The sequence below is a fragment of the Acinetobacter sp. R933-2 genome (assembly GCF_030325485.1).
GTDB classification, from domain to species: Bacteria; Pseudomonadota; Gammaproteobacteria; order Pseudomonadales; family Moraxellaceae; genus Acinetobacter; species Acinetobacter sichuanensis.
In genome coordinates this window covers 1-115343 of the sequence record NZ_JACAIJ010000001.1, presented here as the reverse complement: position 1 = coordinate 115343, position 115343 = coordinate 1, and the positions used below count along the sequence as shown (strand labels likewise).

102 protein-coding genes and 3 pseudogenes (1 of these 105 running past the window's edge) are annotated in these 115343 nt (G+C 37.2%); 65 read left to right on the top strand and 40 right to left on the bottom strand.

Annotated elements, in window-relative coordinates; all coding sequences use genetic code 11:
- The 3 genes from HX005_RS00520 to HX005_RS00510 form a co-directional block, all read right to left on the bottom strand.
- On the bottom strand, nucleotides 1-755 hold the 5' portion of the coding sequence (locus HX005_RS00520; protein ID WP_286375919.1) for a catecholate siderophore receptor Fiu. The gene continues 1561 nt to the left of window position 1, outside the view; 755 of the gene's 2316 nt are visible here — the first part of the coding sequence; it begins with the start codon at nucleotides 753-755; its stop codon lies off the left edge, out of view.
- Between the two features lie 368 nt (nucleotides 756-1123).
- The gene (locus HX005_RS00515; protein ID WP_286375918.1) at nucleotides 1124-3355 is read right to left on the bottom strand and encodes a TonB-dependent receptor; all 2232 of its coding nucleotides are present in this window, start codon (nucleotides 3353-3355) and stop codon (nucleotides 1124-1126) included.
- Between the two features lie 211 nt (nucleotides 3356-3566).
- Nucleotides 3567-5762: a TonB-dependent receptor domain-containing protein gene (locus tag HX005_RS00510; RefSeq protein ID WP_286375917.1), complete on the bottom strand. Its 2196-nt coding sequence runs from the start codon at nucleotides 5760-5762 to the stop codon at nucleotides 3567-3569.
- 264 nt (nucleotides 5763-6026) lie between these two features.
- Between HX005_RS00510 and tig the strand changes: the two genes are divergently transcribed.
- The 4 genes from tig to HX005_RS00490 all read left to right on the top strand — a co-directional run bounded on the left by tig (nucleotide 6027) and on the right by HX005_RS00490 (nucleotide 10421).
- Nucleotides 6027-7361, top strand: a complete 1335-nt coding sequence (gene tig, locus HX005_RS00505) for a trigger factor (protein WP_107006753.1) — start codon at nucleotides 6027-6029, stop codon at nucleotides 7359-7361.
- Between the two features lie 191 nt (nucleotides 7362-7552).
- Complete coding sequence (gene clpP, locus HX005_RS00500; protein WP_107006752.1) at nucleotides 7553-8164, top strand: ATP-dependent Clp endopeptidase proteolytic subunit ClpP; 612 nt, start codon at nucleotides 7553-7555, stop codon at nucleotides 8162-8164.
- Between the two features lie 34 nt (nucleotides 8165-8198).
- The gene (gene clpX / locus HX005_RS00495; RefSeq protein WP_286375916.1) at nucleotides 8199-9509 is read left to right on the top strand and encodes an ATP-dependent protease ATP-binding subunit ClpX; all 1311 of its coding nucleotides are present in this window, start codon (nucleotides 8199-8201) and stop codon (nucleotides 9507-9509) included.
- Between the two features lie 159 nt (nucleotides 9510-9668).
- Nucleotides 9669-10421 (top strand): DUF2846 domain-containing protein, encoded by a 753-nt coding sequence (locus HX005_RS00490; protein ID WP_107006750.1) that lies wholly within the window; start codon nucleotides 9669-9671, stop codon nucleotides 10419-10421.
- 67 nt (nucleotides 10422-10488) lie between these two features.
- On the opposite strand, the gene HX005_RS00485 is transcribed toward HX005_RS00490, so the two are convergent.
- The 8 genes from HX005_RS00485 to HX005_RS00450 form a co-directional block, all read right to left on the bottom strand.
- Complete coding sequence (locus HX005_RS00485) at nucleotides 10489-11022, bottom strand: DUF2059 domain-containing protein (RefSeq protein WP_286375915.1); 534 nt, start codon at nucleotides 11020-11022, stop codon at nucleotides 10489-10491.
- A gap of 33 nt (nucleotides 11023-11055) precedes the next feature.
- The gene (locus tag HX005_RS00480) at nucleotides 11056-11550 is read right to left on the bottom strand and encodes a DUF2059 domain-containing protein (RefSeq protein ID WP_286375914.1); all 495 of its coding nucleotides are present in this window, start codon (nucleotides 11548-11550) and stop codon (nucleotides 11056-11058) included.
- On the bottom strand, nucleotides 11547-12050 hold the full coding sequence (locus HX005_RS00475) for a hypothetical protein (RefSeq protein ID WP_286375913.1): 504 nt from the start codon (nucleotides 12048-12050) through the stop codon (nucleotides 11547-11549). Before HX005_RS00475 ends, HX005_RS00480 begins: the two co-directional genes overlap by 4 nt.
- 90 nt (nucleotides 12051-12140) lie before the next feature.
- A complete protein-coding gene (locus HX005_RS00470; RefSeq protein ID WP_107006746.1) occupies nucleotides 12141-13667 on the bottom strand; it encodes a fumarate hydratase in 1527 nt (508 codons plus the stop codon).
- A 738-nt stretch (nucleotides 13668-14405) separates the two neighbouring features.
- Nucleotides 14406-16547 carry a phosphate acetyltransferase gene (gene pta / locus HX005_RS00465; RefSeq protein WP_286375912.1) on the bottom strand — a complete coding sequence of 714 codons (2142 nt, stop codon included), beginning with the start codon at nucleotides 16545-16547 and terminating at the stop codon, nucleotides 14406-14408.
- A 60-nt stretch (nucleotides 16548-16607) separates the two neighbouring features.
- The gene (locus HX005_RS00460) at nucleotides 16608-17825 is read right to left on the bottom strand and encodes an acetate/propionate family kinase (RefSeq protein WP_286375911.1); all 1218 of its coding nucleotides are present in this window, start codon (nucleotides 17823-17825) and stop codon (nucleotides 16608-16610) included.
- Nucleotides 17826-18136: 311 nt separating this feature from the next.
- Nucleotides 18137-18541 (bottom strand): hypothetical protein, encoded by a 405-nt coding sequence (locus HX005_RS00455; RefSeq protein WP_286375910.1) that lies wholly within the window; start codon nucleotides 18539-18541, stop codon nucleotides 18137-18139.
- 132 nt (nucleotides 18542-18673) lie between these two features.
- Nucleotides 18674-19939 (bottom strand): glutamate-5-semialdehyde dehydrogenase, encoded by a 1266-nt coding sequence (locus HX005_RS00450; RefSeq protein ID WP_286375909.1) that lies wholly within the window; start codon nucleotides 19937-19939, stop codon nucleotides 18674-18676.
- A gap of 314 nt (nucleotides 19940-20253) precedes the next feature.
- Between HX005_RS00450 and HX005_RS00445 the strand changes: the two are divergent.
- Nucleotides 20254-21298, top strand: a pseudogene (locus HX005_RS00445) (alpha/beta fold hydrolase); the annotation flags it as partial.
- Between the two features lie 98 nt (nucleotides 21299-21396).
- Nucleotides 21397-21588 (top strand): annotated as a pseudogene (locus tag HX005_RS19660) (alpha/beta fold hydrolase); the annotation flags it as partial.
- 47 nt (nucleotides 21589-21635) lie between these two features.
- On the opposite strand, the gene HX005_RS00440 reads toward HX005_RS19660, so the two are convergent.
- Both HX005_RS00440 and nagZ read right to left on the bottom strand, forming a co-directional pair.
- Nucleotides 21636-22481: a class I SAM-dependent methyltransferase gene (locus HX005_RS00440; RefSeq protein ID WP_286375907.1), complete on the bottom strand. Its 846-nt coding sequence runs from the start codon at nucleotides 22479-22481 to the stop codon at nucleotides 21636-21638.
- 76 nt (nucleotides 22482-22557) lie between these two features.
- Nucleotides 22558-23577: a beta-N-acetylhexosaminidase gene (gene nagZ / locus HX005_RS00435; protein ID WP_286375906.1), complete on the bottom strand. Its 1020-nt coding sequence runs from the start codon at nucleotides 23575-23577 to the stop codon at nucleotides 22558-22560.
- 198 nt (nucleotides 23578-23775) lie between these two features.
- Here nagZ and HX005_RS00430 point away from each other — a divergent pair, with 198 nt between their 5' ends.
- The 12 genes from HX005_RS00430 to HX005_RS00375 all read left to right on the top strand — a co-directional run bounded on the left by HX005_RS00430 (nucleotide 23776) and on the right by HX005_RS00375 (nucleotide 39374).
- The gene (locus HX005_RS00430; protein WP_107006738.1) at nucleotides 23776-25956 is read left to right on the top strand and encodes a carboxy terminal-processing peptidase; all 2181 of its coding nucleotides are present in this window, start codon (nucleotides 23776-23778) and stop codon (nucleotides 25954-25956) included.
- Nucleotides 25957-26175: 219 nt separating this feature from the next.
- Nucleotides 26176-28245 (top strand): bifunctional diguanylate cyclase/phosphodiesterase, encoded by a 2070-nt coding sequence (locus tag HX005_RS00425; protein ID WP_286375905.1) that lies wholly within the window; start codon nucleotides 26176-26178, stop codon nucleotides 28243-28245.
- 237 nt (nucleotides 28246-28482) lie between these two features.
- The gene (locus HX005_RS00420) at nucleotides 28483-30072 is read left to right on the top strand and encodes a peptide chain release factor 3 (RefSeq protein WP_286375904.1); all 1590 of its coding nucleotides are present in this window, start codon (nucleotides 28483-28485) and stop codon (nucleotides 30070-30072) included.
- Nucleotides 30073-30179: 107 nt separating this feature from the next.
- On the top strand, nucleotides 30180-31007 hold the full coding sequence (locus HX005_RS00415) for a hypothetical protein (RefSeq protein ID WP_286375903.1): 828 nt from the start codon (nucleotides 30180-30182) through the stop codon (nucleotides 31005-31007).
- Nucleotides 31008-31098: 91 nt separating this feature from the next.
- Nucleotides 31099-32091: an RsiV family protein gene (locus HX005_RS00410; RefSeq protein WP_286375902.1), complete on the top strand. Its 993-nt coding sequence runs from the start codon at nucleotides 31099-31101 to the stop codon at nucleotides 32089-32091.
- Nucleotides 32091-32915 carry a TatD family hydrolase gene (locus HX005_RS00405; RefSeq protein WP_286375901.1) on the top strand — a complete coding sequence of 275 codons (825 nt, stop codon included), beginning with the start codon at nucleotides 32091-32093 and terminating at the stop codon, nucleotides 32913-32915. The genes HX005_RS00410 and HX005_RS00405 overlap by 1 nt, the downstream gene beginning before the upstream one ends.
- 119 nt (nucleotides 32916-33034) lie before the next feature.
- Nucleotides 33035-35791 carry an aconitate hydratase AcnA gene (gene acnA, locus HX005_RS00400; RefSeq protein WP_286375900.1) on the top strand — a complete coding sequence of 919 codons (2757 nt, stop codon included), beginning with the start codon at nucleotides 33035-33037 and terminating at the stop codon, nucleotides 35789-35791.
- Between the two features lie 79 nt (nucleotides 35792-35870).
- The gene (locus HX005_RS00395) at nucleotides 35871-36641 is read left to right on the top strand and encodes a hypothetical protein (RefSeq protein WP_286375899.1); all 771 of its coding nucleotides are present in this window, start codon (nucleotides 35871-35873) and stop codon (nucleotides 36639-36641) included.
- 59 nt (nucleotides 36642-36700) lie between these two features.
- Nucleotides 36701-37474, top strand: coding sequence for a tRNA threonylcarbamoyladenosine dehydratase (locus HX005_RS00390; protein ID WP_107006730.1), 774 nt, complete (start codon nucleotides 36701-36703; stop codon nucleotides 37472-37474).
- A 122-nt stretch (nucleotides 37475-37596) separates the two neighbouring features.
- Nucleotides 37597-38100 (top strand): hypothetical protein, encoded by a 504-nt coding sequence (locus HX005_RS00385; RefSeq protein ID WP_107006729.1) that lies wholly within the window; start codon nucleotides 37597-37599, stop codon nucleotides 38098-38100.
- Between the two features lie 187 nt (nucleotides 38101-38287).
- Nucleotides 38288-38677, top strand: coding sequence for a hypothetical protein (locus HX005_RS00380; protein ID WP_286375898.1), 390 nt, complete (start codon nucleotides 38288-38290; stop codon nucleotides 38675-38677).
- Between the two features lie 31 nt (nucleotides 38678-38708).
- On the top strand, nucleotides 38709-39374 hold the full coding sequence (locus tag HX005_RS00375) for a CDP-alcohol phosphatidyltransferase family protein (protein ID WP_286375897.1): 666 nt from the start codon (nucleotides 38709-38711) through the stop codon (nucleotides 39372-39374).
- Between the two features lie 38 nt (nucleotides 39375-39412).
- Here the strand turns inward: HX005_RS00375 and dusA are convergent, their stop codons facing one another.
- Complete coding sequence (gene dusA, locus HX005_RS00370; RefSeq protein WP_502872705.1) at nucleotides 39413-40429, bottom strand: tRNA dihydrouridine(20/20a) synthase DusA; 1017 nt, start codon at nucleotides 40427-40429, stop codon at nucleotides 39413-39415.
- Between the two features lie 367 nt (nucleotides 40430-40796).
- On the opposite strand from dusA, the gene HX005_RS00365 reads away from it, so the two are divergent.
- A complete protein-coding gene (locus HX005_RS00365; protein WP_286375896.1) occupies nucleotides 40797-41441 on the top strand; it encodes a HEPN domain-containing protein in 645 nt (214 codons plus the stop codon).
- A 320-nt stretch (nucleotides 41442-41761) separates the two neighbouring features.
- Here the strand turns inward: HX005_RS00365 and HX005_RS00360 are convergent, their stop codons facing one another.
- Together HX005_RS00360 and HX005_RS00355 are read right to left on the bottom strand one after the other, a co-directional pair.
- Nucleotides 41762-42955 (bottom strand): MFS transporter, encoded by a 1194-nt coding sequence (locus HX005_RS00360; RefSeq protein ID WP_286375895.1) that lies wholly within the window; start codon nucleotides 42953-42955, stop codon nucleotides 41762-41764.
- Nucleotides 42956-42976: 21 nt separating this feature from the next.
- The gene (locus tag HX005_RS00355; protein WP_107006724.1) at nucleotides 42977-43408 is read right to left on the bottom strand and encodes a RidA family protein; all 432 of its coding nucleotides are present in this window, start codon (nucleotides 43406-43408) and stop codon (nucleotides 42977-42979) included.
- A 73-nt stretch (nucleotides 43409-43481) separates the two neighbouring features.
- On the opposite strand from HX005_RS00355, the gene soxR reads away from it, so the two are divergent.
- Nucleotides 43482-43988 carry a redox-sensitive transcriptional activator SoxR gene (gene soxR, locus HX005_RS00350; protein ID WP_286375894.1) on the top strand — a complete coding sequence of 169 codons (507 nt, stop codon included), beginning with the start codon at nucleotides 43482-43484 and terminating at the stop codon, nucleotides 43986-43988.
- On the opposite strand, the gene HX005_RS00345 is transcribed toward soxR, so the two are convergent.
- Nucleotides 43971-44837 carry an LD-carboxypeptidase gene (locus tag HX005_RS00345; RefSeq protein WP_286375893.1) on the bottom strand — a complete coding sequence of 289 codons (867 nt, stop codon included), beginning with the start codon at nucleotides 44835-44837 and terminating at the stop codon, nucleotides 43971-43973. The two genes, soxR and HX005_RS00345, sit on opposite strands and share 18 nt — an antisense overlap.
- Before the next feature lie 12 nt (nucleotides 44838-44849).
- On the bottom strand, nucleotides 44850-45776 hold the full coding sequence (locus HX005_RS00340) for a DMT family transporter (protein WP_286375892.1): 927 nt from the start codon (nucleotides 45774-45776) through the stop codon (nucleotides 44850-44852).
- Between the two features lie 882 nt (nucleotides 45777-46658).
- Between HX005_RS00340 and HX005_RS00335 the strand changes: the two genes are divergently transcribed.
- From HX005_RS00335 to HX005_RS00320, 4 genes are all read left to right on the top strand, one after another.
- Complete coding sequence (locus HX005_RS00335; protein ID WP_286375891.1) at nucleotides 46659-47786, top strand: Re/Si-specific NAD(P)(+) transhydrogenase subunit alpha; 1128 nt, start codon at nucleotides 46659-46661, stop codon at nucleotides 47784-47786.
- Between the two features lie 11 nt (nucleotides 47787-47797).
- Nucleotides 47798-48118, top strand: a complete 321-nt coding sequence (locus tag HX005_RS00330) for a proton-translocating transhydrogenase family protein (RefSeq protein ID WP_068973100.1) — start codon at nucleotides 47798-47800, stop codon at nucleotides 48116-48118.
- Nucleotides 48119-48121: 3 nt separating this feature from the next.
- Nucleotides 48122-49576 carry an NAD(P)(+) transhydrogenase (Re/Si-specific) subunit beta gene (locus HX005_RS00325; RefSeq protein WP_107006719.1) on the top strand — a complete coding sequence of 485 codons (1455 nt, stop codon included), beginning with the start codon at nucleotides 48122-48124 and terminating at the stop codon, nucleotides 49574-49576.
- Nucleotides 49577-49941: 365 nt separating this feature from the next.
- Nucleotides 49942-51153 carry an ammonium transporter gene (locus HX005_RS00320; RefSeq protein WP_286375890.1) on the top strand — a complete coding sequence of 404 codons (1212 nt, stop codon included), beginning with the start codon at nucleotides 49942-49944 and terminating at the stop codon, nucleotides 51151-51153.
- A 52-nt stretch (nucleotides 51154-51205) separates the two neighbouring features.
- On the opposite strand, the gene rsfS is transcribed toward HX005_RS00320, so the two are convergent.
- The 5 genes from rsfS to HX005_RS00295 form a co-directional block, all read right to left on the bottom strand.
- Entirely contained in the window at nucleotides 51206-51607 is a 402-nt protein-coding gene (gene rsfS / locus HX005_RS00315) for a ribosome silencing factor (protein ID WP_107006717.1), read from the bottom strand.
- A gap of 102 nt (nucleotides 51608-51709) precedes the next feature.
- The gene (locus tag HX005_RS00310) at nucleotides 51710-52504 is read right to left on the bottom strand and encodes a hydroxypyruvate isomerase family protein (RefSeq protein WP_286375889.1); all 795 of its coding nucleotides are present in this window, start codon (nucleotides 52502-52504) and stop codon (nucleotides 51710-51712) included.
- Between the two features lie 48 nt (nucleotides 52505-52552).
- Nucleotides 52553-53425 carry an NAD(P)-dependent oxidoreductase gene (locus HX005_RS00305; protein ID WP_286375888.1) on the bottom strand — a complete coding sequence of 291 codons (873 nt, stop codon included), beginning with the start codon at nucleotides 53423-53425 and terminating at the stop codon, nucleotides 52553-52555.
- Nucleotides 53426-53455: 30 nt separating this feature from the next.
- On the bottom strand, nucleotides 53456-54244 hold the full coding sequence (locus tag HX005_RS00300; protein WP_286375887.1) for a crotonase/enoyl-CoA hydratase family protein: 789 nt from the start codon (nucleotides 54242-54244) through the stop codon (nucleotides 53456-53458).
- A gap of 80 nt (nucleotides 54245-54324) precedes the next feature.
- Nucleotides 54325-57135, bottom strand: coding sequence for a GacS-like sensor histidine kinase (locus tag HX005_RS00295; protein WP_286375886.1), 2811 nt, complete (start codon nucleotides 57133-57135; stop codon nucleotides 54325-54327).
- Between the two features lie 323 nt (nucleotides 57136-57458).
- Here HX005_RS00295 and cysM point away from each other — a divergent pair, with 323 nt between their 5' ends.
- The 4 genes from cysM to HX005_RS00275 all read left to right on the top strand — a co-directional run bounded on the left by cysM (nucleotide 57459) and on the right by HX005_RS00275 (nucleotide 63045).
- Nucleotides 57459-58373 (top strand): cysteine synthase CysM, encoded by a 915-nt coding sequence (cysM, locus tag HX005_RS00290; protein ID WP_286375885.1) that lies wholly within the window; start codon nucleotides 57459-57461, stop codon nucleotides 58371-58373.
- A gap of 112 nt (nucleotides 58374-58485) precedes the next feature.
- Nucleotides 58486-59307 carry a 3'-5' exonuclease gene (locus tag HX005_RS00285; RefSeq protein WP_286375884.1) on the top strand — a complete coding sequence of 274 codons (822 nt, stop codon included), beginning with the start codon at nucleotides 58486-58488 and terminating at the stop codon, nucleotides 59305-59307.
- Nucleotides 59308-59316: 9 nt separating this feature from the next.
- Nucleotides 59317-60711 carry a 23S rRNA (uracil(1939)-C(5))-methyltransferase RlmD gene (gene rlmD, locus HX005_RS00280; protein WP_286375883.1) on the top strand — a complete coding sequence of 465 codons (1395 nt, stop codon included), beginning with the start codon at nucleotides 59317-59319 and terminating at the stop codon, nucleotides 60709-60711.
- Nucleotides 60712-60738: 27 nt separating this feature from the next.
- Nucleotides 60739-63045, top strand: coding sequence for a RelA/SpoT family protein (locus tag HX005_RS00275; RefSeq protein ID WP_286375882.1), 2307 nt, complete (start codon nucleotides 60739-60741; stop codon nucleotides 63043-63045).
- A 63-nt stretch (nucleotides 63046-63108) separates the two neighbouring features.
- Here HX005_RS00275 and HX005_RS00270 read toward each other — a convergent pair whose 3' ends face one another.
- Complete coding sequence (locus tag HX005_RS00270) at nucleotides 63109-63882, bottom strand: SDR family oxidoreductase (RefSeq protein WP_107006708.1); 774 nt, start codon at nucleotides 63880-63882, stop codon at nucleotides 63109-63111.
- A 116-nt stretch (nucleotides 63883-63998) separates the two neighbouring features.
- Between HX005_RS00270 and mazG the strand changes: the two genes are divergently transcribed.
- The 9 genes from mazG (at nucleotide 63999) to yjgA (ending at nucleotide 70695) form a co-directional block, all read left to right on the top strand.
- Nucleotides 63999-64799: a nucleoside triphosphate pyrophosphohydrolase gene (gene mazG / locus HX005_RS00265; RefSeq protein ID WP_286375881.1), complete on the top strand. Its 801-nt coding sequence runs from the start codon at nucleotides 63999-64001 to the stop codon at nucleotides 64797-64799.
- 28 nt (nucleotides 64800-64827) lie between these two features.
- Nucleotides 64828-65211: a ComEA family DNA-binding protein gene (locus HX005_RS00260; RefSeq protein WP_502872703.1), complete on the top strand. Its 384-nt coding sequence runs from the start codon at nucleotides 64828-64830 to the stop codon at nucleotides 65209-65211.
- Nucleotides 65212-65362: 151 nt separating this feature from the next.
- Entirely contained in the window at nucleotides 65363-66817 is a 1455-nt protein-coding gene (pcnB, locus tag HX005_RS00255) for a polynucleotide adenylyltransferase PcnB (RefSeq protein WP_107006705.1), read from the top strand.
- Nucleotides 66814-67317, top strand: coding sequence for a 2-amino-4-hydroxy-6-hydroxymethyldihydropteridine diphosphokinase (gene folK / locus HX005_RS00250; RefSeq protein ID WP_107006704.1), 504 nt, complete (start codon nucleotides 66814-66816; stop codon nucleotides 67315-67317). Before pcnB ends, folK begins: the two co-directional genes overlap by 4 nt.
- Before the next feature lie 29 nt (nucleotides 67318-67346).
- Nucleotides 67347-68156, top strand: a complete 810-nt coding sequence (panB, locus tag HX005_RS00245) for a 3-methyl-2-oxobutanoate hydroxymethyltransferase (RefSeq protein ID WP_286375879.1) — start codon at nucleotides 67347-67349, stop codon at nucleotides 68154-68156.
- A gap of 2 nt (nucleotides 68157-68158) precedes the next feature.
- Complete coding sequence (gene panC / locus HX005_RS00240) at nucleotides 68159-69004, top strand: pantoate--beta-alanine ligase (protein ID WP_286375878.1); 846 nt, start codon at nucleotides 68159-68161, stop codon at nucleotides 69002-69004.
- A 25-nt stretch (nucleotides 69005-69029) separates the two neighbouring features.
- Complete coding sequence (gene rapZ / locus HX005_RS00235) at nucleotides 69030-69881, top strand: RNase adapter RapZ (RefSeq protein WP_107006701.1); 852 nt, start codon at nucleotides 69030-69032, stop codon at nucleotides 69879-69881.
- Complete coding sequence (locus HX005_RS00230; protein ID WP_065994388.1) at nucleotides 69878-70147, top strand: HPr family phosphocarrier protein; 270 nt, start codon at nucleotides 69878-69880, stop codon at nucleotides 70145-70147. Before rapZ ends, HX005_RS00230 begins: the two co-directional genes overlap by 4 nt.
- A 2-nt stretch (nucleotides 70148-70149) precedes the next feature.
- Nucleotides 70150-70695, top strand: a complete 546-nt coding sequence (yjgA, locus tag HX005_RS00225) for a ribosome biogenesis factor YjgA (RefSeq protein WP_286375877.1) — start codon at nucleotides 70150-70152, stop codon at nucleotides 70693-70695.
- A 255-nt stretch (nucleotides 70696-70950) separates the two neighbouring features.
- Here the strand turns inward: yjgA and HX005_RS00220 are convergent, their stop codons facing one another.
- Nucleotides 70951-72597 carry an acyl-CoA synthetase gene (locus HX005_RS00220; protein ID WP_286375876.1) on the bottom strand — a complete coding sequence of 549 codons (1647 nt, stop codon included), beginning with the start codon at nucleotides 72595-72597 and terminating at the stop codon, nucleotides 70951-70953.
- A gap of 549 nt (nucleotides 72598-73146) precedes the next feature.
- Between HX005_RS00220 and thrS the strand changes: the two genes are divergently transcribed.
- The 8 genes and pseudogenes from thrS (at nucleotide 73147) to rplT (ending at nucleotide 78402) form a co-directional block, all read left to right on the top strand.
- The gene (gene thrS / locus HX005_RS00215; RefSeq protein WP_107006698.1) at nucleotides 73147-75069 is read left to right on the top strand and encodes a threonine--tRNA ligase; all 1923 of its coding nucleotides are present in this window, start codon (nucleotides 73147-73149) and stop codon (nucleotides 75067-75069) included.
- A gap of 5 nt (nucleotides 75070-75074) precedes the next feature.
- Nucleotides 75075-75626, top strand: a complete 552-nt coding sequence (infC, locus tag HX005_RS00210; RefSeq protein ID WP_107006697.1) for a translation initiation factor IF-3 — start codon at nucleotides 75075-75077, stop codon at nucleotides 75624-75626.
- A gap of 203 nt (nucleotides 75627-75829) precedes the next feature.
- Nucleotides 75830-76447, top strand: coding sequence for a glutathione S-transferase N-terminal domain-containing protein (locus HX005_RS00205; protein WP_286375875.1), 618 nt, complete (start codon nucleotides 75830-75832; stop codon nucleotides 76445-76447).
- A 61-nt stretch (nucleotides 76448-76508) separates the two neighbouring features.
- On the top strand, nucleotides 76509-76793 hold the full coding sequence (locus HX005_RS00200; protein ID WP_286375874.1) for a hypothetical protein: 285 nt from the start codon (nucleotides 76509-76511) through the stop codon (nucleotides 76791-76793).
- 16 nt (nucleotides 76794-76809) lie between these two features.
- Nucleotides 76810-77247: a hypothetical protein gene (locus HX005_RS00195; RefSeq protein ID WP_286375873.1), complete on the top strand. Its 438-nt coding sequence runs from the start codon at nucleotides 76810-76812 to the stop codon at nucleotides 77245-77247.
- Between the two features lie 4 nt (nucleotides 77248-77251).
- Nucleotides 77252-77666 (top strand): annotated as a pseudogene (locus HX005_RS00190) (YqaA family protein).
- Between the two features lie 170 nt (nucleotides 77667-77836).
- Nucleotides 77837-78031, top strand: coding sequence for a 50S ribosomal protein L35 (rpmI, locus tag HX005_RS00185; protein ID WP_002054552.1), 195 nt, complete (start codon nucleotides 77837-77839; stop codon nucleotides 78029-78031).
- Between the two features lie 11 nt (nucleotides 78032-78042).
- Nucleotides 78043-78402 (top strand): 50S ribosomal protein L20, encoded by a 360-nt coding sequence (rplT, locus tag HX005_RS00180; protein WP_004723060.1) that lies wholly within the window; start codon nucleotides 78043-78045, stop codon nucleotides 78400-78402.
- 27 nt (nucleotides 78403-78429) lie between these two features.
- On the opposite strand, the gene HX005_RS00175 is transcribed toward rplT, so the two are convergent.
- Complete coding sequence (locus HX005_RS00175) at nucleotides 78430-79317, bottom strand: hypothetical protein (protein ID WP_286375872.1); 888 nt, start codon at nucleotides 79315-79317, stop codon at nucleotides 78430-78432.
- A 505-nt stretch (nucleotides 79318-79822) separates the two neighbouring features.
- On the opposite strand from HX005_RS00175, the gene HX005_RS00170 reads away from it, so the two are divergent.
- Nucleotides 79823-80035 (top strand): hypothetical protein, encoded by a 213-nt coding sequence (locus HX005_RS00170; protein WP_286375871.1) that lies wholly within the window; start codon nucleotides 79823-79825, stop codon nucleotides 80033-80035.
- Nucleotides 80036-80101: 66 nt separating this feature from the next.
- On the opposite strand, the gene HX005_RS00165 is transcribed toward HX005_RS00170, so the two are convergent.
- Nucleotides 80102-81274, bottom strand: a complete 1173-nt coding sequence (locus HX005_RS00165; RefSeq protein ID WP_286375870.1) for a hypothetical protein — start codon at nucleotides 81272-81274, stop codon at nucleotides 80102-80104.
- A 59-nt stretch (nucleotides 81275-81333) separates the two neighbouring features.
- On the opposite strand from HX005_RS00165, the gene HX005_RS00160 reads away from it, so the two are divergent.
- From HX005_RS00160 to ybiA, 4 genes are all read left to right on the top strand, one after another.
- A complete protein-coding gene (locus HX005_RS00160; protein ID WP_286375869.1) occupies nucleotides 81334-81729 on the top strand; it encodes a hypothetical protein in 396 nt (131 codons plus the stop codon).
- Between the two features lie 86 nt (nucleotides 81730-81815).
- On the top strand, nucleotides 81816-82013 hold the full coding sequence (locus HX005_RS00155) for a hypothetical protein (protein WP_107006687.1): 198 nt from the start codon (nucleotides 81816-81818) through the stop codon (nucleotides 82011-82013).
- Between the two features lie 71 nt (nucleotides 82014-82084).
- Nucleotides 82085-82630, top strand: a complete 546-nt coding sequence (locus HX005_RS00150) for an AAA family ATPase (RefSeq protein WP_286375868.1) — start codon at nucleotides 82085-82087, stop codon at nucleotides 82628-82630.
- Between the two features lie 35 nt (nucleotides 82631-82665).
- The gene (gene ybiA, locus HX005_RS00145; RefSeq protein WP_286375867.1) at nucleotides 82666-83214 is read left to right on the top strand and encodes a riboflavin biosynthesis intermediates N-glycosidase; all 549 of its coding nucleotides are present in this window, start codon (nucleotides 82666-82668) and stop codon (nucleotides 83212-83214) included.
- A 28-nt stretch (nucleotides 83215-83242) separates the two neighbouring features.
- Here the strand turns inward: ybiA and HX005_RS00140 are convergent, their stop codons facing one another.
- A complete protein-coding gene (locus HX005_RS00140; RefSeq protein WP_286375866.1) occupies nucleotides 83243-84259 on the bottom strand; it encodes a hypothetical protein in 1017 nt (338 codons plus the stop codon).
- Between the two features lie 216 nt (nucleotides 84260-84475).
- Here HX005_RS00140 and pheS point away from each other — a divergent pair, with 216 nt between their 5' ends.
- The 3 genes from pheS (at nucleotide 84476) to HX005_RS00125 (ending at nucleotide 88268) form a co-directional block, all read left to right on the top strand.
- On the top strand, nucleotides 84476-85456 hold the full coding sequence (gene pheS, locus HX005_RS00135) for a phenylalanine--tRNA ligase subunit alpha (protein ID WP_286375865.1): 981 nt from the start codon (nucleotides 84476-84478) through the stop codon (nucleotides 85454-85456).
- Nucleotides 85457-85593: 137 nt separating this feature from the next.
- Nucleotides 85594-87975 carry a phenylalanine--tRNA ligase subunit beta gene (gene pheT, locus HX005_RS00130; RefSeq protein WP_286375864.1) on the top strand — a complete coding sequence of 794 codons (2382 nt, stop codon included), beginning with the start codon at nucleotides 85594-85596 and terminating at the stop codon, nucleotides 87973-87975.
- Nucleotides 87972-88268 carry an integration host factor subunit alpha gene (locus HX005_RS00125; protein WP_004723042.1) on the top strand — a complete coding sequence of 99 codons (297 nt, stop codon included), beginning with the start codon at nucleotides 87972-87974 and terminating at the stop codon, nucleotides 88266-88268. The genes pheT and HX005_RS00125 overlap by 4 nt, the downstream gene beginning before the upstream one ends.
- A gap of 459 nt (nucleotides 88269-88727) precedes the next feature.
- On the opposite strand, the gene HX005_RS00120 is transcribed toward HX005_RS00125, so the two are convergent.
- The 3 genes from HX005_RS00120 to trxA form a co-directional block, all read right to left on the bottom strand.
- The gene (locus tag HX005_RS00120) at nucleotides 88728-89003 is read right to left on the bottom strand and encodes a hypothetical protein (protein WP_286375863.1); all 276 of its coding nucleotides are present in this window, start codon (nucleotides 89001-89003) and stop codon (nucleotides 88728-88730) included.
- A 413-nt stretch (nucleotides 89004-89416) separates the two neighbouring features.
- Entirely contained in the window at nucleotides 89417-90685 is a 1269-nt protein-coding gene (gene rho, locus HX005_RS00115) for a transcription termination factor Rho (RefSeq protein WP_286375862.1), read from the bottom strand.
- Nucleotides 90686-91004: 319 nt separating this feature from the next.
- Nucleotides 91005-91331, bottom strand: a complete 327-nt coding sequence (gene trxA, locus HX005_RS00110) for a thioredoxin (RefSeq protein WP_107006680.1) — start codon at nucleotides 91329-91331, stop codon at nucleotides 91005-91007.
- A gap of 276 nt (nucleotides 91332-91607) precedes the next feature.
- On the opposite strand from trxA, the gene ppx reads away from it, so the two are divergent.
- The 5 genes from ppx to HX005_RS00085 are packed head-to-tail and all read left to right on the top strand — an operon-like array spanning nucleotide 91608 to nucleotide 96759.
- Entirely contained in the window at nucleotides 91608-93128 is a 1521-nt protein-coding gene (gene ppx / locus HX005_RS00105) for an exopolyphosphatase (RefSeq protein WP_286375861.1), read from the top strand.
- Nucleotides 93129-93179: 51 nt separating this feature from the next.
- Nucleotides 93180-94004: an acetyl-CoA carboxylase carboxyltransferase subunit alpha gene (locus HX005_RS00100; RefSeq protein WP_107006678.1), complete on the top strand. Its 825-nt coding sequence runs from the start codon at nucleotides 93180-93182 to the stop codon at nucleotides 94002-94004.
- The gene (tilS, locus tag HX005_RS00095; protein ID WP_286375860.1) at nucleotides 93941-95290 is read left to right on the top strand and encodes a tRNA lysidine(34) synthetase TilS; all 1350 of its coding nucleotides are present in this window, start codon (nucleotides 93941-93943) and stop codon (nucleotides 95288-95290) included. Before HX005_RS00100 ends, tilS begins: the two co-directional genes overlap by 64 nt.
- Before the next feature lie 30 nt (nucleotides 95291-95320).
- Nucleotides 95321-96151, top strand: a complete 831-nt coding sequence (proC, locus tag HX005_RS00090) for a pyrroline-5-carboxylate reductase (RefSeq protein WP_286375859.1) — start codon at nucleotides 95321-95323, stop codon at nucleotides 96149-96151.
- A gap of 38 nt (nucleotides 96152-96189) precedes the next feature.
- Complete coding sequence (locus HX005_RS00085; protein ID WP_107006675.1) at nucleotides 96190-96759, top strand: YggT family protein; 570 nt, start codon at nucleotides 96190-96192, stop codon at nucleotides 96757-96759.
- Nucleotides 96760-96982: 223 nt separating this feature from the next.
- Here HX005_RS00085 and polA read toward each other — a convergent pair whose 3' ends face one another.
- Nucleotides 96983-99742, bottom strand: coding sequence for a DNA polymerase I (gene polA / locus HX005_RS00080; RefSeq protein ID WP_286375858.1), 2760 nt, complete (start codon nucleotides 99740-99742; stop codon nucleotides 96983-96985).
- A gap of 162 nt (nucleotides 99743-99904) precedes the next feature.
- On the opposite strand from polA, the gene HX005_RS00075 reads away from it, so the two are divergent.
- A complete protein-coding gene (locus HX005_RS00075) occupies nucleotides 99905-102613 on the top strand; it encodes a DUF2339 domain-containing protein (RefSeq protein ID WP_286375857.1) in 2709 nt (902 codons plus the stop codon).
- A gap of 66 nt (nucleotides 102614-102679) precedes the next feature.
- Here the strand turns inward: HX005_RS00075 and HX005_RS00070 are convergent, their stop codons facing one another.
- A complete protein-coding gene (locus HX005_RS00070; protein ID WP_286375856.1) occupies nucleotides 102680-103618 on the bottom strand; it encodes a mechanosensitive ion channel family protein in 939 nt (312 codons plus the stop codon).
- Between the two features lie 9 nt (nucleotides 103619-103627).
- Entirely contained in the window at nucleotides 103628-104449 is an 822-nt protein-coding gene (locus HX005_RS00065) for a DUF432 domain-containing protein (protein WP_107006671.1), read from the bottom strand.
- 100 nt (nucleotides 104450-104549) lie between these two features.
- On the opposite strand from HX005_RS00065, the gene gspE reads away from it, so the two are divergent.
- Genes gspE through HX005_RS00050 form a run of 3 tightly spaced genes read left to right on the top strand, consistent with a single transcriptional unit; the run spans nucleotide 104550 to nucleotide 106854 of the window.
- The gene (gspE, locus tag HX005_RS00060; protein ID WP_286375855.1) at nucleotides 104550-106037 is read left to right on the top strand and encodes a type II secretion system ATPase GspE; all 1488 of its coding nucleotides are present in this window, start codon (nucleotides 104550-104552) and stop codon (nucleotides 106035-106037) included.
- Complete coding sequence (locus tag HX005_RS00055; RefSeq protein ID WP_286375854.1) at nucleotides 106037-106261, top strand: hypothetical protein; 225 nt, start codon at nucleotides 106037-106039, stop codon at nucleotides 106259-106261. Before gspE ends, HX005_RS00055 begins: the two co-directional genes overlap by 1 nt.
- A gap of 20 nt (nucleotides 106262-106281) precedes the next feature.
- Entirely contained in the window at nucleotides 106282-106854 is a 573-nt protein-coding gene (locus HX005_RS00050) for a hypothetical protein (protein WP_286375853.1), read from the top strand.
- 210 nt (nucleotides 106855-107064) lie between these two features.
- Here the strand turns inward: HX005_RS00050 and HX005_RS00045 are convergent, their stop codons facing one another.
- A complete protein-coding gene (locus tag HX005_RS00045; RefSeq protein WP_286375852.1) occupies nucleotides 107065-107949 on the bottom strand; it encodes a LysR family transcriptional regulator in 885 nt (294 codons plus the stop codon).
- Nucleotides 107950-108054: 105 nt separating this feature from the next.
- On the opposite strand from HX005_RS00045, the gene HX005_RS00040 reads away from it, so the two are divergent.
- The 3 genes from HX005_RS00040 to HX005_RS00030 are packed head-to-tail and all read left to right on the top strand — an operon-like array spanning nucleotide 108055 to nucleotide 110576.
- Nucleotides 108055-108690 (top strand): SDR family oxidoreductase, encoded by a 636-nt coding sequence (locus tag HX005_RS00040; RefSeq protein WP_286375851.1) that lies wholly within the window; start codon nucleotides 108055-108057, stop codon nucleotides 108688-108690.
- 28 nt (nucleotides 108691-108718) lie between these two features.
- A complete protein-coding gene (locus HX005_RS00035; protein ID WP_286375850.1) occupies nucleotides 108719-109639 on the top strand; it encodes an alpha/beta hydrolase in 921 nt (306 codons plus the stop codon).
- Between the two features lie 22 nt (nucleotides 109640-109661).
- Nucleotides 109662-110576: an alpha/beta hydrolase gene (locus HX005_RS00030; protein WP_286375849.1), complete on the top strand. Its 915-nt coding sequence runs from the start codon at nucleotides 109662-109664 to the stop codon at nucleotides 110574-110576.
- Between the two features lie 204 nt (nucleotides 110577-110780).
- Here HX005_RS00030 and HX005_RS00025 read toward each other — a convergent pair whose 3' ends face one another.
- From HX005_RS00025 to HX005_RS00005, 5 genes are all read right to left on the bottom strand, one after another.
- A complete protein-coding gene (locus HX005_RS00025; RefSeq protein WP_286375848.1) occupies nucleotides 110781-111206 on the bottom strand; it encodes an organic hydroperoxide resistance protein in 426 nt (141 codons plus the stop codon).
- Nucleotides 111207-111324: 118 nt separating this feature from the next.
- Nucleotides 111325-112149, bottom strand: coding sequence for a carbon-nitrogen hydrolase family protein (locus HX005_RS00020; RefSeq protein WP_286375847.1), 825 nt, complete (start codon nucleotides 112147-112149; stop codon nucleotides 111325-111327).
- Nucleotides 112150-112180: 31 nt separating this feature from the next.
- Entirely contained in the window at nucleotides 112181-112711 is a 531-nt protein-coding gene (gene gigB / locus HX005_RS00015) for an anti-anti-sigma factor GigB (protein ID WP_107006666.1), read from the bottom strand.
- A 113-nt stretch (nucleotides 112712-112824) separates the two neighbouring features.
- The gene (gene gigA, locus HX005_RS00010; protein ID WP_107006665.1) at nucleotides 112825-113793 is read right to left on the bottom strand and encodes an RsbU family protein phosphatase GigA; all 969 of its coding nucleotides are present in this window, start codon (nucleotides 113791-113793) and stop codon (nucleotides 112825-112827) included.
- 145 nt (nucleotides 113794-113938) lie between these two features.
- Nucleotides 113939-114868 carry an MlaA family lipoprotein gene (locus HX005_RS00005; protein ID WP_286375846.1) on the bottom strand — a complete coding sequence of 310 codons (930 nt, stop codon included), beginning with the start codon at nucleotides 114866-114868 and terminating at the stop codon, nucleotides 113939-113941.
- Nucleotides 114869-115343 lie beyond the last annotated feature (475 nt).

Sequence of the window (115343 nt, the reverse complement as noted above, 5' to 3'; positions counted from 1 at the left end):
TATAAATAAAAACGTGTGTCTGTGTCTAAACCAAAAGCAATCGATGGAGCAATGGCATAACTATTGTTTTCAATATAATCACGACCTTCGATTCCACCTTGTTGCCCCATCACATTAAGACGTACAGCGGTGTTGTCATTGATGGCTTGATTGAGATCAGCCGCCAAACGACCATGTTCAGCAGTGTTAAAACTTGCACTTACTTGACGATCATTTTTTAGCGTTGGTAGTTTTGAAACTAAGTTGATATAACCCGAAGCAGCACCACGACCAGCTTCTGCGCCTGAAGGACCTTTTACAACTTCAATTTGATCAAGGTTAAAGATATCGCGGCTAATAGCGCCTAGGTCACGAATACCATCAATATATGTTGAGGTTTGTGTAGAAAAACCGCGCATTTGAAAGGTATCACCAGCACTTGTATTGCCATTTTCACCCATTTGTAAGGTAATACCAGGCGTATTTCTGAGCGCTTCAACCAAAGAACTCGCACCTTGTTCTTGTAATAATTCTTTTTTAATGACTGAGATTGTTTGTGGTGTATCAATGATAGGTTGTGTGTATTTTGGCGAGCTTACTTCATTGGCTTTATAGTTTTCTGAACTTTTATTGGTTTGAGCAGTTGCTTCAATTTTGGGTAACTGTACGACCGAACTTTCATCAAAAGTTTCAGCTTGAGCTAAAAAAGGCAATGATGCAGCTAAAGCAACAAGAGGTGTTGTTGTTTTGTGTTTACGGCTTTGAATACGTGCCATTTGAAAATTCCTACAAAAGTCGAAGTCCAGTTTTGATCTGCATAGATGCCTAAAAGAGGAAATGTGCAGTAAAAGTGTAGCTATTGTTAAAGCATGTAACTATTTACCGCGAATAATATTGATAATGATTATTGATAACAATAGCCATTAAGTAGAATTTCACAAAAAAAGCTCAGGAAAAAATGCTCATTTAGGTTGAATATATCTATTTAAACGATTGGTAAATAAATGAAATTATAAGAAAAATAAAATAATGATAATAAATGGAGGAAGGGTTTTTGATTTAATAAACATATAACAAAAACTTTAAAATCAACAAAAAAAATAGCCTCTTAAAGAGGCTATTTAAAAAACGTTATTCGTTGAACTTAGTATTTAAAGTTCACAGAAAGTACTGCATTACGACCATCTGCTTCTGTTGCATAGTGAGATGCATAAGCTTTGGTGAAATAACGTTTGTCAGAAAGGTTGTTTAAGTTTAACTGTAAATCAACGTTTTTGTTGACGTTATAGCGAGCCATAGCATCGTAACGAACATAACCTGCAACCCATTTAGTATTTGCTGCATCGCCAAATACTTGATCAGCATAGAATGCACCTGCACCTACAGTGAACTGAGGTAATACTTTGTATGTTGTCCAAAGTGTTGCACTATTTTTTGGAACGTTTGGAAGTTGTTTGCCTTTTGCTGGATTATCAGCAGTACAAACACCTTGACGGTTACAAGATGGACCAGGATTTGTCATTTCACTGTCTAAATAAGAATAACCCGCAGTGATATCCCATTTATCTGTGATTTTACCATTTGCAGTTAACTCAACACCATCAACTTTGCTTTCACCACCGTTGGTATATGTGCCTGCATCAAGTTGAATACGTGTATTTTGCTTTTCTGTACGGAAAACTGCTGCGGTTAAATTGAGTTTATCGTTAAATAAATCCCATTTTGTACCCAATTCAATAGTACGCGCTTCTTCTGGTTTTAAGTCCATATAAGCTTTACCAATGCTTTCAGAACCATCACCAGCATCGACACCTACAGGGTTAGCAGATGTTGCGTAGCTCGCATAAATTGAACCATTTTCAACAGGTTTAAAGGTTAAACCCGCTTGATAAGTGAAGAAATCTTTATCATTTTCGATTTTTTCACCTGTCGCATTTGTTACTTGTTCAGTATCAAATTTATCCCAACGTACACCTAAATCAAGCAACCATTGTGGAGTAAACTCAATATTGTCTAAGAAATAAACTGATGTATTTTTTGTTGTGGTCGTAGTGGTATTACGATTCGCTGTCGCTGTTCCTAACCATGGGTCATGAGGGTTTGGATTGGTGAGCGAAGTACACCAAGCATCATTATTTGCACAGTTGCTGTTAAAACCACCTGTAGTTGAATCTTTATAACCTGGATAAGTGGTTGAATAATTTCCTTTATCAGACTCTTGGTCAGAATATTCAGCACCCAAATTAAAACGATGTTTAATTGAACCTGTGTTGAATTTACCTGTTAAAGAAAGTTGATCTGTGAAGATATCCGTATCTGTAATACGTGAGTTGATACGACGCCATACTTTATCATTTAGAACATTACCTTTTGAGTCATCAGGCTGTGTCCATAAATAATCATTTTTAGATTTACTATAAATGGCAGTATTTGAAAGCGTTAAATTATCTGTTAAATCATGTTCAACTTTTAATGTTGCAATATGATTTTCTTGCTTTTGGAAATCACGATCAAGTAAACCATAGTAAATGCCTTGTTTTACATTGACAGGTTTACCTACAGTGGCTTTTTTATCTTTATCATACTGATATGGCACACCAGAATCAGGCGTATCATCAGATTTTAAATAATAGTAGCTGGCTGTAGTACGTGTTGGAGTATCTAAACCAAAAGTAATACTTGGTGCAATCCCGACACGTTTGTATTCAGCACCATCGGCTTGACCAGCTTTTTCATTATGGTGTCCCATCACAGCAACACGAGCAGCAATACCATTACCAAAGTCTTTATTGCCATCAAGCGTAATACGTTGGTAATTGTCTGTACCGCCAGCTACAGAACCTTCTAAAGAATCGCCTTTTTTAGCGACTTTAGAAATCATATTTACGCTACCACCAACAGAGCCTGCACCACCTAGAGAAGATGAAGAGCCTTTCGTGATTTCAACTTGTTCAACAGCAAACATATCACGGTTTTGTGAAGTGGCATTACGCACACCATCGACATACATTGAACTTTCAGAGTTATAACCACGAATAATAGGGCGGTCACCATTTGGGTTGCCGCCTTCACCTGCACCTAAAGTAATCCCTGGTACTGTGCGCAGTGCATCTGCAAGTGTTGTTACTTGTGTATCTTCGATCAATTTTTTTGAAATAACAGAAACTGATTTTGGTGTGTCTAAAAGTGGTGCTACAAATTTGGAGTTAGCAGATTCATCGACTTTTAAGCTTTGTTGTTTTGTTGCGTGAGCTTGAGCATGAATAGTAGGCAGTTGTTGCACTTCTTCTTGGGCAATGGCAGTTGTTGCCATAACAGATAAAGAGGATGCAAGAGCCGAAACAACAACCTTTTTACGTGATTTGATAAATGACATGGAGACTCACTAGAGAGTAATGCAAATTTGTATGCGAATAATAATAATTCTTATTCTTTATCACTATTTTTTGTAATTGGTTTTAACAATAGGTGAAATTATATCAATAAGTAAAAAAAATGAAGAAAAGTGTAATTTTTTATTAAGTTTTTGATTTGTATTGTAAATTTAAAAACCCTCTCGTAAGAGGGTTTTTTATTGTTTTTACTGATTAAAAGTCATAAGAGACAGATAACCAGAAGTTTCGTCCAGGTAAGTAGGTTCCATCCATACCTGAACCAATCGACATATAATCGTAAGCAGTGGCTAATTCACCTTTAGAATTTATATAGCTTTGGTTCCCAGCAAAGTCTTTATCTAACAAATTGTTAATTGCACCATTAAATCGTAATTGATCATTTACGCTATAACTTGCACCTAAGTTAAAGAGGTTATAACCCTTTAATTTATTATTTGTTAATTCATAAATAATTGCGGCATCAGTTCCTGCGGTTTGTTCCGTGTCATAACGTGTACGGCTTGACTTATATTCGTGTTGTAACCAAAGGTCAAATTGATCGTTGATATGCCATGTTGATGTTGTATTAAAAGCATTTTTAGGCACATTACTTAAAGCATTTCCTTTGTCTTTGCCTTTAGTAATTTCTGTTTCCATATAGGTATAGGCAGTTTTTATATCCCATTCAGGCAGAATGTTATATTTTAAACTCACTTCTACACCTTCAGACTTTGCTTCATCTGCATTGGTTTTTTGTGAAAATGATTTTTGGTCAGTGATATGTGCACCAAAGCTGATACAACTTGGATTATTTAAATTAGGCTGCTGACCATTGACTGTATAATTACAGTTTAAAATTTCAGGTCCCGTGGTAAAACGATCTTTGATTTTGGTATGGAAGATTGTTGTTGAAAAGTCTAAATCACCTTGGTTAAAGTAAAAACCAAGTTCATAGTTGGTTGACTCTTCAGGCTTTAAGTTCGGTGAACCAATACCAAAACTGGTGCCTTGTCCACTGACACTAATGATTCCATTATGTAAGTCTTTTGCAGAAGGGGCTTTATAACCTGTACTTACTCCACCTTTTAAGGTGATCGCATTTGTTGCATTCCAAACTAAATATGCACGTGGACTAAAGTGCCCACCAAAACCACTATGTTCTTCAAAACGACCGCCTAAAGTCATACGAAGATTATCTAACATCTTCCATTCATTTTCAGCGTATAAAGACCAAGAGTCCTTTTTAAACTCAGAACCAACGCCAGCAATATCATCGGCAACAGTGGCTTCTTTATATTCAGCACCAACGGTAACTTTATGGTTGGCAATAGGAGCAATAAAATGAGTATCTATAACCAAATCGGTATTTTCTAAAGTACGATCAGCACCAGAAGCGATATTATTTGGAAAAGTATTATTTGGAATTGTACGTCCAATCGTTTCAGTTGTGGTGTGGCTAGCGTATGATTTCCATGTTCCAAGTGCATAATCGCCATCATGACCTACAGAAAATTGAGTACGATTAAATTCTAATTCATCTTGATAACCATTGGCTTTTTTCGCAGTATCTTGAGTACCTAAACGGTTATCGTCATTTTGATAGTTTTGAGAAGAATGAAACGCATCGAACCAAAGGCTATTTTGCTCATTGAGTTTGAGATTTAATTTTGTGCCAAAATCGAAGTTGTCGCTTTCACTTGGACGCGGATCTCGTCCTGCTGTACCAGGAATACGCTCTGATTTTTGACGATCTAAATAACTACCACGAAGTTGTAAACCTAAACGGTCTTGAATAATAGGACCATTTACCACAAAGCTTGACTTCCACGAATCTGCTTCGCCTTTATGTTCCATAATATTACCGCCAACAGTAATATTGCCACGCCATTCATTGCTGATTTTTTTTGTAATGATGTTAATCACACCGCCCATTGCTTCTGAACCATAACGTGTTGCCATCGGTCCACGAATCACTTCAATACGTTCAATTGAAGACAGAGGAGGTAAATAACCACTTGATGTTTCGCCAAAACCATTGGGTGTGACATCGCTAGAGGTTGATTGGCGTCTACCATCAATCAAAATGAGCGTATAAGGTGCATCTAAACCACGCATTTTAATATTTAAACCAGATGTCTTACCGACACCATCACGTAAATCTAGTCCAGGAACATCAACCAATAAGTCAGCGATAGACGTTGCATTTTTTTTCTCAATGTCTTCTTTTGACACCACACTAATACTTGCAGGTGCATTTTTTAATTTTTGTTCGAAACCCGAAGCTGTAAATACAACTGTATCGAGCTGTTGAATCGTACCTTGTTCTGAAGGCGTTGTTTGCGCATAAGTCACAGAGGCGCTAAACGTACAAAGTGCAAGCGTTAGAGGGTGAAGGTTGAATTTACTCATAAAAGAATTCCAGTGTTGGACGAGAAAAATAAATATATGAAAAACATCAAAAATATTGAGGTTGAATAATAGTGAGAAATATTATTATTTGCAATAAAGATCAATTTTTTTAATATAAAAATGAAAAAAATCAAAAATGAGAAAAAGAAAGATGGAGAAATTTTTATTTTGATGGTTAAAATAGCCGAAATTTTGTATATCTATAAAGTTGTCATATAATGTGGCACTTTTTTAAATTGTAACTACTATTATATAGAGGAAGCCATGCAAGTAACTTCTGAAGCGGTTTCGGGCGTTGCCCGTCGTTTAAATGTATCTGTACCGACGAGCCGTGTAAATGAGCAATTCGAAGCTCGTTTAAAACGCGCTGCCAAAACTGTGAAGATTAACGGCTTCCGTCCAGGCAAAGTGCCTGTAAACGTTGTTCGTCGTGAATACGGTGCAAGTATTTACCAAGAAGTGGTAAATGACATCATCCGTGACTCAGTATTTGAAGCAATTCAACAAGAGAAAATCAATGCTGTTGGTATGCCAAACATTGATAAAGTTGAAAACAAAGATGATGCTTTGGTTTTTGAAGCAACTGTAGAAGTTTATCCAGAAGTTTCAGTAAATGCACTTGATGCATTAGAAGTTGAACGTAAATCGACTTCAGTGAATGACAAAGATGTCGACACTATGCTCGAAAACTTGCAAAAACAACGTCAAACTTGGGCTGAAACCAAAGGTATGGCGAAAAAAGACATGCAAGTAACTTTCGACTTTGAAGGTACTGTTGATGGTGAAAAATTTGAAGGCGGCGCTGCGCAAGACTTTAAACTTGTTTTAGGTTCTGGTCGTATGATTCCTGGCTTCGAAGATGGCATCATCGGTATGAAGAAAGGCGAAGAGAAAGTAATCGACGTTACTTTCCCTGAAGATTACCAAGCTGAAAACCTTGCTGGTAAAGCTGCTCAATTCAAAATCACTGTGAAATTGGTTGAAAAACCAAAACTTCCTGAAATTGATGCTGAATTCTTAAAAATCTTCAACATTACTGAAGAAGAAGGCGTTGAAAAATTAAAAGCTGACGTTCGCAAAAACATGGAACGTGAAGTGAAAAATGGTCTTCGTAACCAAGTTAAATCTGCTACATTTGATGCATTAGTTGCTGCAAATGAAGTTGAACTTCCTTCAGCAATGGTTGCTCAAGAAATTGACCGTCAACGTCAACAAATGATTCAACAGTTCACTCAACAGTTCGGTGCTCAAGGTGCGCAAGCATTTGACAGCAGCATGCTTCCTGATGACTTGTTCAAAGAACAAGCTGAAAAATCAGTAAAATTAGGCGTGTTAGTGAGCAAAGTATTAGCTGATGCTCAACTTGAAGTGGATGCTGCTCGTGTTGAAGCATACATCGAAGATATGGCGACTTCTTACGAAGACCCAACTGAAGTGATTGAATACTTCAAAAATGATGAAAAACAACGTGCTCAAATTGAAGCTGTTGTTTTAGAAGATCAAGTAGTAGATTATATTTTAGCTGCTGCTAAAGTATCTGATACTGAAGTAAGCTATCAAGATTTATTGAAAGAACAACAAGCGCGTCAACAAGGCTAAGTTGTTTTTCACTAAAAGGCGCTTTCGGGCGCCTTTTTTTATGCTGTATCAAATTTGTAATTGTCCCAAATTCACAATGCTTATTCAAAAAAAATTTGATATTTAATTGGGAATATTTTGCAATTTCAATCATTATCCCTCATATTGTCAAATATGAGCTGAGTAACAAAAAATTCAGGAATAAATAACATATGTATGTTCCATCTATTGAAAATGCTTTAGTCCCTATGGTTGTAGAACAGTCATCTCGTGGTGAACGTTCTTTTGATATTTTTTCACGACTTTTACGTGAGCGTGTTATTTTTCTAACAGGTGAAGTTGAAGATAACATGGCGAACCTGATTGTCGCGCAAATGTTATTTTTAGAAGCTGAAAATCCAGATAAAGATATTCACTTATATATTAACTCACCGGGTGGTTCAGTAACTGCGGGTATGGCGATTTACGATACTATGCAGTTTATTAAACCCGATGTCGTGACTTATTGTATGGGTCAAGCAGCATCTATGGGCGCATTCTTATTGAATGCGGGTGCTAAAGGTAAACGTTATTGCCTTGAAAATGCACGAGTTATGATTCACCAACCATTGGGTGGTTTCCGTGGTCAGGCATCAGATATTGAAATCCATGCGCGTGAAATTTTATTTATTAAAGAACGTTTAAATCGTTTAATGGCAGAACATAGCGGTCAAGATTATGAGCGTGTGGCAAAAGACACAGACCGTGATAATTTTATGACTGCACAACAAGCGAAAGAATATGGTTTAGTCGATCAAGTGTTATCAAAACGCCCTCAAAACTAAGCTTTAATGTACAGATTTAAGATTTGGAGTGAAAATGTCCGATAATCCTCAAGGACAAAAACATTGTTCATTTTGTGGAAAAACACAGTCTGAAGTTGGAAAGCTGATCGCTGGTGAGGACGCGTACATTTGTAATGAATGTGTGGATGTCTGCTTAGATTTAGTTCAAACCAGTCAACAAGTTGAAACTGGGGATTGGGCAACACGTCCATTGCCTAAACCTCATGAAATTCGTGCAGCACTTGACCAGTATGTGATTGGTCAAGACACTGCAAAGAAAACTTTATCTGTGGCTGTGTATAACCACTATAAACGCTTGAAAGTAACGCAATCTACGCAAAAAACCAAAGATACGATTGAGTTAGCAAAAAGTAATATTTTACTGATTGGACCAACAGGTTCTGGTAAAACATTATTGGCGCAAACGCTTGCGCGTTTACTTGATGTACCTTTTGCGATGGCTGATGCAACCACTTTAACCGAAGCAGGTTATGTGGGTGAAGATGTTGAAAACATTGTACAAAAGCTATTACAAAAAGCGGATTATGATGTAGAAAAAGCCCAAAAAGGCATTATCTATATTGATGAGATTGATAAGATTACGCGTAAATCTGAAAATCCATCCATTACCCGTGATGTATCAGGTGAAGGCGTACAACAAGCACTTCTGAAAATGATTGAAGGCACTGTTGCATCTATTCCACCTCAGGGCGGACGTAAGCATCCACAACAAGAGTTCATTCAAATTGACACTTCAAATATTTTATTTATTTGTGGTGGTGCATTTTCTGGGCTTGAGAAAGTGGTACAACAGCGTCAAGAAAAAGGTGGTATTGGATTTACCGCTGATGTGAAAAATAAAGATGATACTAAAAAATTATCTGACTTATTCCGTCAAGTTGAAGCAACAGACTTAGTAAAATTTGGTTTAATTCCAGAGTTTATTGGTCGTTTGCCTGTCATTGCGACGCTTGAAGAGCTCGATGAAGAAGCATTAATGCAAATTTTGACTGAACCAAAAAATGCATTAACACGTCAGTATCAGTATTTGTTTGAAATGGAAGATGTAGATCTAATTTTTGAAGACTCAGCATTACGTGCTGTGGCAAAAAAAGCGCTTGAACGTAATACAGGCGCACGTGGTCTACGTTCTATTTTGGAAAATGTTTTACTTGAAACCATGTATGATTTACCAAGTCGTGAAGATATTGGCACAGTCATCATTAATGCTGATGTGATTAATCATCAAGCAGAACCTGTTTATCAAGTAGAACGTCAGCCGAAGCAAGAACAAGCTGTTGAAGAAAAAGTTGATTTAAAAGTGATTGATAGTAAATCTGCTTAAAATGATTGAGTTGTGATCTGCAACTCATCTGAAACGTGTAAGAAGCTGGACTTTTTACACGTTTTTTATTTTTAAATCGCCAATGAAATGTTAAGCTGATATTGAGAAAATCATCTTCATTCAAAAATGAAAATAAAAAATACGTGGTGAGGGATAATCATGCGTTACTTTGGTCTAATTATTTTAACCAGTTGTGGGTTGGCTGCTTGTCAAAGTCATCAAACTGTACAACAACCAACCGTAGGTCAAGCAGTATCTACTTTAGATGCTGTGAATTTTGAAAAAGAAAATTCTTTTGTCTATGAGAAGCTAGATCAATATAAACTCGGTAAGTTTTCTGTAGGTTCATGGGTCAATCAAGAGCCTGGACAGTATTTTAAACTGGTAAAACCCCAAAATCCGAATGCCGCTGTGATTTATTTTTATCGTCCTGATAGTAAATGGAATCGCCAAGAAATTATTGCGCAGAGTTTCTATTTAAATGGCAAGCGCGTGCCTAGTCTCATCAGTAATCATTATTATTGGATTGAGTTGGCTGAAGGTGATTATAAACTTAGTTTAAGTCGACCTTTGGCAGTGGTGCATTTTCAAAAACCTAAAGTTGCTTATTTTCATGTGCAAGCAGGTCAGCAATATTTTGTGAAATATGAAGAAGAAAAATTCCGTGGTGGTCCAAACGGTGGTGGTGAATTGTTGAAAGTGGGTCCATTGATGCAAATGCCGACGCGTCAAGCCTTAAAAGAAATTGCCATGACACAATTAAAATCGCCTGGTTTAAACTTTGTTGGCGAAATGACCGCAGATGGAAAGCTGATTAAACCTCAGGAAAAAATTGATAGTGGAGATTATCAAGCCAGTGATGATGTGCATTTGAGTACGCCATTTAAGATTTGGAATCCTTTAACATGGTGAGTTAGTGACTGGCATCACCCATTTAAAAAAAGAGGCAATTGCCTCTTTTTTATAGAAATAAACAGTATTATTTGTTTTCTGCGGCTTTTTTGAGTGCCTCTAGTTTTTTATTCACTTGAGCAAAGTCTTTTTCAGCCGCTTGAATGGTCGACATAAGCTGAGTATTGACGATTTTCATTGATTCTTGGGCAACAACTGGACTTTTAGCTAAGATAGATTGTCCGACTTGGCTTGAGTAAAAATCAATTTGTGCTTGTACTTCTTCAGCAGTGTAAATATCTTTGTAAATTTTTTGATAAATCGGCTGCATTTTATCCCAAGAAATACTTTTCTTGTTTTGCTCATGTAATTGATCTGCTAATTCATTGGCAACGATTTGCTCTTGTGGATTCAGTTTTTCATGCTGTACGATATTTTGTACAATGGTATACGCTTGCTGATCAAGTTGTGGACGAATTTGTTGTATGGTTTGTTGTAAAAGTTGATTGATTTTCATCACTTCTATCAGCTTTTGTACTTGCTGGTCGCTCGCAGGAGTGGCAAAAGTGTAAGGTGTAATCAGTATTAAACCGCTGAGTAATAAAGTTTTAAATTTTTTCATCTGACTGTCCTTAAAATATGACGAATAGAAAATCTATTGAGAGAAAAATTTCTCCATGGCTTGTGTAAGTTTAGCTTGTGCTTGAGCTGAAGGTTCAGCATTTTCAGGGAAAATTTGTTCAACAGTTTCAATAATTTTCTGTTCAAAGTTTTTATTGTTTAAAATAGATTGTCCTATTGCTGTGTTATAAAATTTAATCCATTGCTGTGTTTCTTCTTCAGTCATATTTTGGTTGTAAATATTAAATAAGCTTTGTCTAAACTCATGTTTATACGCATCACTTAAATAATAATTTTGAATTGCATTATAAATACGCGTTTGATTTTCTTTCGTTTGGGGAAGAGAGTGATACTCAATGATCTGCTGTGTTAGTTGTTGAAATGTTTCACGCGTTGAGAGGTCTTTGATCGCTTGATTGATGTTAATGACATTAAGCAGTTGTTCTGTACTTTCTGTGCTTACTGGCGCTGCATATAAACCTGTGTGTAGTAGGCAAAGACTGAGGCTAAACATTATTGTCTTGATCATTTTTGGTTCTCACGAATAATGTTTTGAATATCTTCTAAGTTGATAATTTTATTAAAATCATTACTTGAGGTATCAACAATTTTTGCAATCATAATGGGAACATTTTGCCCCGCATTTTGCATATTGGGTTGTTGGTAAACGTTGATTAAGGCTTGAGCTTGTTCTTGACTGAGTGTTTGATAAGCCGCGCGAATGTTAGTCAGAAAAACTTTTTCATCAACTTGTTCGATCATGTCGTTAATCATGATGTCTGATATTTGTATGATTAAAGCTTGTTGTTCAGCTGAAAGCGCTTGTTTGTATTGTAATTGATCAAACATCAATTCTTCAGTTGCACTTTTCATATTCGGCATACTTTGTTTGAGCAAAGCAGGTTTAAATTGATCCCAATGTTCAATTTTAATGAGTTGATCAATCTGTTGTTGTGTCGCAGAGGCTGCAAAGGTATGAAAACTAAAACTCAATATAAATAAAGAATACAGGTAGGGTTTTATTGTCATTAGATTCTCATAAATAAAAAAGCACCCTAATCATAGAGTGCTTTTTCATCAATATTCAAGCAATAAATCTATTTAGCGTTGAATAAAGACTTAGTTCGCTGCTGCATCAACCACTGGGATTTTCCCAATTTTTGCTTGCCAGATTTTTGGTGCTGTTGCATGGATTGATGTACCGTTTACATCAACTGCAACAGATACAGGCATATCTTCAACCACAAATTTGTAGATTGCTTCCATACCTAAGTCAGCAAATGCAACTACTTCAGCTTGACGTACTGCTTTAGAAACAAGATACGCTGCACCACCGACTGCCATCAAATAAGTTGCTTTATTGTCTTTGATTGCTTCGATTGCAGTAGGACCACGGTCTGCTTTACCAATCATACCAAACAAGCCAGTTGCTTCTAACACTTGGCGAGTAAATTTATCCATACGTGTTGCAGTCGTAGGACCTGCAGGACCAACCACTTCATCACCTACAGGATCAACTGGACCCACGTAGTAAATAAATTTACCTTTCAGGTCTACAGGAAGCTCTTCGCCTTTGTCGAGCATTTCGCACATACGTTTGTGTGCAGCATCACGACCTGTATAGATTGTACCGTTGAGTAATAGCGTGTCGCCCGGTTGCCAAGAATTCATTTCTTCTTGAGTAATGTTGTCTAGATCAACACGTTTAGAAGATGAAGAATCCCAAGTCACTTCAGGATAGTCAGAAAGTTTAGGTGCTTGAATATGTGCAATACCTGAACCATCTAATTGGAAGTGCGCATGACGCGTTGCAGCGCAGTTCGGAATCATACCGACTGGTTTACCCGCAGCATGACATGGGTAATCTTTGATTTTAATATCTAGAACTGTGGTTAAACCACCAAGACCTTGTGCACCGATACCTAAAGCATTTACTTTTTCAAAGATTTCAATACGAAGTTCTTCGATTTTGTTTTGTGGTCCACGACGAAGTAATTCGTCCATGTTGATTTCTTCCATGAGTGATTCTTTTGCAAGCATCATGGCTTTTTCAGCAGTACCACCAATCCCGATACCGAGCATACCCGGTGGACACCAACCTGCACCCATTGTAGGAACAGTTTTAAGTACCCAATCAACGATTGAATCAGAAGGGTTTAACATCGCAAGTTTAGATTTATTTTCCGAACCACCACCTTTTGCAGCAACAGTGATGTCTACTTTGTTACCCGGAACAAGTTTGTAGTGAATCACAGCAGGGGTGTTGTCTTTGGTATTTTTACGACCAAAAGCAGGGTCAGCAAGTACAGATGCACGAAGAACGTTGCTATTTTCAAGATAGCCTTGACGTACACCTTCATTGATTGCGTCATCTAAGCTCATGGTTAAATCAAATTTAACGTCTAAGCCCACGTCAACAAATACGTTAACAATACCAGTATCTTGACAGATTGGACGATGACCTTCTGCACACATACGTGAGTTGATTAAGATTTGTGCAATTGCATCCTTGGCAGCTTTGTTCTCTTCACGGTCATAAGCACGGCTCATCGCTTGGATGAAGTCTTGTGGATGATAGTAAGAAATGAACTGAAGCGCATCCTTGACCGATGTGATCAAGTCATCTTGCTTGATAATAGTTGTCATATCGAAAATCTCTTGAGCGGGCTGATAGCTAGCGGGCTAAATTATACGTGATAAAGCAGCTTTTGTGGATGACTTGCTTGAATTTTGGCTAAAGTTTAATGTTGAATTTGCAGGGTTAAGAGATATTGAGTCAAATCAGCAAAGTTTTGTAGCAGAATAAAATTTTACTCTATGTTATAAAAATATTAGCTTTAAAAATATTTTTAGATTTTCTAAACGATTGTTTGTATTTTACTTTTTTTAACATTTTAAAATATGACAGTGTTTGTCATAAATTTGTCATAAATATTTCACATAATACAAATATTAAAACAGAGAAATGAAATATGACGATTTCAAGTATCCTGATGGTTGTAGGTTTTAGTATTTATATTGCTGCAACTTGGGTGTATGGACAGAAAGAAGATCAGGCATAAGCTTTATCTTCTTTTTTTATGCTTGAGTTTTATTTCAAAAGCTAAGTAAGTATAAAAAACCTATCAAAAAATATTTATAATTTAAAAATTAATTGTTTAAAATTTTATGATCAAAAAATAAATCTGGATGCTGATTAACTTCGTCATTACCCCAATATCTATGTAGGGCTGAAAAATTCATAGCTTTATCAGTTTCCAACTTATTTAAACCCATGACACAGCAGAATGATAATTGATCAAAACTGTAATAAAAAAAAGACCACCCAATCCGTAAATTGGGTGGTTTGAGTATCAAACCTTAATAATCTTGCATGAGTTTAGATTATTGAGCAGCTTGTTGTTCTGCTTGAATCGCAGTTAAAGCAATCGTAAAGACAATATCATCGACCAAAGCACCGCGTGACAGGTCATTTACAGGCTTATTCAAACCTTGCAACATTGGACCAACACTGACCACATTGGCAGAGCGTTGAACTGCTTTATACGTGGTATTTCCTGTATTTAAATCAGGGAAAATAAACACATTGGCACGACCTGCAACTTTTGAATCTGGTGCTTTAGAGCGTCCTACACTTTCAACAGAAGCCGCATCGTACTGTAATGGACCATCAATGAGTAAGTCAGGGCGACGCTGTTTTGCAATTTCAGTGGCTTTTGCTACTTTTTCTACATCTGCACCCATTCCTGATGTACCTGTAGAATATGAAATCATGGCAATACGTGGATCGATCCCAAAGGCTTTTGCAGAGTCCGCAGACTGGATGGCAATCTCAGCCAATTGTTCTGCATCTGGGTCTGGGTTGATTGCACAATCACCATAAACATAGACTTCATCAGGTAATAACATAAAGAATACTGAAGATACCAGTGAATAGTCAGGCGCAGTTTTAATCAATTGGAAAGCAGGGCGTACAGTATTTGCTGTGGTATGCACAGCGCCAGACACTAAGCCATCAACTTGACCAAATGCAAGCATCATTGTGCCAAGTACAACAGTGTCTTGTAGCTGATCACGTGCTTGTAAATCATTGAGTTTGCCTTTACGCAATTCCACCATTTTTTCGACATACTGTTCACGAATCAAATCTGGATCAATAATTTCTAAATCATGAGGCAATTCAATATTGCGTGCACGTGCGACTTCAACGACAGCTTCAGGTTTTGCCAATAATATACAGTGTGCAATTCCACGAGCTTGACAAATTGCAGCAGCTTGAATGGTACGATGTTCATCACCTTCAGGCAGTACAATACGCTTTTTCGCAGCAATTGATTTTTGTACCAATTCATGACGGAAAGCAGAAGGTGATAGACGAGGTTGATAATCACCGTTTAATAACAAGACTAACCAGTCCATATTAATATGGCTCGAAACAAAACGTGTGACTTGTTCAGCGCGCTCAGTATCATCGACTGGAATTTCATTGCTTAGATTTGAAAGTAACTGAGTTGTTTCAAATGTACTTAATGGCGTATGTAAAATAGGTAAACCATTTTTAATTGCTGTTTGACAGAATGCCAATGCAGCAGGATTAGGTTGATGATGTTCTGCTAAAACCAAACCTGCCAGTGGAATACCATTACTGGTTGCAAGACTTGCTGCAAGTAAGACATCAATACGATCTGAAGCGGAGATGATTAATTCACCAGCAATAAATTTTTGTAATTCATGTTCAATATTAGAAGCAATTAAACTGCTGTGTAAAACACGACGTACAGTTGATTTACCTTCATTAATCCAACTTGCTTGGATATGTGTAGCAAGGTCTGAAACACGCGGTACACTTAAAGTATCGCTGAATGGAACTAAACCAATCACAGGTAAATGTTCAGTGCCAATATGCGCATGTGTACGTTGAATGGCTTGTGTAAATTTTTCTGTTTCTTCAACTAAACGCAAATCTGGAGCAAATGTCACAGGAATTTGTGCTGAATCTTCAGATAAACCACGTGTACGCATAAACAATACACCAACATTACGTGCTGATGCCGCACCACCAAAATAGCGTAATTGAGCTTCAACTTTTTCTGCAGTCTGTTCAGGCTTGGCAATATTGGCATTGCTGACAAAAATAACTTTTGCATCAAGTGCTTGAGCAAGTGAAGCATTAATTTCACTGGCAAAAGCATCACGTGCGCTCGGGACTAAACCTTCAACAATAATAATGTCATGTGTACGGGCAACTTCACGATGTAAACGAACAGCTTCTTCAAGTAGCTCGTCAGTTTCACCTGTGTTGAGTAAATAATTTAATTTTGCATATGGAATTGGTTCAACCGTTTCAGTTTTAGAAACATGACGATAGAGCGCAGTTGTACGATCAGACTCGGCTTTTTCATCTTGTGAAAATGGTTTTAAAAATCCAGCTTTTACCCCCTGACAATCCAGAGCATAAATAAGTCCGAGACATGCAGAGGTAAGACCTACGCCTTCACCTGTAGGAACCAATAAAATTGTTTTCATACGCTATTCTTAAAAAGATAAATCAAAATAAATTTTAAAATGAAAGCTGGTGATGGCTAATTAAGCCATCACAGTTTCAGTATCAGACTTTTTTGCAGAAGTATTCACCTGTTCTAGTACAACATGCTCAGTTTCTTTTGCAATACGACCTTCTTCGTCTGTTGGTACAACCCAGATTTGTGGACCTGTACCAGCATCAATACGACCTTCAGTACCACGTTTTAAACTATTATTTTGTTCTTGACTCAAGTTAAAGCCAAAATGTGGTAAATAAGCGACTGTTTTTTCACGAATATAAGCTGAGTTTTCACCAATACCACCTGTGAAGAATAAGCCATCAATACGTGGTAGACCACAGCTTAAAGCTGCCAATGATTTTGCTAAACGGTAGCAAAAAACTTCAATCGCAAGTGCTGCATCTTCATTGCCTTGTTCAGATGCTTCAATGAGCGTACGCATGTCATTTGAAAGGTCAGACAAACCCAGTAAACCAGATTGGCTATTGAGCATTTTGTCGATTTTATAAATGTCCCAACCCAAGTTTGAAGCTAAGAAACTATGAATACTTGGGTCTACATCACCACTACGTGTACCCATTACCACACCTTCAAGTGGTGTTAAACCCATTGAAGTATCGACGGATTGACCATTCCAGATAGCACAAGTCGAGCTACCATTACCTAAATGCGCTGTAAGCCATCCACCTTTTTTAAAGCTACCTGCAAGTTCTGAACCACGTTCAGAAACGTATGCATGACTTGTACCGTGGAAGCCATAGCGACGGACATTATGTTCTGTATATAAAAATTTTGGTAATGCGTAACGATAAGCATGTGAAGGCATCGTTTGATGGAACGCAGTATCAAAAACTGCAACTTGTGGTAAATGTGGGAATAAACGCATCGTTGCTTCAATACCAACTAAATGCGCAGGATTATGTAACGGTGCAAGTGGTGTTGCAGTACGAATACGTTCAATAATTTCAGGTGTTAATAATTCTGCTTTGGTCAATGTACCGCCATGTACAACACGATGACCAATCGCTTGTGGATTATGATGTGCTAAACGCTCAAGAATGGTTTCAAGGGCTTTCTCATGATCTGCATGAGGAATGGAAAGCTCAAGTTCGGCACCACCAGTGGTAATACCTTTAATACGTGCATCAGCAGAACCTAAGTTTTCTGCTAAACCAAAGATTCGATCTTCACGACGCTCTGAAACCAAAGCATATTTAATTGATGAAGATCCGCAGTTAATTACTAATACTGATGTAGACACGTTTTATTACCCGAAATTGTAATTTGATATGGTCGTCCTGATTGATCTGATTACGCTTTTTATTGGTGCAATTTAGATCAGTAGTGATGTTGTACCATGTGTTGTTTTTCTGTCCTAGATAGACTTTAGGTGATTAGACTTAAGCACTATCGACCACTTTAAGAATTATAATTAGAATTTATCAGTTGATAGATTTCATTTATAAATAAAATAGTACAGTACAAAAGTATGATCTATTTTAAACATAGCACGATTTTTATACATTTTAGCTGAGTTTTATGTTAAGAATTTTGTATGTCTCGTGCGATGTCTCATGAGTTTTTATATTTAATTTCAGACCAACGTACAATTACATAAGCAATTAAAGCCACCATAAAAAACACAAGCATCATCCATGCTAAACCTTGCAATGTCTCAATAATGGTTCGATAAACCTCTAAAAACCAACGTTCTTGGGTGAGTTTTAAAATGACTGGTGCTTTCTCGTTGGTATAGGTGATTGGGCTAATATATTTTTCCATATCATAAATACGAATACCTGAAGATGTACCCACCACCATACCTGCAAATTTGGTGTATTTTGCCCAAGCTGTATGGATTGGATCATTGATAATACGCGCTAAAATGGCATTAATAGAGCCTGAAAAAATGCGCATGACTATAAACGAAACCAGTAATGCCAAGAAAAATGTAATGATGATTAAGGCGTAAAACATAATTTTTTCCTTTTTTATGTTTATATTTTTATTGTAGGAAAAATTTTATGTTGCAATGTAATTTTTTAATGCCATAAAAATAAAAAACCGTCCAATTTTAAAAACTGAACGGTTTTACTTCAATGTACTGACTTATTGACGAATTTGACCATCGCCTAAAACAATCCATTTTTGAGAAGTTAAGCCTTCTAAACCCACTGGACCACGTGCATGAATTTTATCGGTTGAAATGCCAATTTCAGCACCTAAACCATATTCAAAACCATCAGCAAAGCGAGTAGAGGCATTCACCATCACAGAGCTTGAGTCGACACGTGTTAAGAACTGACGTGCCAAACTGAAGTTTTCAGTGATGATTGAATCTGTATGATGTGAACCATATTTATTAATATGCTCAATCGCTTCATCTAAACCAGATACAACTTTAACAGCTAAAATTGGACCAAGATATTCTTCATACCAGTCTTCTTCAGTTGCAGTCTTTACTGAAGCACCTAAAATACGGCGAGTTTCCGTATCACCACGGAGTTCAACTTGCTTTTCAGCATACAGTTCTGCAATCAACGGTAAAAACTCTTCAGCAATTTTTTCATCAACCAATAAAGTTTCCATAGCATTACAAACACCATAACGATGTGTTTTTGCATTTAAAGCAATTGGAAGTGCTTTATGTAAGTCTGCTTGTGCTTCAACAAAAACATGGCAATTTCCATCTAGATGTTTAATCACAGGAATGGTTGCTTCGTTGGTAATGAGTTCAACTAAACCTTTGCCGCCACGAGGAACGATCACATCGACGTATTCTGCTAATGTAATCAATTGCCCCACTGCGGCACGGTCTGTTGTATTAATGACTTGTACACAAGTTTCAGGTAAACCTGCTGCTTTTAAACCATGTTGAATCGCTTCAGCAATTGCTTGGTTGGAATGAATAGCTTCTGAGCCACCACGTAAAATAATCGCGTTGCCTGACTTTAATGCTAAAGAAGCTGCTTCAAGTGTAACGTTTGGACGTGATTCATAAATCATGCCAACAACACCTAAAGGCACACGCATTTTCCCAATTTGAATGCCTGTTGGGCGATAAGCTAAATCTGTAATTTCACCAATCGGATCAATTAAACCAATGACATCTTTTAAGCCGTCAAGCATTGCGACAAAGCGTTTGGGGTTGAGTTCTAGGCGATCAAGCAGTGCGCTGTCCAAATTGTTGGCATGACCTTTGTCCATATCCACTTTATTTGCAGCTAAAATTTGCGGTTGGCTATTTTGTAAAGCTGTATAAATAGCAGATAACGCATTATTTTTTTGAAGTGTAGAAGCACCTGCCAAAAAGCGTGAGGCTTGGCGGGCTTGTTTCCCTACAGTTTGCATATACTGTTCAATAGAATCTTGCATAGCGTTTTAATTGACCACCTAGAAATTTCTCTTTGATAGTAGCAGTCAATACAAATGCAAGGAAGACTGATGAGAAAATAAAAAAATAAAATGCAAGTAAAATGAACGTTTTTAAATATTTTGCAATGTTTTTAGCATTTAAAAAAGATAAGCGGTCATTTGAGCAATTGCATAGAATTCACATATTTGTATAGAATGAAACCATAAGGACATTGAAATGATACAAAAGTAAGTCGGTATCACGATTTGATAAAACAACGCGAGCAATAAAAATCTTGCAGACTAAAAGAATAAAGCAAGGATGGAGGAAGGATATGAATTCCATTATCCAAATGGACTCAGAATCAAATCAAAACTTTAAGGGTTTTGGTTTTTTTGATATTTACAATAAAAATAGTTTCAAGCAACCTGCACGTACAACTTGGATTGACGGCTGGAAAATTGAATATATGGCAATTGCTGATCCTCGGACAGTACATAATACGCCTATTGTAATTATCGGAGGAGCTTTTCAAAATTTTAACTCATATAAATATTGTGTTGAGCAGTTTTTTGAAAGCGGTCCAGTCATTTTAATCGATCTCCCATCTATGGGAGCAAATCAACAAATTACAAATGTCGATACAGGTTTATCCGCAGGTACTTTAGAGCTTCCTGACTTATCTCTTATGTTGGGACAGTGGTTTGATATTGTTGGTATTTCAAAGGTCAATGTTGTCGGTATTTCCCTTGGTTCAGTCATTGCTTCTTTTTTTGTTGAGCAACGTCCTGAGCTAGTTGAAAAAATGATTTTAATGGGAGTAATGCAAAAGACCCGTAAAAGTTGGCGTATGTTGCTTGAAGAATCCTTAATGCTCATGAAAGAGCAACGTATGGATGAGTTTGGGCAAGCTGTAATTTTATATTTAGTCAATCATGCCAAGCTTGATAAAACACGCATGTCACCTACAGCTAAACGTTTGTTTTTTAAACAAATGGCTGAGTTTTCTGCGACTGAACAAGAGCGTTACGAAATCAATTGCTATCGTCTGTTAAGACTTTCTAATGTTCCTGTACCCAAATGTAATAGCTTAGTTGCATGTGGGCAATATGATAGTTTCACACTTCCTCATGAAAATGCAAATTTTGCGTTGCAATGTCCTGATATGCAGTTTGCAATGATTGCTAATGCAGATCATGTGCCTCAGTTACAACGACGTAAAGAAACCATGACTTTATTTACCACCTACTTAAAAGGTGAATCGATTCATGGTTTAGATGGTATTATTAACTTAACCCGTGAAGATATGCAAAATATGGAGCGCCGTGGGGAAGACCGCATCCAAATTCAGCAACCTGCTCGTAAGCTCATTCATCGTCATTTACAGCATGAAGCTGCTGTTGTGGTGAATGATTTGAATTATTTTGGCTTATCTATGATGCTGAGTGCAGAAGATGCTGCATTTGCTGAAGAAAATACACGTGATTTAGCTTTAATTTTAAATGATGAGCAAGGTGATTTTGCGATTGAGTGTTTAATTTTTGAAAGAAATGAAAATAATATTCGCGCTTTATTCAAGCATGGTAGTTTTGAAAATGCTGATCGTTTATTGAAGTTTATTGCAGCAGAAAAGCTAAATTTACAAACACCTATACAAGAAATTGAATAATTTTTTAAAAACCAGTCTTAATGACTGGTTTTTGAGTGGAAACAGTTTTATGTTTTAGCATGAATCATCCACACTAAATCACCTAAATGTTCTTCTGAGTTCATTTGTGCAGATTGTTGTGGTTGAAAATAAACATGTGGTTGTAGCACTTCAACCTGTGTAAAGCCTGCTATTTTAAAAAAATCTTGGATTTCTTGAGGTTTTTGAAAGTGGAAACTAAAAGCACTGCGCGAAATCACTTTTAGTAATTTACTGCTGTTCCAAATCACACTTGCGAGTTTATTTTTTACAGGTTCAGGATAAATATCGGTCAAGTAGTGTAAGGCTTTAAAATTTTGCCCATAATGCACAATAGATTTTAGGAGTTGCTGTAGTAAATCTTTTTCAAAATAATTAATTAGCCCCTCACTAATAATTACTAAAGGGCGCTGTGGATCAAAGACAGCAAATGCATTTTTAAAGTCTTCAGTAAATAAGTCAACGGATAAAACTTGAGGGCTAGATGGATCAATTTGTTGTAAAGCTGTTTGCTTTGTCTTTGCCATATCAGGCAAATCGAGTTCACGATAATCAATATGTGGAAAGTGTTTTCTAAACCACCAACCGCGTGGTGAAAGCCCAGCAGCAATTTCTAAAACTTGTAGATCAGGATACTGATGAATTAATTGTTTTAGTGTGTCATCAAGCATAGTGTGACGTTCTTTTAAGGTGGTACGCATGCTACCCCCAACATACTTTTCTGCCCATGTTTCGATAGGGTTGGCGATAAAAGCGAGTGACTTTCCTTTTGATGTTGCAAGTAATGGGTGAGAAATCCCCATTTGATACCAAATATACCCTGTATAATGCGCTGTAAATGAAATATGGCGATGTTTAGAAAGTTGTTGAGTCATGGTTATCCTTAACTTTATTTTTGTTATTTTGACTATTTCAAATCAAAAAAGGGACATACAAAATGCCCCTCTAGTTTTAAAGTGAATTTTTAAATTCTTCAATGACTTTTCTGACAGTTTGCCATTCTTCACCTAAATCTAGTGTTTCACCAATCTGAATTTGTGGGATTTTACCACGCATACGTTCTAAGCGTTCTTGGTTCGGTAATGGTAAATCTTCAATTCCAGCCAAAGCCACACAGGCAGACTCACGATTATTACACACTAAGCCCATATCACAGCCTGCATTTAAGGCGGCTTGAATACGTGCATCTGCACCACCTGCAACACAAGCTGCTTGCATACTTAAGTCATCTGAAAAAAGTACACCATCAAACTTGAGTTCTTGTCGTAAAACTTTTTGTATCCAATATGGTGAAAAACCTGCTGGATTTGGATCAATATGTTCATAAATGACATGTGCAGGCATCAGTGCATCAAGTTGTGGCTGTAACTGAATAAAACTTTGCATGTCATTTTGGTAAATTTCTTCATAAGAACGTGAATCAATTGCTGCTGCGACATGTGAGTCCGCCTTAACAGAACCATGTCCAGGGAAATGTTTCCCTGTTGTTGCCATGCCTGCGCGTTGCATACCTTTCATAAAAGCACTTGCAAGTGGGACAATGTCTTGTACATTTCGTGCAAAAGCTCGATCACCAATAACATCACTAATGGCATTTATATCTAAAACAGGTGCAAAGCTAAAATCAATACCTACAGCAAGAACTTCAGTTGCCATAAGCCAACCACATTTTTCTGCAAGGTCGAGTGCTTTTTCAGGTGCATTTAAGTAAAGTTCACCAAAATGACCCATCGCTGGCAATAGCGTAAAGCCTTGTTTTAAGCGTTGTACACGTCCACCTTCTTGATCAACTGCGATGAGAATATCTGGTCGAATTTGACGCATATGGTCAGTGAGTTGACGTACTTGGGCAGGAGATTGGATATTTCTGGAAAATAAAATCATGCCACCGACTTGCGGAGCACGTAATAGTTCAATATCTTCTTGAGTAAGTTCTGTGCCTGCAACGTCAAGCATCAATGCGCCGATCATAGGAAATCCGAAATTGTATTTATTTAAAAAAAGAAACAATAACCGAATTTTGCAATGATTTGCTACATTTTGTCAGTACAGATTATGATAAAACTACACGACATAAACAGATAAAGTTGTTTAAGATTTTGAATCTCATGAATTCATTTCAAAAAAACAGCGCTGAAATTGGTAAATCCAAGGAAGTACAAACAATTTATGAAACTTCAAACAATCGCATGTGCAGTTGCTATCGCAACAGGTGGTTTATTTTTTAACCATGCTATAACAGAAGCTATTGCAGCAACTGAACCAGCTTCTGTTTCAGCTTCCATTCAACCTTCACAAGATCAGGCTTTGGTCACTCGTCAATTGGCGACTTTGGTTGACCGTCAGCATTATTTAAATATGCGTTTAGATGCAAGTACATCAGCACGTATTTTAGATATGTATATTGACAGTTTGGACGCAGACCATTCGTTATTTTTAGCCAATGAAATTGAGCAATATAAAAAACAGTACGGTGCAACGCTTGGTGCTTCATTAAAAGCAGGTGATTTGACGGGTGCTTATGCAATTCATGCACAATATCGTACACGTTTAAAAGAATTTTATACTTATATGTTGGCTGAGCTGAAAAAGACGCAAAACTTAAATCAGCCAGATGTTTATATTGAAACGGATCGTGAAAAAGCACCATTTTTTAACAGTAAAGCTGAACAAGAGCAATATTGGAATAAAATGTTAGTGTCTCAGCTCATTAATTTGACGATTACGAAACAAGAAGAGCAAGCGAAACAGAAAGCCTTAAAAGATGATCCTTCATTAGCAAATGGGCAAGATCTAACTGCATCTGAAGATTTAACACCTGTTCAAACCTTGACCAAGCGTTATACGCGTCAGCTAGAGCGTATTGGGCGGATCAAAAGTGATGATGTTTTAGAAAAAATCTTAAACTCAATGACCTTGACTTATGATCCGCATAGTAATTATTTCCCACCTCTAGATGCGATGGAACTCAATCGTCAAACCACCTTACAGCTAGAAGGGATCGGGGTGTCTATTCGTCCTGAGCGTGGTAATGAGGATTACACCAAAATTGAAACCATTGTAGAAGGTGGTCCAGCAAGTAAATCAGGGCAAGTCAAATCTGGTGACCGTATTGTTGGGGTTGCACAAGATGGCGAAAAAATGATTGATGTCATTGGTTGGCCAAGTTCTGAAATCGTTGGTTTGATTCGTGGTAAGCGTGGTACAAATGTTACGATTAAGCTCCTAGGTGCAGGCGCATCTATGAATCAGGCACGTACTGTGACTTTGACACGTGATGTGATTCAGGAAGAAGATGCAGGTGTACGCTCACGTACTGTAGAAGTTACCCGTGATGGAGCTAAACATAAATTTGGTGTGATCGAAATTCCATCTTTTTATCTGAACTATCGTGCTCGCCGTGCTGGTAATGAATATCGCTCTGTTGCTGAAGATACCAACAAAGCTTTGCAGTCATTAGCCAATGATAAAGTAGAAGGGATTATTATTGATTTACGTAATAATCCTGGTGGTTCTTTAGAAGAAGTCGCGAAAATGATCGGACAGGTCGTAAAAGAAGGACCTGTGGTACAAATTCGTGATGGCAATGGGAATGTTAGCGTCTTTGATGATACCGATGGTGGTGCGCAAACCTATGCAGGACCATTGGCTGTGTTGGTCAATCTTGCTTCAGCTTCGGCAAGTGAAATTTATTCAGCAGCAATCCAAGATTATGACCGTGGTGTCGTTTTAGGAAGTACAACGACGGGTAAAGGCACAGCACAAGTGCAACTAGATAGTTTGGCATATGGTCAAGCAACACTGACACAACGTAAATTTTATCGTATCACTGGTGGAAGTACGCAAAATAAAGGCGTTATTCCAGATATTAAACTGGTTGATATTTATGATGAAGAATTTGGTGAGCGTAAAGCAAAAAATGCTTTGAAATGGGATACTATTCCAACAGCACCATTTAAACGTGAAGGCTCGATTAAACCATATTTGCCACAATTAACTGAAAAATCGCAAACACGTGTGTCTTTAGACCCACAATTTCAGTATTTAACGGAAAGAAAAGCGATTGCTCAACAAACGAAAGATCAAAAACAAGTTGTTTTAGATATTGAGAAACGTAAAGCAGAACTTAACACTCTTGAGTTAAAAACATTGGCTGCGGAAAATAAACGACGTGCTGAAACAGGCTTAAAAGCATATCCAAATTGGGAAAGTTATCAGGCTTCTTTAGATGCACTTGCTGAGTCACGTGCAAAAATGAAAGCGAATAAGAGACCTGCTCTACCTGAAGAAGAAACTTTTGTGACTGAGGCGGCAAATGTGTTAATTGACTTGGCGAGCTTGCAGAAGTAAATTTGTCTAAACACTATGTTAATCAAATATTAAAAGCATATTACGATATGCTTTTTTCTCGTCTAAAAAGTTAAGAATAACTTGACCTTCAATAAGATAATGCTATTTTAACCATATATTTTACATTCTTTAAAAGGTGAACCTTCACACTGTTTTGCGTTGTAATCATTATAGAGTTTTTATAACAATAATAGGTTCATGAATGGAAGATAATTTTTTATGAATTATTTTGGGTATGATGGCAGTTTAATCGTAGGGGGAGCTTGTGCTATCACCGCGATTTGTTATATTGCTTTTTCACTAGAACATATCGTATTGAAACTGAAACATAGTTATCAACAGCTGATGCTTTTTATATTAAGCGGGATGCTATTTGGTCTATGCATTTGGTCTATGCATTTGGTTGTTATTTTTGCTTATAGTTTTCCTGTTCAGTATTCTTTTAATCTTGCATTTTTAGCACTTTCTTATTTTATTGCCACTGCATCAAGTCTTTTTGCAATTTGGTTAACATCTCGACCAACACCGTCTTTCATTCGCCTGATTTTAGGGGCAATTGTGATGGGGTGTGGGGTTGCAGGCATGCATTATGTGGGAATGTTTGGGCTGATTATTCCTCATCATGAAATTCATTATGATTTGATTCTTGTGTTTTTATCTGTCATGACGCCAATTGTGGGATGTTGTTTTTCTTTTTGGTTAGCATTAACCTATAAACATACAGTTAAATATCAAAGAATTTATAAAACAACAATTTCTACAATTATTGCCTTAAATATTGTGAGTACGCATATTATTGGTTTAAGTGCGGCTACTTTACATGATCTTGATGAAAGCTCATCAGGTTTTGCTCATAATCTTCATACAGGCTCAGGTATTCCTTTATTTGTGATTATATTTATTAGCTTTTTAATTTTTGCTTCAATTTTAGCCGTTGCCATTTTAGATTGGCGCTTAGAAGAACGTAGTTTGCAGCTTTTAAACGCCAATCGACAGTTGGAAAATCTGACATTTCAAGATAATTTGACTAAATTACCCAATCGTCTATTTTTAGAAGATCATATTGAAAAACTCTTTCAACGTTATAAGTTAAGTCATCAAAAATTTGCTTTGATCTATTTAGATTTAGATTTTTTTAAAGCGGTAAATGATAATTTTGGTCATCAGGTTGGTGATGATTTGTTAGTGGCATTGACCACACGGTTACAAACAGTTTTAGATGATAGCCAAACTTTATTGCGTTTAGGTGGCGATGAGTTTTTAGTCATTGTCCCACAAATTAAAGAAGTTAAACTTGAAGCGCTTGCAGAAAAAATTTTAGAAAAGATTCAACAACGCTTTTTAATTGATGAAAAGCAAATCAATATTTCAGCCAGTTTGGGTGTTGTGTTATATCCTGATCATGGGCAATCTTTACAAGATTTATTGATCCATGCAGATACTGCAAAAATGTTAGCAAAAGAGCAGGGACGTAATACTTTTTGTATTTATAATCAAAATACAGATCATTATTTTAAACATCGCCATCAGTCAAAATTGATCAACGATTTATATGCAGCGGTCGATGAACAACAGTTTATTTTATATTATCAGCCTAAATTTACCGCAGATTATCATGTCTGTGGTGTAGAAGCCTTAATCCGTTGGCAACATCCGACTTTAGGTTTATTAGCACCGAATAAATTTATTGAAGCGGCTGAACAAACGGGTTTAATTATCCGTATGGGATATTGGGCATTAGAACAGGCATGTATTCAGTTGCAATCATGGCATCAACGCGGAATGCCATTTTGTCCAATTGCAGTGAATTTGTCAGCGATGCAGTTTGAACATAAGCATTTAATTACAACTTTAGATAATTTAATGCAAAAGTATCAAATTCAAGCCAAAGAGTTGATTGTAGAAATTACAGAATCTACAGCCATGCATCATATTGAAAGCAGTATTCAAACATTTGAACATCTAAGAGCTTTAGGAATTTTATTGGCAATTGATGACTTCGGTACAGGACATTCAAGCTTTTTATATCTAAAGAATTTACCTGTAGATGAGTTGAAAATTGATCGTGAATTTATTCGTAATTTATCCGATGGTTCAAAAGATGAAATTATTTTAGAAAGTATTATCCATTTAGCAGTACGACTGGGCTTAATTGTCACTGCTGAAGGTGTAGAAACAGAACAACAAGCACAAATTTTAAAACGATTAGGTTGCCAACAACTACAAGGCTATTTATTAGGTATGCCATTGCCTATTGAAAATTTAGAACAACATCATTTTGTTTCATAACGGTTTTTTATTATATTTATTGGTTTTTTTCGAGCCTTATTGAAAGCTTGATATGGGCTGAGCTAAGTTTATTAAAATAACAGAAATAAGCAGAGATCAAGGAAAGACGTCTAATTTATTAGCAGACAGATTGGTATTCATATACAATTACGCCAATTTTCAATTCATTTTCTTTCACACAAACTCAGTCATTTTTACGCTGAGTGCAATTGTGTGTATCAATTTAAGATTTAATGTATGTTTAAAGATCAATTAGCAAAAGAAGTTGCGGCGCGTCGAACCTTTGCCATCATTTCCCACCCCGATGCTGGTAAAACCACCATGACAGAAAAACTGTTGTTGTGGGGGCAAGCCATTCAAGTCGCAGGTATGGTAAAAAGCCGTAAGTCAGATCGTGGTGCGACATCTGACTGGATGGAAATGGAAAAAGAGCGTGGGATTTCGATCACGACTTCTGTCATGCAATTTCCATTTAAAGACAAAATGATTAACCTGCTCGACACCCCGGGGCATGAAGACTTCTCTGAAGATACGTATCGTACTTTAACTGCGGTTGACTCAGCGTTGATGGTGATTGATGGGGCAAAAGGTGTCGAGGATCGTACCATCAAACTGATGGAAGTGTGTCGTATGCGTGACACACCGATTATTTCATTTGTAAATAAAATGGACCGCGAGATTCGTGAGCCATTAGAACTTCTTGATGAAATTGAAAATGTCCTCAAAATTAAATGTGTACCGCTGACATGGCCGTTAGGTACAGGACGTGATTTTGCAGGTGTATTTAATTTAATTGAAGAAAAATTTTACGTTTATAAAGCAGGTTTTGGCTCAACGATTACCGAAATAGAAATACGTGATGGTTATAATCATGCTGACTTACGTGAAAAAGTAGGTGAGTTGGCATGGGCTGCTTTTGAAGAGTCTTTAGAGTTGGTGCAAATGGCAAATGAGCCTTTGGATCGAGAAGAATTTCTTGCTGGGCGTCAAACACCTGTATTATTTGGTACAGCATTAGGTAATTTTGGTGTTGACCATGTGTTAGATGCATTTAGTAATTATGCACCACCACCAAAAGCGCATCCAACTGAAGCACGTATGGTTGAAGCGACAGAAGAAGGTTTTTCAGGATTTGTTTTTAAAATTCAAGCAAATATGGATCCAAAACATCGTGACCGTATTGCTTTTATGCGTATTTGTTCAGGCAAATATGAAAAAGGCTTGAAAATGAAACATGTTCGTATTGATAAGGACATTCGAATTAGTGATGCTTTAACTTTCTTGGCGGGCGATCGTCAGCATTTAGAAGAAGCTTGGCCGGGTGATATTATTGGTTTGCATAATCACGGAACGATCCAGATTGGTGATACTTTTACTTCAGGTGAAAAATTACAATTCACGGGTATTCCACATTTTGCACCCGAAATGTTCCGTCGTGTACGTTTAAAAGACCCATTAAAATCTAAGCAATTACAAAAAGGTTTGAAGGAGCTTTCAGAAGAAGGCGCAACTCAGGTCTTTATGCCACAAAACAGTAATGATTTGATTGTTGGGGCTGTTGGTGTGCTTCAGTTTGAAGTTGTCGCATATCGCTTAAAAGAAGAGTACAAAGTTGATTGTATTTATGAGCCTGTAAGTATCAATACAGTACGTTGGGTGTCTTGTAGCGATGATAAGAAATTTAATGAATTCAAGAAAAAAGCACATGATCAATTGTCAGTAGATGGTGGTGGTCATTTAACGTATTTAGCACCAAGCCGTGTTAATTTACAGTTGATGCAAGAGCGTTATCCTGACATCGAATTCCGTGCGACACGTGAACATTAATTTTTCGATTGTGAAATAAAACTAAATTTAATCAAAGCAGCTTCCTTGTGAAGCTGTTTTTTTTAGATCAAAATATATTTGAATGAAGGACAACCATGAGGAATGCAATGCACATTCAAAAAAAATTTATGCTGATGCTTTGCCTCAGTGTATTTTTGTCAGCATGTGATTCAAATAATAAACATGAACAAGAACAAAAAAAAGCTGAAGGAAAAACTTCACCAGAAAAGCCTGTAGAAAAAGCAGAAGTTTTACCCTATTTAAATATTCAGGAGGCAAAAGCCGACTATGCTGTGCCTTTTTGTGAAAAGAAAAATTGTATTGAAATTGAAATAAAAACCATTAAAACTCAAGATCAATGGCTCAATCAGTGGATCGCTCAGCATCAAGCAAATGTCATCCAAGATCAGATTGGTTTAAAACAGAATATGACTTTGCAACAAGCGGTTAATGCTTATGTCAAAAAGTCAGATGCATGGCAAGATGAATTTTCTAAAAATAAAGCCTATGAATTGCATTTAAGCACACGAATGGCATCGCAGCGAAATCAGTATGTTTTATTGCAAATTTCAGTCAATACTCAACAGGCAGAAATTGCGGTTAAAGAACGTCAGTATTTTTTTGTAGCTGATCGTAAAACTCAGAAAAGTTTAAGTATTTTAGATGTTATTCAGCCAAATCAGCAAAATAAACTGAACAGTTGGGTACAAGAAAAATACCAAATATGGTTAAAAGATCAAGACCATGAAGTGCAAAAAGTCGTGCCTAAAAAACTTTATTGGGGACAGTCAGATTGGTTTTTTGATGGTGAGGGGATCGGTTTGCATTATCGTTCTGGTGAAATTGAAAAAGATGCGAAGCAGCTTGATATTTATTTTTCAAAGCAGCAAACGCAAGATGTTTTAAAATCGGATATTTTTCAACAAATGTTCTAAGGATTGATACAAATAAAGATTGAGCAGCGTACTGAGGAAGCATAAGCTAATAGCATGCTTCTTTATTCAATTTTGTTGAAGGTTTTATGAGATGTTAAATCAGAAACACACCCTTGCTTTGTCCATACTGATGGTTACTTTTGCATTATCTGCTTGTCAGCCTAAAGTTGAAAAAAAAGAGCAAGAACAGAAGATTGAGCAAAAAAGTAGCTCAGAAGTTGAAGATACCACACTGACTTTACAAGGTGAAACAGAAAAAATTGCTGTTGAACTACCTGAATGTAATGGAAATAGTTGCCCTGAGTTTTCAGTAGAGCGTTTACATACCAATCAATTTGTCGTCGATAGTATTATTGACCAAGCGATTTTAAAAAATTTAGAACAAATTTTGGATATTGCGCATCAAAGTAAAACTGTACAAGCTGAAAAAGAAAAAACCGAGCAACAGCAGGAACAGCAAGAACAACAAGCCTCAAGCAGCGTCATTGCAGCCAATGCAGCAAAAACACCTGTGCAATCTATGGCAGAGCAACTAAAACCTTATGTTAAAACCTTTACTGCGTTGCAGCAGGAGTTAGAAAGTCTAGGTGCAAGTAGTAAAATCAGTGTTTCTGTAAGCCCTAAAATCTTAAACTCCAAAGAGCCTTTAGCAACAGTTGTACTTAATACCAGTAGTTACTTAGGTGGTGCACATGGTGCATCAGCCCAAACTTATTTTAATTTTGATTTGAAACATCAAAAACAAGTAAATTTAGATGATTTAATTGAGTCAGGGCAGAAACCACAACTCGAAAAATTGGCGTATGAAACTTTTAAAACATGGGTGAGTACAAATAAACTCGCCAATAGCCTAGAAGAATATGAGCAAGTTTGGAAATTTAAGCTATCAAATAACTTCTATTTAGGTAAACAAGGCTTAATTTTACAATATGCTGAATATGAAATTGGTCCTTATGTCGTAGGATTACCACGTTTAGAAATTCCATATGAGCAACTCAAAATGGTCTTAAAGAAAGAATATTTACCTGCTGAATTACTGGTGGATCAACCTGCATCAGCAGCTTTACCTGTAGCGAAAAACTAATGACTCCATTGGCTTTGTTTGATACGCATACACATTTTGATGTGGAAGATTTTGATATAGATCGAGAACATCTTGCGTATCAGGCAAAGGCTGTGGGAGTGGAGCGTCTTATTTTAATTGGATTTGTACAAGAACGTTTTGCCAATTTAATTGATACGCATCATTATTTAAATCGACTGATCCATGCACCACAAAGCTATTTAGCACCAGGCTTACACCCATTTTATATTGAACAACATCAAGATTCTGATTTATTAGATTTAGAACAGATATTAAAAAATGAGCAATGTATTGCGATTGGTGAAATAGGTTTAGATACTTTTTTAAAACAACACAAACAATCTGAGTTATTACAAAAACAAAAAGATTTTTTTGTAGCACAAATTGAACTTGCACAACAATTTAACAAACCGATTCTTTTACATATTCGTAAGTCTCATGCTGATGTATTACAGATTTTAAAACACCATCACTTTAAACAAGGTGGGATTGCTCATGCTTTTAGCGGTGGAATAGAAGAAGCCAAAGCCTTCATAAAAATGGGTTTTAAACTCGGAATCACGGGGCAAATTACCAACCCTAATGCCAAAAAACTACATGCAGTGGTGCAAGCTGTAGGCATTGAGCATTTAGTATTAGAAACTGACTGTCCTGATATGACGCCATTATGCTGCCAAAGTTTGCAGCAACATCGCACACGTAATACACCTGCAAACTTAACTTTTGTACTGCAAGGTTTGGCGGCAACATTGAACCGTACACCTGAGCAGATTGCTCCAATCGTTTGGGAAAACTCCTTACAAGCTTTACATTTGTCAGCTTAGAAATTTTAAATTGGTAGAAAATTAACCAATCAATAACACGTCTTTGCCCGAATTGGCTTACATTAGAATAATAACTTCTTGCCCTGCAATAAAAATATGTTTAGCCGAAGGAGTGACCTATGGTCAAATATAGTCAAAAAAACAGTTTCCAAGCATTGAAAAATTTAAATATCGGTTCAGCACAATACCAGATTTTTAGTCTGCAAGAGGCACAAAAGCAGCTAGATGATTTTTCACAGCTCCCAAAATCACTTAAAGTTTTATTGGAAAATCTACTTAGATTTGAAGATGATATTACAGTTAAAACTGAACATATTTTAGCGCTGGTCAATTGGCAGAAAACCCAAAAATCTGATCAAGAAATTCAATACCGACCAGCACGAGTTTTGATGCAAGATTTTACAGGTGTACCTGCTGTTGTTGATTTGGCAGCGATGCGAGCAGCTGTGGCTAAAGCAGGTGCTGACCCTGAAAAAATTAATCCTTTATCTCCTGTCGACTTGGTGATTGACCATTCTGTGATGGTTGATCATTTTGCAACAGCACAAGCCTTTGAAGAAAATGTGGAAATTGAGATGCAGCGTAATGGTGAGCGTTATCAATTTCTACGTTGGGGGCAGTCTGCTTTTGATAACTTTAGTGTTGTACCGCCAGGAACAGGAATTTGTCATCAGGTCAATTTAGAATATTTAGCACAAACGGTCTGGTTAGGGGAAAGTGAAGGCGTGAGTTTTGCTTTTCCAGATACCTTAGTAGGAACAGATTCACATACTACTATGATCAATGGTTTGGGCGTACTTGGCTGGGGAGTAGGGGGAATTGAAGCTGAAGCAGCCATGTTAGGGCAACCCATTTCGATGCTCATCCCTGAAGTTGTTGGTTTTAAATTAACAGGAAAATTACGCGAAGGAATTACGGCAACAGATTTGGTTTTAACCATTACGCAAATGTTACGTAAAAAAGGTGTTGTTGGAAAATTTGTTGAGTTCTATGGAGATGGTCTTGCTGATTTAGCTTTGGCTGACCGTGCAACTATTGCCAATATGGCACCTGAATATGGTGCAACGTGTGGTTTTTTTCCTGTTGATGAAATTACATTAGATTATTTAAAACTCACAGGGCGTAAAGATGACCGAATAGCACTCGTCGAGGCTTATTGTAAAGAACAAGGATTGTGGCGCAATACAGGTGATGAACCTATTTTTACTGATGTACTCAGTTTGGACATGGGAACGGTACAAGCCAGTGTTGCAGGACCAAAGCGCCCACAAGATCGGGTGGTTTTGGCTGATATTCCGCAAGTATTTGATGCCTTGATTGCACTTGATTTAAAGCCAGCTAAAGAAGACAGAGAACGTCTGATGAATGAGGGCGGAGCAGGCGGTGCAGTTGATGCGAAACAGTCTGCTTTACAAAATGATGAACCGCATTGTGTGATTGATGGTAAGCGTTATCCATTGGTCGATGGTGATGTCGTCATATCTGCCATTACTTCATGTACCAATACTTCAAATCCAAGTGTGATGTTGGCTGCGGGACTTTTGGCAAAAAAAGCAGTTGAAAAAGGTTTACAGCGAAAACCTTGGGTGAAAAGTTCACTTGCACCTGGCTCAAAAGTCGTAACAGACTATTTGGCTGCGGCGGGATTAACACCCTATTTAGATCAGCTGGGTTATAACTTGGTCGGCTATGGCTGTACAACATGTATTGGTAATTCTGGTCCTCTGCCTAAACCAATTGAAGATGCAATCCAATGTTATGACTTAAATGTAGCTTCGGTACTTTCAGGTAACCGAAACTTTGAAGGACGTGTACATCCATTAGTAAAAACCAATTGGTTAGCATCGCCACCTTTGGTGATCGCATTTGGTTTAATGGGCACAATTCGCAAAGATATTACCCAAGAGCCTTTAGGTATAGACCCACAAGGTCAACATATCTATTTAAAAGATATCTGGCCGAGCCAAGCAGAAATTGATGATGTTTTAAAACAACTCAATACTGAGATGTATCATAAAGAATATGCCCAAGTATTTGATGGTGATGAAAAATGGCAAGCGATTCAAATTCCAGATAGCCAAACGTATGAGTGGGATGAAAAATCGACATATATCCGTCATCCACCATTTTTTGAAGGAATTGATCAGCCTGCAAAATCAATTGAAAATATTGTTGCGGCAAATATTTTAGCTGTACTTGGTGACTCAGTTACAACTGACCATATTTCACCTGCGGGAAATATCAAAAAAGACAGCCCAGCAGGACGTTATTTACAAGAGCAAGGCGTTGAACCGCGAGACTTTAACTCTTATGGTTCACGACGTGGTAATCATGAAGTTATGATGCGTGGAACATTTGCCAATATTCGTATCAAAAATGAGATGCTCGGTGGAGAAGAAGGAGGCAATACACTTTATATTCCAACAGGAGAAAAACTTGCAATCTATGATGCTGCAATGAAATACCAAGCGACAAATACGCCTTTGATTATTATTGCAGGTAAAGAATATGGTACAGGCTCGTCACGGGATTGGGCTGCTAAAGGCACAAATTTACTTGGGATCAAAGCTGTCATTGCGGAAAGCTTTGAGCGTATCCATCGTTCGAATTTGGTTGGAATGGGGATATTACCTTTACAGTTTATTAATGGGCAAACACGGCAGAGTTTAAATTTGACAGGACATGAACAATTGTCGATCACAGCTTTGTCGGATGGATTGCAACCTCATCAAAGTTTAGATGTTGAATTAAAGCGTGTAGATGGTTCAATTGAACAATTTAAAGTGTTATGTCGTATTGATACTTTAAATGAAGTTGAATACTTTAAAGCAGGGGGTATTTTGCATTATGTGTTGCGCAATTTGATTGCTTCATAAAAAAGTCAGTTTTCTAAGCCCTGCTGAATGTAGGGCTTTTTTATTTAACTTCAGTCCAAAAATAATAAAAGGTATATAAATGAGCAAACTACATCATTTCATTTTAGGTCTATTGTTGACTCCAAATATTGGCTTTGCCAAACCACAAGACATTGTGCTCAAAAAGCAAAATATCAGTACACAACAGATGGAACAGTTATGTTACCTTCTGCCACAACAATGTCGTGATAAACCTGTTTGGAGCCTATATAAAACCGCACAGCAACGCTATTATTTAATTGATCATTTAAAATTTTATCAACTTGGCTTTGTAAATAACAAATTACACATCGAAAAACGTTGGGATTTTTCAAATTATCAGCCAAAAAGTCAAATTGCACGTTGGGCAGTTTCTGATTCCACACTAAAAAATGAAGATCAACATCTGTATATTTTTCCTAAGTTATTTCCTATTAATGAACAGGATTATGCTCTAGGAATTGTTCAAACATGGTCAGAAGGTTATTCAGGTGGTGGATTACAAGAAGAAGTCGTTGACTTCTTACAGCTAAAAAATAATGGGCAATATCAACAAGTTTTTCAGAATATTCCATTATCAATGTATCGTATGATTCGTGCTTGTTTTTCTGAACAGCAATATAAGGAAAGTCAGGGTAAATGCCATGATGAATATAGTTTGGATACTCAAATTGCCTATATAAAACCTTATACATGGCAAATAAAATATGATTATCAAGCCGATTTTTCTCCAGCTTCTGATACGGGAACAAAACCGATTCGTGAGCATAAAAACTATGTGTTAAAAGACAACCGTCAGGATGCAATTTTGCTTCCTAAAGCATGGGATTAGCTTTCTTAAAGCTGAGTTTGTTAAAATGGGCAGGATTTTATAAATTTTAGATTTTAGCCATGACAGATGTACTTCAAAATGATGAATATGACCGCCGTTTTGCAGGCGTTGCCAAAATTTATGGTGATGAAGAATTTCAATATTATGAAAAAAGTCATGTGATGGTGATCGGAATTGGTGGAGTAGGTTCTTGGGCAGTAGAGGCTTTAGCACGTACAGGGATTGGTGAGTTGACACTTGTTGATATGGATTCGATTGCTGCTTCAAATATTAATCGCCAACTTCCTGCGATGACTTCGACTTTGGGGCATGAAAAAATTGAAGTGATGGCAGAGCGTTGTCGTCAAATTAATCCGCATATTAAAATAAATTTAGTGGATGACTATTTAACTCCTGAAAATATTAAAGAAATTTTGCTTGAGAAACCCGATCTTATTTTAGATTGTATTGACGATGTCAAAGCTAAACTGGCATTGATGTTACATTGTCGTTTCAATAAAATTCCATTGATTGTGTCGGGTGGCGCAGGTGGAAAACTAGATCCATTGAAAATTCGAGTCGCTGATTTATCGAAAACTGAACAAGATCCGATGTTAGCAAAATTACGTACACAATTACGTGGCATGGGCATCTGTAAAAAACCAAAAGATAAGTTTGGTATTACTTGTGTTTATTCGATTGATAATCCATTTTCTAGCGCAGATGTCTGTGCAAGTGCAGGTTTGCGCTGTGGTGGCTATGGTTCGGCTGTCGTGGTCACATCTAGTTTTGCGATGGTTGCTGTGGCTGAAGTCTTAAAAAGACTAGATAAATTAGCAGCAAAGAATAAATAGACTTTATATCGAATAGAAAAATAAAGCCTGAGAATTTACTCAAGCGTCAGGTTTTATGCATTCTATTTTCTATTTAAATCGTGACATACTGCGAGTTGAAAAGCTTCGTATTTGGAGGGGAAATGCGTCAATTTTTTTTAGCTTTGTTTATTGTTTTTGCAGTAGGGTGCAATTATTTTGTTTCTACCGATCAGATTGCTCAAGATGTCAAAACCCAAATCCAAAATGAATTTGATACTCAAGCACAGTTTAAAGATTATCATTTTAAGGTTCTAAATTTGACTGTTGTTAAACAAGCAGGTAATCAATATAAAGGTTTGGCTGAGGTTGAGTATGAAGGGCAAACGCACCGTATAGCAGTGAATATTTTGATGGATGGGGAGCGTTATATTTGGGAAATTCCAGCCGAAAATTTCAATTTTGTTCGTAATATTGAGTTAGAAAAATATCAAAAAGAGTTAGATGCAAAATTACAAAGCATTCAACTTGAGGCAGAAGATCATCTTTCTTACTCTAAACCCGAAGCCGATACAGATGCTGTGGCTGATGATGCAGAATATTATTCAGAAGAAGATCCACAGTCCGCAGCTTCTGAAGCTGTAGCTGCGGCAGACATAGTAGAATAACAAAAAAATCATGAATAAAATGGCTCTCATACACTAGGTATAGAGCCACTGCCAAAATAAGTAAAAGAAATAATGATGATGTTTCATCTATAAAAGACAGCAAAAAACCTTAATAAGTCATATTGAATCCATAGGAGCAATCTAATAGAGTTAAGGTAATTTTTTAATCAATTGACTGATGATTTTAATGAATAATAAAATTAAAAATACACAGCGTTATAATTTTTTATCAGCTTTTTTTGCTTTTTTATTGTGGGGATCATGGTCATTTTATGTCAATATGAATCAAAGTGATTTAAGATCAGGAATTATTTCAGGCTTAGCGCAAGGTATTTGTAGTTTTCTCATTACATTATTTATTACTCATTTAGTGGAAAAGCAGTTTAATTTTTATCAAAATAAGTGGTTTAAACTGATACTTCCTCCTATTTGTACAATTTTTTTGACAGGAAGTCTTTTGCTGACAGTACATCATCTGATTCAGACGCCTGCAATTTTAAAAACAGTTACACCTGCTTTAACTGTGGCATTACTTTTTGCCTTTTTTACGAATTTTAAACTCTATAAACAACTTTAATTTTTAATAAATTGATGGTGAGACTATTGATATGACTGATGAACAAAGTACACCTGAAAATCGTCGTCCCTTAAAAGTTCGTGGTGTGGGTTTGGTCAATCAATTTGCACGTTGGTTGAGTCAAAAATCAATTACACCAAATCACATTTCTTTGCTGAGTATTGTTTTTGCTCTATTTGCAGCGATCTGTTTGCTGATCGTGCCGCAATATGGTGGAGGGCAGAAGGTTGTATTATATGTGTTGGCAGCCTTGCTGATTCAAGGTCGATTATTATGTAATTTATTTGATGGCTTGGTCGCAATTGAAGGTGGAAAGTCGACTGCTTCTGGTGAGTTATTTAATGATATTCCTGACCGAATATCAGATCCTTTGATTATTATTGCTGCGGGCTATTCTATCGTGAGTGTCACTTACGGTGATATTTTAGGTTGGTGTGGCGCACTTTTAGCAGTGCTCACAGCCTATATTCGTACTTTAGCAGTGTCGATTGGCGCACCTGCAAATTTTACAGGACCTATGGCTAAACAACATCGTATGGCATTGCTTACTTTTGCATGTATTGCCACTGCATTTGAGCAGTACTTTTGGCAGCATGATTATGTAATGTTGATTGCTTTGATTATTTTAAATTTAGGCTGTGTGTTGACGAATTGGCGTAGAGCATCTTTGGCTTATCACTTTTTAGAAAAAAAATAAGATCAATGAAAAAAGCTCCTGATTGGGAGCTTCTGATTTTAAACTTGTTTTTCTAATAAATAATCTTCAGTTCGCTTCATTGCTTCTTTGATATTGACCATTGCATTTTCAAGGTCAGCGAACGTTTTTGCATTACCACCACTTAAAGCTTGACGCCATTTTCGTGCACCCGGAAGATTTTGAAATAAACCTAAAATATGACGTGTAATGATCGAAAGAGGTGCGCCTTCTTGCATACGTTTTGCAACATATGGCAGCATTTGATCCATAATCTCAAAGCGGTCAGGAAGGCTTAAATTCCACAATTGACCCAATTCAGCCAATAAATAGGGATTATGATAAGCTTCCCGACCAATCATCACACCATCAACATGTTTTAAATGTTCTTGTGTTTCTGCAAAGCTTTTGATGCCACCATTAATTTCAATCAGAAGATGAGGACGTTCTTGTTTTAAACGATAAACATCTTCATAACGTAATGGTGGAACATCACGATTTTCTTTTGGCGATAAGCCTTTTAGCAAAGCAATTCGGGCATGCACAATAAAATTATTACAGCCTGTTTTGGCAACTGTATCAACAAAATGCAACATCTCTTCATAAGATTGCATGTCATCAATCCCAATACGATGTTTAACTGTGACAGGAATATCAACGGCATTACGCATTTCTGTAATACATTCAGCAACAAGGTCTGGTTCAGCCATTAAGCAAGCACCAATTTTATTGTTTTGGACCCGATCACTTGGGCAGCCTACATTTAAATTGACTTCATCATAACCCCAGTCTTGTGCCATTTTGGTACAAGTTGCAAGTTCTTTAGGGTTAGAACCACCAAGTTGCAAAACAATAGGATGCTCTTCGTTGTTATAGTCTAAATGACGGTTTGCACCACCATAGATAATTGCACCAGTCGTGACCATTTCTGTATAAAGAATGACATTTGGATTAAACAAGCGAGCAAAGAAACGATAATCTTTTGTTGTCCAATCCATCATCGGCGCAACACTGATTCGTGGTGAATTGCTGGTTTCAATGGTTTTGTCAATAGTCATTAAAAATCATACTCTTAATCAGTGTTTGTGGAGCCTGTTTACATCTATAGGTTGCAATCTGATGCTTAAAGAAACTTGAGGAAGATAAAAGCAAAGGCAGAAATAAGAAGGTATCGTCATCGCGTTAAACCAAGCAATAACCAACCCTGTGCAATATTAACATAAAACTCAAAAGCGATACATTTGATACTAAGCCGCGAGATTGAAATAAAAATCAAAGCAAATGAAAAGAGGATTTTTAAGTTGATCGAACAGGAAAATATTGAAAATAAAGTCATTTTTAATGGATTTTTAGTCTTTATGCTTGAGCCATCTTTTAAAGTTGAGTATGGTAATTTTATATAAATACAATGATGAGGGCTGAGAAATGTTGGTATTAGAAGAGACCTATAAAAGTAAGAAAGCTCAGTTTTCTGACTCATTTAATTTAAGAATACATCGTGGTTTGAGTTGGCTTAAGCAAGCTGTATTATTGGATGATGCTTTAGATTTAAAATTTATCAGCTTATGGATTTCATTTAATGCAATTTATGCGAAAGATCTACATGAATTGAAAGACCGACAACAGTTTAGAAAGTTTTTATCTGATATATGTCAAGCAGATACTGAACATAAAATTTATCATTTGATTTGGACGAAGTATAGTCATGCAATTCGGATTTTGTTAGATAATCATTATACTTTTCAGCCATTTTGGGATTTTCAAAATCAAAAAATAAGCCAACAAGATTGGAAAATGAGTTTTGAACAAGACAAAATTAAAGTTCATCGTGCTTTGCAACAAAAAGATAGTGTTGAAGTGCTCTATATTATTTTTAATCGTTTATATACTTTAAGAAACCAAATTATGCATGGTGGTTCTACTTATAAAAGTTCAATAAACCGTAGCCAATTACAAGATTCTTCAAATATTTTGACAGCATTATTGCCTATATTTATGCATATTTTATTGGAAAATGAAAAGATTTTAGATTTAGGAAAGCCTTTTTATCCAGTGGTGCAAGTATCTTAAAAAAGAATCCCGATCATATTTCAAAAAGTATGCTGATGGCATTTTACATTATATTCTCATTTAATCTATAAAATTAAACTTAACGGAGTGATGCTATCGCAGGCGACATGGATGTCGCCGTTGGGTAAGGGCGATAGGGATATCCCCTTTACCCAACAAAGGATTTTTGTTACTTTTTATCCTTAAAAAGTAAGATGTTGCCTACGCAAAGGAGTTTAAATTTTGCAATATAAATGGGGCAGTGCAAAATATATTCTACTGATTTCTTCAATGATCAAATCAGCATACATTTAAGAATACCGCCTCTTTTTTCATGATAATTAAACACCCACTTGTTGTTTATTTAAATATAAACGATCTAAGAGAGCAAAAAAGGCAGCAGCTAAAACCAAACCAAAACCGACCATACATGTCAGCATCCAACCACCATGGTGCCATGCATATACACCTAAAGCTGAACCACACGCGCCTCCAGTAAAATAAGCAGTCATATAAATGGAGTTAATACGAGATTTTGCATCGGGGCGTAAGCGGAAAATGATGTTTTGGTTGCTTGTATGCACAATAGCTAGACCTAAACTGATAATCCCATAACCTAAAATATAACTGATGAGAGACGTGCCACCTAGATATAAAAACCCCCAACTGATGGCTAAAATAATCACGCCAATGAAGGTGAGTACATTGGTATAACCACGATCTGCGATTTTTCCTATTTTGGCTGTACCTAAAGCACCGAAAACACCAATTAAAGTTGCAACACCAACCATCACATCAGGTAATTCAAAAGGCTTAGAGGTTAAGAGCATTGCAATCGTTGAAAATAAAATACTCATTGCCGCAAAAGCACAACCACCAATTAAAGCACGATAGACTAACCGTTTCTCTTCAAGCAAAAGTTTTGCCATAGACTGGAAAATTTTGCCATAACTCATTTTAAAGGTGGGTACTGTGGGTAAACGGCTTTTCAGTAAAAATGCTAATATCAGCATTAAGATTGAGCTGACAGCATAGATCACTTTCCAGTTAAATAGATTGGATAATAAGCCTGCTAAACTTGTTGATAGTAATAAACCAACCAATAAACCACTCATTAAAAAACCAACGATTTCACCTGTTTTTTCAGGTTTAACTGCCATGGTTGCTAATGGAATTAAAACCTGTGCTGCAACAGAAAATAACCCAGTAATAATTGTACCGATCCATAACATCGGTAGATTGACAGCAAAGGCACAGAGCATTAAGCCAATGGCAGCAAAGAACATCAGTAAGGGAATAAATTTCGTTTTATTGACAATATCGCCCACAGGAACAATCAATAAAAGCCCTAAAGCATAAGATACTTGTGCAAAGGTCACAGTCAGTGCGACTTGAGACTGAGGTACATCAAAATATTGTTGAATTGAATGTACAAGAGGTTGGCAATAATAATTTGCCCCTGCGCATAAACCGCAGGCCATCGCCATTAGCCATAATAAAGATTTATTTTGGCTAATATCGAGTTCAGGATTCATAAAGAACTCCACATAACGGGTTCATAGACAATAAGCAGTTGCTTCAATTTCTATCAGCATGCTAGGTAGTGCAAGACACGGAACAGGAATTAATGTGCAAGCTGGAAAAGGATGATCTTTCCACAAAAGCTGCATTTCCTGAATTAAAAACTGATGCTTTTTAGGGCTATGATCAACCACTAAAATACGTAACATCGCGATATCCAAAATATGAGCATCAACGTGTTCTAAAGCATGTTGTAAGTTGAGAAATGCTTGATGGGTTTGTTCAGCAAAGTCTCGAGACAATTGTCCTTGTTGGTTTTCACCACCTTGTCCTGAAATATGAAGAATACGCAAAAAATGCTTCACTTCAGCGATGTGACTATACGCAAATGCGCGTGGGTTATAAAGTGTATTTGGATTAATTAAAGTAAAGGCTTGAATACGAGAAAGTGAGGATTTTGAGTGCATGATTATAAGTCTTTGGTTCATTTTAAAGTTTTGCTAGTATCAAAGCTCAAGTTAACTTGAGGTCAAGCAAAAAATGGAAAAACAAGATTTAAATACATGGTTAAGTATTGGTGAGTTGGCAGAAAGAAGTGGTGTTAGTGTTGCAACAATAAGATTTTATGAAGAAAAACAACTGATTTGGAGTACACGCACACAAGGTAATCAGCGGCGTTATCTAAGAGCTATGTTACGCCGTATTGCTATTATTAAGGTCGCGCAACAAGTGGGTATCAGCTTACAGCAAGTGCATGAGGCATTTTCAGTTTTACCTAAACAACAAATTGCTAGCAAAAAAGATTGGGCAAAAATGTCGAGCACTTGGCAGCAGCAGCTTGATGAAAAAATTATCTCACTTTTACAATTACGCAATCAATTAGATAAATGCATTGGTTGCGGTTGCTTATCTTTACAACAGTGCCCACTCCGCAATCCTGATGATCAACTCGCAAAACAATCTGCTGGGGCACACTTTGCACATGTATTAATGACTTTATTGGAAAAAGAAAGTTCTGAACATGAACGCTCAGATGATCAATTGTGAATGGTGAATCATGCCTTTTTTACCCAGCCAAAACGGGCGATTATGCTCACCATGCCCAAACCAATCACACTGATAGAGCGGGATTTTCAGTGCTTCTAAATGCTCATTAAAAATTTCTATGAGGCTGTGCGGGACATTTTTTTGTGGACAATGATAAAAGTCACCTAAAACAACTGCTTTTAATAATGAAATATCTATACTTTGTAAAAGTTGTACAAAAGACCGTTCAATTCGATAATAAGGTTCGCCAACATCTTCAAGCATCAAAATAGAGGCTTGGTTGAGCTTTAAGCTGTCAGGTGTGCCTTGTAAAGTACTGAGTACGGTGAGATTTCCACCTAAAACTTTTAAATTTTCTATTTCAAAATGCCGAGCAAATGAATTGAGTGCAATTAAAGGATAATGATTAACCGTATTGTGATGTAATAAGGCAATGGTTTTTAGTGCATCAGTAGATAAAAGTGCATTGTGCAAATTTTTACAGGCAATTTCCTGAAATACAGGTGCATGAATCGCTGCTCCGTCATGCATAGCAATATAATTTAATAAAACAGTACTATCTGAATAACCAATAAGTGGTTTATTTAAAATCCAACTTCCTAAATATGGTAAAAGCATCGCTGCGCCTGTTCCACCACGTGCGCACCAAATCGCATCAATGTTTGGATCTGTACATGCTGTTTTTAAATCTTGAACACGTTGTTCCACAGTACCAGCAAGATAACGATGCTGTGCAAAAACATGCTCAGCTAAACTCACTTGATGCCCTAAACGCTCTAATTGATTTTGTGCAAGCTCAATTTTATCAGCTTCTACACACGCACTTGGTGCAACAATTTGAAAATGCATAATTTACCTAGATTATTGTGCGAGTTTCTTCTTAGACAGGGTAATCATCATGACACCAATGATATTCAAGATGCAACCTAACCATTGAATCCCATTCATATGTTCGCCTAATAATGCAACAGCAAGAATAATAGTTAAAATAGGAGCAATTGAACCAATCATTGCAGACTGTGCTGCGCCTAAACGAGAAATACTCTGTGCGATTAAAATAGTCGGTAAAACGGTGACCAAAAGCCCAAGCGCGATACCGTACCAAACAATTTGACTAGGCAGTTGTGCTAATAATACAAAAGGTTGTGGTGTGACAACGAGAAAATGAGTCAAAGTCCCAATACACGCAACACTTAAAGCGAGCCCTGTATAATTCCAAGAACCAAAACGTACAATTAAACGCGGTGTTAATAATAAATAGGCTGCAAAGCTTACAGCACTTGCAAAAACTAAACTTACACCGAGCCAAAAATCACCTTCATGTGCAACCGTGCTTTGTTCTTGGAGCATCACAATCACAGTACCGCCATAACTTAGTGCAATGGCAAAAATACTTTTAAAATTTAACTTTTTCTTATAAATCGCACAAGAAGCAAGCACTGTTAATGTTGGATATAAAAATAAAATAATACGTTCTAATGACGCACTAATATACATTAATCCTGAAAAATCTAACCAGCTTGAAAAATAATAACCCAGTAAACCCGCGAAAACTAATAAGCCCCAGTCTTTGGCAGATAAATCACGACTATGATGCCGATTTAGCCAGCAAATCAGTAAGAAAAAAGGTAATGCACTTGCCATGCGTAAAGCCATTAATACCGTTCCATCTACTAGAGGAGAGAGGGCATAAGCTTGTTTAATGAAAATTGCTTTGGTACTAAATAAAAATGCAGCACCTAAAGCAAATAAAGATCCTAATTGCACACTCGATAATGAGATTTTCATATGATGATTATGATCCAAAAGAATGCATCAAAGATGCCATCACTTTAGTATAAAGAGTCTCAATTTAGAGATGAAATGCAAAAAAAGAATTAATGCCATCAAAATAAGGAATAGGAAATTGATGTATGTACACAATATTTTTTTCAAGATGCTGCAAACTATAAATAACGATTTAAAAAAGCACAGATTTGGATGTAAATAATAATGCACTAAAAATGTGCATGTTATGCCAAAGTGTTTCAGGAACGCCGATTAGTCATCATCTGGCAAAATGGCAAATAAAAAAAATAATTTTTTTTTGTTGTTTAAATTATTGCTCCAATCTAAAAATAAAATGATTTCACACAAGTACTTTTATTTATTAATTAAATTAAAAAAAGTAATGATAAGTTGTTTACATAATTGACAGTTTTTGAGTAAAAATAAGTCAATAAAATCACCCATCAATCACGGTAAAATTGTCAAAAAAGCTAATTTATAAAAAATGGTTTATAAAAAGCTTGTTTTCTAAATAAATATCTAAAACTTATTAAGTTCAATTTTATAACGCTAAATGTAGTTAGAGCCAATTGAAGTTTGATGATTTTGTTGCAACAGGAAAAATGCTCAAAATAAAAATGGGAAATTTCATTTAAAAATTTCACTTTTGATAAAAAAATAAGCAAAAAATCTAAAATGGTATTAACTTAAATAAATGTTGGGTATGTCATAAAATGATAAATGTGAATCATGAGTTCAAAATATGGGTATTTATTAAATAAATATTGGGTAGTATTTTAAAAAAGTTCAATTAGAATCCAAAAATTCAGAACAAAATGCATCTAGGGGGAAACATCGTAACCACGATGTTTACTTGAAGAAAAATTAGCTTGAGGGACGCTCATGCAGATCGGAATCCCAACCGAAACTGTTCTCGGTGAAAGTCGTGTAGCTGCTACACCAGAAACAGTAAAAAAGTTGATCAGTGCTGGTCATAACGTAGTCATTGAACGTGGAGCAGGTAAAAAAGCTGCTTATATTGATAGTGCTTACGAACAGGTCGGTGCAAAAATTACGGATGATGCCTATACAGGTAGTCAGCTTGTTTTGAAGGTTCGTGCTCCACAAGGCAATGAAATTCAAAAACTTGCAGCTAATACAACCATTATTGCAATGTTTGATCCGTATCGTAACCCTGACCTTGACCAGTTTGCTTCACAACAAGTATCTGCATTTGCGTTAGAGCTTTTACCACGAACATTATCTCGTGCGCAAAATATGGATGTACTGTCATCTCAAGCAAACTTAGCGGGTTATAAGTCGGTACTTTTAGCTGCTGCGGAATATCAACGTATGTTCCCAATGCTAATGACTGCGGCGGGTACAGTAAAGCCTGCACGTATTGTCATTATGGGTGTTGGTGTCGCAGGTTTACAAGCGATTGCAACGGCGAAACGTTTAGGTGCTGTGGTAGAAGCAACTGACTTACGCCCAACAGCTCGTGATCAAGTCGAATCACTTGGTGGTAAGTGGTTAGACGTGCCAATGTCAGATGAAGAAAAGCAAAAAGCTGCTGATGCTGCTAAAAATGGTTATGGATGGATGCCAGGTGAGCAATACATCAAAGACCAAGCCATCATCGTAGATAAAGCTGTTTCAAATGCTGATATCGTGATTACAACTGCTTTATTACCAGGTCGCGATGCACCACGTTTAATTAAAGCCGAAACTGTTGCCAAAATGAAACCAGGTTCAATCATCCTTGATATGGCGGTTGAAACAGGTGGTAATGTTGAAGGCTCGAAATGTGGTGAAAATGTTGTAACAGATAATGGCGTGACTATTTTGGGTATCCCAAATATTCCTGCAACTGTTTCGACAGAAGCTTCAGCGTTGTATGCACGTAACGTGTTTAATTTCGTAGAAACTTTATTTGATCAAGATAAAAACTTTAAATTGAATCAAGAAGACGAAATTCAAAAAGCACTTCTAGTAACACATGGCGGTCAAGTACTGCTCAAACGTGGTTAAGGAGAGTCATCATGGTTGAAACTATTACTATTTTCGTCTTAGCCATTTTTGTTGGTTACTACGTGGTTTGGGGTGTAACGCCTGCATTGCATACACCGTTAATGGCGGTAACGAATGCGTTGTCATCTATTATTATTGTGGGTGCAATGATTCAAACCGTGGGTATTCCTGGTGTTGTTGATGCCAACGTACAATTTCAAGATATCAATGTTGTAAGTGTGCTTGGTGCAGTTGCTGTGTTCTTGGCAAGTATTAATATTTTTGGTGGTTTCGCAGTGACTGCGCGTATGCTTGAAATGTTTAAGCCAAAACAAAAGAAAAAAGAGGGCTAATCCATGGAATTCATTAAAGAATATGCAGATTGGTTTTACCTGATTGGTGCTGTCCTTTTTATCTTAACTTTACGTGGTCTTTCAGGTCCTAAAACTGCGATTCAAGGTAACCGTTACGGTATGGTTGCAATGGCAATCGCTGTCATCACAACCTTCTTTGTTGCTGACCATCCTGTGATTTGGATGATTGGTGGTGCAATGGTGCTTGGTGCGGTTGTTGGTATTGCTCGTGCACGTACAGTTCCAATGACACAAATGCCTGAAACAGTGGCTTTAATGCACTCATTGGTCGGTTTGGCTGCGGTATTGATTGCAATTGCTGCGATCCTACATAACAACCAACTTACAGTGTTATTTGCTGAAAATGAATCTGCTTTAACTGCTGCGGGTGTTCAACATGCGCATATGAGCAAAGTTCATTTATTTGAATTATTTGTTGGCTGTTTCGTTGGTGCGATTACATTCACAGCTTCAGTATTTGCTTATGGTAAATTGGCTGCGAAGAAATGGGCGAAAACGATTTCTGGTGGATGGGTTAAACCTGTTCAAGCGGTCATTTTCCTTGCAATGTTGGCGTGTGGTGTTTACTTCTTCACGACAGGCAATATGCAAGCATTCTGGGCAATGACTGCACTTGCACTGGTATTTGGTTGGGTTTGGATTGCACCAGTAGGTGGCGGTGATATGCCAGTGGTGGTTTCACTTCTTAACTCATTCTCAGGTTGGGCTGCTGCAGGTATTGGTTTTACACTTGAAAACAACATGTTGATCGTTGCTGGTTCGCTCGTTGGTTCTTCAGGTGCAATTCTGTCTTACATCATGTGTAAAGCGATGAACCGTTCAATCATCAACGTATTGTTTGGTGGTGCAATGGGTGGTGCTGCAGTTGCTTCTGCTGACAAAGGTGAGCAAGTTCAACGTAACTACCGTTCAGGTTCTGCAGATGATGCTGGCTTCTTGATGTCAAATGCAGACAGCGTTGTGATTGTACCTGGTTATGGTATGGCGCAAGGTCGTGCTCAAAATGCAGTAAAAGAATTATGTGAATTACTTAAAGAACAAGGTGTAACTGTTCGTTTTGCAATTCACCCTGTTGCTGGTCGTATGCCTGGTCACATGAACGTTCTTCTTGCTGAAGCAGACGTAGCTTATGAAGACATCTTGGAAATGGATGAGATTAACTCAGACTTCCCTGCAACAGATGTTGTACTTGTCATCGGTGCGAATGACGTTGTTAACCCTGCTGCAAAAGATGATCCAACATCACCGATTTATGGTATGCCGATTCTTGAAGCACATAAAGCACGTACCATCATGGTGATCAAGCGTTCTATGGCGACTGGTTATGCGGGTCTAGATAATGACTTGTTCTATAACGAAAAAACTATGATGATCTTTGGTGATGCGAAGAAAGTTGTTGAAGATATGACTAAAGCGATTAATGGCGGCGGTCACTAATTTATACTTCAAAATCCCTCTTTTCTAAAGTGGGATTTGGGAAGATCTAAAACCACCTTCGGGTGGTTTTTTTATTGATATTATTTTTAGTCTTAATCAAAGAAAACTAGATATCACGACAATAATTTTTTTGATATAAAAGAAGTGTGATCAAGATCTTAAAAAAATAAATTTTATGTAAACTATTTATATGAGAATGACCATTTGGTAAAATATGAAAAATTCCACTTAAATAAAAAATGAAAATGTAATTTAAAAAATATGGGGAATAATTGTTTTAACCAAGCAAGTTTAAATTAAGGCTTAAGGGGCATTCTAAAATTAGAATGGTAATGTAGAGAGTATGGATAGGGTTAAAATAACAGATGAAGCAATTATATCTCTATTTGGTACTATTATTTAGCTCATCACAAACATATAGCTTAACAACGGTCTCACCTGCACAATTTAATGCAATCAATACATTTTCTGATATTACACTGATTGTTTTAGGAACATTGTTTGTATTATTAATGCAAGCAGGTTTTGCTGTGATCGAAGGAGGCTATGTCAAAAATTCAAGAGCGATTTATAATCTAGGGATCAGTTATTTATCTGCTATTTTAGGTAATACTTTATATATTATTTTTTGTTTTCTATTGGTGTTTTTTGGCATATGGCAAACAGAAAATCAAAGCAATCATATTCAAATGTACTGGTGGCAATGGCAAATTTTTATTTTCTATATTTTAATGTCATCCACTATCACCACAATCGTAGGTCGAATTATTCCAATAAATATGTCGTCTAAAGTATATTGGATTGTGGGCTTACTTGTTTCAGGTGTCATTTTTCCAATATTAAGTGTTTCAGCTTGGGGGGATATTCTTTTTAATTGGCATTGGTTAAAAGATTTGGGTTTTATTGATTATGCAGGAGCAACAGTCATTCACTCATTTGCTGCATGGACCGTTTTAGCGGGTTATGTGGTTTTTAATCAATATCATCAAGATTATCCAAAGGAAACACATTATATATTTCAAGATCAAAAAATGTTGATTTTTTCACTGGCAGGTTTTGTTTTGTGGTTGGCTTGGTCGTGTTTAAACGTTGCATTTATTACAGGAATGACCATAGATATTATTACTGTATTAATTAATATTATTTCTGTTGTTTTTGGAGTATGTGTTGCTACCTTGGGCTATTTAATTTTAAAACCTCAAAAGTTTAAACGTGCCACTCTGATTAAAGCGCTTTTTGGTGGTTTAGTGGCGATTACCGCAAGTTGTGGCTTAGTGAGTATGAGTATTGCTTTTATTATTGGCTTTGTTGCAGCTTTAATGACGTGTTTATTGCCTAAATTACTCAAGCGTTGGATTCGAATTAGAAGTGTTGCTGATGTGATCGTGATTCATGGCTTGTGTGGTGTATGGGGAACCTTAGCTGTGATCATGAATCAATTTGACAACTCTATTTTAGAAGTGAGTTGGAAATATCAGATTTTTGGGATTTTATTTACTTTTTTCTTAGGTTTTGGTTTGATGTACGTTATTTTTAAGCGAATTGCTTTGCATCCAAATTTAATGAATACCGAATAAAAAAATAAGAATAAAAAAGCGACCATGAGGGTCGCTTTTCCGTTTTTTATGCTTAGGCAACATGTTCAGGTGTTGTACGCCATAAACTTTCAAGATCGTAAAATTTACGTGCAGTAGGTAGCATGACATGAACAACGATCAAATCTAAGTCGATTAGGATCCATTCAGCATCACGTTCGCCTTCAACACCAATCGGGCGAAAACCTGCTTTACGTGCTTCTTCTGCAACGTTGTCAGCAAGTGCTTTAACATGACGTGTTGATGTACCGCTTGCAATCACAATCGCATCTGCGACATTACTGATTTTGCTAACATCAAGTTCAAGAATATCTTTGGCTTTTACATCGAGTAGAGCTTCGTGTACAACTTTTAAACAAGTTTGCACATCTTGTTTGTGAGAATTCATTGCAAGTTCGAGAGAATTAGAAGCGCTGGGTGATGGTTCTAAATTCATATAAGGTATATTTTCCAGACAATAACTCATCGTCTAATATACCGCCTTTACTAAAAAAATTCAAATTTATACCTATAAATATTGTGGATATTTTTTAAGCGTTTATATTTGTGAGTGATCAGTAAAGTATTTGTTTTTCCATGCAAATGATTGATTAGAGTCAACTTGTGGTTTGTATTCAGCTGCGATATAACCTGTATATGGACTTTGTGCTAACCATTGGAAAATTTCTGCATAGTTAATTTGAGCTGTATCTGGCTCATGTCGCCCAGGACAGTCCGCAAATTGAATATGTCCAATCCACTCCAGATTTTCTTGTAGTGCAGCTAAAATATTTTCGCCCATCATTGCCATATGATAACAATCATATTGCATTTTTAAGGCAGGGTGTTGGACAGCTTCAAGCATTTCTTGAGCTTGAGCAATATTTTGCACTAAAAATCGCGGCATATCTGTGCCGTTAATCATTTCAAATACAGGTTGAATATTATGCTCAGTGCAAAGATGACAAGCCAGTTTTAAATTGCTAGAGAGTGTGTTTAAGCATGGAAGCAAGTCTGCATCTAGAGGTTGTTTTCCTGCTAGGATATTGATACTACTGACTTGTAGCGAGGTTGCATATTCAATCGCTTTTAATAATGCGTGATGAAATTCAAGTTCTTTCCCTGGAATGCCCGCTAGACCATTGCCACCTTGCATTAAATCACCTGCGGGTACATTAATGAGGCAAAGCGTAAGTTGATAACGCTCTAATTGTGTCTGAATATCTTGAATACTGAGTTCATAAGGAAACTGAATTTCAACATGTTTAAAACCATGCTGATGTGCCAAAGCAAAACGTTCTATTAGGGGAACTTCAGTAAAAATCATAGAAAGATTTACTGCGAGTTTGCTCATCATTTTGCTCCATGCAAATTACGTATAGGCTGAACGATAACGTCAATTTTATTTTTGAATTTCAACATGCTTAATCACAGTTGCTAAATCTGCATCAGCATAACCATTCTTTTGGTGTGCTTGCAATTGCGACAAGGCTTTTTTAGCAACAGGAATTTCTAAATTAAACTTTTTAGCTAAACTCACAGCATTATTTAAGTCTTTAGATAAAGTTTGCACTTTCCACTGCACAGGCTCGAAATGATGTGTTGCCATACGTGGTGTTAAAATTTGAAAAGGTTTAGAGTCAGCAAAACCACCTGCAAGAGCAGGTGCTAATAAAGTTGTATCAACACCTGCCTGTTCTGCAAGTGCGACTGCCTCAGCAATTAGGGTGCTATTCGCGGCAACGATCAATTGATTACAAATTTTAGTGGCTTGTCCCGTACCTGTTTCTCCCATACGAGTGACACGTTGTGAAAGTACATTATAAATAAGTGTAAGGCTTTGAATAGTTTGTGCATTACCGCCTGCAAAAATAACTAAAGTACCATTTTCAGCACCAGCCGTCCCACCCGAAACAGGGGAGTCAATCCAAATAACATGATGCTGATTTGCTTGATTTGCAAGATGAATCGTTTGATCTACAGATAGGCTAGAAAAATCGACAATCACTTGTTTGGCTTGGAGATGAGGTTTAATTTGATTGAAAACGGCTTCTACAGCTTGATCATCAGCAAGACAGCTAAGAATGATTGGGTATTGTGCAATATTCTCAAGTTGTAGAGCATGTGCGCCAATGTCAATCAAGGGTTCACATGCACTTGCAGTACGATTCCATACTGCAACATGAAAGCCTGCTTGAACTAGACGAGTTGCCATACGACTACCCATTAAGCCCATACCTAAAAAAGCAATTTTGTGCTGTTGATCAAAACTCATAGTACCAATCTCAAAACGGTTCCTTGTAAATTATTTAAATTGGCGTGGTAAAAATTGTACTTCTGGATTTTTATCCTTTTTACGTGCCAATTGACTATTTTTACCTAAAAGTAGCTTTAATTGCCAAATTTTTTCTAAACGTAACGCTTTTTTAGGTGCATGTTCCATCGCATCTAATACGCGTTTAGCTGCCATTAAGGCATCAGGTGAACGCTGTAGCATTTCTTTTGCAATTTGTTGTGCTTTTTCTAATGGTGCAACGTCAACATGTGTGACTAAGCCAATTTCTTTAGCATAATGACCATCAAAAATACGTGCAGTTAAGGTCAGTTCTTTGGCTAAATCTATACCAATAACTCCTTTAATTGAACGCGATAAGCCCATATCTGGTACTAAGCCCCAACGACTTTCCATGATGGACATTTTGGTATCAGGATGGCTGATACGAATATCCGCAGCTAATGCCAATTGCATACCTGCACCAAAGCAAAAACCTTCAAGTGCAGCAATCACAGGAACAGGTAATTCTTGCCAAATCAAAAAAGCTTTTTGAAATAAACTTTGTCCAGGTTTGATGAGTTCCCAAGCAGCATAAGCTGTATTTTTAGGATTGTTTAAATCGGCAAGGTCAATGCCTGCACTAAAGACTTGCGCTTCACCAGTTAAAATGACACAACGAATGCTGCGATCTTTTTTGATTTTTTGAGCAGTGCTCACTAACTCGCGCAGTAAAGCAAAGCTCATTGCGTTACGTTTATCTGGACGGTTTAGGTAAACCGTTGCGATTCCATCTTTTTTTTCAATTCGTAATAATGACATCGTTTTTACTCTTATTGCCTTGTAACGCAGCATAGCATGGAGTGAGCTTTTACATCGTGACAGTGCAGTCACAGAAAAAATTAATTTGAATGATTCAAAATTTGCTGTGCGGCAGCTTCTACTTCGTGTATGACCAATTGCAAATGATCTAATCGTTGTAAGGTATCTTGAATGAATGTTTCATCTGCTTTACGACGTTCTTTTCTGAGTGTTGAAATAAACTGTTCAAACTCGCCTGTAATACGTTGTAATTTTGGTGTGCCGACATAGCGAGTTGCGCCATATAAACGATGAAGCACATGCTCAAGTTGTGGAAAATCTTCTAATTCAATCAACTGAGAGATTTCATCGAGTTCCGTTGGAAAGCTATCGACTAGCATTTTAAGTAAATCTTGTGCCAAATCTTCTTTATTTGCGGCTAAGGCTAAGCTTTGTTTCCAATCTAAAATGTCAGGGTCAAGCGCTTCAGCGTAAACGTTATTTTCGTTGGTTTGCTGTGGTTGAGCAAATTGATCAGATGTCCATTCAGTTAAAATTTGAATTAATTGTTCGACTTGAATTGGTTTGGTTACATAGTCGTCCATGCCGACTTTTAGAAGTTTTTGCTTTTCATCGGCTAAAGCATGTGCTGTAAGTGCAATGATTGGCATACGCATACCATCGAGCGTGGATTCTAATGAGCGAATCGCACGTGTTGTATCAATTCCAGACATAACAGGCATTTGAATGTCCATGAAAACCAAGTCATATGGTTTTAAACCTTGTTCGATACGTTGCTGAATGGTGCTTAGGGCTTCTTGCCCACTTTGTACTTTGGTTGTCTTAACATTGAGTTCAGCGAGTAATGCTTCAAGTACAATCAAGTTCGGTAAATGATCATCCACTGCTAAAATATGCAAATTACGCTCTTTAAAATCTTTGTGCTCTTCAGGACTAAATATAGGTTGATTGCTTAAAAGTTGAATCACTCCTGAACGACTTAAAGGTTGATAAAGTGGACGTGCACGATATTCATGTAACATATTTGGCTCTAAGGTCATTTGATAGCCATAAACGGCTAAATTACCTTGATAACGCCCACGAATTTCGCGTAATAAAGCTTCAGTATCGCCGCTATGATCTACAATCAGCCAAGTGTTTTCAGGCAGTTTAGATAAGCCATTTAAACGGCTAAATAAATCTAAAATTGACTGTGCTTCAGTATGAACGACTTGATAGTCTTCTAAATAATGACGTAAAACATTTGCTGTTGCAGGATGTGCTAAGAATGACAATACATGCATATCTTTAAACACTGGATGAATAATTTCTTCATTTTCATCCACTTGGAACATTGCGGTAAACCAGAATGTTGAGCCTTTTTCTGTAGGTGCACGTTCTTGGTTATCTTCAAAGCCAATTTGACCTTGCATTAAGTGAACCAATTGTTTTGAAATTGCTAAACCTAAACCTGTTCCGCCAAATTGACGGGTTACGGATGCATCGCCTTGAGAGAACGATTCAAATAACTTCTTACGATCTGTGCCACTGAGACCAATACCGCTATCTTGCACACTAAAATGCAATAAACACTGTCCAATATCATCATGTTCCATACGAACACGAACAATGATTTCACCATCAGGGGTAAATTTAATGGCATTGGAAATAAGATTGGTCAAAATTTGCTTAAAGCGTAAAACATCACCATTGACATGCTTAGGAACGGTATCATCATAGTAAAATGCCATTTCTATTTGTTTTTGTGCAGCCAACGGCGACAACATATCCATAACATCGAAAATTGCTTCTTCAAGGTCAAAAGGTGCAGTTTCGAGTTCTAATTTCCCAGCATCAATTTTAGAAAAGTCGAGTACATCGTTAATCAGCGCCAATAAATGAGCAGAAGATTTTCGAATCGTTTGTAAGTACAAGTTTTGATCATTACTAAGATTATCTTGTCTTAATAACAGATGAATAAAACCATCAATACTGTTTAGGGGTGTACGTAGTTCATGGCTGATATTGGCTAAAAATACTGACTTGGCTTGGTTTGATGAAATCGCTTGGTCACGTGCTTGTTTGTAAGTAATGTTCTGTACTTCTAAGGTGTCTAAAGTACGTCTTAAATCATCTTCGGTTTGCTCAGTATGTTCTTTTAGCTCTAGAAAACTAAAATGTAAGCGTTTCACAACATTCGCAATATCTCGCTGTAATAAACGTAACTCACCTGTACTGTTAATCACCATATGTTGGTCAAGCGTATCGGCATTTAAACGTTGTAATTGCATGCGAATTTCGTACATTGGTGCGATCCAACGACGAGAATAGAAATTTAGACAGAGTAATAATAAAAGTAATGTAAATAATGCTGTGGTAATGAGCACGATCATCACACGATAATGCGCTATTTCTAAAGGTTGATTATCAAGTTCAATGCTTAACCAAATGGGTGCATGAGCATCTTCAGTTTGAAGGCGAATCGCATAAATATTATTGTGTTGGTTGGATAATGGTCCTACAAAGCTTCCTTGTTGCGGAAGTTTGGGCCATGCTTTTCTATTTTGATAACCGACATTGAGTAAAGTTTGCTGATTAGGTAAAACAATCGCTGCACGAATAAGATATTTTTCATTAAAAATATGTTGGAGAATATTTTCAGCTTGTGGTCTATATTTGGGATTTGCTTGTATTAGACGAACGAGTTGTTCTGCGGTTGCTTGATAGCGACTTAAAATTGCAATAGCGGCATAACGTTGATTGGTTTTAGCAGCATTAGACGTTTCTTTCATGACCAAAAGTGCGCCGACGCAGGCTAAGACCATAATAGGTACAAAAATCAACGCAATTAATTGTCCATATGCGTGATTAAGTTTGAGACGTTTAAATAATTTTTTATTGAAATTCGACATGCATCAAGCCAAGACCTTCCCCGTAATGAGAATATTAACATGCTTTAATCGTCCTACATGAAATTATGATAAAGATCATGAAAAAACATCTTGCTTAAATATTGTTTATGCTGTTTTAAAGATAAACTTATCATTTCTAATTCTAAGTTGCTTTGAAATTATTTTATATTATTCATTTTATTTGAAAAAATACTTTTAAGTCATTGAAGTACACCCAAGTTTTATGTGCTGAGTTTGATCATTCTCATCAGAATTTAATGGAAAGCAGTGCAGGGTGTTTTATTTTTTCATACAATACGCGCACCTCGATCTAGGTACATACCATGAGTAATACACAAGTTGATTTCTTAGCAGACGATTTTTTATTAGACCATTATGTCGGTAAGACGCCATTGGTGCGTTTACAACGTCTCGCAAATCATACTCAAGCAACGGTGTTGGCGAAACTTGAAGGAAATAATCCAGCAGGTTCAGTGAAAGACCGTCCAGCATATAACATGATTATGCAAGCTGAAAAACGTGGGCAAATTCAGCCAGGTGATACCTTGATTGAGGCGACGAGTGGAAATACAGGTATTGCTTTAGCAATGGTTGCTGCAATGCGTGGCTACAAAATGCGTTTGATTATGCCTGCTGCCTCAAGTCAAGAGCGTAAAGATGCAATGCGTGCTTATGGTGCAGAGTTAATTGAAGCTGCAAGCATGGAAGAAGCACGTGATCTGGCTTTGCAAATGGAGAAAGAAGGGCAAGGTCTGGTTTTAAATCAGTTTGGTAATCCAGATAATGTTGAAGCACATTACTTAACGACTGGTCCAGAAATTTGGCAACAAACTGAAGGTAAAATTACCCATTTCGTGAGTTCTATGGGAACAACAGGCACGATTATGGGGATTTCAAAATATTTGAAAGAACAAAACCCAGAGATTCAAATTGTGGGTTTACAGCCATCTGAAGGTTCAAATATTGCGGGTATCCGTCGTTGGCCTCAGGAATATTTACCGACTATTTTTGATCCAAAGCGTGTCGATCGCATTATGGATATTCCACAAATCGAAGCTGAAAAAACAGCACGTGCTTTAGCACGTAAAGAAGGAATTAGTGCAGGCACTTCATCAGGTGGAGCCGTGTGGGCATCAGTGAAAATTGCTGAAGAAAACCCAAACGCTGTGATTGTCTGTATTGTATGTGATCGTGGTGATCGTTATTTATCTACAGGTTTATTTTCAGTTGAAGACTAAAACCAATATTTGACTCAAGTCGACCTGTTATTTTATCGCGGTGCATTGTTTCTTTGTTGAAACTCGGGTTAATGTGTAAAATAATTTAAGTCATGATGAGAATACTTTAGTTATGCGTTTACCCGTACTAGTTTTTGATATAGAAACGTTGACTGACCATCGTTCAGGTGCACATTTGTACGGGTTGGATTTGTCTGAAGAAGATCTTGAACAGGCTTTGATGAAAATCCGTCGCCAAGAATCAGGTATGGATTTTCAACGTTTACCCTTACATGAAATTGTGTGTATCTCAGGTTTTTGGCTTGATGAAAATGGTACAATGAAACTCTTTTCATTTAGCCAAGAACATTTTTCTGAAGCTGAAATTTTAAAGAAATTTTTATCTATTTTTGATAAACGTCATCCAACTTTAGTGAGTTGGAATGGTTCACAGTTTGATTTACCTGTGATTTTATTCCGTGCAATGTATCATGGTTTATCGGCACCGAGTTTATTTGATCAAGGTGAGATTGATACGCAAAAACGTTATAATAACTACCAAAATCGTTATCATCATCGTCATGTCGACTTGATGGATGTGATGGCAATGTTTAATGGTCGGCATTTTCAAAAACTAGATGATATTGCACATTTACTTGGTTTTCCTGGTAAGCGTGGTATTAAAGGTTATTTTATTCCTGAATATGTCAAAACCAAACAATGGCTCAAGTTGACCAGTTATTGTGAGGGTGATGTATTAAATACATGGTTGATTTTCTTGCGTTGGAATCTGTTAAAAGGACAAATTTCTTTATCAGATCATCAGTTATGGATTCAGGCAACCATTCATTATTTACAAGGTCAACCGCAACAAAATGAGTTTATGCAGATTTGGCGTGAAACTTCACAAAAAACTGCATTTAGCGCATCAGATTTTCCTTCCACTACAGATTAGGTTATTCCTTTGAAACATAGAGCTAAACCTCGACCATCTCAACAACCACAGTATATTTTTAATGTTGAGAGGCTTTCACATGAGGGGCGAGGGATAGCGCGTTATGGAAATGATCCAAACCATCCACTAGAAAAACAGGGTAAAAGTGTTTTTATCCGTTTTGCATTACCCAATGAAACCGTTAAAGTGCAAATCACACGTCAAGTTTCTAAACTTGAAGAAGCGGATTGTATTGAGTTATTGGGTGAGCCACATCCGCAACGTATTGACCCAATCTGTCCGCATTTTGGTCGATGTGGTGGTTGTAACTTGCAGCATTTACATCCTGATGAACAAATTCGTTTTAAACAAGATGTATTAAAATCACATTTGAATCATTTTGCAGGTTTAACACCTTTAGCGTGGTTAACGCCTATTCGTTCATTAAAAGTTGATTATCGTCATAAAGCACGCATTGGTGTGCGCTATATTGCGAAAACGAAAAAACTGCTGATGGGCTTTCGTGAGTCGCAAAGTAATCAATTGATTAATATCCAAACGTGTAAAATTTTAGATCAACAATTAGATAAGGCTTTACCTGAACTGCGTGTATTACTCGAAAGTCTAACAGGCAAAGCAGACATTGGTCATATAGAATTAGCAAAAGGCGATCAAGAAATTGCGTTGTTAATTCGCCATACAGCAGATTTATCGACAAAAGATGTCAACCTATTAAAACAATTTGCGTTAGAGAAACAGTGGCAACTGTATTTTCAACCTGCGGGAAATGAGAGTTTACATCGTGTAGATGATCCTCAAGCTGCGATGCATTTACATTATAGTTTGAATGATTTTGCAATTAATTTTGCATTTAAACCGACTGACTTTACACAGGTTAATCCTACTGTAAATCCGCAAATGGTAAAATTGGCATGTGATTTGCTTGATTTACAACAAGGTGAGCGTGTGCTTGATCTTTTCTGCGGTCTGGGTAATTTTTCTTTACCACTCGCTAAAAAAGTAGGGCAAACAGGCTGTGTTATTGCCGTTGAAGGCAGTGCAGAAATGGTTAAACGCGGTACAGAAAACGCACTGAAAAATTGCATAACTAATGTTACGTTTTACTCACAAGATTTAACAAAAGATTTTTCTCAAAATTCTTGGGCAAATCAAGGATTTGATGCATTATTAATAGACCCACCTCGTGCAGGGGCGGAGCAAATTATGCATTATGTACCTAAGTTTGGTGCAAAAAAAATCGTTTATGTATCCTGTGACCCTGCAACACTGGCAAGGGATGCAGGAATTTTAGTGCAACATGGATATCAGCTGAAAAAGGCAGGTGTGATGGATATGTTTACACATACAGGTCATGTTGAATCCATTGCCTTATTTGAAAAAAATGTTGAGATAAACGATTTATAATGAACTGTAGATTCACAGGAGAAAGGTATGGTCACAGTACGTGAACAACTTCCAGAACAGCTAAATGAGTTGTCTGAGGAAGCGACTGTAGAACATGCCGTAGAAGCGCAACAGGCTTTAGCGACTTGGCTAGATCGTGTACGTGGAATTTTAGACGGTGCAGAGCTGCATCAGCTTCAAGAAGTAGCTCAATTAGTTTTACAAAAAGAATTAGCGACCATAGCAAATAGCCGAACCAATACCTTTGCAACAGGAATTGGGATGGCTGATATTTTGGCGCATTTACATGTCGATGAAGATACCTTATCTGCTGCTGTTTTATACCGTAGTGTGCGTGAAGGTATTACCACCCTTGAAGAAATTCAAGAAAAGTTTGGAGAGCATGTTTTTAATCTTGTCAAAGGTACTTTGGCAATGGGGAAACTCTCTGAACTGATCGAAAAAAACAAACGTTTAGAAGACCATTTTAATAATAACCAACGTGAGCATTTGTCTGGCATTTATAAAATGCTGATTTCTGTGACTGAAGATGTTCGGGTTGTATTAATTAAATTGGCTGAACGTACTTATGCATTGCGTGAATTGGCAAAATCACCTAGAGAGCGTCAAGAACGTGTTGCACGTGAAATTCTTACCATTTATTCGCCTTTGGCGCATCGTTTAGGGATTGCACAGTTAAAGTGGGAACTTGAAGATTTAGCCTTTCGCTATTTAGCGCCTGAACGTTATAAAGAAATTGCATCATTACTCAATGAAAAGCGTCTTGAGCGTGAACACTATATTCAATTTGTAGTGGACAAACTCAAAGGTGAATTGGCAGCGCATGAAATTTATGCTGAAATTTCAGGTCGAGTGAAGCATATTTATTCAATTTATCGCAAGATGAAGAGTAAAAATCTGAGCTTCGATCAGCTTTATGATATTCGTGCAGTACGTGTATTGGTCAAATCGGTTCCTGAGTGTTATCACGCTTTGGGGATTGTTCATCAGATTTGGCGTCATATTCCACATCAATTTGATGATTATATTACCAACCCTAAAGCAAACGGTTATCGCTCATTGCATACAGCGGTGATTGCTGAAAATAAATCGCTTGAAATTCAGATTCGTACTGTAGAAATGCATGAAGAAGCTGAGTTAGGTGTTTGTTCTCATTTTAATTATAAAGAAGGTTCTAAAACCACAGATTATTCATTTAATCATCGTTTGCATTCATTGCGCTCTGTGCTAGAGCATTATCAAGAACGTAATGAAACCAATGTGCATCCAAATGAAGATGAGAGTGAGGATTTTGAACATATTCAAGACTTTGAAGGTTTTGAAAAGATTTATGTCTTCAGTCGTGATGGTGATATTAAAGAGTTACCACGTGGTTCAACCGTATTAGACTTTGCTTATCATGTGCATACAGAAGTGGGGAATAAGTGTTATGCAGCACGTGTGAATCAGCGTTATGTGCCACTCACTTATACCTTGAAAACAGGTGAACAAGTTGAGATTTTAACCAAAAAAGATCGTGAGCCTAACCGAGATTGGTTGGTCAACTCTTTAGGTTATATCAAGACAGCACGTGCACGTGACAAGCTGCGTCACTGGTTTAGACAACAAGACCGCAGTAAAAATTTAGAAGTTGGACGTGAAATTCTCAATAAGGAGCTTTCACGTTTAGCGATTCATCCAAAAAGTATCGATTTAAGTGATTATTGTAACCACTTTAATGTCAAATCTGGCGATGATATTTTAGTTTCGTTGGTGAGTGGCGATATCAGTTTACATGCATTGATTAACCAAGTTAATCGTCATATGCATTTAGATCAGGATGAACCAGAACTTGTTCTTAAACCAACACTTAATCCACGTGCAAGTCATACTTTATCGGCACATGGTATTTTAATTGATGGCTTGGATAATGTTGAACTCCATGTAGCACAATGCTGTCAACCTGTACATGGTGAGTCGATTGCTGGATATATCACGTTAAACCGTGGTGTAAGTATTCATAAGGTTGCATGCTTAGATTACCTTCGTATGATCAAGAATGAACCTGATCGTGCTGTAGAAGCAGATTGGGAAATGCAGCCTACACGTGGGCAAAGTGTGCAAATCGTTGTTGAGGCTTATGATCGACGTGGTTTACTGAAAGACTTAACTCAAGTGATTTTTTCAGATCAGATCAATATTCGTCAGGTCAATACCATTTCTGAATCAGATGGTATTGCCAATATGAAATTATTGATTGAAGTGAAGGGCTTGGCGCAACTTTCTCGTTTGTTGGCACGTTTAGAACAACAACCAGGCATTATTAGTGCAAGACGATTAGTACAAGGCAATTAATCTATTGCTGATAAAAAACCTGCGTAATGCAGGTTTTTTTATTTGCTGATATTGCATCGATTTTTATTTTCGACTTAAAAATATATTGCCTAAACGGTTAATGATTTGTGGGCTGATACTTGAAAGTTGATACATGATTTTGGTTTTTAAGCCGATAGGATGATGGGTTTGGGTAAAAAGCGTGCCTTTGCTTTGTACGAGTTTTAAGACTTGTTCAGCAATATCTTGTGGTTTTAAATCAACACCAATATTCTGAATTGAAGCTGCATCCATGTTAGTCACCATTGCTGTTTGTACAAAGAGCGGCATCACATCTAAAACACGAATTCCATATTTTTGCCATTCTACATCTAAGCCTTCTGTGATACCACGCACTGCAAATTTACTGGCAGAATATGAGATAAGATCGGGTTGCCCATAAATCGCAGAAGCAGAAGAAACATTAATGACGCGTGCAAAAGATGCCTGTTTTAAAAAAGGCAGTGCAGCATGACAGCCATTTAAAACGCCATTGACGTTGACATTAATTGTGCGTTGATGTGCTTGAATATCCGTTTTTTCAAAAGCACCAGAGTATAAAATTCCTGCATTATTGACCAAAACATTGAGCTGACCTGCCCAAGCACTAAATTCTTCTAGGGCATTTTGCCATTGTGCATAATCACTTACATCAAGCTTTCCTGCTTTGGCATGATTACCGAGTTGTGCTGCAAGATGCTGTGCTGAAGCTTCATTGATATCATAAATGCCTACCTTATAGCCTTGCTGGTAAAAAGTTCGAGCGATTGCAGCACCAATACCTTGTGCTGCTCCACTAATAAAAATACTTCGACGCATCACAACATCCTTTTTATTTTAAATATATGAATCATGTCCCAGTTGAACATAAAATACTTTTCGGTGACAAGTTTTTAGTACCATTCTTCGATATTTTGTAAATACAGGACATTTTTATGGAAAAGTTATTAGCGATCATGCAGCAATTACGTCAGGAATGTCCTTGGGATCGTGAACAAACGCCAGAATCTTTAACACGTTATGCGATTGAAGAAGCGTATGAGGTTGAGGCAGCCGTACGAATGGGTAATGTGACTGATATTCGTGATGAATTAGGAGACTTACTGTTGCAGGTTGTTTTTCAGTCACAAATGTATAGCGAGCAAGGTGCTTTTGATTTTAATGATGTGGTTGAAGCGATTTGTCAAAAACTGATTCGTCGTCATCCTCATGTTTTTGAAAAAGATAAATTTGATCAATTAACACCTGATGATGTTTCACAACTTTGGCAAAAAATTAAGCAGCAAGAAAAGCAAGGCAAGGCTCAATCGCGCTTAGATGAAGTGAAACATGCACCAGCATTAGTTCAAGCTGAAAATATTCAAAAAAATGTTGCAAAAATTGGTTTTGATTTTCCAGATGCAGAACAAGCCTATAGCAAAGTAAAAGAAGAGTTAGCTGAGTTTGAAGCTGCTGTAAATGCTGGGAAATCCGATGAAATGGTAGATGAATTTGGCGATTGTTTATTCTCATTGATCAATGTTGGGCGTAAACTAGGCATTTCAAGTGAAATGGCACTACTCAGTACGATTCACAAATTTAAAAAGCGCTTTGCTTTTATAGAAGATCAAGTATTACAACAAGATAAAAAATTAGAACAGATGAATTTAGAAGAATTAGATCAACTATGGGAGCAAGCCAAACAATATTTAAAACAACAGGCTTTATATGAACAACAACCTAAACCAATCGATTAATTTTTCAAAAAAAATAGTACGTTTTTCGATGATTTTATTTTTCAGTATGCTCTCAACTATGCTGAGTCATGCTGAAAAATTTGATGATAATTATGTGAAATGGAAAGAAAAACAACAAGCGCAAGATACACGCTTGAAAGGTAATGATGCAAATTATTATCTGGCAAAGCCGAATGTGACAAATAGCAGAAATAGCCAAAATCTCACAACGTCGTTGGGTTCAAAAATCAATATTAATACAGCAACTTTGGAACAATTGCAGCAGTTGAATGGCATAGGTGCGAAAAAAGCACAAGCTATTTTGGATTATCGTCAACAAAATGGAAAGTTTAAAAGTTTAGATGATTTGCAAAATGTGAAAGGAATTGGTCCTAAAATGGTGGAAAAAAACCGTGCAATGATGAGTTTTTAGGTGATTTTGAGATCGTTAAAATGATAAATTCTGCATATGATGATTGAATATTTAAAACAAGATCGAGAGAATCAAATTGCCCTTTGATTGTGTTAGAGATATCATTAGCATAATTACAATTTTCACGTCCTGACGTAGGAGACAGCGTCTTTTGCAAACTTTGCACGCGTCAAAGTGTGGGTTAACCACCGCTCAATTACCTTCTTCCATTTTAGATGTTATTGATTCTTTAACAAAAGCAGGCTATGAGGCTTATATCGTGGGTGGCGGTGTTCGTGACCTAATGTTGGGACAAAGTCCTAAAGATTACGATGCTGTTACCAATGCGACACCCTCTCAAATCAAAGAGGTTTTTGGTCGTCGTTGCCGAATTATTGGTCGTCGTTTCGAATTAGCACATGTTTATTCGGGGCGTGAACTGATCGAGGTTGCAACTTTTCGAGCACCTCCTAAAAAAGCCATTACCTCATCTGCAGGTATGATTTTACGTGATAATAATTGGGGAACAATCGAGCAAGATTTTGCTCGTCGTGACTTTTCTATTAATGCTTTGTATTATCAACCACGTAAAGGTATTGTGCTCGATTTTTGTAACGCAGTTGATGATATCAAAACCAAAACTTTACGTTTATTAGGTGATCCTGCATTACGTTTTGAAGAAGATCCTGTACGTATGTTACGGACTTTACGTTTTGCTGCAAAACTGAATTTTAATATTGATGCTGCGATTTTAGACATCTTTACACCTGAAATGACGAAGCTTTTACGTGATGTTTCACCACATCGTTTATATGATGAATCACAAAAGTTATTTACGATGGGGCATTTGCATCGTGTGATGCCAATGTTGATTAAGTTCGGAATTTGGCAACAATTATTTGCTGATCTAAAAACAGAAATCACGCCATTTATTGAACGTGCTGCATCAAATACAGATCAACGTATTCAAATCGGTAAAACCATCAATCCTGCATTTTTCTACGCAGTATTGTTATGGGAAAATTATTTACAACGTTGTAGTTTTTACCATGCAAAAGGAACGGTTGCGGCTGAGGCACGCGCACAAGCAGGTTTAGATGTATTAAAACGTCAAGCGACTCGAACCATTATTCCACGTTTTGCAGAAACGTTTATTCGTGAAGTTTGGGAAATGCAAAATCGTTTATTAAACCCAAAACCACAGCAAATAGAAGCACTTTCTGGGCATGCACGTTTTAGAGCAGGCTTTGACTTTTTATTATTAAGAGAAAAGTCTGGTGATGCTTCAACAAATGGTATGGGTGCATGGTGGGATGCTTATCAAAACATGTCCACAGACGAAAAAGAGCGTGCTATTAGTACCTATAATCGTCAACGTGCGAAGAGCCGTCGTAAAACAACCACTGAAGAAAGTGTAGAGGCTAAAGTTTCTACACAAATTGAACCTTTAGTGAAAGAGTCAGAAACACGTAGTCGTCGTTCACGTAAAACACAGTCTGAAGTGAAAAAAACGGTACCACAAACCGTTGCTCATACAGCAGGAGAGATCAGTCCTGATCATCCGATTTTAAAACGTAGACGTGTGCAGCGTGACTTAGCCAAAGTTGTTTTTGGACCAACACAATGAGTGTCATCACTTATATAGGCTTAGGCAGTAATTTAGGGGATTCACAGCAGATTTTACGAGAAGCTGTGCATCAACTTAGACAATTAGGCGCTGTAAAAGTTTCAAAGTTATATCATAGCCCTCCAATGGGACCACAAGATCAGCCTCATTATCATAATGCTGTTGCGCAGTTGGTCACAGACTTAGCGCCATTGGCTTTATTAGATGAATTACAACGTATTGAAAATGAGTCTGGTCGAGTGCGTTTGCGTCGTTGGGGTGAGCGAACTTTAGATTTAGATCTTTTGCTTTATGCTGAAAAAAACATTATAAATGAGCGACTCAATGTGCCACATATTGGTATTTTAGAGCGTGATTTTGTAGTGATTCCATTGTTGGACTTAGACTCAAAACTCGAAGTTAATGGTCAATCTTTACAAAACTTAGAACTTGTACAACATTCAACTTTAACAGTTTTAGCTGATACACATTGGGCAGATATTGAGCCTGTTGAAGGCTAAGAAACTCTCAATGATAGAGGAAAATCGTCATGATTAGTCTAAGTGATTTACGAAAGTTTAAAACGCAAGGACGTAAATTCTCATGCTTAACTTGTTACGATGCAAGTATGGCAAAAGCAATGCAAGTTGCTGAAATTGACAGTATCTTAATCGGTGATTCCTTAGGAATGACCATTCAAGGGCATGATTCAACATTACCTGTCACAGTGGCTGATATGGCATATCATACTGCCGCAGTACGCCGCGGCAATCAGCACTCATTTATTTTGTGTGATTTACCATTTATGAGTTATGCCACCTTAAATGACGCTTTAGTAAACGCTAAAACAGTCATGCAAGCAGGTGCGCAAATGGTCAAACTCGAAGGTGGAGAATGGCTAGCTGAAACTGTGCAAACATTGACTCGTAATGGTATTCCTGTTTGTGTGCATTTAGGTTTAACACCGCAATCTGTGCATGTCTTTGGCGGTTATAAATTACAAGCAAAAACTCGTGAAGCAGCAGATCAGCTTATTCATGACTGTAAAGCTGTTGTCGCAGCAGGTGCAGCAGTTTTATTACTTGAATGTGTACCCGCACAATTAGGTCAAGAAATTACAGAATTATTCCCAGATGTACCTGTTATTGGTATTGGCGCAGGGAAAGAAACGGATGGTCAAGTTCTGGTCGTACAAGATATGTTAGGACTTACTTTTGGTAAAGTGGCACGTTTTGTGCGTAACTTTATGAAAGAACAGGCAGGTGATACTGCTATTGTGGATGCATTTAAGGCGTATCATGTCGCAGTGCAAGATCAGTCATTTCCTGCAATTGAACATACTTTTCAAGTCGAGCTATAAACATGAAAACTGAAACCACTATACAAGGATTATCGGCATCATTAAATCCTGCTCGATCGGCACGAAAAATCATTGGTTTTGTCCCGACGATGGGAAATCTTCATGAAGGGCATTTAAACCTTGTTCGTGCAGCACGTAAATTGTGTGATGTCGTTGTGGTCAGTATTTTTGTAAATCCAATTCAGTTTGGACTAAATGAGGATTTTGATAATTATCCTCGTACATTGGAGCATGACAGTCATTTATTAGCAGAAGTTGGATGTGATATTGTTTTTGCACCTTCTGTTGAGCAAATGTATGGCAATCAACCACGCTTGACCAATATTAGTGTAGGTGAAATTACCAACGATTTATGTGGTTTACAACGTGCTGGGCATTTTGATGGCGTTGCGGTTGTTGTCACGAAATTATTTAATATTGTACAACCTAATTTTGCTTTTTTTGGTCAAAAAGATTATCAACAATTGGCTGTCATTAAGCAGTTAGTCCGTGATCTGAATATGGCGATTGAAGTGATTGGTGTGCCGATTGCACGTGCAACAGATGGTTTAGCATTAAGTTCACGTAATGGTTATTTGTCTGAACAAGAACGTCAAACTGCACCAACGATTTACGCAACTTTACAGGCAGCTGAAAAGCAATTGCAAAATGGACAGGACTTGAATTCAGTCTTGACTGACATTCGTAGTCAACTGACTAATGCTGGTTTTGTTGTGGATTATGTGGAGGCGCGTAGTCCTTCTTTGCAAAAGATTAGTCAATTTGATCAAGATGTTGTATTGTTCATCGCAGCCAAACTTGGAAAAACACGTTTGATTGATAATTTACACGTCAAACATTCTACTTAAAAATAAAAATTAGGGTCGCCATGCCATGAAGCGTATACTTATCGTGACAGGACAATCTGGGTCAGGAAAATCATCTGCTTTGCAGGTTTTAGAAGATTTGGGCTATTACTGTATTGATAACTTACCCTTGGTATTGCTACCCGAAATTGTTGAAAAATTAGATAAAGAAAATAATTTAGAACAACTTGCACTCGGCGTAGATGTGCGAAGTACACAGGCAGATTTACAAGGTTTTGATCACGTCTTTCAGCTCTTGCAAAAGCAAGGTGAAGTTGATGTTATTTATTTGACAACTCGTGACCAAGAGCTCATTTCTCGTTTTAGTGCTTCTCGCCGACCACATCCATTATCAGCGCGTTTTAAAAGTTTAAATGAGTGTATACAGGCAGAAAAAAGCTTATTACTGCCTATTCAATTACGTGCAACAGTACATATCGACACTTCTGATAAAAGTGTACACGATTTAAAAGATATCTTATTGTCCAAACTCGGACAGTCAGATAAACTCATCTTGATTTTACAATCATTTGGCTACAAATATGGTATTCCTTTAGATGCCGATTTTGTCTTTGATGTGCGTCATCTACCCAATCCACATTGGGATTTAGAATTGCGTAAATTTTCGGGTTTAGATGCACCTGTAAAAAAATTCTTAGAAGACAGTCCACAAGCCAATGATATGTACAATGATATTTATCATTTTTTAAACAAATGGTTGCCAGCATTTTCTGAAGGTCATCGACATTATATTACCGTGTCGATTGGCTGTACGGGTGGGCAACATCGCTCAGTTTATATCGTAGATCGATTGAAAGCAGCACTACAGTCGAAATGGACGATTCAAGTATTACATAGAGAAATGAAGCACTGGTCATGATTGACACAACTGTTGACGTAATTAATAAATTAGGGTTACATGCGCGGGCATCTGGAAAACTCATTGAAGTCACCACCAAGTTTCGTTCTTCGATTCAAATTGGTAAGGGTGATAAATTAGTCGATGCCAAGAACATCCTTTCTTTACTTATGCTTGGAGCAGGTAAAGGAACCACTTTGCGCCTAGTGATTGACGGAGCAGATGAAGAAAAGGCTTTATCTGAAGTTCAAGCACTATTTGCAGCTAAATTTTACGAGGCAGAATAATCGTGGCACGTCGTCCGCAACGTTTTACTGAAGATGATTTTGATTCTTTAGAAGGACGTGCAAGTAAATCAGAACAGAAAAGAGCTGTACAACGTATGGCTGCTTTAGGTGAGCAGCTTGCTGACTTATCCAAAAAGCAAATTGAGGCTTTACCTGTTGAGGAACGCTTGATTGAAGCATTGCTTGATGTGCAGTTGATTACATCGTTTGAGGCTCGTCGTCGTCAGTTTCAACGTATTGGTAAATTACTGCGTAATGAAGATGAGGCAATGATTTTGTCTTATCTGACACCTAAGCAAGGTATAAAAAAATTAGCGCAATTAGATCGTTGGGTTGATCGTATGATTGAACAACGAGATCCTGCGATTAAAGAGTTTTGTAAGTCTTATAATGCAGCAGAAAGTCATTCTTTGCGTCAGCATGTATTACGTATTCATCGTGATATTTCATTGCAAGCGACAGAAGAAGAGTTGGCTGAGTCTAAACAGAAGTTTTTAAACTATGTTCAGCAAGTTGCTTTATTGTCTGAACAAGGTAAAGCCAAGTAATTTTTATTCACTTGAATTTGATTGTAAAAACGACCTTTTGTGGGTCGTTTTTTTATTGTGTGGGTGATCTCATGCATTTTTATGATCATATAAATTTATTGTTTAAAATGAGAGATAATTTGAGTTTAATAAATTTTACAAAATAATATGCCATATATAAGGCATATTTTTGTATAAATTGATCAGTCATGTCTGTGAGTTTATTTCACTTCTTCTAAGTCCTCTCCTAAAACAGGAGAGGAGGTGTCTTAAGGATTAACTGAACTCACCGACTGAACGTTCTTTCGCCCAATCTCTTAAGATAAACTTCTGTAATTTACCTGTTGAGGTCTTCGGAATTTCACCAATCACCACATCTTTAGGGACTTTAAAACGCGCTAAGTGTTGTTTGCAAAACTCGATCACATCTTCAGGTGAGGTGGTTGCACCATTTTTAAGCTCGATAAAGGCACAAGGTACTTCCTGCCAACGAGGATCAGGCTTTGCCACTACAGCAGCAGTCATGATCGCAGGGTGGGTATAAAGCACTTCCTCAACTTCAAGAGAAGAAATATTTTCACCTCCTGAAATAATAATGTCTTTGGAGCGATCCATAATTTTGGCATAACCATCAGGTTGGCAGACTGCAAGGTCACCCGTATGGAACCAACCACCTTTAAAGGCTTCTTCAGTGGCTTGGGTATTTTTCAGATAACCCTTCATGACAATGTTGCCACGGAACATGATTTCGCCCATGGTAGTTCCATCATTAGGAACGGGCTGCATGGTTTCAGGGTCAAGCACACGCATACCATCTTGTAATGGATAAGGTACGCCTTGACGGGAATGTAACTGTGCTTGTTCGCTGATTGAAAGTTCACTCCAACCTGCTTGTGAGGCACATAGTGCAGACGGACCGTAGGTTTCAGTTAAACCATAAACATGATTGACCTGTACACCAATATGATGCATGCCTTCAATAATTGCCGCAGGTGGTGCAGCACCTGCTACCATGACTTCAACATGATGGTCAAATTTGATTTGTTGCTCTTTTGGTGTATTGATCAGCATAGACAATACAATCGGTGCACCACAGAAGTAATCCACTTTGTATTGATCAATCAATTTAAAAATCAGTTCAGGATCAATTTTACGTAAACAAATATTGGTACCGCCATTTGCCGCCACAGTCCACGCAAAACACCAACCATTGCAGTGAAACAATGGTAATGTCCATAAATATTTACAACGTGGGGTCATGCCACAGGCAATGATATTACTTGCTGCATTGATATAGGCACCACGATGATGATAGACCACACCTTTCGGGTTGCCTGTCGTACCTGAAGTATAATTTAGACTGATGGCATCCCATTCATCTTGTGGTAAATGCCATTCAAAGTTTTCATCTCCGCCTTTGAGCCAGTCTTCATATTCGATCTGACCAATGCGTGGAGTAGAGTCGTTATTTTCGTACTCTACATCTGCCACATCAATGATATAGATTTCCTGATCAATCAGCGCGATAGCTTCCTGCGCCAATGCAGCAAATTCAGGATCGACCAAAAGTACTTTGGTTTCGGCATGCTCAAGCATGAACGCAATGGTTTTTGCATCCAAACGGGTATTTAAGGTGTTGAGTACAGCACCTGACATAGGCACTGCAAAATGTGCTTCAACCATCGCAGGAATATTTGGGAGCAATACAGAAACGGTATCGTTCTTTTTGATGCCTAGATTTTGTAATTGATGTGCAAACTGACGACAACGGGTATAAGTCTCACGCCATGAGATATGACGAGCACCATGTACGATCGCATCCTGATGTGGATAAATATAAGCAGCACGCTCTAAATAACGCAACGGTGACAATGCTACAAAGTTGGCAGGTGTACGCGGTAATTCATCATAAGCACTGACCATGTTTAGCTCCATCTGTATTTGTTTTAATTTCCATGTTTAAAAGATATGCATATCAAGCCTTGAATGCATTTATGCTTTAGTCGAGTATTTATTCTAATTTGAATTGTAGAGAAAAGTTTAATTTTTTTATTTTTGAGAAATATTTTATAAATATCTGATTTTTATTAAAATGAAAGTTAAATAAGCAAATCTTAATCTCTATTTCAATAACAAAATATTACGAAGATCGGTGTAAAGTGAACGCTGAGTTTATTTTTTAGATATTCAAGCTGTTTTATATCCAACTGAAAATAAGGTAAATAGCGCCAGTTTGAGTTTAATTTAAATATTATGTAACTTTTATCATAGATAAAAAATTTAAATGTTGAATTCATTGAGTCAAAACAGAATGAAATGCTTCACAAAGGTTTATTAATCACCATGAAAGGTGTAAAATTTTTCACACTTTAAATATGTTGCACCGATTTTATCTTGAGGGTCTTCCTCGATCATAATCTCGCGGTGATATGCTCTATTGTACGGGGCATCACTCCTTAAGGATTTTTAAATATGCCTATTATCACATTGCCAAATGGCGATCAAAAAAGTTTTGACCAAGCTGTTTCTGTCATGGAAGTTGCACAGAGTATTGGACCTGGACTTGCAAAAAATACGGTTGCAGGGAAAGTGAATGGTCGCTTAGTTGATGCAAGTGATTTAATTACTGAAGATGCTACGCTTGAAATTATTACACCTAAAAATCAAGAAGGTGTAGAAATCATTCGTCACTCATGTGCGCACTTGGTGGGTCATGCAGTAAAACAATTATTCCCAGAAGCAAAAATGGTGATTGGTCCTGTCATTGAAGAAGGTTTCTACTATGACATCTGGATGCCACGTCCATTTACTTTAGATGATATGGCAGCGATTGAAGAGCGTATGAAACAGCTCATCAATCAGGACTACGATGTCATCAAAAAAATGACGCCTCGTGACGAAGTGATCGCTGAATTTACTGCGCGTGGCGAAGAATACAAATTACGCTTGATTGCAGACATGCCTGAAGAAACACAAATGGGCTTGTACTATCATCAAGATTATTTGGATATGTGCCGTGGTCCACACGTACCAAATACTAAATTCTTAAAATCATTTAAACTCACTAAAATCTCTGGTGCTTACTGGCGTGGTGATGCGAAGAATGAACAGCTACAACGTATTTACGGTACAGCTTGGGCTGATAAAAAAGAACTTGCTGCATACATCAAGCGTATTGAAGAAGCTGAAAAACGCGATCATCGTAAAATTGGTAAAGCTTTAGACTTGTTCCATATGCAAGAAGAAGCACCAGGCATGGTGTTCTGGCATCCAAATGGCTGGACGATTTACCAAGTCCTTGAACAGTACATGCGTAAAATTCAGCAGGACAATGGCTACGAAGAAATTCGTACACCACAAATTGTAGATTTTACATTGTGGGAAAAATCAGGTCATGCGGCGAACTATGCAGACAATATGTTTACGACTCATTCAGAAAGTCGTAACTATGCTGTAAAACCAATGAACTGCCCATGTCACGTGCAAGTCTTTAACCAAGGTTTAAAATCTTACCGTGATTTGCCGATTCGTTTGGCAGAGTTTGGTTCATGTCACCGTAACGAACCATCGGGTTCGCTGCACGGAATCATGCGTGTACGTGGCTTTACTCAAGACGATGCACACATTTTCTGTACTACTGAACAAATCGGTAAAGAAGTTGCAGACTTTATTAAACTGACTTTAGATGTTTATAAAGACTTTGGCTTTGAAGACGTGCAAATGAAACTGTCTACACGCCCTGAAAAACGTGTGGGTGCAGATGAGCTTTGGGATGTTGCAGAAAAATCTTTGGCAGATGCTTTAGATGAAGCGGGTCTAGACTGGGAAGAGCAACCAGGTGAAGGCGCATTCTATGGTCCGAAGATTGAATTTTCATTGAAAGACTGCTTAGGTCGTATCTGGCAGTGCGGTACAATTCAGTGTGACTTTAACTTACCATTACGTTTAGACGCTTCTTATGTCACAGAAGACAACGATCGTGACCATCCTGTGATGCTTCACCGTGCAATTCTTGGCAGTTTTGAGCGTTTTATTGGTATACTTATTGAACATTACGCAGGCTTTATGCCACCATGGTTGGCACCCGTCCAAGCATGTGTCATGAATATTACCGATTCTCAAGCAGCAGCATGTGAAAATGTAGTTGCAAAACTCAAAGAAAATGGCATTCGCGCGATTTCAGACTTGAGAAATGAGAAAATCGGCTTTAAGATTCGTGAGCGTACTCTAGAACGAATTCCTTACCTATTGGTACTTGGGGACCGAGAAGTTGAGGAAGGTACAGTCAATGTCCGTACTCGTTCAGGAAAAAATTTAGGTACTATGTCAATCGATGCATTTGTTGACCTAGTGAAAGTAGCCGTAGCCGAACGTGGCCGGTATATTGTGGAGTAAGAAAGATTAAACAGCCTGACCGTAACCAACAACAAGGTGCTAAAAGCAATCGTCCTGCATTAAACGATGAGATTAAGGCAAAAGAAGTCCGTCTCGTCGCTGCAGATGGAGAACAAAAAGGCATCGTGACGCTTGCAGAAGCGTTACGTGCTGCTGAAGACGCAGATCTTGACCTTGTTGAGATTGTGGCAAATGCAGAACCGCCTGTTTGTAAAATCATGGATTTCAACAAACATTTATTTGATCTGAAGCAAAAGCAAAAAGATGCTAAAAAGAAACAGCATCAAGTTCAAGTCAAAGAAATCAAGTTGCGCCCAGGTACAGATGTTGGTGATTACAACGTTAAGTTGCGTGCTATTCTGAAGTTTCTTGAAGAAGGCAACAAAGTCAAAATTACTCTACGTTTCCGTGGTCGTGAAATGGCTCACCAACAACTTGGTCTTGCTCAATTACAAAAAATTGAAGCAGATGTCGCTGAGTTTGGTGTTGTTGAACAAGCGCCAAAAATGGAAGGTCGTCAAATGGGTATGTTACTTGGACCGAAAAAGAAAAAGTAATATTCTCCTGATCCTAAAAAGCACTGCTCATGCAGTGCTTTTTTATGGGAAATGAAAAATGATATCTAAAAGTTTGTTATCTTTATGGATAAAAATTCCTAAGCTGATAAAGGGTAAAAGCTGCATTTTTATCTAAAAGCATGCTATAAAAGTTGAATAACACGATATAACATTGAAAAAAGTGAAAATAGAAAGGATTGAAAATGATTGATTTGTATTATTGGGGCACACCCAATGGACATAAAATTACCATTGCTCTTGAAGAAATGGGTTTGGAATATCAAATATTTCCGATCAATATTTTAGAAAATGATCAGTTTCAGCCTGATTTTTTAAGGATTTCTCCCAACAATAAAATTCCTGCAATTGTTGATCAAAATGGTCCAAATGGTGAACCGATTTCAGTGTTTGAGTCTGGTGCAATTTTGCAATATTTAGGTCGAAAAACGGGTCTGTATTATCCAAGCAATGAACAAGATCGAGTAGATGTAGAGCAATGGTTAATGTGGCAAATGGGTGGCTTTGGTCCTATGCTTGGGCAAAACCATCATTTTAGTCAGTTTGCAAAAGAAAAAGTCCCTTATGCCATAGATCGCTTTGTGGCGGAAACGAAGCGTTTATATTCAGTTTTAAACAAACAACTGATTGGGCAAAAATTTGTTGCAGGAGAGTATTCGATAGCTGATATGGCGATTTTGCCTTGGGTATTACGTCACGAATGGCAGCAAATTCAACTTGAAGATTATCCATATGTTAAAGAGTATGTGGAGCGCATGACAGCTCGACCTGCTGTGCAAAGAGCTTTATCCATCAAAATCTAAATTGTTATGTTAAAATCCAAAACCACCGATTTCGGTGGTTTTGGATTTGTGGATATCAACAATGAAAGCATTTTTTTTAAATTTCACTCTAGCTTTGGAAAAAAATCCAAAAATTTATTGGAGTGTGATTATAGGTGTTGCGCTATGTTTAGCTTTATATATTGCTGAAATTATTCATATTCAAACTGTTTTTTCAAGTATTCAGTCACAAGACCGAGCAGTGGTACGGGCAATCATTGACCCACTCGCACAGCGTTATCATTGGGGGCGTATGTTGGTTATCATTTTGGCTGTCATTTGGGCAAACTTACAATATTTTAAAACCAAGAAACAGCTTAAATTATAACGAAAATAGAGCCCTCATGATTAAGGCAGATCGTATGAAAGCAACCATTGCACAACATTTTTTTGCAAGTTGCCTGTGTATGTTTTTGACTGCAATCATTTGTGCTTATTTGCAAAATAAATATTCGGTTGATCGTGTAAGTATATTAGTTTTTGCGTTGATGTCTATTGTTGGTTTGGTATTTTCAATTACTTTTGCATTTTTACAGAAAAAATTAAAACAGAATGTAAAGAATACTGTTATTTTAACGAGCATACTTGCTATTTATTTGGTGTTATTAAATTATTTTTATCATGTACAAATAAATGATTATATATTTCTAGGATGGCAATTAAAGTTTACATTCTTGCAAAAAATAATAAACTCAGCATATTCTTTTTGGCTAGCTTATTTAGTTCCTTTTATGATTTCATTCTTTTACGCAAAAACTTATACTAAAACCCTGTTAAATTAGTTATATGGCATATTTTTTACTATTTTTATCAGCTTTTGGTGCAGCAACTTTAGTCTGAAGCAGTCTTGATTGGACTACTAACTCAAGAAAAATATTCAGTTTTTGGACTGATTATAATTGCATCCATAGGGAATATATTGGGTTCATGTATAAATTTGTATTTGGGATTAAAAATAGAACAATTTAAACATAAAAAATGGTTTCCTGTATCTGAATCAAATATGATTAAAGCGGAAAAAATTTATCAAAAATATGGATTTTGGTCATTATTTTTAAGTTGGATGCCGATTATTGGTGACCCGATTACTTTAATTGCGGGATTATTAAAAGAACAATTTTGGCGCTTTTTATTTATCGTTACTTTAGCAAAAACAGGACGATATATTTTTATTTACTTATTTTATGTTGGCTTTTTTTAAAATATATATCAAAAATATACATTCAAATGAGTAAAGAAATATTTTCATGTAAAATTTAAAGGTTATTGCTTTTGTTTTGTACGTAGATGATTTAGAATACTGCCTCCCTTACCTGCAGGTCGTGCTCGCAATGGTGCGAACGTACCGAACAGGTGTTTAAAGAGGTTGTTATGGCTAAGTTAAAAACTCGCCGTGGTGCAGCTAAGCGTTTCAAAGCGACTGCTAACGGTTTCAAGCGTAAACAAGCGTTCAAACGCCACATTTTGACCAAAAAATCTGCTAAACGTATTCGTCAATTGCGCGGTTGTGTCATGGTTCACGTAAGTGACATGAATTCAGTTCGTCGTATGTGCCCATACATCTAAGGAGATTATAAATGGCTCGTGTAAAACGTGGTGTACAGGCTCATCGCCGTCATAAAAAAATTCTTGCTCGTGCTAAAGGTTACTATGGTGCGCGTTCACGTGTTTATCGTGTAGCGTTCCAAGCGGTAATTAAAGCTGGTCAATATGCTTACCGTGACCGTCGTCAAAAGAAACGTCAATTCCGTGCTTTATGGATTGCGCGTATCAATGCTGGTGCTCGTCAAAATGGTTTGTCGTACAGCCGTATGATCGATGGCTTGAAAAAAGCTCAAGTGATCATCGACCGTCGCGTACTTGCTGACATTGCTATGCATGACTCAGTTGCATTTGCTGCTTTAGCTGAAAAAGCTAAAGGTGCATTAGCTGCATAATCATCATTGATGATTAAAAGAAGACCGCTATTTTGCGGTCTTTTTTTGTGCTTGAGCTTCAAGAAAAACATTTTCAGACAGTGTGTAATTATGCCAATGATAGCGTGCTAGAAACATATAAGTTTGCTGAACTTGTAGATTAGGATTGTACTTAGGATAATTTTTACTGATATAGAATTTATCATCACCATTGCTCGGTTGCCACACTTGTTGCTTGCTTGAAACTTCAATTAGTTTTGCTGAATAGTTTATTTCTGTTCCAAAATTTGCGGTGTAATAACTATGCACAATAGGCAATAAAAATGCATATAAGGCAATCGTTATAAAGAAACTTGAAATCATTGCACCTAGAAAGGCAAGCTGTTCAATCTCTTTACGGATCCATAAAAAACTTGGAATAAAGATCAGTAGAAAAATACTACAAAAAACTGGAAAAGTAGGATAATCAGTGAAAAATAAAAAAGGGGCTTGAGCTGCTAAAAACATGCCAAGTCCACCAATAGGAACACTCGCGATCAGTAAATAGGCAATCCGTGGACTTATATTAATATTGATTTGTTCACGCATGATGGTATTTACTTCTTTTGCGGATAAGCTAATTTCTTGAATCCCTTCTTGAAAGTTATAATATTGTTTGAGTAATTGAATAAATTCAATTTTTTTATCTTCTTGTAAAGAAGAAATGTCTAAATTAAGTTGGAGTGTTTTAAGCGGAAAGAAATACAATTTTTCTTCAGGCTGAACTGTTTTTGTATTAAATATTGGACGTTGTAGAAAAGAGGTAAATTTATTTTGAGTGACTTTTAAAAGACCAAACTGACAATAATCAATATTTTTACGTTCAATAACGGTGATTATTGGGATATTGAGTAAGGAATAGTAAATTTTCTCAGGACTTACAACCAGTTGAATCATTTTAAGGGTTAGATCTAAAAATACCCAGATCCCAAGGTAAAAAGAAAGGAGTATAAGGTCATTTGCTTGTTTATCTGAAATTGGAAAATGATGTAAATTATATTTAAAATATTCTATCAAAATAGAGAAACTGAATGGCTGAGCAAGTTTGGTAAACCATGAAAAAAATGGAAAAACAAAGATAATGATGATAAATAAGAGGAAAACCACACAAATAGTATATTTATTGAAAAATGGTTTACGATAGGAAAGGGGAAAGCTTGCTTTCATAAGTTTCTCTGTTGTTATGATTTATTAAAGTATTTTTAGCTTTTTGTTATAATAAAGAGAAATGATGATTTATAAACTTGATTCAGATTAATGGTCATTCATGTTTAAATAATGAAATCAAAAGATTAAAATAGATTTTGAAGAAAAAGTTATCCCTAAATAGGGAATAGAAATTCAAAATCAATATTTTTATAATCATTTATGTATTCTAAAAATTTATAGAGGAAGTAATAAAATGAAAGTATGGGGGCTACTCTTTTGTACGATTTTTTTATCAAGCTATGCTATTGCAAAAAAGACCATGACATGGGATGCAAATACACGTGGAGAAGCGTGTAGTAGCGCAAAAAAAATTTTAGAAATTAGAGGCAAACAAGCAAAAAATGATTGTCAATGTACGCAAAAAACGAATGGTACTTGGACGTGTGCAGCAGAAAGTAAGAGTTAAATGAGTGGTTTTAAAATAGAATACTCTGTAATTAAGCCAATAGTGCATTCTGTGACTTATTAAAAATTAAATAGATTTATCGGATTGTTTATCTGATTTGGGTAGTATTTTATATAGTGCATATAGAGAAGCGATAGCAAATAAAAAAATATTTCCCCCATGTACTGTGAAATATGCCAATACCCATAAAGCGCAGTAACACCACAGCATAAACCATAAAAATTTGATCAGTCCAAACCAGTTAAAACCAGACGTTTTTTCATCAGATTGTATATTCTCAGTGTCATTTATATTTGAATGATTAATTGAGTCATCTAGTGAATTTTCTATGATTTTTGATGGAGTAGCAAAGAATGTATGTAGTGGTCTTTGTGTATGAGGTGCAGAATCTTGATAATGGTTAGCACTATGCTTTAACAAAATAGGAAATAACTCATCTAGAGTTTGATTTGCTTTTGAGAACTCTTTTCTTTCATTTTCAGACATATGCCAATAAGCCGCATATTCATTTTTACTATGAGATTCAACATTAAAAGCGTGAGTAAGTGCGGCAGCATTGATGATTAAATTGCTGGCATAATTACGTTTTAAACTAAATGGTAATAATGGAAACTGTTCTTCTTTCTTGTATAAATTACCTTCATAACAATTATTTTCTGTTAGTGGGACAGGAAAGGTTCCGTAACGTTTGGAAATTTCAAAATTATAGACTTTATTTTGATAATCTTCATAAAAAGATTTCCATGAAATAGGGTGTAAATCAGCTAAAATTTTATCAGTAAATTCAGGAGATATATCCATTAATACATAATTTTCAACACTTTCATGATAATTGTTATAGTCTGATTGCAGTGGAAAATTATTTTCATCATATTCTTGCCAAAGTGGTTTCTCGTCAACATGAATTAACACTTTAAAAATTTGATTTGGGAAATGGCAAACGATACAAAAACTATATTCACTTACATTAAAATAAAAGATTTTAGAATCAAGCAGTGGTGGCAATAGCTCAGAAGAAAAATGCAAACTGATTTTATCAAGTCCTTGTATTTTAAGGTGATTAAGTGTGTGTGAGGCGGAACCTGCTAATAATGTGCCATATTCAAGATCGCGTACTATTGGAAAGTGCGTGAAAATTAAGGGATGGCGATCTAAAATTTCTGAATCAACTGAACCACTGAGGTATTTATTTCCATAACTGACGAAAGCAACTTGGCGATAAGCTCTTTCTAAATACATTCTTCTTTTCCTGTTATGATCTGTTTTTCATCTTTATTAAATAGCATGCGTAAGAAACAATGAGAAAACAATACCATTTCCGTCAAGTTGGTGAAGATACTCTGATTTGGGATGTTCATCATTTGGTTCGACTGAGTCAGAATTTTCCTGTTCAACATATTGAATTAAATCGTATTCAAGAACTCAACGAAGCGTATTGGTTTCCAAACACACACCCAACAACACAACAAATTATTGAACATATTCAACTGATTCAAGAGGCAGATTTAAGTTATCCCATTATTTTATGTGCTGATGGACGTGTGATGGATGGTATGCATCGAGTGGCAAAAGCTCAATTATTGAATCAAAAAACGATCCAAGCGGTGCAGTTTAAAGAAACGCTTTCACCCGACTTTGTTAATATTGATGAAGATAAGCTGGAGTATGAGGATGAAAGTGATTTGAATTGCTGAAAATATACAGAATATCAACATGAATATCCTAGTTGTTTATTATTAAGTTACATACATTAGAAAGATAATAAAATCAGGAGCTTCCCATGCTTGTTACAATTCAAGGTTTAGATCAAGGTGCAATAGAAGTAAAATTAGATGTCTTACCACGAGAAGGTGAGTATTTAAAAATAGTTTATGGGGCAGATGCAGAAGTTGAAGGCGAAGTCGCTTCAATTAACCATTATATTAATCAACATGCAGATGAGCACAAAGTTACAATAGCATTGAAGCCAATTAACTAATTTTTGAAAATAGAACATTAAAAGTAGCTTTTTTGCTACTTTTTTTATGAAAATAAGATCTGTAAATAATGATGAATAGAATTAATGTAGTAGGGACTTCCGCTTCGGGAAAGTCAACATTTGCCAGAAAATTGGCGAAAAAATTAAGTTTAGAATACATTGAATTAGATGATTTATTGTGGATGGATGACTGGCAAGAAACACCTAATCCTGAGTTTTTTCGGAAAATTGAAAACGCGATTGCACAAGCTGAACAGAATCCAGATAAACAAGGTTATGTGATTGATGGTAATTATAGTCGAACGACACAGATGACTTGGAAGAAAATTGATACAGTGATTTGGCTAGATCTACCATTTGCTGTGAATTTATTTCAGTCTGTAAAACGTGCCTTGAGTCGTGCGATTTCAAAGCAGCCTTTTTGGAAAAATTCGAATAATACGGAAAGCTTTTCACGCATGCTCAGTCAAGATTCAATTATTTTGTGGATGATCAAAACTCATCAAAAAAATCGAAAAAAATATCAAGATCGAATGCAAAATCCAGATTATGCACATCTCCAATTTATTCATTTAACGTCGAAAAAACAGATCAAACAGTTTTTAGAACAACTTTGATCAAGAGATAAAAGTTAAGAAATTAGGATGAAACGATGAGTGATTTTCAATATTTAACAGCATTGCAAGAGCAAGTCCGTAAAGGACAACGCCATAAATATTTATGTTTTTGGGGGCATACACCTAAGCAAAAAACTGTCATAGATAAGAGTTGTTTTAGTCAGTGGTTTCCAAGTAAATTTGAAGTTGATGGTGTGCAATATAAAAATACTGAACAGTATATGATGGCTCAAAAAGCTAAACTCTTTGGTGATGATGAAATTTTAAATAAGATACTACAAACCGCTGACCCTAAAGAGATTAAGGCTTTAGGACGTTTAGTGAAAGGCTATCAAGAAAGTGTATGGCTAGAACATCGTTTTAATATTGTCGTACAAGGAAATTTAGCTAAATTTTCTCAAAATGAAGATTTAAAACAATTTTTACTCAATACAGGAGAGCGTGTATTGGTTGAAGCTTCACCTGTAGACAAAATCTGGGGAATTAGTTTGTCTGCGGACGATGAAAAAGCAGAAAAGCCATTGCAGTGGAAAGGGTTGAATCTTTTAGGTTTTGCCTTAATGGAAGTTAGAAAGCAACTGTAATGCTGCTTTCTGTAGTAAGCCTTAAATTTTATAAACCAAAATAATAAGCCGCAATACAAATAAACATGGTAATGATGATCAAGGCAAAAACACTGGTTTTAGCAGATTTTTGCTCAACATTCGATTTTTTATGTAAGACATGTTGAGCATCGGTTTTGCTGTGGTCAAAAGGAGACTCTACAACTTTTGGAGTCAGGCGTGAAGATTGATAATGATTTGCAACTTTGGTGATAAATTTTGCAGTCAAATCTTCAAGCTTTTGTGAGAAATGACGTAAATTCATTTGCTCTTCGGGACTTAAAATTTGTTGATTTTCATCATAAGGATGCTGAATTTTTGCAGCAATAAATTTTTCTAGAGCATCTAAACGATGCAATGTTTCATGCGCATAGTCTGCTTGATAGTCTGTCGGTATGAGCGAAAGTTGTAAACCTGATTGATTTGGGTCATCACTCAGGATACCACCGTAATAAGGCTGATCTTTATTGCTTGGTTCTTGAAAACCTTGCGCATACTTAGTCGCAAATAACTCGTTGTCCGTATAGATTTGAATATCATCCCAATTGGGCTGTGCAAGATCTTGTTCAATACGTTTGTTATATTTTGAATTCAGTTCAAAGCGCCAAAATGTTTCATGGCGAAAAGGGCTTTGTTGTGAAGTTGGAGCTTCATAGTCATTATCTGCGCTATACCATTCTGCCAATTCTTTCCCAAAAATCCATGCTGTTTTCTTTTGCTTATCATGACTGACAATAAAATGAGGAATAGACAGAAGTTCTACATTGGCATTGGGATTTTGTTCATCATTGAGTAGATTTGAACTATGTAAGCTGAGTCGATAAACCCCTTGTTTTTTTAAGCCTTCTAACCAAATTTGGAAATGTTGCGCGAGTAAATGTTGATTGAGTAAATCTCGAAATGCAAAAGTATGCTGACTAAATACGACATGATTGATCCAACGATTAAAGCTGAGTTCTTGGTTTAGAAATTCATTACCATAAGTAACCAGAGTGAGTTGTTGTTTCCAGATTGGATCGAGTGCCATTTTTATAAATCTCGGTGACATTAAGATCATTTTATACTTATTATAAATTAGAGTTCTAGCCTTTGACTGAAATTTACGATGATCAAGCATTACAATAATGTTGAGAAACATATGCTAATCGTAATTTTCGTCTAGCAGGAACTTCATTCAACTGCATAAAAACTGTTAGAATAACCAGTTATATTATTTTTCTAAATTGTTGCTTTGAGAGTTACTATGTCACTGGAAGCCCTGACCACTGAAGCGCTCGCTGCGATTGCAGCAGCTCAAGACCTTGCTACACTCGATCAAGTTCGAGTGCAATTTACAGGGAAAAAAAGCCAGCTCGCGGAACAATCTAAGGCACTTGGTAAAATGGATCCCGAAGAGCGTAAAAGCTTTGGTGCGCAAATTCATGCTGTACGTGAAGCTATTACAGCTGCCTTGACTGAACGTCAAGCGGAATTACAAAAAGCTGCATTAGAACAAAAGCTTGCAAGTGAAACGATTGATATTACCTTGCCGGGTCGTGGACAAACAGTAGGAAGTATTCACCCTGTGACTCAGGTTCAAGAACGTATTTGTCAGTTTTTCACCAAAGCTGGTTTTACGGTTGCAACGGGTCCAGAAGTTGAAGATGACTATCACAACTTTGAAGCATTGAATATTCCAGGGCACCATCCTGCACGTGCGATGCACGATACTTTCTATTTTGATGCTAATCATTTGTTGCGTACGCATACTTCAGGTGTGCAAATTCGTACCATGGAAACCAGCCAGCCACCGATTCGGATCGTATGTCCGGGTCGTGTTTATCGTTGTGACTCAGATCAGACGCATTCACCAATGTTCCACCAGATCGAAGGTTTATACGTTGCTGAAAATACCAGTTTCGCTGAATTGAAAGGTTTGTTGGTTAATCTTTTAAATGAATTCTTTGAAAAAGATTTGAAAGTACGTTTCCGTCCGTCTTATTTCCCATTCACAGAGCCAAGTGCGGAAGTGGATATTATGGATGAACGTGGTAAATGGCTGGAAGTATTAGGCTGCGGTATGGTACATCCAAATGTATTACAGGCTGCTGGTATTGACCCTGAGAAATATAAAGGCTTTGCCTTTGGTTTAGGTGTAGAGCGTTTTGCGATGTTACGTTATGGCATCAATGACTTGCGTATGTTCTACCAGAATGATGTGCGTTTCTTACGCCAATTTGCTTAATGGTTTAATCGGTTATTTATAAATTATTGAAATCCCCCTAAATCCCCCTTTGAGAAAGGGGGACTTTCCACCGAAAGTGGATTTGTGATTTCCCCTCTTTGTAAAGAGGGGCTAGGGGAGATTAAGGAAATGAATGTATGAAAATTAGCGAAAATTGGCTACGCACGTGGGTAAACCCTGCTATTGATAGCGAAACTTTATCTGATCAACTGACCATGTTGGGTCTTGAAATTGATGATTTAACACCTGCTGCAAAAGCATTTACAGGTGTGGTTGTAGGCGAAGTCTTAACTGTAGAGCAGCATCCTGATGCCGACCGTTTACGTGTAACCACGGTTAATATTGGTTCAGGTGAGCCTTTACAAATCGTATGTGGTGCGCCTAATGTACGTGCGGGCATGAAAGCACCTGTTGCAACAATTGGCGCAGTACTTCCAGGCGATTTCAAAATTAAGAAAGGCAAACTGCGTGGTATTGAGTCACAAGGGATGTTGTGTGGTGCTTCGGAAATTGATCTGGAAGACAAAATTGATGGTCTTTTAGAGCTTCCAGAAGATGCACCAGTTGGTGTGAATATCCGTGAATATTTAAATTTAGATGACAATGTCATTGATATCAGCATTACGCCAAACCGTGGTGACTGTTTCAGTATCCGCGGGATCGCACGTGAAGTTGGTGTAATCAATCAATTGCCTGTGACTGCACCTGAAATTCAGGAAGTTGCAGCAACGATTGCCGATCAAAAACAAGTTGTAGTGACAACCGAAGGTTGTCCGCGTTATTTAGGTCGTGTGATCAAAAACGTCAATACCAAAGCGCCTACACCTGCATGGATGGAACAGGCACTTGCTCGTTCAGGTATTCGTCAGCACAGTATTTTGGTGGATATTACCAACTATGTATTGATGGAACTCGGTCAGCCTTTACATGCTTTTGATGGTGGTAAAGTACAAGGTTCTGTGCATGTACGTCAGGCAACTGCTCAGGAAAAGTTAGTATTACTCAATGAACAAGAAGTTGAACTTTCTGAAAATGTAATGATCATTGCAGATGATGCCAAAGCATTGGCAATTGCAGGGATCATGGGTGGTTTATCTTCATCTGTGACGGATGAAACCACTGAAATTTTCTTAGAATCAGCATTCTTTGCACCACTTGCAATTGCAGGTCGTGCCCGTAGTTTCGGTTTACATACCGATGCATCACAACGTTATGAACGTGGTGTTGATTTTGAATTGCCAATGATTGCCATGCATCGTGCATCACAACTGATTCAGGAACTTGCAGGTGGTGAGTTTGGTCCAATCACTGTTGCCGAAAAAGCTGAATTATTGCCAAAACGCGATGCGATTGAGTTGAATCAGGCGCAAGTCGATCAATTGTTGGGTTATGCAGTTGAATCAGACTTTATTACCGATGCTTTACAACGTTTAGGCTGTGAAGTGACGGTTGTTGCTCAGGGACAGTGGACTGTTGTGCCACCATCACATCGTTATGACATGGCGATTTACCAAGACTTAATTGAAGAAGTTGCGCGTATCCACGGTTATGACAATATTCAGATCAGTCTACCTGTGATTGATGTGAAATTAGCGAAACATCAAGACCAATTTGAATTACCGCAATTACGTCAAACCTTGGTGACTTTGGGTTATCAAGAAGCGATCAGCTTTAGTTTCGCAGATTTAAAACTTGAGAAACAACTCAATTCACACGTGAATCCATTGGCATTGGCGAACCCAATTTCAAGCGATCTTGCGGTGATGCGTTCAACTTTGTTGTCGAGTTTGATTCCATGTGTACAATACAATGTGAATCGTCAACAAAGTCGTGTACGTTTCTTTGAGTTGGGTTTACGTTTTGATTATCAAAATGCACAAGGCATTGATGATCTTAAACAGATTCCTACCTTGGCGATGATTGCGACAGGTGCGAAACAAGTTGAATCATGGCATGCTAAACCACAAGCAATGGATTTCTTTGACTTTAAAGGTGAAGTGGAAGAGTTGTTGGCTGCGGGTCGTGTACAGGTTGAATATGTACGTTCTGAACGTGAATGGTTGCATCCTGGTCAGTCTGCTGAGATTTTAGTCGATGGAAAATCAATCGGTTATTTCGGTCGTTTACACCCTTCATTGGAAAATGAACTCGATTTGAGCACAACTTGGGTGGCAGAACTCGATCAATTGGCTGTTTTGCAAACTTATGTATCTAATTTTACAGAATTATCACGATTTCCATCGGTTAGACGTGATATTGCGCTTTTAATTAATGATAAGATTAATGTTAGTGAAATTCAGCAACTTATCGAAAAAACAGGTGGAGAGCTTTTAGACTCATCTTGGTTATTCGATGTGTATACTGGTCAAGGTGTTGAAGATGGCAAACGTTCTTTAGCTTTTGCATTATTATGGCAACATCCAACACGTACACTAGAAGATGCTGAAATTAAATCTGGTATGGACAATATTATACAAGTGTTGCAAGACACTTATGAAGCGACATTGAGGGCCTCATGACAGCATTAACAAAAGCAGAAATGGCTGATCATTTAAGTGAGCTTACGAGTTTAAATCGTCGTGAAGCAAAACAAATGGTTGAGTTATTCTTTGATGAAATTAGCCAAGCATTAATTGCTGGCGAACAAGTCAAACTTTCAGGATTTGGTAATTTTGAATTACGTGACAAACGTCAACGTCCTGGACGTAATCCTAAAACTGGGGAAGAGATTCCAATTTCAGCACGTCGTGTTGTAACATTCCGTGCAGGACAAAAATTTAGACAACGTGTAGGCACTGAACAAGAGGATTAATTTTCTCTATTTCGGCAAAAGCCCTGTATTTTTACGGGGCTTTTTATTGCATAAATTTATAGTTGTTAGGTGAAATGATGGGTGGGTGTACTGTAGGCAGAATGCTATAAGCAAAGTTATTTTCTAATACTTCAAAATTCTTCATGTTATTTTTCAAAAGAAACTAAGCTGTGGAATTGAAAATAGGAATGAACTAACGTAGTGCAGAATTTTTTTCAACAAAGTGCGCAGCTTTGCATGTTAGCTTTCTAAACTGGTCTCATTATTTGGGATGCGCTTTTTTACTTGTATTTTCCTTAATAGTGAAGACATGTTGTCAGTCGAGTCAATCTGTATAGATTAAATAGTATATTTTTCTAAATCTACATGTTTAGGAATTTTTTTATTTTACATAAATATAAGATGTAAAAAAAGAGAACCCAAGGTTCTCTTTTTTCTGATAATAATCTAAGTTGATTATTATTGAGCAGCAGCAGTTGAAGCAGCAGCAGTAGCTTCAGAAGCAGCAGCAGTAGCAGTAGCAGCAGCGTCAGTAGCAGCAGAAGCAGCAGCAGCGTCAGTTGCAGCAGAAGCAGCAGCAGCGTCAGCAGCAGCAGTAGCTTCAGAAGCAGCTTCTACAGCTTGAGATGCAGCAGCGTTTGCATCAGCAGCAGCTTCTTCAGTTTTTTTAGCACAACCAACAAAAGCTAAAGTAGTAGCAACTGCAGCAGCAATAGCGATTTTTTTGAATAACATGGCATCACTCTCATAAAAATAATTGAGACAAAAAAACCCAGATTAGCCTGTTGTATGCTTTTATTGTGCCTAACCATTGTGTAGGTAAACAATGCAGAAAGCAGTCTAACTGGTATGCGAATATGCTATCACTGCGCATTTAGAATTGCTACTGCTCTAAATTAAAAAAAAGCGAAAAAAGGTTAAAAAATGACACTTTTTTAACAGATATTTACAATTAATATTGAGTTTTATATTGGTTTGTTGCTAGGTAACTGTCTAAAAAACATAAGGATTTTTTGCTAAAAATATTAATATTCAATGATTTGCAATCTAATTTAACATTGCATAAGCACATCTGTAAATTTATGTAAATAAAGTCAACCAAATAAAAAGGCTATCGTTATAGATAGCCTTTTAGGAAAATTTAAAAATTAATTCGTTGCTTTACGTTTCATTTGGTCAAAGAAGTCATCATTGGTTTTGGTTTCTTTCATGCGATCTAGCAAGAATTCCATCGCAGCTAACTCATCTTGAGTATGTAATAATTTACGTAAAATCCAAACTTTACGTAGATTTTCTTCACTCATGAGGCGCTCTTCACGACGAGTACCTGATTTCTTGATATTCATTGCAGGGAAGACGCGTTTTTCAGCAATACGGCGATCAAGTGTAATTTCTTGGTTACCTGTACCTTTGAATTCTTCGTAGATCACTTCATCCATTTTACTGCCTGTTTCGATTAGTGCAGTTGAAATAATCGTGAGTGAGCCACCTTCTTCAATGTTACGTGCAGCACCAAAGAAACGTTTTGGGCGTTCTAAAGCATGTGCATCTACACCACCTGTTAACACTTTACCTGAGGAAGGAATTACGGTGTTATAGGCACGTGCTAAACGTGTAATTGAGTCAAGTAAGATAACAACATCTTTTTTGTGTTCAACCAAACGTTTTGCTTTTTCAATGACCATTTCAGCAACTTGTACGTGACGTGCTGGTGATTCATCAAAAGTAGAAGCAATGACTTCACCACGTACAGTTCGTTCCATTTCAGTTACTTCCTCAGGACGTTCATCAATGAGAAGTACAATCAAGAAACATTCAGGATTATTGCGAACAATCGACTGAGCGATGTTTTGCAATAACATGGTTTTACCTGCTTTAGGTGGCGCCACAATAATTGAACGTTGACCTTTACCAATTGGAGCAATGAGGTCAACAACACGAGCAGTTAAATCTTCAGTTGAACCATTACCTAACTCCATTATAAGTTGTTCAGTTGGGAACAATGGGGTTAAGTTTTCAAAAAGAATTTTGTTACGTGAGTTTTCTGGTGTGTCGTAGTTAATTTGATTAACTTTTAATAATGCAAAATAGCGTTCACCTTCTTTAGGTGGGCGAATTGTACCTGTGATGGTATCACCAGTACGTAAGTTGAAGCGACGAATCTGAGAAGGGCTAACATAAATATCGTCAGGACCTGCAAGATAAGAGCCAGCAGCCGAGCGTAGGAAGCCAAATCCATCAGACAAAATTTCTAGAACACCATCACCAAAAATTTCTTCGCCATTCATCGCATGGCGTTTTAAGATGGCAAAAATAATGTCTTGTTTGCGGTTACGAGCCATTCCTTCAAGGCCCATAAACTCAGCAATCTTAATGAGTTCGCCAATCGGTTTTTTCTTGAGTTCAGTTAAGTTCATAGATGGTCAGATTGATGTAAGGATGTGTGGTACACAGAGATAAAAGAAAGAAAGCAAAAGTCGACCGCGGTACAATAGGTGAGTGTAATTGTATTTGCACAATAACAAAACTCAGAATCTAATTGGTTCTTTCGAGGAGAAATGTGTAAAACAATTTCTTTTGCCGAGCGGCGATCTTATGTGTTGTGTTTTAAGAAACAGGAATAAAACCCCAATGTTTCTTGTCGTAGAAATATAAGTGAGAACGTGAGAATTGTCAAATAGAAGAGAAAAAATACGCTATATTTTTATAGCGTATTTTGTCGATAAACTATACTGTTTAGATATTTTCATCAATGAAGGCAGTGAGTTTAGATTTAGGCACAGCACCGATTTGTTGTGCTACAACTTCACCATCTTTAAACATCAATAATGCTGGAATATTACGGATGTTATAATTTACCGCAGTTGCTTCACATGCAGTTACGTCAACTTTAACGATTTTTACTTTACCTTCGTATTCATCAGAAAGTACTTCTAAAACAGGTGCGATCGCTTTACATGGCGCACACCAGCCTGCCCAGAAGTCAACAAGAACAGGAGTTTCAGATTTTAAAACGTCAGCCTCAAAGTTGGCATCAGTGGTATTTACGATATTGCCTGACATGGATAATGCTCCGAAATATTTTAAAGATGTAACCTATATTTATAAGTATTACATAGTCATCTTTAACAAAGTAGGGGAATGGTTAAATTTTCGATCTTAATTGTGAGTTTGTCTAATTGATGCTCACGATAAGCCTAATCGGAGTTTTTAAATTGTCATACAATTGTCACATATGTAGAAAAAATAATGCCTCAGTGAATTGTCATCATAAATGGCTTTTAAATTGCTTGTATGTGAATTAATCTAGGCACACTTCTGAATGAGTTTGTATAAATAATGTCTGATTTTTTAATTGATGAAGAATTACTTGCTGCCATTGATATGGGGTCGAACAGTTTTCACTTGGCAATCGCCCGTGTTGATCATGGTGAAGTAAAAAAAGTAGCATCAATGTCAGAAAAAGTTCAGCTTGCTGCAGGGTTGGATGAAAATAAAAATTTAACAGAGGCAGCACAGCAACGAGGTTTGGCATGTTTGGCAAGGTTTGTTGGGCGTTTAAGCTCTGTACAGGCGAATCGTTTGCGTATTGTCGCAACCAATGCTTTGCGTCAAGCAAAAAATGGTCAAGAATTTATTCAAAAAGCGGCAGAAATTTTACCTAAGCCGATTGAAATTATTGCAGGTCGTGAAGAGGCTCGTTTAATTTACCTAGGTGTTTCACACACAATGGCAAATAGCGGACGCCGTCTAGTCATTGATATTGGTGGTGGTTCTACAGAGCTTATTATTGGTGAAGAGTTTGAGCCCATCCATACAGAATCTTTACAAATGGGTTGTGTTGCATTTACCAAAGCTTATTTCCCAGAAGGTCAAATTAGTGCAAAAGATTTTGATAAAGCTGTCGTGGCTGCACGTAAAGAACTGACTTCTATTGCAAATACTTATAAAGCAGAAGGTTGGGATACGGTTGTTGGCTCAAGTGGAACGATTAAAGCATGTCGCCAAATTACAGTAAATATGGGCTGGAGTGATGATCAGGAAAATCTGACACGCGAAGGTTTAGAAAAATTAAAAGATAAAATGCTGAAATATAAACATGTTTCAGATATGGAGTTTGAAGGCTTAAAAGAAGATCGCCGAGCGGTATTACCAGCAGGTTTGGCTATTTTGTATGCGATTTTTGAAATATTAAATATTGATAAATTAGTCTATTCAGATGGTGCATTACGAGAAGGTGTAATGTATGACCTACTCGGACGTTTTCAGCATGAAGACATTCGTGATCGTAGCGTACAAGCGATGATTGGTCGTTATAATGCAGATTTAAAACAAGCACAACGCGTCGTGGATACTGCACAGCATTTATTTGATAGTGTCGCTGCAAAACTGAATTTAAATAATGATGATAGTGATTTATTGCGTCGAGCTGCTTATTTACATGAAATTGGTTTAGCAATTAGTCATAGCGGTTATCATAAGCATAGTGCCTATTTGTTACAGCATTCAGATATTCCTGGTTTTTCACAAATCGATCAAAATCATTTGTCACATTTGGTCGCTCATCATCGTCGAAAATTGCGTACAGACAGTAAAATTGATGTGATGAGAGTAGGTGGATACAAACTTATTTACTTATGTTTATTGCTTCGTCTTGCAGTTTTACTGAATCACAGTCGTAGTGATGAGATGCTTCCTGCCATTGAATTAACAGTCCTAGATGAGCAACAATGGCAACTCTGCGTTTCTGGTGATGCCAAACAATGGCCATTGCTCGTTGCCGATTTGCATGATGAGCAAGTGCAATTTAAGCATTGGGACATTGAATTGAATATTCAGTCGGAACAGTTTATCGATTAACACAAATTTCTCGGTGTGAGTCATCGGCGAATTAGGGATAATACTCGACTTATGAAAAATAAAGCTGCTCAATCTAAAGCTTGGAAAACGGTTCAAATTGCACGTCATCCAGAGCGTCCGCAATTTTTGGATTATGTAGGCGAAATCTTTACAGAATTTGATGCTTTGCATGGTGATCGTCTATATGGTGATGATGGTGCAATGGTCGGTGGCTTAGCGCGTTTTAACGGGCAAGCTGTCATGATCGTAGGTCAACATCGTGGTCGTAGTACCCGTGAAAAGTTACAGCACAATTTTGGGATGAGTAATCCTGAGGGCTACCGTAAATCACAACGTTTACTTGATATGGCTGAACGTTTTAATTTACCTGTTTTTACTTTTATCGATACGATGGGTGCATATCCTGGGGTCGGTGCAGAAGAACGTGGTCAAGCAGAAGCGATTGCAAGTAGTTTAGCCCAGCTTTCAAGTTTGAAAGTTCCTGTTATTGCTACTGTTTTAGGTGAAGGTGGTTCAGGTGGTGCACTGGGTATTGGTGTAGCTGATCGTGTGATTATGCTTTCTCATAGTATTTATTCGGTTATTTCTCCAGAAGGTTGTGCTTCTATTTTATGGAAAACAGCAGAAAAAGCAGAACAAGCGAGTGATGCTTTAGCTTTAACTGCTGATAAGCTACAAAAAATGGGTATAGTCGAATATGTTGTTGACGAAGGCGAAGGGGCACATTTACAACCATTAGATGTTATGGAAAAGCTTAAAGATGTGTTAAAACAATCGCTTGATGAATTACAAGCAATGAGTGCAGAAGAGCGATGCGAAGCACGTTACCAGCGTTTAATGAAGTTTGGCAGCGACAATTTAGGACTCGTTTCTTAACACAACTCCTTCAATTTCCAAAAAATACTCAATTTCTTATTGGGTGTAGCGGCGGCATGGATTCCATGCTGTTGCTTTATTTAATGGCAGTGTTGTGTCCTCAGCAAATTCGAGCAATTTATATTAATCATCAATTACAAGCTGCAAATGATGATTGGGCTATTTTCGTTGCTGAACAATGTCAGCAGTTAAATATTCCTTATATTGTAGAACATGTACAAGTTGCTGAGGGTAATTTAGAAAATCAAGCCCGTGCTGCACGTTATCAAGCTTATCAAAAACATCTTCATCCAAATGATATTTTAGTACTTGCTCATCATCAGCAAGATCAGGCAGAAACAGTCATGTTGCGTTTGTTGTCAGGCGCTGGCGTGTCTGGTTTAAGTGCAATGAAAGTGATGGATGAGCGAGAAAATTTAACACTTTGGCGCCCATTATTAGATATTTCTCGTGAGCAAATTTGCCAATGGGTAGAGCAAAGCTCTTTACCTTATGTTGATGACCCAACGAATATGGATACACATTATGATCGTGCATGGTGTAGACATGAACTTTGGAATATTTTGCAAAGTCGCTATCCTAAAATGCAACAAGCATTGGCGCGTACAAGCTATTTGATGCAGGATGCACAAGAAATTTTAAGCGATATTTTGCAGCAAGATTTGGCTGTATGTACATATGAAAATCGACTCGATTTAGCAAAATTAAATGGATTAACCTCTGCGCGACAAAGACAGCTTTTATCGGCGTGGATGAAAGGTCAAGATACATATCGTCCTAGCTTTGAAATGGTGCAACGTTTACAACAAGAAGTCATTTTATCTAAATCAGATGCTCAAGCTGCTTTGCATTGGAATGAATATTATTATGTACGCTTTCGACAGTTTTTATATCGTTTGGATGCCGAAATATATTTAGAGAGTAAAAAAGAACAAGCTTTTGTTGCACAAAATTTAGAATGTGATTTAGAGCAAAAAATTTCTGTAGCTTCTGGAGATTTTCAGATTCAAGTACAAAAAGTCGGGTTATCCTATTCTTTACTCAGAAAAAAATTAGAACTGAATCATCGTAGAGGTGGAGAAAAAATCCATCTTTATGGCAGAGTGGGTACTTGGGCATTAAAAAAAGCAATTCAAGATGCACATATTTTTCCATGGATGCGTCATACAATTCAAATATTAAGCATAGATAATGTTATGCTTGGTGTTTTTACACCGAATGGGTTTTGGTTGGCTCAATCTGACTATGTTGAAGTCAATGGTTGGCAACCGAATTTAGTTTCTTAGCGAGAAAGCGTTAAACGTCGAGCGAAATTCATGAGTGCAGCTTTAAATTGTAATATTACTTTCATTGGTGGTGGAAATATGGCTCAAGCCCTAATTGGTGGCTTGATTACCCGTGGACTGCCTGCAACACGGATTACAGTTTCTGACCCCGTAGAAAAAATCCGTGAGTTATTACAAGAGAAAGATGTACATGTAACTGATGATAATGTTGCAGCAATTGAAACAGCAGATGTCGTTGTTCTTGCTGTAAAACCTCAAGTTTTAGGTGCTTTATTAAAGCCATTGCATGGTTTATTTGACAATAAGTTGGTGGTTTCAATTGTCGCTGGTGCTGAAATTGAGACGATTGCGCTTTTAACAGGAACAGATCGTATTGTTCGTGTTATGCCAAATACACCTGCATTGGTACAAACAGGCGCACATGGTTTGTTTGCGAATGACAATGTTGCTCGTACAGATCGTGAATTAGCCAGTCAAGTTTTAGCAGCGACAGGCTTAACCATTTGGGTCAATACTGAAGCGCAAATTGATGCTGTTACTGCTGTTTCTGGTTCTGGTCCTGCATACTTTTTCTATATGATGGAAAGTATGATTCGTGCAGGAAAAAATATGGGCTTGGATGAAAAAGTCGCAACAGCTTTGACATTACAAACAGCTTTGGGTGCTGCACAAATGGCAATTACCAGTGCAAATAGTCCTTCGGAGTTACGCAAAAATGTGACTTCTCCGAATGGAACAACTCAGGCTGCATTAGAAGTTTTTGATCGTGCACAAATTTCACAAAATATTCAAACTGCGCTTGCTGCTGCTCAAAAACGTAGTCAAGAATTAGCACAAGAATTAAGTGATAGTACGAAATAATTGATTTAATTATTGATTTTATTTAGGAATATTCCAATATGGGTGCAAATTCTGCGCAGATTTTTGGCATTATTATTAACGTCGCAATTTTGCTGGTATTCTTTCGTTTTTTAATGCAATTGGCAATGGTGAGTCCATATAATCCTGTGGTTCTTTCTACAGTAAAAGCGACTAAAATTGTTGATATTTTTAGTCGTATTTTCCCGACAATTGCCAAAGGACGAGTCAATACTGCAGCTTTAGCGTTGTTGATTGTTCTGTATTTATTGAAAATTTTTGGAATCATGTATTTACAAGGTGCTATGCCAAATAGCCCAGTACATTTATTGATTTTGACTTTTGTCACCATGATTCAGGATTTGATTCGCTTCTGTCGTTATTTAATTTTTGCAACGATTATTTTAAGTTGGGTGGTGATGTTTACCCAATCTCGTTCACCTTATATTGAGGTGATCCAAGAACTCGCTGAGCCTTTATTAGCCCCATTTCGTAAAATCATGCCAAATATGGGAATGATTGATCTTTCTCCGATTTTGGCATTCCTTGCGTTGTATATTGCTGAAATTTTAATGAATGAAGTTGCAAAGGTTTTATTAACAGGTTTGTAATTTATTGATTTAAAATAAAAAAGGACTCGATTGAGTCCTTTTTTATTGCTGAATATTTATGAAGTGAATTGAGGATGATGACTATTCAAGTATTCAAATGTGGTGTTCTATTGAACTTCATTGGGGGCTAGTGGAAAAGAGGCTTCACTAGGCATAGCTTCTTATTTTTACAGCTCACCTCTCCCTAACCCTCTCCTGAGAGGAGAGGGAACTTATTTCAAGTTTAATGCGCTTCATCCCAATTATTGCCTTTGCCGACTTCAACCAACAAAGGTACAGATAAGGTACACACTTTTTGCATGACGTCCTGAATCTGTTTTGCTAATTCATCAGCAATCGCTTCATCGACTTCAAAGACCAATTCATCGTGAACTTGGAGTAAAAGTTTGGCTTGATCTTTCGGTAAGATTTTATCAACTTCAATCATTGCCATTTTAATGATTTCAGCAGCAGAACCTTGTAATGGCGCATTGATTGCTGCACGTTCAGCCGCTTTACGTACCATCATATTTCGTGCATCAATATCAGGTGTGTAAAGACGACGACCTGTAATGGTTTCAACAAAACCTTGTTCTGAAGCCACTTGACGAGTTCGCTGCATATATTCATAAATGCCAGGATAGCGATGGAAATATTGTTTGATATAGTTTTGTGATTCTTCACGGGTAAAGCCAAGTTGACGAATCAAACCAAATTCAGACATACCATAGAGCAGACCGAAGTTAACCGCTTTGGCTTGGCGACGTTGATCATTGGTGACATCTTCAAGTGCAACACCCAAAACTTCTGATGCCGTACGACGGTGTACATCTTGCCCATGATTAAAAGCATGAACCAAAGCTTCATCTTGGGAAAAATGTGCCATTAAACGCAGTTCAATTTGTGAATAATCGGCTGCAAGTAATACGCGACCTTGAGGCGCAATAAATGCTTTACGAATTTGACGTCCAATCTCTTCACGAACAGGAATATTTTGTAAGTTTGGATCGGTCGAAGATAAGCGACCTGTAGCCGTTAATGCTTGATGATAACTGGTGTGTACACGATGCGTTTCATTATTGGCTTGTTTAGATAAACCTTCGGTATAAGTACTTTTGAGTTTGGTTAAACCACGATATTCAATAATTAATGAGGTAATAGGATGATCAATTTTTTCTAAAATTGCTTCTGAAGTGCTGTATTGACCTGTAGCAGTTTTCTTACCACCTTTTAAGCCTAATTTTTCAAATAAGACTTCACCCACTTGCTTTGGTGAGCCGACATTAAAAGATTCGCCTGCGATTTCAATAATTTGGTTCTCAAGGTTTTGAATGGTTTCAGCAAAATCTACACTGAGTTGGTCTAAAAATGCCAGATTTAATGCAATGCCATTTTCTTCCATTGACGTCAGAACATGAGCAACAGGCATTTCAATATTGTGCAAAATACCTGATAGTTCAGGGATTTTTTTTAGCTTACGATTGAGTACTTCGTATAAACGATAGGTCACATGTGCATCTTCAGCAGCATAATGCGCCGCAGTTTCAAGCTCAATTTGATTAAAGGTTTTTTGCTTTACGCCTTTGCCTGCAATTTGTTCGAAGCTTGTGGTCAAGTGGCTTAAATAAACACGTGCAACATCATCCATACCGTGACGCGTCGCCACTGAGTTTAGGACATAAGATGCCAACATGGTATCAAAATACCAACCTTGCAAATGGATACCATGATTTTCAAAAATATGCGCATCATATTTTAAATGATGTCCAATTTTTTCAACAGTTGCATCTTCTAAAATAGGTTTAATGTGTTGAAGAATAACATCACGATTCAGTTGTTCAGGCGCACCTTCATAATCATGTGCAAGTGGAATGTAATAGGCATCTTTCGCATCAAAAGCGACTGAGAAACCCACCATTTCTGCAACACGATAATCTAAACTGGTGGTTTCAGTATCGATGGCAAAACGTTTTTCTGTACTTAAACGCTTGAAAAACTGCTCCCAATCCGCCTGAGTTAAAATAGTGTGGTAAGTTGCTTGTCCAAGTTGATCATCAACACTACTTGAAATGGCTTGATCATTATTGTTTTCAGTATTTTGTGCAGTTTTTTCGATTTGTTTTGAGGTCTGTTTATACGCAGCACTGTTTGGATTATTTGGATGATCTAAAGATTGTAATTGATTACGGAATTCTAACTCAGTATAAAGGTTGCGTAATTCTTCAACATTTGGGTCGGTGAGTTTCAAGTCATCATAGGTCAAACCCATATCAAGGTCGATAATAATACTTGCAAGTTGGTGATCAAGCTTAATACCGTCTTGGTTTTCTTTAATATTTAACCCAACTTTACCTTTAATATTGTCAGCATTGGCAATAATATTTTGTAAATTGCCATATTCATTTAAAAGCTTGGCTGCTGTTTTTGCACCTACACCAGGGACACCTTTAATTCCGTCTGAGGCATCGCCCATCAAGGTTAAATAATCAATGATTTGATCTGGACGTACACCAAATTTTTCAATGACCCCCTCAATATTCATGGGTTTATCTTTAAAGCTATCTTCAAGCGTCACTTTTTCAGTGACCAACTGTGCCATGTCTTTATCGCCTGTTGAGATCAGGACTTGATGACCCGCAGCTTCAGCACGTTTGGCTAAAGTACCAATAATATCATCCGCTTCTGCACCAGGTAGCATGTGAAGTGGAATACCTAGCGCACGAATTAAAGCATGTAAATAAGGAATTTGTTGAGCAAGTTCGTCAGGCATACTTGGACGATCACCTTTATAAATCGGTGAAAGTTGATGACGAAAAGTAGGTTCAGGTGTATCGAAAATCACTGCCATATGTGTAGGTTGAACACGGCGCATTAACTTTTGAATTGCAGAAATAGCACCACGAATTGCATTGGTTTGTAAACCTGTTGAGGTGGTTAATGGTGGTAGTGCATGAAAGGCACGAAATAAAAAGTATGACCCATCGACCAAAACAAATGGTGGCATTGCAAAATTCCTAATTCAATTAATAGCAGTATTGTACGTGATTTTGGAAAGGAGCATAGCATCATGATGTAGAACGATAGTTACCGAATATCTGATGAATTCATCAGAACTCAGCGTTTGACTGTTGTATCATCCAAATACTCAGGATAGAGACAGAGAAATATGCTCAAAGGGCAGAGTGAGATTCGTATTATTTGGTTAATGGTCTTAACGATTGTTGCGGTTTCAGCATGGTTTTTAAAGATTGAAGTATTGACCTATGTCTGCGGTTTGGCATTCGTGATGAGCGTGATGCATTATGTCGATGCTTTGCAAAAGCCTTTGATTGATATTTCAGCGCAACAACATCTGACTTTACAGTTTACCTCAAAAGTACCGCTTTATATTTCGTCATTGCTTGCGGTTGTGGGTATGAGCCTGCAATGGGGTTGGCTGATAGGCTTGGGTTTAACCTGTTGGATTTTCTTTTTTCTAAGGTGGCTAAGACGTTTAGAGCGCTCTGTACAGCAGTTACAAGAAAAACTGAACCATGTGCAGCAACAATCTATCACACCAGAAAACAGTACTGCGGTTATTTCAAATTCGACCCAACCGTTATCTGAAACTCATCCTGAAATGAGTTTAATACAGCAAATGAAACAATGGATTTTTCAAGGCAATCCTGTCTTAAAAGCAGCAACTGTTGTATTGGTCATTGGGATTATTTTATTACTGCGTTTTGCAACGGAACATTGGCAGGTCAGTTTATCTTTAAAACTGGCAATTGTTGCAATACTAAGCTTCGTGCTTACAGGGATTGGTGTTTTTCTACAGAATAAAAATAGAAGTTTTGCTTTAGCACTTGAAGGACTTGGATTAGCAGGACTATTTTTAACGCTATTTTTTGCTTATTACAATCATGTCATTCCGAATATTTATGTTGCGAGTATCTGTTTTGCTGTGGTCATGGCACTCACGCTGACTTTAAGTTTAAAACAGCAGAGTATTGAATTGGCTTTAATGGCAATGGTCATTGCCGCTGCAGCACCTTTTACTTTGCCTGTACGGGCGGCAACAGCAGTAGAATTTGTTGCGTATTATTGGGTCATTAATTTCTGTGTTGCCATTTTAACGACCTTGCGTCCGTGGAAAATTCTCAATCAAATCGCATTTTTAATGACTGTAATTGTTGCAGGAAGCTATGCCTTTATTCATGGGCAAACGCAGCAACATGATGCTTTGGCATTTTTGGTACTCGCACATACTGCCATTTTTATTTGGTTAGGTTTCCGTTTTAGTCAGCTGATCGCACAAAAAGATGTACAACAATTTCAGTTAAAACCTGCTTTAGACATCGCTCTCATTTTTGGTGCGCCATTGGTTGCTTATACTTTTTTATATTTGATTTATTTTGAAAAAACAGTGTGGCAAGCCAGTCTGAGTCTAGCATTTGCGGTGTTATTTGCAGTGCTGTATCTATTGGCGAAGCGCAATCAAGCCATCAAAATTATTTCGCAAAGTTATTTTAGTTTAATGTTGATTTTTATTACATTAATTCCGCCACTTCTTTTACAAGATGAATGGAGTGTGATGGGATGGGCAGTGGAAGGTGTACTAATTTTTGTATTTGCTTTATATCAAAAATCTACAGTGAGTCGTTATCTGGCAAGTGCGTTATTAGTTGTTGCGGGCTTGTCAAGCTTATATTATTTATTTGAATCTGCACATTTTCCAAGTTTGATGTATTGGGTGCTTAGTATCAGCTATCTTGCTGTAGTTTTACTTGCCAATGCACATGAAAAGTTTCAACAACAATTAACCTATAGCAGTATTACTTTTTTGAGTATGTTGTTGCTGTCAGCAACCGCTATGCAATTATTTTTATGGGTGGATTATCTTGAAGGATCATCTCAGTATATTTTCACCTTAATATTGATGAGTGGCTTATATGTCATTTTAAATAGCGTGATGTTATGGCGTAAAGCATCATGGTCATGGCTGATTCCAAAATGGATTGGGGTGATCCCACTTTATATTTTTGCATTATTCTTCGTCATTCATCGTAGTGAAAACGGCAGTATCCTCTGGTTAAATACGATTGAACAAGCAGGCATTTTCTTTAGTGGCGCATTGTTGACATGGTTATGGCTGCGTCCTGCTGTTGGTTTAAAACTTGAAAAAGAATGGGTGAGTTTGGGAACTTTGTTGAGCTTAAGCTTGATGAGTTTGAGTATTTTGCCTGCTCTGCCTTATATCAGTGTGGTGATCCTACCTTTAGCATTCTGTGCATGGTGTTTTAGCCAAAAAGAAAATTTGAATTGGACGATGTTTTGGCAAACACGAAGTAGTTTAGCTTTGATCCTTATCTGGATTGTATGTTCACAATTATTTTCACAACAACCTTTTCAGTTTTATCTACTTCCTGTGTTAAATCCTTTTGACTTGATCAGTATTGCGATTTTATTTGGTTTTATTTGGATGTTGAGCTTGCAACTTAAACAAGGAATGGATCGTGGAATTGTTGCTGTGTTATCGGTTTTAAGTTTACTTTGGTTGAGTAGTTATGTGATTTTGCGAGCATTACATGTCTATTTGTCTACACCGTATAATACGCTTGAGATTTGGCAAAACTCGACTATTCAATTGAGTTTTACTTTACTTTGGGTGAGTTTGGCTTTTATTACCATGAGTTATGCAACAAAGAAAAATATGCGCTCTTTATGGATTTTAGGCGGAAGTATTTTAATGCTTGTGACCTTAAAATTAGTCTTACTTGACCTCTCACATATTGGTACATTAACACGTGTTATTTCTTTCTTGGGCGCAGGTTTTGTTATGCTCATCATTGCTTATATTGCACCGATTCCTGAAACAAAAGCATTAAATCATTAAAAATAAAAACCCTCTAAATTTTAGAGGGTTTTTTCTATCACACTTTTTAAGTAAAATTGTGCGTGTTTATAGATACTTATCTTGATTTTTTTGCATTTTTAATTCGTGTGCATTTGTATAGGTATCAACATCTTCATTGGCTAATGCGCTATGCTGGGTAAATGGGCGATCTACAAAACCAATTTTAGGCACAGGAATTTCAATCTGATTTTCAACAAAACGATTGCGAATTTGTTCATGGATTTCATCTTTAACTTGCATATAATTATTTTGTTTACACCATAATGCATAATGTAATTCAATTGAAGATTCACCAAAAGAGGTGACGCTTAAACGCGGTTTAGGGTCAGCTAAAATCAAAGGATAATCATCAGCGAGATCAAGTAATACTTCACGTACTTTGTTGATGTCTTCATGAAAATTAATGGCTAAAGTAATGAGAATTCGTCGTATCGGAAACTTTGATAAATTATGTACAGGCGCACGAATGAGTTGTTCATTGGGTAAGCGTACATAAACATTATCCCAAGTCAGCAGTTTGACAGAAAGTAAATCAATGGAAATCACTTCACCTTCAATGGTATGCCCACGAATTAATGTAATCTGAATGGTATCGCCAATTTCAAATGAACCCTCACCAATCAAGAACAAACCACTAATTAAATTTGAGGCTGAAGTTTGTGAGGCAAAACCCAAAGCAACGGTCAAAATCCCTGCTGCGCCTAAAAAGACACTGAGTTTAAAGCCTGCTTCTTTTAAACTCGCCATCACAAAAATCATGAAAATAAAATAAAAAATCCCTCGTCGCCATACCAAGCGTTGATGCGCATTAAACTTGGTACCAATGGTTCGAATAAAGGTATTTGAAATGATTCGTGCCAATAAAAAACCCACAAAACACAGCACAATTGCAACCACAATTTCACTGAGTCGGTCAGTATTAATATTGGTGAAAATACCTTTTAGATTATCAGCAATGTCTTTAGGGATATTCGTTTCTGCCATGCTGACCTCTTAGAAGAATGAATCAAACATATTAAATAGCGCACCACCTGGCGAACGTGGTGGATGAACATAACTCACTTCACCTGCTAAAGGTGGCGTACGACTTTCAATTTTGACACGAGCAGGGCGGTCATCGCCTTCATAAATGACTTTAATTTGTGATGTCCAAAGTCGTCCTGTACTTTCACTATAAAATAAAGGTAGTGCAGGAACAGGTACATTCATACGATCAAAACGTAATTGATGACTGCTAATATTATGAAAAACAATCGGGGTTACGGCACGAAAAGCACGAGGTCGTAAAAGGTTAAGCTCTGTTCGTCCATCTACAGCCGTTGCATAACACATTTCACCATTGCGATGATCAGGACCAAACCATGTGTCTTTAGGTAAAATTACAGGAATATCAAACAACGGTTCTTTTTGTGCTTGTACAAAACCTGCCACCCAAAGCGGTGTACTAATATACAATGTTCCACGTTGTCCCGCAGGAATATAAATTGGATCTACAGGGCGAATCACCACGGAACGATCTGCTAAACGTGGCATCAGTTGAAAGTGATTATGCGTTTCTCTAAACATATAGCGTTCAACATGCACAGGCTGCGGAAAAGCAAAATGAACATCGTGGATACAACTCCATTGTTGCTCATAGTCATATTGAAATTGAGGACGATAATATTCCAAACGCCATTCTTGTAGACCACGTGTTAAACGCATCATTGTTGAGCCAAATTGCCATGCTTTGGATTGATTTAGCTCAAAATTTTGCTCTCCCCACCATTTCAGATCAGGAAGTTCGGGTTCTAGATGTTCATTTTTTATGGACAAAAGGCTTCATTCCTCTGATCATTTCTTTAAAAAACAGTCTTCACGCTGTCATGCGCTTAGAGTACACTCAAAACAATTTTAATCATTAATATAAGTTGTAATGCAAGTCCTTAAACAATTACAAATACCTTATAGTTTTGCGAAACGGCATGGAGTGCTATTACGTTACGAAGGCGATCAAGTTTTTATTGTCCGTCGTGAAAATACTACACAGATTGCCATTCAAGAGGCACGCCGTTACCTTGGTCGTTCTGCACATCATCAACTATGTAATGAAACAGAATTTAATCATTTACTCAGTTCAAGTTATGCAGGTGAAACAGGTGAGTCACAACAAGTTGCAGCAGGTTTGGAAGATCACCCTGATTTACTTAGTTTAGCAGATCAAGTTCCTGAAACAGAAGATTTAATGGATCAGGAAGATGATGCACCGATTGTTCGTTTAATTAATGCCTTACTCTCCGAAGCCATTCGTGTGGGTGCATCTGATATTCATATTGAAGCTTTTGAAAAGAAACTTTCTGTACGTTTACGGGTTGATGGTCAGTTACGTGAAATTGTCCAACCACGCCGTGAACTTGCACCACTCTTGGTTTCTCGTATCAAAGTCATGGCAAAACTGGATATTGCTGAAAAACGTATTCCACAAGATGGTCGTATTTCTTTGCGTCTTGCAGGACGTGAAGTGGATGTCCGTGTTTCAACTTTACCCTCCTCGCATGGTGAACGTGTGGTGATGCGTTTGCTGGATAAGCAAGCAGGGCGTTTAAACATGACGCATTTGGGTTTAATGCCAAGTGATTATGAGCGTTTAACGACTTTGGTACATCGCCCACATGGCATTATTTTGGTCACGGGTCCAACAGGTTCGGGTAAAACCACCACGCTGTATGCTGCGCTTTCTGACTTAAATGATGGTTCTAAAAATATTTTGACTGCCGAAGATCCAATTGAGTATCAGCTTGAAGGGATCGGACAGACACAGGTCAATACCAAAGTGGATATGACTTTTGCACGTGCTTTAAAAGCCATGCTTCGTCAAGACCCCGATGTGGTGATGGTGGGTGAGATTCGTGATCTTGAAACCGCAGAAATTGCTGTGCAAGCCTCATTAACAGGTCACTTGGTTTTATCTACGCTGCATACCAATACCGCAATTGGTGCAGTGACACGTTTAAAAGATATGGGGATAGAACCTTTCTTATTATCGAGTTCCTTGATTGGGGTGATTGCACAGCGTTTGGTGAGAACAATCTGTTCGCAATGTCATACATGGCGTGAAGCGGATGATTTTGAGAAAGCCATTTTTAAGCCTGTTTCTAATGCAGTTGATTTAAAACTGCCTGTGCCAAAGGGCTGTGATCATTGTTCGCATACTGGGTTTACAGGTCGTACTGCGATTTATGAGATTGTCCCGATTGATGAGCAGATGCGTCGCTTGATTCATGGCAATGCGGCTGAGTATGAGCTTGAGGAATATGCACGTCGTGATGCAGGTTCGATTCGTGATGATGGTTTGCGTAAAGTCTTGGCAGGTAAAACTACGATGGAAGAGGTTTTACGTGTAACGAATGAAGCTGCGGAGTGATGATAAAGCTCCTTATTTTAAGTGTTTTATCGTTAGCCCTTTTAGGATGTCATGGTACTCCCACACAGCCAAAAGCTAAGTTTGAAGAGCCTGAACGTGAACAGTGTTATCGAAAATGTTTAGTTAGTTATAAAGGCACTGCTGAAAGTGCTTATAAAAAGTGTTTTCGTACAGCATCGAAATATCAAGAAGGACGTTCATGTTTTGGTGGGCATGGTTCTTAAAATCATCATGAGAAAACGCAATGAAAAATAACTTAATGACGTTGATTCTTTTCATTTTGAATGTTTGTTCAATTCAACATGTTTCTGCTAACAGTGAAATGTTTAAGGTCTATTCAACGTGTCATGATGATACGGGCTTTCATTGTGATGTGATTCGGGAAGTGAATGGACACAAAGATCAGTTAAGTGTGAACGTCAAAGAACCTTGGATTGAGCAGGTAAACAGAGACTATTTTAAGGTCACTACGTCCTGTGGTAATCCGTGTCAGGTGACAGAGTTCATTGGAAAAAACAAAAAACAAGATGATGGTACAGATGAGTTTGTAGCAATTGACCCTAAAACCAATTGTTTGATTTACACAGATACTGAAAAGTTTAAAATTCTTGCTCGGAAGTTGAAGTCAGAAAAAAGTGTTGATGTTGTGAAACTCAACTCAAAAATCTTTAAAAATTTTGATCTTTACAGCCTAGCGCCGTATCGTGATTTTAAACGGAAATCTTATTTTGATGATCAGGGGAGTCTGATTTTGATTTATGGTTCTAATGAGGATGAGAAACTGATTCAAAAATTTTCTAATCCTTGTAAATTGTAGATATTTCTATTCATCAGAAGGATTTGTATTGTTCACATGAGTTAATCAAAGTCGTGGATCAATGATTATTGATTAGGCGTGAAACGTGAAAAATGGATAAAAAGCCCAACTCAGCTGAATTTGGCTTTTTATTACACGGTAAAGCAATGATTTATATTAGATAAAAAATTGCATTTCGCATAAGCTGTATTATGTTAATTTTAAAATTACTTAATAATGAAGTGCATTTTTAATGACGGAAAATGCAGGAGAAACTAACTTTCTGCTTGTATAAAACATATAAAAAGGAGGCAGAGTAATTGCCTTTTCAGGCATGATTTCAACCAATAACTCTTGATCTATATAAATTTTGGCTAAATCTTGAGGCAAATAGGAAATACCATAACCATTCAGCGTTGCATCTGCGATTTGCTCAATACTTGTCAATGTCAGTTGTCCACTTCCCTTAAATGAAATGTGCTGTCCATCATCATTAAATACCCAAGGTAAAAGCGAATGATCCGTTAAAATTCGGACATGAATACATTGATGTTTTTTTAAATCATCAATAGATAGAGGTATTCCATATCTGTCTAAATAATCAGGCGATGCGACTAAACACATTTTAATTTTATCGCTAATAGGAATAGCAACCATATCTTTTTCAACCAAATTACCTAATCTTACACCTGCGTCATAGCCTTCTTTTGCAATATCTATACGCCTGTTTTCAGAAATTAGTTCAAGTTGAATATCAGGATAATTTTTTAAAGTATTTTTTAGCCTGTTCCAAATATGATATTTGATCACGTATTCATCTGCTGAAATTCGCACAATTCCAGCAGGCTTATCTTTCATGGCACTCAGTCGTTCCAAACCAAGTGTAATGTCTTCAAGATTTTTTCCGACCAATTCACTTAATCGGTGACCTGCATCCGTCAAGGTCAAACTACGAGTCGTTCGATTAAAAAGTTTTAAGCCAATATGCTCTTCCAATTGACTCATACTCTGGCTGACAGCAGATTGGGTAATGCCTAATTTTGCTGCTGTTTTTGTAAAATTTTGATTTTTAATAACCTGTGTAAAAGTCATTAAATCATTTAGATTAATTTTCATTATTCATAAGTAATACTAATGTCATCAATCAAATTGTAGCATCTAATCAACATAATCATGCCTTGTTAATATTGTTTTATCGAAATGAGAAATAGCAGAGACCACATGAAAAATGTATTGATACTTGGTGCAAACGGTCAAATTGCACAATGGGTGGTTAAGTTTTTAGCGAATAAAAACGACATAAAACTGACACTGTTTGTTCGTGACGCAAATAAAATCAATGTTAAAAATATACATAATGCTCAAGTCATTGTTGGTGATGTTTTAAATATGCAGCAGCTCACCGATGCGATAAAAGGTCAGGACATTGTCTATGCCAATCTTGCAGGTGAAATGGAACAACAAACTCAAAATATTATTCAGGCAATGAACAAAAATGAAGTGAAAAGACTCATTTCCATCAATTCATTAGGTATTTATAACGAAATTTCAGGCAAATTTGGTGAATGGAATGAGCGTGAAATTGGTCAATATTTACCGCCTTACCGTCAATCTGCTGATCTGATAGAAGCCTCTGACTTGGACTATACCATTTTACGTGCAGCGTGGTTGATGGACGAAAACGAAGTGGATTTTGAAACAACAGAAAAAGGTGAAGCTTTTCAAGGAACAGTCGTCTCCCGTAAAAGCGTTGCACAGTTAGTTACTGAAATCATTGATCATCCTACATTTCACAGCAGAAAAAATTTAGGCGTGAATAAACCGCATACAGATGCAGATAAACCGTACTTCATGTAATACCCGCTTATTTCAAAAGGATACAAAAATGAAAAGTGTAAAAGTAAAAGCGCCCTATTGGGAAATCGCAGCAAACCTATATTTCCCTGAAAATTTTGATGAAAATCAGAAATACCCAGCCATTATTTCAGGTCATCCAATTGGAAGTTGTAAAGAACAAACATCTGGCAATGTTTATGGTGAAGCCTTAGCCAAAGCAGGTTTTGTTGTCATCGCATTTGATGCCAGTTTTCAGGGTGAAAGTGGTGGTGAACCAAGTTCGACTGAAAACCCCACTTTACGTGTTGAGGATTTCCGCCTCGTCACAGATTATTTAGTGACTCAAAATTTTGTCGATGAAAACCGTATTGGCGTTTTAGGGATCTGCGGTGGCGGTGGTTATGCTTTAAATGTTGCAATGACGGAGAAACGTATTAAAGCTGTCGGCACAATCGATGCAGTAAATTTTGGACGCTTATCCCGAGAAGCGTTTAGTGGCTGGAATCCACTTGAAAAGTTGGAATTGATTGCTCAACAACGTACCGCAGAAGCACGTGGCGAAGCGAAACGAGTCGATGACTTATTGCCAAATTCAGTTTCAGAAGCACAGGCAGCAGGATTGACGGATATTGATGTTTTGGAAGCGACTGATTATTACAAATCTGAACGTGGTCAAAAACCAAATGGTGTGGCTAAAACATTGTTTTCACAATCCGCAGTTTCTATCGGTTGGGATGCTTTTCATTTAGCAGAAGTCTTATTGACTCAACCTCTGATGCTCATTACAGGTGATAAGGTGGGTGGGTTTGGATCTTATCGTGACTCACTTGAAATTTATGGTCGTGCACGTTCTGAGAAGAAAGAGTTACTGGTTGTTGAAGGTTGGTCTCACTATGATCTTTATGACAAACCTGAACCTGTGCAAAAAGCGTTAGCTAAATTGATCCCTTTTTATCAAGAAAACCTTTAATTCAATTAGTGAGATAAATACTATGCAAACAGTTACTTTTTTAAATAAAAATGGTCAGGATATTAGCATTGCTGCCAATATTCATTTCCCTGAAAATTTTAGTGAAAATCAGAAATATCCAACGATTGTTGTTGCTCACCCGGGTGGTGGTGTTAAAGAACAGACTGCAGGTTTGTATGCTTCTAAATTAGCTCAACAAGGCTTTGTTGCAATCGCTTTTGATGCGTCATACCAAGGTGCAAGCACAGGATTACCACGTCAATTAGAAAACCCTTATATCCGTACAGAAGATATCAGTGCAGTGATTGATTATTCAACAACGCTAACTTATGTCGATCACGATCGTATTGGTGCAATGGGTATCTGTGCTGGTGCAGGTTATACAGCGAATGCAGCAATCAATGACAGACGAATCAAAGCGATTGGAACAGTAAGTGCTGTCAATATTGGTTCAATGTTCCGTAATGGCTGGGAAAATACTGTAAAAGATGCCGATGCAATCCCTTACATTCAGGCCGGCTCGGATGCACGTACTGCCGATGCAAATAATCATGAATTTGCAACAATTCCTTTAGCTCCGTTAAATGAAGCAGATGCACCTAATGAAGAGCTTCGTCAAGCTTGGGAATATTACCATACGCCACGTGCAGAACATCCTAACTCACCCGGAGTCGCAACAGCACGTAGCTTAACGCAGATTATTACTTATGATGCCTATAACAAAGCTGAAGCTTTCTTAACTCAGCCTCTAATTGCGATTGCAGGAAGTGTTGCAGGGAGTAAGTGGATGAGTGAAGACTTAGTGAATCGTGCTGCAAGTACAAAAAAATCACTCTATATCGTTGAAGGTTCAAATCACATGGAACTTTACGATGTTCCCAAATATGTGGATGAAGCGGCTCAAGTTCTTAGTCAGTTTTTTAACGAAAATATTTAAGTCGAAATAATATATAGAATCTCTAAAAATACGATGAAATTTTTAGAGATTCTAACATCCATTTAACATAATGGGCGTTATGCAAAATTTTTTTATATTTTTATTTAAAATCAAGTATTTAGCAAGATTGCAACTATTTATTAAAAAGCCAATTTCAAAAATTGGCTTTTTAAAATCTATCAACTTTAATGTCTGATTAAACCATCAAACAATCACATTCAACGTCACATCAATATTGCCACGTGTTGCATTTGAGTATGGGCAAACAATATGCGCAGCATCCACCAGTTTTTGTGCTTCTGCTTGTTCCAAACCTTCCAAATGAATATTTAAAGTCACCTGAATACCAAAACCTGTTGGGATTGGACCGATACCAACATCACCCTCAATATAAGCATCAGGCGTGATTTTTAAATGATCACGGTTGGCAACAAACTTCATTGCCCCTAAAAAACATGCCGAATAACCCGCAGCAAAAAGCTGTTCAGGATTGGTTCCACCACCTGCACCGCCCATTTCTGTAGGTACTGCAAGTTTTACATTTAAAATATTATCTGAGGAAGTGGCACGACCATCACGACCGCCTGTGGCTTTTGCATGTGCGGTATAAACAACTTTTTCTAAAGACATAGTAAATCCCTGTGTATTTTATTTGAACCATTATCCTGTCTGAAAGTGAGAAAAGAATAAGCAGTGTTTTTGTAAATTTATCAGAGATTGAAAAGTGAGATGCAATATAAAATGATGTTCAGTATTGCACTAGAATACGATGTTGCATCAAAGGCATAGATGCACGAATGGCTTCCTGCTCTGTTAAATCAAACGGTACAGTCAAAAGCTGTGCACCTTCTTGATTGGTGATCTCTAAAATCTGACCACGACTATTGCTTGCACCTGCATGTCCCCAAGTCTGACGTTTTTCACCATGCCAACCTTGTTGCGCTGCACCTAAAACCTGACATTGACTATCCATAGCTCGGGCTTGAAGCAATAACTGCCAATGCATTTCGCCAGTGGTATAGGTAAAAGCCGCAGGCGCAGTCAAAATATTGGCACCTTGAGATCTCAGGCTTAAAGCAAGTTCAGGAAAACGCAAGTCATAACAGACCATCAAGCCGATATTGCCAAAAGGGGTTTTCGCCACAACTACATCTGTACCAGGTTCAAAGAATTTTGACTCTTGATAGCCCCCCACCGAATCACCAACTTGCACATCAAACAAATGAATTTTGTCATAACGTGCTTCAGTCCGTTCAGGGCTGATACACAAGCTTACTGTACGAACCCGACCATCTGAAATCTTTGAACCATCAGGGCGAAAAGGGCAAGGCAATGTACCTGCAACAATCCAGATTTGATACTGAGCAGCAAGATGCTCTAAACGCTGTTGAAATTCTTCAAAGCGTTCGGCTGTTTCACGCTGTTTACCCGCAGCAAAACAGACAAAGTTTTCAGGAAATACAATTAAAGAAGCACCATTGGCTTTACTTTGTTGGATCAATGACTCAATCACACTGAAATTTGCTTCAATGTCATTTTGAGAATTCATTTGAACAACAGAAAGTAAAGTCATCGTTTTTCCTTAATTAGACTTATTTTAAAACTTAGATGTTATGTTGAGGCTCAGAATTTAGCACACATTGCATATCGTCTTTTTGTTTCTCAAGTTGCTTCACTAACGGCTCAAACATATTTTGATTATTTTCATTGAGTTTCATTAATGTTTTATGTGCATCTAAAACAGTATGTAGCATTGTATTGTGATTGATATTGTCATCTAACAAAGCTTGTGTGCATACATTTGGGTCACCACAATAATTTAAGATGACAAAAACCTGCCCTAAGCCCATGCTATTGGCTAGAGTGGTGATATCAGGATTTGTAGATAACATGACCGCTTGGATGTGATGGACTTGTTTGAGCTTTAAGCCCAACTTCGCCAATACACCTAAAACTGTGCTGTCTATAAAGCTGGTTTGGGTCAAATCAACAATAGCGCCAACGACGTTTTCTTGCTGTTCGATCCTTGCCAAAAGTTTGTCTAAGCTTATGCAAGACTGGGCGCGTACTTCACCAATAAGTTTGAAAATATGCGTTCCATTCAAGCTTGCATATTCAACATGACCTGTTGACATATAAATGCCATTTGCAGAGAAGGATAGGAAAATTATCACATAGCGCAACTTTATACTCAAGTATTCTTGAGTTAGAGAATAGTCTATATTTAACTAAGTATATGAATATTAGATTAATTCATTCTTCTTAAACTGAGAATAGCAATATCATCAGCAACATGATTCGGTGCTTGGAATGATTGATTTTGCAAATGATAGACCAATTGTGAGAACTGTTCGTTTAATCCGCCATCATAAGGTTCAAGTGCACCATCAGAACAAATAATAAACCGAGCATGTCGATTGAGAACAAATTGAAACTCTTCAACTTCGAGGTCTTCTGTTAAACCTAGAGGAAAACTACTGGTGTTTAAAACGCGAGGTGCTTGGTTCGGCTCAAAAATAATAGGAGGAGGATAATGCCCAGCACTTGACCACTTCAGCACATGTGTTTCTAAATTTAGAACGCCTGCAATCATGGTGATATGTTTTTCAATATTTTCCTGAACTAACATCCCATTCAATTTTTTAATTAATTCTCTTGGGGTTTTTGAGCGACCATGAAATGCTGCCATCCATGAAGTGAGCAAAGAGCTTGTCACACCATGTCCCGAAACATCAGCTAAATAAAAAATAATTTCTTTATCGCTTATTTTCCAATAATCATACCAATCGCCAGATAAATAAGCTGAAGGTTTAAATAATGTTTCAACTTTATAATTTTGCAGTTCAATAGGATTAGGAAGTAATTTTTTTTGTAATTCGGCAGCAGAAGGTAAGTCACGACTGTCCTGATTACGTTTATATTGTGCATCTATTTTTAATAATGAATGTTCAGGATGTGCAGGTAGACGTGTCCAGATCCAGCCCGCTAAAGCACCTAATTCCCATGCTTGTGATAATGCTGTGCCTTCATTTTCAAACGCTATCACAACAGTAGGCAAATTCCACTGATGTTGTAAATAATCTTGTACATCAGCAATTGCAATAATTGTTGGATCATACAGGTTAATATCTTCAATGTTGATCATTTGCAGACTCGGAAGATTATTTAGTACTTGGTCTAAATTCGGTATTGTGCGAGTGGGCTGAATGAAATACATAAAGTTAATTAATGATCCTGAAACTAAAATGATAAAGCTAAATCTATGTTAGACGATGTAAAATAGATAGCCAAGTAGTGTAGGCATCCACAAAGTAATGCCAACACAAAATAAGTTTTACAAAATATTTTCAATTATATTGCGATTATTGCGTTGAATCAGGGTCTTCAGTACTTTCATCATCTACAAATGAAATTGCTTCAGCACCTAAACCTTTTTTCTGAGCGATGTTATAACCTTGACGTTGTAAATAAATATCACGAATCGCAGCATATCTATCACCTTGTAAAGCACCTTCAAACTCTAACAAGCGTGAACGGGCATTAATACCCCCCATGAAGCGATTTCCCCAGATATACCCTGACTGATCTGCATTATCTACTGTATAAGTCAGTGGGTTTGCATAACTTTCAGCAACATAATCTAAAGAATTACGTAAAGTGCTTGGTCCAAAAAGTGGCAACATTAAATAAGGACCACTTGGAACACCATAATAACCCAAAGTTGTTCCTAAGCTTTCATCTTCATTAGGTAGACCTAAACGTTTTGCTGGATCTGCTAAACCTAAAGAAGTTACTGTATTAATGGTAAAGCGCCCTAAAGTTTTAGCTGCACGACTAAAACGACCTTGTGCAAGTTGATTCACAGCATTCCAAGGTTCACTTAAATTTTTACGAAATGAACTGTAAGAACCCCGAACATCTTCAGGTACTTTTGCTACATACTGTACAGCTAAAGGACGAGCAACGTTACGATCTAACATATCATTAAATGCAAAAATTTCACGATTCAAAGGTTGTAGAGGATCTTTTACATCATCTGCTTGAGCAGCATTAGCATTTACCTTCAAATTTTCAACTTTAATATTTTTTAATTCTTTTAAAGCATCAAGACGAGGGTGTTTACTTTCAGCACCTGTAGCTTCAACTTCAGCATTTATTGCAGCTACTTGACTGACTTCAGTATTTTGATCAAGAGAATTAGTAGACGTAGTCTCTACATCTTGTTCAGCAAATACATGAGAGGTCAAACCTATGGTTAGCATGCTTAGCCATAAAAATTTTAAACGATGCATATAAGTCCTTAACGAAATCAATAAAAGCAAAATTGTTTATGGGGCAACAACTAGTTTCATCATTTATTTTATTCTAACAGTTGCTCCTTGACATGTATTAAATCAAATTTGGATAAAAAATGTAAAAAACTTACTTAAAATGACTAAAAAAAGATCACTTGATAAATGAAATTAGAAAACTTTAAAAAAAGGGGTTGCGTCTCATATGAAATGCTGTAGAATGCACATCCATCGGCGGTGATGAAGATTAAAACTTCTGATAAAACAATGACTTGGTTGAATTGATTGAGTTGGGTTTTAGAGGGGAGGGTTAAAAATAATTTTCATTATTGGTTGACTTTCTAGAGATAGAGAGTAATATAGCCGACCTAGCTTGCTGCTGACGAAGCAGTAAGAAGATCATTAAGAGATTATGAAGAACAACTTGTGTGGATTTTTACTGGTTGATTGATCGAAATTATTTTCATTGATTGAT

Excerpts from the sequence above, each read along its gene's own strand:
- HX005_RS00125 (WP_004723042.1), top strand. The coding sequence starts at position 87,972 with ATGACAGCATTAACAAAAGCAGAAATGGCTGATCATTTAAGTGAGCTT.
- rho (WP_286375862.1), bottom strand. The coding sequence starts at position 90,685 with ATGAACTTAACTGAACTCAAGAAAAAACCGATTGGCGAACTCATTAAG.
- HX005_RS00085 (WP_107006675.1), top strand. The coding sequence starts at position 96,190 with ATGGGTGCAAATTCTGCGCAGATTTTTGGCATTATTATTAACGTCGCA.
- HX005_RS00300 (WP_286375887.1), bottom strand. The coding sequence starts at position 54,244 with ATGTCATTATTACGAATTGAAAAAAAAGATGGAATCGCAACGGTTTAC.
- folK (WP_107006704.1), top strand. The coding sequence starts at position 66,814 with ATGAGTGTCATCACTTATATAGGCTTAGGCAGTAATTTAGGGGATTCA.
- HX005_RS00150 (WP_286375868.1), top strand. The coding sequence starts at position 82,085 with ATGAATAGAATTAATGTAGTAGGGACTTCCGCTTCGGGAAAGTCAACA.
- HX005_RS00200 (WP_286375874.1), top strand. The coding sequence starts at position 76,509 with ATGAAAGCATTTTTTTTAAATTTCACTCTAGCTTTGGAAAAAAATCCA.
- panB (WP_286375879.1), top strand. The coding sequence starts at position 67,347 with ATGATTAGTCTAAGTGATTTACGAAAGTTTAAAACGCAAGGACGTAAA.
- HX005_RS00170 (WP_286375871.1), top strand. The coding sequence starts at position 79,823 with ATGAAAGTATGGGGGCTACTCTTTTGTACGATTTTTTTATCAAGCTAT.
- pheS (WP_286375865.1), top strand. The coding sequence starts at position 84,476 with ATGTCACTGGAAGCCCTGACCACTGAAGCGCTCGCTGCGATTGCAGCA.
- HX005_RS00285 (WP_286375884.1), top strand. The coding sequence starts at position 58,486 with ATGCGTTTACCCGTACTAGTTTTTGATATAGAAACGTTGACTGACCAT.
- HX005_RS00070 (WP_286375856.1), bottom strand. The coding sequence starts at position 103,618 with ATGGCAGAAACGAATATCCCTAAAGACATTGCTGATAATCTAAAAGGT.
- HX005_RS00325 (WP_107006719.1), top strand. The coding sequence starts at position 48,122 with ATGGAATTCATTAAAGAATATGCAGATTGGTTTTACCTGATTGGTGCT.
- HX005_RS00165 (WP_286375870.1), bottom strand. The coding sequence starts at position 81,274 with ATGTATTTAGAAAGAGCTTATCGCCAAGTTGCTTTCGTCAGTTATGGA.
- rsfS (WP_107006717.1), bottom strand. The coding sequence starts at position 51,607 with ATGAATTTAGAACCATCACCCAGCGCTTCTAATTCTCTCGAACTTGCA.
- HX005_RS00045 (WP_286375852.1), bottom strand. The coding sequence starts at position 107,949 with ATGAAAATTAATCTAAATGATTTAATGACTTTTACACAGGTTATTAAA.
- HX005_RS00355 (WP_107006724.1), bottom strand. The coding sequence starts at position 43,408 with ATGCACTCAAAATCCTCACTTTCTCGTATTCAAGCCTTTACTTTAATT.
- gigB (WP_107006666.1), bottom strand. The coding sequence starts at position 112,711 with ATGTCAACAGGTCATGTTGAATATGCAAGCTTGAATGGAACGCATATT.
- thrS (WP_107006698.1), top strand. The coding sequence starts at position 73,147 with ATGCCTATTATCACATTGCCAAATGGCGATCAAAAAAGTTTTGACCAA.
- HX005_RS00330 (WP_068973100.1), top strand. The coding sequence starts at position 47,798 with ATGGTTGAAACTATTACTATTTTCGTCTTAGCCATTTTTGTTGGTTAC.
- pta (WP_286375912.1), bottom strand. The coding sequence starts at position 16,547 with ATGAAAACAATTTTATTGGTTCCTACAGGTGAAGGCGTAGGTCTTACC.
- HX005_RS00220 (WP_286375876.1), bottom strand. The coding sequence starts at position 72,597 with ATGGTCAGTGCTTATGATGAATTACCGCGTACACCTGCCAACTTTGTA.
- HX005_RS00310 (WP_286375889.1), bottom strand. The coding sequence starts at position 52,504 with ATGAGCAAACTCGCAGTAAATCTTTCTATGATTTTTACTGAAGTTCCC.
- HX005_RS00205 (WP_286375875.1), top strand. The coding sequence starts at position 75,830 with ATGATTGATTTGTATTATTGGGGCACACCCAATGGACATAAAATTACC.
- HX005_RS00475 (WP_286375913.1), bottom strand. The coding sequence starts at position 12,050 with ATGACAATAAAACCCTACCTGTATTCTTTATTTATATTGAGTTTTAGT.
- HX005_RS00425 (WP_286375905.1), top strand. The coding sequence starts at position 26,176 with ATGAATTATTTTGGGTATGATGGCAGTTTAATCGTAGGGGGAGCTTGT.
- HX005_RS00055 (WP_286375854.1), top strand. The coding sequence starts at position 106,037 with ATGATAAAGCTCCTTATTTTAAGTGTTTTATCGTTAGCCCTTTTAGGA.
- polA (WP_286375858.1), bottom strand. The coding sequence starts at position 99,742 with ATGCCACCATTTGTTTTGGTCGATGGGTCATACTTTTTATTTCGTGCC.
- HX005_RS00390 (WP_107006730.1), top strand. The coding sequence starts at position 36,701 with ATGACAGATGTACTTCAAAATGATGAATATGACCGCCGTTTTGCAGGC.
- nagZ (WP_286375906.1), bottom strand. The coding sequence starts at position 23,577 with ATGATCGGCGCATTGATGCTTGACGTTGCAGGCACAGAACTTACTCAA.
- HX005_RS00155 (WP_107006687.1), top strand. The coding sequence starts at position 81,816 with ATGCTTGTTACAATTCAAGGTTTAGATCAAGGTGCAATAGAAGTAAAA.
- HX005_RS00470 (WP_107006746.1), bottom strand. The coding sequence starts at position 13,667 with ATGACAACTATTATCAAGCAAGATGACTTGATCACATCGGTCAAGGAT.
- HX005_RS00420 (WP_286375904.1), top strand. The coding sequence starts at position 28,483 with ATGTTTAAAGATCAATTAGCAAAAGAAGTTGCGGCGCGTCGAACCTTT.
- trxA (WP_107006680.1), bottom strand. The coding sequence starts at position 91,331 with ATGTCAGGCAATATCGTAAATACCACTGATGCCAACTTTGAGGCTGAC.
- HX005_RS00365 (WP_286375896.1), top strand. The coding sequence starts at position 40,797 with ATGTTGGTATTAGAAGAGACCTATAAAAGTAAGAAAGCTCAGTTTTCT.
- tilS (WP_286375860.1), top strand. The coding sequence starts at position 93,941 with ATGCGAAGCACGTTACCAGCGTTTAATGAAGTTTGGCAGCGACAATTT.
- HX005_RS00005 (WP_286375846.1), bottom strand. The coding sequence starts at position 114,868 with ATGCATCGTTTAAAATTTTTATGGCTAAGCATGCTAACCATAGGTTTG.
- HX005_RS00340 (WP_286375892.1), bottom strand. The coding sequence starts at position 45,776 with ATGAAAATCTCATTATCGAGTGTGCAATTAGGATCTTTATTTGCTTTA.
- pheT (WP_286375864.1), top strand. The coding sequence starts at position 85,594 with ATGAAAATTAGCGAAAATTGGCTACGCACGTGGGTAAACCCTGCTATT.
- HX005_RS00385 (WP_107006729.1), top strand. The coding sequence starts at position 37,597 with ATGCGTCAATTTTTTTTAGCTTTGTTTATTGTTTTTGCAGTAGGGTGC.
- ybiA (WP_286375867.1), top strand. The coding sequence starts at position 82,666 with ATGAGTGATTTTCAATATTTAACAGCATTGCAAGAGCAAGTCCGTAAA.
- HX005_RS00450 (WP_286375909.1), bottom strand. The coding sequence starts at position 19,939 with ATGCAAGATTCTATTGAACAGTATATGCAAACTGTAGGGAAACAAGCC.
- HX005_RS00025 (WP_286375848.1), bottom strand. The coding sequence starts at position 111,206 with ATGTCTTTAGAAAAAGTTGTTTATACCGCACATGCAAAAGCCACAGGC.
- HX005_RS00485 (WP_286375915.1), bottom strand. The coding sequence starts at position 11,022 with ATGAAAAAATTTAAAACTTTATTACTCAGCGGTTTAATACTGATTACA.
- clpX (WP_286375916.1), top strand. The coding sequence starts at position 8,199 with ATGTCCGATAATCCTCAAGGACAAAAACATTGTTCATTTTGTGGAAAA.
- HX005_RS00480 (WP_286375914.1), bottom strand. The coding sequence starts at position 11,550 with ATGATCAAGACAATAATGTTTAGCCTCAGTCTTTGCCTACTACACACA.
- HX005_RS00260 (WP_502872703.1), top strand. The coding sequence starts at position 64,828 with ATGATTTTATTTTTCAGTATGCTCTCAACTATGCTGAGTCATGCTGAA.
- gigA (WP_107006665.1), bottom strand. The coding sequence starts at position 113,793 with ATGTATTTCATTCAGCCCACTCGCACAATACCGAATTTAGACCAAGTA.
- HX005_RS00345 (WP_286375893.1), bottom strand. The coding sequence starts at position 44,837 with ATGCATTTTCAAATTGTTGCACCAAGTGCGTGTGTAGAAGCTGATAAA.
- HX005_RS00295 (WP_286375886.1), bottom strand. The coding sequence starts at position 57,135 with ATGTCGAATTTCAATAAAAAATTATTTAAACGTCTCAAACTTAATCAC.
- HX005_RS00035 (WP_286375850.1), top strand. The coding sequence starts at position 108,719 with ATGAAAAGTGTAAAAGTAAAAGCGCCCTATTGGGAAATCGCAGCAAAC.
- soxR (WP_286375894.1), top strand. The coding sequence starts at position 43,482 with ATGGAAAAACAAGATTTAAATACATGGTTAAGTATTGGTGAGTTGGCA.
- HX005_RS00270 (WP_107006708.1), bottom strand. The coding sequence starts at position 63,882 with ATGCGTCGAAGTATTTTTATTAGTGGAGCAGCACAAGGTATTGGTGCT.
- HX005_RS00410 (WP_286375902.1), top strand. The coding sequence starts at position 31,099 with ATGTTAAATCAGAAACACACCCTTGCTTTGTCCATACTGATGGTTACT.
- HX005_RS00140 (WP_286375866.1), bottom strand. The coding sequence starts at position 84,259 with ATGGCACTCGATCCAATCTGGAAACAACAACTCACTCTGGTTACTTAT.
- gspE (WP_286375855.1), top strand. The coding sequence starts at position 104,550 with ATGCAAGTCCTTAAACAATTACAAATACCTTATAGTTTTGCGAAACGG.
- clpP (WP_107006752.1), top strand. The coding sequence starts at position 7,553 with ATGTATGTTCCATCTATTGAAAATGCTTTAGTCCCTATGGTTGTAGAA.
- HX005_RS00175 (WP_286375872.1), bottom strand. The coding sequence starts at position 79,317 with ATGATTCAACTGGTTGTAAGTCCTGAGAAAATTTACTATTCCTTACTC.
- HX005_RS00490 (WP_107006750.1), top strand. The coding sequence starts at position 9,669 with ATGCGTTACTTTGGTCTAATTATTTTAACCAGTTGTGGGTTGGCTGCT.
- HX005_RS00120 (WP_286375863.1), bottom strand. The coding sequence starts at position 89,003 with ATGTTATTCAAAAAAATCGCTATTGCTGCTGCAGTTGCTACTACTTTA.
- HX005_RS00305 (WP_286375888.1), bottom strand. The coding sequence starts at position 53,425 with ATGAGTTTTGATCAACAGCACAAAATTGCTTTTTTAGGTATGGGCTTA.
- HX005_RS00040 (WP_286375851.1), top strand. The coding sequence starts at position 108,055 with ATGAAAAATGTATTGATACTTGGTGCAAACGGTCAAATTGCACAATGG.
- HX005_RS00375 (WP_286375897.1), top strand. The coding sequence starts at position 38,709 with ATGACTGATGAACAAAGTACACCTGAAAATCGTCGTCCCTTAAAAGTT.
- dusA (WP_502872705.1), bottom strand. The coding sequence starts at position 40,429 with ATGACTATTGACAAAACCATTGAAACCAGCAATTCACCACGAATCAGT.
- HX005_RS00405 (WP_286375901.1), top strand. The coding sequence starts at position 32,091 with ATGACTCCATTGGCTTTGTTTGATACGCATACACATTTTGATGTGGAA.
- HX005_RS00440 (WP_286375907.1), bottom strand. The coding sequence starts at position 22,481 with ATGACTCAACAACTTTCTAAACATCGCCATATTTCATTTACAGCGCAT.
- acnA (WP_286375900.1), top strand. The coding sequence starts at position 33,035 with ATGGTCAAATATAGTCAAAAAAACAGTTTCCAAGCATTGAAAAATTTA.
- HX005_RS00075 (WP_286375857.1), top strand. The coding sequence starts at position 99,905 with ATGCTCAAAGGGCAGAGTGAGATTCGTATTATTTGGTTAATGGTCTTA.
- ppx (WP_286375861.1), top strand. The coding sequence starts at position 91,608 with ATGTCTGATTTTTTAATTGATGAAGAATTACTTGCTGCCATTGATATG.
- HX005_RS00050 (WP_286375853.1), top strand. The coding sequence starts at position 106,282 with ATGAAAAATAACTTAATGACGTTGATTCTTTTCATTTTGAATGTTTGT.
- mazG (WP_286375881.1), top strand. The coding sequence starts at position 63,999 with ATGGAAAAGTTATTAGCGATCATGCAGCAATTACGTCAGGAATGTCCT.
- HX005_RS00275 (WP_286375882.1), top strand. The coding sequence starts at position 60,739 with ATGGTCACAGTACGTGAACAACTTCCAGAACAGCTAAATGAGTTGTCT.
- rapZ (WP_107006701.1), top strand. The coding sequence starts at position 69,030 with ATGAAGCGTATACTTATCGTGACAGGACAATCTGGGTCAGGAAAATCA.
- HX005_RS00335 (WP_286375891.1), top strand. The coding sequence starts at position 46,659 with ATGCAGATCGGAATCCCAACCGAAACTGTTCTCGGTGAAAGTCGTGTA.
- HX005_RS00455 (WP_286375910.1), bottom strand. The coding sequence starts at position 18,541 with ATGTTTTACGCCTTAATCATCATTACATTTTTCTTGGCATTACTGGTT.
- HX005_RS00510 (WP_286375917.1), bottom strand. The coding sequence starts at position 5,762 with ATGAGTAAATTCAACCTTCACCCTCTAACGCTTGCACTTTGTACGTTT.
- cysM (WP_286375885.1), top strand. The coding sequence starts at position 57,459 with ATGAGTAATACACAAGTTGATTTCTTAGCAGACGATTTTTTATTAGAC.
- HX005_RS00230 (WP_065994388.1), top strand. The coding sequence starts at position 69,878 with ATGATTGACACAACTGTTGACGTAATTAATAAATTAGGGTTACATGCG.
- HX005_RS00030 (WP_286375849.1), top strand. The coding sequence starts at position 109,662 with ATGCAAACAGTTACTTTTTTAAATAAAAATGGTCAGGATATTAGCATT.
- HX005_RS00360 (WP_286375895.1), bottom strand. The coding sequence starts at position 42,955 with ATGAATCCTGAACTCGATATTAGCCAAAATAAATCTTTATTATGGCTA.
- rpmI (WP_002054552.1), top strand. The coding sequence starts at position 77,837 with ATGGCTAAGTTAAAAACTCGCCGTGGTGCAGCTAAGCGTTTCAAAGCG.
- HX005_RS00320 (WP_286375890.1), top strand. The coding sequence starts at position 49,942 with ATGAAGCAATTATATCTCTATTTGGTACTATTATTTAGCTCATCACAA.
- rplT (WP_004723060.1), top strand. The coding sequence starts at position 78,043 with ATGGCTCGTGTAAAACGTGGTGTACAGGCTCATCGCCGTCATAAAAAA.
- HX005_RS00020 (WP_286375847.1), bottom strand. The coding sequence starts at position 112,149 with ATGACTTTACTTTCTGTTGTTCAAATGAATTCTCAAAATGACATTGAA.
- panC (WP_286375878.1), top strand. The coding sequence starts at position 68,159 with ATGAAAACTGAAACCACTATACAAGGATTATCGGCATCATTAAATCCT.
- proC (WP_286375859.1), top strand. The coding sequence starts at position 95,321 with ATGAGTGCAGCTTTAAATTGTAATATTACTTTCATTGGTGGTGGAAAT.
- HX005_RS00100 (WP_107006678.1), top strand. The coding sequence starts at position 93,180 with ATGAAAAATAAAGCTGCTCAATCTAAAGCTTGGAAAACGGTTCAAATT.
- HX005_RS00195 (WP_286375873.1), top strand. The coding sequence starts at position 76,810 with ATGATTAAGGCAGATCGTATGAAAGCAACCATTGCACAACATTTTTTT.
- HX005_RS00395 (WP_286375899.1), top strand. The coding sequence starts at position 35,871 with ATGAGCAAACTACATCATTTCATTTTAGGTCTATTGTTGACTCCAAAT.
- HX005_RS00515 (WP_286375918.1), bottom strand. The coding sequence starts at position 3,355 with ATGTCATTTATCAAATCACGTAAAAAGGTTGTTGTTTCGGCTCTTGCA.
- HX005_RS00415 (WP_286375903.1), top strand. The coding sequence starts at position 30,180 with ATGCACATTCAAAAAAAATTTATGCTGATGCTTTGCCTCAGTGTATTT.
- tig (WP_107006753.1), top strand. The coding sequence starts at position 6,027 with ATGCAAGTAACTTCTGAAGCGGTTTCGGGCGTTGCCCGTCGTTTAAAT.
- HX005_RS00380 (WP_286375898.1), top strand. The coding sequence starts at position 38,288 with ATGAATAATAAAATTAAAAATACACAGCGTTATAATTTTTTATCAGCT.
- HX005_RS00160 (WP_286375869.1), top strand. The coding sequence starts at position 81,334 with ATGAGAAAACAATACCATTTCCGTCAAGTTGGTGAAGATACTCTGATT.
- HX005_RS00430 (WP_107006738.1), top strand. The coding sequence starts at position 23,776 with ATGAAACTTCAAACAATCGCATGTGCAGTTGCTATCGCAACAGGTGGT.